This is a genomic window from Chromobacterium sp. S0633 (assembly GCF_024158805.1).
Classification (GTDB): domain Bacteria; phylum Pseudomonadota; class Gammaproteobacteria; order Burkholderiales; family Chromobacteriaceae; genus Chromobacterium.
On sequence record NZ_JAMZGH010000019.1, the window covers coordinates 1 to 89,910 of the forward strand.

Annotated in this window: 94 protein-coding genes, 1 tRNA gene and 1 pseudogene; 51 read left to right on the forward strand and 45 right to left on the reverse strand. The window is 65.6% G+C overall.

The window, feature by feature from the left end; translation table 11 throughout:
- Positions 1–150: 150 nt before the first annotated feature.
- Both NK214_RS12310 and NK214_RS12315 read left to right on the forward strand, forming a co-directional pair.
- Positions 151–1,374 (forward strand): annotated as a pseudogene (locus NK214_RS12310) (PhoH family protein); the annotation flags it as partial.
- Positions 1,374–2,201: an alpha/beta hydrolase gene (locus NK214_RS12315; RefSeq protein WP_233246671.1), complete on the forward strand. Its 828-nt coding sequence runs from the start codon at positions 1,374–1,376 to the stop codon at positions 2,199–2,201. The pseudogene NK214_RS12310 and the gene NK214_RS12315, both read left to right, overlap by 1 nt.
- A gap of 329 nt (positions 2,202–2,530) precedes the next feature.
- Here NK214_RS12315 and NK214_RS12320 read toward each other — a convergent pair whose 3' ends face one another.
- Complete coding sequence (locus NK214_RS12320) at positions 2,531–2,719, reverse strand: putative motility protein (RefSeq protein ID WP_048411033.1); 189 nt, start codon at positions 2,717–2,719, stop codon at positions 2,531–2,533.
- A gap of 169 nt (positions 2,720–2,888) precedes the next feature.
- Here NK214_RS12320 and NK214_RS12325 point away from each other — a divergent pair, with 169 nt between their 5' ends.
- The 6 genes from NK214_RS12325 (at position 2,889) to NK214_RS12350 (ending at position 7,879) form a co-directional block, all read left to right on the forward strand.
- On the forward strand, positions 2,889–3,722 hold the full coding sequence (locus NK214_RS12325) for a GNAT family N-acetyltransferase (RefSeq protein ID WP_253314629.1): 834 nt from the start codon (positions 2,889–2,891) through the stop codon (positions 3,720–3,722).
- A gap of 59 nt (positions 3,723–3,781) precedes the next feature.
- The gene (locus NK214_RS12330) at positions 3,782–4,864 is read left to right on the forward strand and encodes a PfkB family carbohydrate kinase (protein ID WP_227108202.1); all 1,083 of its coding nucleotides are present in this window, start codon (positions 3,782–3,784) and stop codon (positions 4,862–4,864) included.
- Positions 4,865–4,890: 26 nt separating this feature from the next.
- On the forward strand, positions 4,891–5,817 hold the full coding sequence (locus NK214_RS12335) for a pseudouridine-5'-phosphate glycosidase (RefSeq protein ID WP_253314630.1): 927 nt from the start codon (positions 4,891–4,893) through the stop codon (positions 5,815–5,817).
- A 74-nt stretch (positions 5,818–5,891) separates the two neighbouring features.
- Entirely contained in the window at positions 5,892–6,557 is a 666-nt protein-coding gene (locus NK214_RS12340) for an HD domain-containing protein (RefSeq protein WP_253314631.1), read from the forward strand.
- Positions 6,558–6,688: 131 nt separating this feature from the next.
- The gene (locus NK214_RS12345; RefSeq protein ID WP_253314632.1) at positions 6,689–7,414 is read left to right on the forward strand and encodes a metallophosphoesterase; all 726 of its coding nucleotides are present in this window, start codon (positions 6,689–6,691) and stop codon (positions 7,412–7,414) included.
- 69 nt (positions 7,415–7,483) lie between these two features.
- Positions 7,484–7,879, forward strand: coding sequence for a hypothetical protein (locus NK214_RS12350; RefSeq protein WP_253314633.1), 396 nt, complete (start codon positions 7,484–7,486; stop codon positions 7,877–7,879).
- 49 nt (positions 7,880–7,928) lie between these two features.
- Here NK214_RS12350 and NK214_RS12355 read toward each other — a convergent pair whose 3' ends face one another.
- Positions 7,929–9,722: an ABC transporter ATP-binding protein/permease gene (locus NK214_RS12355; protein WP_253314634.1), complete on the reverse strand. Its 1,794-nt coding sequence runs from the start codon at positions 9,720–9,722 to the stop codon at positions 7,929–7,931.
- Between the two features lie 336 nt (positions 9,723–10,058).
- The gene (gene apaG, locus NK214_RS12360; RefSeq protein WP_019101389.1) at positions 10,059–10,439 is read right to left on the reverse strand and encodes a Co2+/Mg2+ efflux protein ApaG; all 381 of its coding nucleotides are present in this window, start codon (positions 10,437–10,439) and stop codon (positions 10,059–10,061) included.
- Between the two features lie 107 nt (positions 10,440–10,546).
- Between apaG and rpe the strand changes: the two genes are divergently transcribed.
- The 5 genes from rpe (at position 10,547) to NK214_RS12385 (ending at position 15,063) form a co-directional block, all read left to right on the forward strand.
- Positions 10,547–11,230, forward strand: a complete 684-nt coding sequence (rpe, locus tag NK214_RS12365) for a ribulose-phosphate 3-epimerase (RefSeq protein WP_235088803.1) — start codon at positions 10,547–10,549, stop codon at positions 11,228–11,230.
- A 29-nt stretch (positions 11,231–11,259) separates the two neighbouring features.
- On the forward strand, positions 11,260–12,015 hold the full coding sequence (locus NK214_RS12370; RefSeq protein ID WP_107799226.1) for an SDR family oxidoreductase: 756 nt from the start codon (positions 11,260–11,262) through the stop codon (positions 12,013–12,015).
- A 257-nt stretch (positions 12,016–12,272) separates the two neighbouring features.
- Positions 12,273–12,941 carry a phosphoglycolate phosphatase gene (locus NK214_RS12375; RefSeq protein ID WP_253314635.1) on the forward strand — a complete coding sequence of 223 codons (669 nt, stop codon included), beginning with the start codon at positions 12,273–12,275 and terminating at the stop codon, positions 12,939–12,941.
- A 138-nt stretch (positions 12,942–13,079) separates the two neighbouring features.
- Positions 13,080–14,543, forward strand: a complete 1,464-nt coding sequence (trpE, locus tag NK214_RS12380) for an anthranilate synthase component I (RefSeq protein WP_227108186.1) — start codon at positions 13,080–13,082, stop codon at positions 14,541–14,543.
- Between the two features lie 100 nt (positions 14,544–14,643).
- Positions 14,644–15,063, forward strand: coding sequence for an N-acetyltransferase (locus NK214_RS12385; RefSeq protein WP_253314636.1), 420 nt, complete (start codon positions 14,644–14,646; stop codon positions 15,061–15,063).
- A gap of 6 nt (positions 15,064–15,069) precedes the next feature.
- Here NK214_RS12385 and NK214_RS12390 read toward each other — a convergent pair whose 3' ends face one another.
- Positions 15,070–15,879, reverse strand: coding sequence for a phytanoyl-CoA dioxygenase family protein (locus NK214_RS12390; RefSeq protein ID WP_253314637.1), 810 nt, complete (start codon positions 15,877–15,879; stop codon positions 15,070–15,072).
- A gap of 119 nt (positions 15,880–15,998) precedes the next feature.
- On the opposite strand from NK214_RS12390, the gene NK214_RS12395 reads away from it, so the two are divergent.
- Positions 15,999–16,931 (forward strand): LysR family transcriptional regulator, encoded by a 933-nt coding sequence (locus tag NK214_RS12395; RefSeq protein WP_253314638.1) that lies wholly within the window; start codon positions 15,999–16,001, stop codon positions 16,929–16,931.
- Between the two features lie 35 nt (positions 16,932–16,966).
- Here NK214_RS12395 and NK214_RS12400 read toward each other — a convergent pair whose 3' ends face one another.
- From NK214_RS12400 to arfB, 4 genes are all read right to left on the reverse strand, one after another.
- Positions 16,967–17,578 carry a PolC-type DNA polymerase III gene (locus NK214_RS12400; protein ID WP_253314639.1) on the reverse strand — a complete coding sequence of 204 codons (612 nt, stop codon included), beginning with the start codon at positions 17,576–17,578 and terminating at the stop codon, positions 16,967–16,969.
- On the reverse strand, positions 17,575–17,781 hold the full coding sequence (locus tag NK214_RS12405) for a hypothetical protein (protein WP_019101381.1): 207 nt from the start codon (positions 17,779–17,781) through the stop codon (positions 17,575–17,577). The genes NK214_RS12400 and NK214_RS12405 overlap by 4 nt, the downstream gene beginning before the upstream one ends.
- A 77-nt stretch (positions 17,782–17,858) precedes the next feature.
- Positions 17,859–19,481, reverse strand: a complete 1,623-nt coding sequence (locus NK214_RS12410; protein WP_107799233.1) for a methyl-accepting chemotaxis protein — start codon at positions 19,479–19,481, stop codon at positions 17,859–17,861.
- An 82-nt stretch (positions 19,482–19,563) separates the two neighbouring features.
- On the reverse strand, positions 19,564–19,971 hold the full coding sequence (gene arfB / locus NK214_RS12415) for an alternative ribosome rescue aminoacyl-tRNA hydrolase ArfB (RefSeq protein ID WP_081544746.1): 408 nt from the start codon (positions 19,969–19,971) through the stop codon (positions 19,564–19,566).
- Positions 19,972–20,138: 167 nt separating this feature from the next.
- Here arfB and NK214_RS12420 point away from each other — a divergent pair, with 167 nt between their 5' ends.
- On the forward strand, positions 20,139–21,320 hold the full coding sequence (locus NK214_RS12420) for a diguanylate cyclase (RefSeq protein ID WP_235088809.1): 1,182 nt from the start codon (positions 20,139–20,141) through the stop codon (positions 21,318–21,320).
- Position 21,321: 1 nt separating this feature from the next.
- Here the strand turns inward: NK214_RS12420 and NK214_RS12425 are convergent, their stop codons facing one another.
- Positions 21,322–22,857: a thioredoxin family protein gene (locus NK214_RS12425; RefSeq protein ID WP_253314640.1), complete on the reverse strand. Its 1,536-nt coding sequence runs from the start codon at positions 22,855–22,857 to the stop codon at positions 21,322–21,324.
- A 152-nt stretch (positions 22,858–23,009) separates the two neighbouring features.
- On the opposite strand from NK214_RS12425, the gene NK214_RS12430 reads away from it, so the two are divergent.
- Entirely contained in the window at positions 23,010–24,239 is a 1,230-nt protein-coding gene (locus NK214_RS12430; RefSeq protein WP_253314641.1) for an amidohydrolase, read from the forward strand.
- A gap of 31 nt (positions 24,240–24,270) precedes the next feature.
- On the opposite strand, the gene NK214_RS12435 is transcribed toward NK214_RS12430, so the two are convergent.
- Positions 24,271–25,455, reverse strand: coding sequence for an acetyl-CoA C-acetyltransferase (locus NK214_RS12435; protein ID WP_253314642.1), 1,185 nt, complete (start codon positions 25,453–25,455; stop codon positions 24,271–24,273).
- A 10-nt stretch (positions 25,456–25,465) separates the two neighbouring features.
- Positions 25,466–25,867: a MerR family DNA-binding transcriptional regulator gene (locus tag NK214_RS12440; RefSeq protein WP_019101375.1), complete on the reverse strand. Its 402-nt coding sequence runs from the start codon at positions 25,865–25,867 to the stop codon at positions 25,466–25,468.
- A 136-nt stretch (positions 25,868–26,003) separates the two neighbouring features.
- Here NK214_RS12440 and NK214_RS12445 point away from each other — a divergent pair, with 136 nt between their 5' ends.
- From NK214_RS12445 to mmsB, 6 genes are all read left to right on the forward strand, one after another.
- Positions 26,004–26,852 (forward strand): 3-hydroxybutyryl-CoA dehydrogenase, encoded by an 849-nt coding sequence (locus NK214_RS12445; protein ID WP_166450735.1) that lies wholly within the window; start codon positions 26,004–26,006, stop codon positions 26,850–26,852.
- Between the two features lie 51 nt (positions 26,853–26,903).
- A complete protein-coding gene (locus tag NK214_RS12450; protein ID WP_227108169.1) occupies positions 26,904–28,406 on the forward strand; it encodes a CoA-acylating methylmalonate-semialdehyde dehydrogenase in 1,503 nt (500 codons plus the stop codon).
- Between the two features lie 13 nt (positions 28,407–28,419).
- Positions 28,420–29,580: an acyl-CoA dehydrogenase family protein gene (locus tag NK214_RS12455; RefSeq protein ID WP_253314643.1), complete on the forward strand. Its 1,161-nt coding sequence runs from the start codon at positions 28,420–28,422 to the stop codon at positions 29,578–29,580.
- 96 nt (positions 29,581–29,676) lie between these two features.
- On the forward strand, positions 29,677–30,459 hold the full coding sequence (locus NK214_RS12460) for an enoyl-CoA hydratase (protein WP_107799241.1): 783 nt from the start codon (positions 29,677–29,679) through the stop codon (positions 30,457–30,459).
- Positions 30,460–30,483: 24 nt separating this feature from the next.
- Positions 30,484–31,602 (forward strand): enoyl-CoA hydratase/isomerase family protein, encoded by a 1,119-nt coding sequence (locus NK214_RS12465; protein WP_107799242.1) that lies wholly within the window; start codon positions 30,484–30,486, stop codon positions 31,600–31,602.
- A gap of 18 nt (positions 31,603–31,620) precedes the next feature.
- Positions 31,621–32,511, forward strand: coding sequence for a 3-hydroxyisobutyrate dehydrogenase (mmsB, locus tag NK214_RS12470; RefSeq protein ID WP_253314644.1), 891 nt, complete (start codon positions 31,621–31,623; stop codon positions 32,509–32,511).
- A gap of 177 nt (positions 32,512–32,688) precedes the next feature.
- On the opposite strand, the gene NK214_RS12475 is transcribed toward mmsB, so the two are convergent.
- Complete coding sequence (locus tag NK214_RS12475; RefSeq protein WP_107799244.1) at positions 32,689–34,224, reverse strand: mechanosensitive ion channel family protein; 1,536 nt, start codon at positions 34,222–34,224, stop codon at positions 32,689–32,691.
- Positions 34,225–34,494: 270 nt separating this feature from the next.
- On the reverse strand, positions 34,495–35,442 hold the full coding sequence (locus NK214_RS12480; protein WP_107799245.1) for a tRNA-dihydrouridine synthase: 948 nt from the start codon (positions 35,440–35,442) through the stop codon (positions 34,495–34,497).
- Positions 35,443–35,500: 58 nt separating this feature from the next.
- Here NK214_RS12480 and NK214_RS12485 point away from each other — a divergent pair, with 58 nt between their 5' ends.
- The 10 genes from NK214_RS12485 to NK214_RS12530 all read left to right on the forward strand — a co-directional run bounded on the left by NK214_RS12485 (position 35,501) and on the right by NK214_RS12530 (position 44,725).
- Positions 35,501–35,947: a GNAT family N-acetyltransferase gene (locus NK214_RS12485; protein ID WP_253314645.1), complete on the forward strand. Its 447-nt coding sequence runs from the start codon at positions 35,501–35,503 to the stop codon at positions 35,945–35,947.
- Between the two features lie 87 nt (positions 35,948–36,034).
- Entirely contained in the window at positions 36,035–36,979 is a 945-nt protein-coding gene (locus NK214_RS12490; RefSeq protein ID WP_107799247.1) for a nucleoside hydrolase, read from the forward strand.
- Between the two features lie 15 nt (positions 36,980–36,994).
- Positions 36,995–37,210, forward strand: a complete 216-nt coding sequence (locus NK214_RS12495) for a DUF1653 domain-containing protein (RefSeq protein ID WP_043593565.1) — start codon at positions 36,995–36,997, stop codon at positions 37,208–37,210.
- Between the two features lie 8 nt (positions 37,211–37,218).
- Positions 37,219–38,172 carry a histone deacetylase gene (locus NK214_RS12500; RefSeq protein WP_253314646.1) on the forward strand — a complete coding sequence of 318 codons (954 nt, stop codon included), beginning with the start codon at positions 37,219–37,221 and terminating at the stop codon, positions 38,170–38,172.
- Positions 38,169–38,693, forward strand: coding sequence for a peptide-methionine (S)-S-oxide reductase MsrA (msrA, locus tag NK214_RS12505; protein ID WP_253314647.1), 525 nt, complete (start codon positions 38,169–38,171; stop codon positions 38,691–38,693). The genes NK214_RS12500 and msrA overlap by 4 nt, the downstream gene beginning before the upstream one ends.
- Before the next feature lie 127 nt (positions 38,694–38,820).
- Positions 38,821–41,097, forward strand: coding sequence for an ATP-binding protein (locus tag NK214_RS12510; protein WP_253314648.1), 2,277 nt, complete (start codon positions 38,821–38,823; stop codon positions 41,095–41,097).
- Between the two features lie 21 nt (positions 41,098–41,118).
- Complete coding sequence (locus tag NK214_RS12515) at positions 41,119–41,787, forward strand: response regulator transcription factor (protein WP_019103053.1); 669 nt, start codon at positions 41,119–41,121, stop codon at positions 41,785–41,787.
- A 9-nt stretch (positions 41,788–41,796) separates the two neighbouring features.
- On the forward strand, positions 41,797–42,672 hold the full coding sequence (locus tag NK214_RS12520; protein WP_107799251.1) for an NAD kinase: 876 nt from the start codon (positions 41,797–41,799) through the stop codon (positions 42,670–42,672).
- Positions 42,673–42,691: 19 nt separating this feature from the next.
- Complete coding sequence (recN, locus tag NK214_RS12525; protein WP_253314649.1) at positions 42,692–44,362, forward strand: DNA repair protein RecN; 1,671 nt, start codon at positions 42,692–42,694, stop codon at positions 44,360–44,362.
- 275 nt (positions 44,363–44,637) lie between these two features.
- Positions 44,638–44,725, forward strand: a tRNA-Ser gene (locus tag NK214_RS12530).
- 269 nt (positions 44,726–44,994) lie between these two features.
- Here NK214_RS12530 and NK214_RS12535 read toward each other — a convergent pair.
- From NK214_RS12535 to NK214_RS12550, 4 genes are all read right to left on the reverse strand, one after another.
- Positions 44,995–45,300 (reverse strand): hypothetical protein, encoded by a 306-nt coding sequence (locus NK214_RS12535; RefSeq protein WP_253314650.1) that lies wholly within the window; start codon positions 45,298–45,300, stop codon positions 44,995–44,997.
- Positions 45,301–45,381: 81 nt separating this feature from the next.
- Positions 45,382–46,011: a porin family protein gene (locus NK214_RS12540; protein WP_253314651.1), complete on the reverse strand. Its 630-nt coding sequence runs from the start codon at positions 46,009–46,011 to the stop codon at positions 45,382–45,384.
- A gap of 251 nt (positions 46,012–46,262) precedes the next feature.
- Positions 46,263–46,574, reverse strand: coding sequence for a hypothetical protein (locus tag NK214_RS12545; RefSeq protein ID WP_227108148.1), 312 nt, complete (start codon positions 46,572–46,574; stop codon positions 46,263–46,265).
- 646 nt (positions 46,575–47,220) lie between these two features.
- Positions 47,221–47,475: a hypothetical protein gene (locus tag NK214_RS12550; RefSeq protein WP_227108147.1), complete on the reverse strand. Its 255-nt coding sequence runs from the start codon at positions 47,473–47,475 to the stop codon at positions 47,221–47,223.
- A 328-nt stretch (positions 47,476–47,803) separates the two neighbouring features.
- Between NK214_RS12550 and NK214_RS12555 the strand changes: the two genes are divergently transcribed.
- A complete protein-coding gene (locus NK214_RS12555) occupies positions 47,804–48,244 on the forward strand; it encodes a hypothetical protein (protein WP_253314652.1) in 441 nt (146 codons plus the stop codon).
- On the opposite strand, the gene NK214_RS12560 is transcribed toward NK214_RS12555, so the two are convergent.
- The 4 genes from NK214_RS12560 to NK214_RS12575 all read right to left on the reverse strand — a co-directional run bounded on the left by NK214_RS12560 (position 48,213) and on the right by NK214_RS12575 (position 53,628).
- On the reverse strand, positions 48,213–49,922 hold the full coding sequence (locus NK214_RS12560; RefSeq protein ID WP_107799275.1) for a cation:proton antiporter: 1,710 nt from the start codon (positions 49,920–49,922) through the stop codon (positions 48,213–48,215). The genes NK214_RS12555 and NK214_RS12560 overlap by 32 nt on opposite strands.
- A gap of 149 nt (positions 49,923–50,071) precedes the next feature.
- Positions 50,072–51,031 (reverse strand): diguanylate cyclase, encoded by a 960-nt coding sequence (locus NK214_RS12565; protein ID WP_107799276.1) that lies wholly within the window; start codon positions 51,029–51,031, stop codon positions 50,072–50,074.
- A gap of 102 nt (positions 51,032–51,133) precedes the next feature.
- Positions 51,134–52,255 carry a P1 family peptidase gene (locus NK214_RS12570; RefSeq protein ID WP_107799277.1) on the reverse strand — a complete coding sequence of 374 codons (1,122 nt, stop codon included), beginning with the start codon at positions 52,253–52,255 and terminating at the stop codon, positions 51,134–51,136.
- Between the two features lie 2 nt (positions 52,256–52,257).
- Positions 52,258–53,628, reverse strand: a complete 1,371-nt coding sequence (locus tag NK214_RS12575) for an APC family permease (RefSeq protein ID WP_107799278.1) — start codon at positions 53,626–53,628, stop codon at positions 52,258–52,260.
- Positions 53,629–53,742: 114 nt separating this feature from the next.
- Between NK214_RS12575 and NK214_RS12580 the strand changes: the two genes are divergently transcribed.
- Positions 53,743–54,534 (forward strand): LuxR C-terminal-related transcriptional regulator, encoded by a 792-nt coding sequence (locus NK214_RS12580; RefSeq protein WP_253314653.1) that lies wholly within the window; start codon positions 53,743–53,745, stop codon positions 54,532–54,534.
- Between the two features lie 7 nt (positions 54,535–54,541).
- On the opposite strand, the gene NK214_RS12585 is transcribed toward NK214_RS12580, so the two are convergent.
- From NK214_RS12585 to NK214_RS12605, 5 genes are all read right to left on the reverse strand, one after another.
- Positions 54,542–55,318: a transporter substrate-binding domain-containing protein gene (locus tag NK214_RS12585; protein ID WP_305883555.1), complete on the reverse strand. Its 777-nt coding sequence runs from the start codon at positions 55,316–55,318 to the stop codon at positions 54,542–54,544.
- 75 nt (positions 55,319–55,393) lie between these two features.
- A complete protein-coding gene (locus tag NK214_RS12590) occupies positions 55,394–56,071 on the reverse strand; it encodes a hypothetical protein (protein WP_107799281.1) in 678 nt (225 codons plus the stop codon).
- 86 nt (positions 56,072–56,157) lie between these two features.
- Positions 56,158–56,961 carry a transporter substrate-binding domain-containing protein gene (locus NK214_RS12595; RefSeq protein ID WP_253314654.1) on the reverse strand — a complete coding sequence of 268 codons (804 nt, stop codon included), beginning with the start codon at positions 56,959–56,961 and terminating at the stop codon, positions 56,158–56,160.
- A 64-nt stretch (positions 56,962–57,025) separates the two neighbouring features.
- Positions 57,026–57,547: a cupin domain-containing protein gene (locus NK214_RS12600; RefSeq protein ID WP_253314655.1), complete on the reverse strand. Its 522-nt coding sequence runs from the start codon at positions 57,545–57,547 to the stop codon at positions 57,026–57,028.
- Positions 57,548–57,723: 176 nt separating this feature from the next.
- On the reverse strand, positions 57,724–58,476 hold the full coding sequence (locus NK214_RS12605) for a copper homeostasis protein CutC (RefSeq protein WP_253314656.1): 753 nt from the start codon (positions 58,474–58,476) through the stop codon (positions 57,724–57,726).
- A 97-nt stretch (positions 58,477–58,573) separates the two neighbouring features.
- On the opposite strand from NK214_RS12605, the gene NK214_RS12610 reads away from it, so the two are divergent.
- Positions 58,574–59,062, forward strand: coding sequence for a MaoC family dehydratase (locus NK214_RS12610; protein ID WP_235088838.1), 489 nt, complete (start codon positions 58,574–58,576; stop codon positions 59,060–59,062).
- Positions 59,063–59,077: 15 nt separating this feature from the next.
- On the opposite strand, the gene NK214_RS12615 is transcribed toward NK214_RS12610, so the two are convergent.
- Positions 59,078–60,028: a GMP reductase gene (locus tag NK214_RS12615; protein WP_253314657.1), complete on the reverse strand. Its 951-nt coding sequence runs from the start codon at positions 60,026–60,028 to the stop codon at positions 59,078–59,080.
- A 187-nt stretch (positions 60,029–60,215) separates the two neighbouring features.
- Positions 60,216–60,863, reverse strand: coding sequence for a ParA family protein (locus NK214_RS12620; protein ID WP_227108134.1), 648 nt, complete (start codon positions 60,861–60,863; stop codon positions 60,216–60,218).
- Between the two features lie 103 nt (positions 60,864–60,966).
- Between NK214_RS12620 and NK214_RS12625 the strand changes: the two genes are divergently transcribed.
- Entirely contained in the window at positions 60,967–61,629 is a 663-nt protein-coding gene (locus tag NK214_RS12625; protein ID WP_107799288.1) for an HAD family phosphatase, read from the forward strand.
- An 85-nt stretch (positions 61,630–61,714) separates the two neighbouring features.
- On the opposite strand, the gene NK214_RS12630 is transcribed toward NK214_RS12625, so the two are convergent.
- Together NK214_RS12630 and NK214_RS12635 are read right to left on the reverse strand one after the other, a co-directional pair.
- On the reverse strand, positions 61,715–62,644 hold the full coding sequence (locus tag NK214_RS12630) for an exopolyphosphatase (protein ID WP_107799289.1): 930 nt from the start codon (positions 62,642–62,644) through the stop codon (positions 61,715–61,717).
- 58 nt (positions 62,645–62,702) lie between these two features.
- Positions 62,703–63,290, reverse strand: a complete 588-nt coding sequence (locus tag NK214_RS12635) for a YigZ family protein (protein WP_227108130.1) — start codon at positions 63,288–63,290, stop codon at positions 62,703–62,705.
- 116 nt (positions 63,291–63,406) lie between these two features.
- Between NK214_RS12635 and NK214_RS25015 the strand changes: the two genes are divergently transcribed.
- The 9 genes from NK214_RS25015 (at position 63,407) to NK214_RS12675 (ending at position 69,801) form a co-directional block, all read left to right on the forward strand.
- Positions 63,407–63,535, forward strand: coding sequence for a hypothetical protein (locus tag NK214_RS25015; RefSeq protein WP_255411645.1), 129 nt, complete (start codon positions 63,407–63,409; stop codon positions 63,533–63,535).
- Between the two features lie 147 nt (positions 63,536–63,682).
- Positions 63,683–64,117 (forward strand): NfeD family protein, encoded by a 435-nt coding sequence (locus tag NK214_RS12640; protein WP_107799291.1) that lies wholly within the window; start codon positions 63,683–63,685, stop codon positions 64,115–64,117.
- A 5-nt stretch (positions 64,118–64,122) separates the two neighbouring features.
- Complete coding sequence (locus tag NK214_RS12645) at positions 64,123–65,073, forward strand: SPFH domain-containing protein (protein WP_107799292.1); 951 nt, start codon at positions 64,123–64,125, stop codon at positions 65,071–65,073.
- Between the two features lie 115 nt (positions 65,074–65,188).
- Positions 65,189–65,722: a septation protein A gene (locus tag NK214_RS12650; protein ID WP_107799293.1), complete on the forward strand. Its 534-nt coding sequence runs from the start codon at positions 65,189–65,191 to the stop codon at positions 65,720–65,722.
- Positions 65,722–66,024 carry a YciI family protein gene (locus tag NK214_RS12655; RefSeq protein ID WP_227108128.1) on the forward strand — a complete coding sequence of 101 codons (303 nt, stop codon included), beginning with the start codon at positions 65,722–65,724 and terminating at the stop codon, positions 66,022–66,024. The genes NK214_RS12650 and NK214_RS12655 overlap by 1 nt, the downstream gene beginning before the upstream one ends.
- Positions 66,021–66,287, forward strand: a complete 267-nt coding sequence (locus NK214_RS12660) for a BolA family transcriptional regulator (protein ID WP_081544784.1) — start codon at positions 66,021–66,023, stop codon at positions 66,285–66,287. Before NK214_RS12655 ends, NK214_RS12660 begins: the two co-directional genes overlap by 4 nt.
- A 29-nt stretch (positions 66,288–66,316) precedes the next feature.
- Positions 66,317–67,105 carry a peptidyl-prolyl cis-trans isomerase gene (locus tag NK214_RS12665; protein ID WP_253314658.1) on the forward strand — a complete coding sequence of 263 codons (789 nt, stop codon included), beginning with the start codon at positions 66,317–66,319 and terminating at the stop codon, positions 67,103–67,105.
- A gap of 26 nt (positions 67,106–67,131) precedes the next feature.
- A complete protein-coding gene (locus NK214_RS12670; protein ID WP_107799296.1) occupies positions 67,132–67,914 on the forward strand; it encodes a peptidylprolyl isomerase in 783 nt (260 codons plus the stop codon).
- 255 nt (positions 67,915–68,169) lie between these two features.
- The gene (locus NK214_RS12675; RefSeq protein ID WP_227108124.1) at positions 68,170–69,801 is read left to right on the forward strand and encodes a methyl-accepting chemotaxis protein; all 1,632 of its coding nucleotides are present in this window, start codon (positions 68,170–68,172) and stop codon (positions 69,799–69,801) included.
- A 114-nt stretch (positions 69,802–69,915) separates the two neighbouring features.
- Here the strand turns inward: NK214_RS12675 and NK214_RS12680 are convergent, their stop codons facing one another.
- The gene (locus NK214_RS12680; protein ID WP_253314659.1) at positions 69,916–71,466 is read right to left on the reverse strand and encodes an APC family permease; all 1,551 of its coding nucleotides are present in this window, start codon (positions 71,464–71,466) and stop codon (positions 69,916–69,918) included.
- Positions 71,467–71,846: 380 nt separating this feature from the next.
- Between NK214_RS12680 and NK214_RS12685 the strand changes: the two genes are divergently transcribed.
- On the forward strand, positions 71,847–72,935 hold the full coding sequence (locus tag NK214_RS12685; RefSeq protein ID WP_253314660.1) for a polyamine ABC transporter substrate-binding protein: 1,089 nt from the start codon (positions 71,847–71,849) through the stop codon (positions 72,933–72,935).
- 77 nt (positions 72,936–73,012) lie between these two features.
- On the opposite strand, the gene acnA is transcribed toward NK214_RS12685, so the two are convergent.
- On the reverse strand, positions 73,013–75,685 hold the full coding sequence (acnA, locus tag NK214_RS12690) for an aconitate hydratase AcnA (RefSeq protein ID WP_253314661.1): 2,673 nt from the start codon (positions 75,683–75,685) through the stop codon (positions 73,013–73,015).
- A 324-nt stretch (positions 75,686–76,009) separates the two neighbouring features.
- Between acnA and fumC the strand changes: the two genes are divergently transcribed.
- On the forward strand, positions 76,010–77,389 hold the full coding sequence (gene fumC / locus NK214_RS12695; protein ID WP_235088845.1) for a class II fumarate hydratase: 1,380 nt from the start codon (positions 76,010–76,012) through the stop codon (positions 77,387–77,389).
- Between the two features lie 195 nt (positions 77,390–77,584).
- Here fumC and NK214_RS12700 read toward each other — a convergent pair whose 3' ends face one another.
- The gene (locus NK214_RS12700; RefSeq protein ID WP_253314662.1) at positions 77,585–78,274 is read right to left on the reverse strand and encodes an SOS response-associated peptidase; all 690 of its coding nucleotides are present in this window, start codon (positions 78,272–78,274) and stop codon (positions 77,585–77,587) included.
- 227 nt (positions 78,275–78,501) lie between these two features.
- Between NK214_RS12700 and NK214_RS12705 the strand changes: the two genes are divergently transcribed.
- From NK214_RS12705 to NK214_RS12720, 4 genes are all read left to right on the forward strand, one after another.
- Positions 78,502–79,026, forward strand: coding sequence for an ATP-binding protein (locus NK214_RS12705; RefSeq protein WP_107799303.1), 525 nt, complete (start codon positions 78,502–78,504; stop codon positions 79,024–79,026).
- A gap of 166 nt (positions 79,027–79,192) precedes the next feature.
- Positions 79,193–79,639, forward strand: a complete 447-nt coding sequence (locus tag NK214_RS12710; RefSeq protein WP_107799304.1) for a hypothetical protein — start codon at positions 79,193–79,195, stop codon at positions 79,637–79,639.
- Positions 79,640–79,759: 120 nt separating this feature from the next.
- Complete coding sequence (locus NK214_RS12715; protein ID WP_107799305.1) at positions 79,760–80,032, forward strand: hypothetical protein; 273 nt, start codon at positions 79,760–79,762, stop codon at positions 80,030–80,032.
- Positions 80,033–80,040: 8 nt separating this feature from the next.
- Positions 80,041–80,283, forward strand: a complete 243-nt coding sequence (locus tag NK214_RS12720; RefSeq protein ID WP_253314663.1) for a hypothetical protein — start codon at positions 80,041–80,043, stop codon at positions 80,281–80,283.
- Positions 80,284–80,427: 144 nt separating this feature from the next.
- Here the strand turns inward: NK214_RS12720 and NK214_RS12725 are convergent, their stop codons facing one another.
- The 12 genes from NK214_RS12725 to urtB all read right to left on the reverse strand — a co-directional run.
- Positions 80,428–81,018 (reverse strand): HupE/UreJ family protein, encoded by a 591-nt coding sequence (locus NK214_RS12725; RefSeq protein WP_253314664.1) that lies wholly within the window; start codon positions 81,016–81,018, stop codon positions 80,428–80,430.
- Entirely contained in the window at positions 81,002–81,667 is a 666-nt protein-coding gene (ureG, locus tag NK214_RS12730) for an urease accessory protein UreG (RefSeq protein ID WP_253314665.1), read from the reverse strand. Before ureG ends, NK214_RS12725 begins: the two co-directional genes overlap by 17 nt.
- A gap of 30 nt (positions 81,668–81,697) precedes the next feature.
- Positions 81,698–82,378 carry an urease accessory protein UreF gene (locus NK214_RS12735; protein WP_253314666.1) on the reverse strand — a complete coding sequence of 227 codons (681 nt, stop codon included), beginning with the start codon at positions 82,376–82,378 and terminating at the stop codon, positions 81,698–81,700.
- Complete coding sequence (gene ureE, locus NK214_RS12740) at positions 82,375–82,869, reverse strand: urease accessory protein UreE (protein ID WP_227108110.1); 495 nt, start codon at positions 82,867–82,869, stop codon at positions 82,375–82,377. Before ureE ends, NK214_RS12735 begins: the two co-directional genes overlap by 4 nt.
- Positions 82,870–82,878: 9 nt before the next feature.
- Entirely contained in the window at positions 82,879–84,579 is a 1,701-nt protein-coding gene (ureC, locus tag NK214_RS12745) for an urease subunit alpha (RefSeq protein ID WP_253314667.1), read from the reverse strand.
- Positions 84,576–84,881 (reverse strand): urease subunit beta, encoded by a 306-nt coding sequence (locus tag NK214_RS12750; RefSeq protein WP_253314668.1) that lies wholly within the window; start codon positions 84,879–84,881, stop codon positions 84,576–84,578. Before NK214_RS12750 ends, ureC begins: the two co-directional genes overlap by 4 nt.
- A gap of 10 nt (positions 84,882–84,891) precedes the next feature.
- Positions 84,892–85,194, reverse strand: coding sequence for an urease subunit gamma (gene ureA, locus NK214_RS12755; RefSeq protein WP_107799313.1), 303 nt, complete (start codon positions 85,192–85,194; stop codon positions 84,892–84,894).
- Between the two features lie 27 nt (positions 85,195–85,221).
- Positions 85,222–86,064 (reverse strand): urease accessory protein UreD, encoded by an 843-nt coding sequence (locus tag NK214_RS12760; RefSeq protein WP_107799314.1) that lies wholly within the window; start codon positions 86,062–86,064, stop codon positions 85,222–85,224.
- Positions 86,065–86,067: 3 nt separating this feature from the next.
- On the reverse strand, positions 86,068–86,766 hold the full coding sequence (urtE, locus tag NK214_RS12765; RefSeq protein WP_253314669.1) for an urea ABC transporter ATP-binding subunit UrtE: 699 nt from the start codon (positions 86,764–86,766) through the stop codon (positions 86,068–86,070).
- Position 86,767: 1 nt separating this feature from the next.
- Positions 86,768–87,601 (reverse strand): urea ABC transporter ATP-binding protein UrtD, encoded by an 834-nt coding sequence (gene urtD / locus NK214_RS12770; protein ID WP_253314670.1) that lies wholly within the window; start codon positions 87,599–87,601, stop codon positions 86,768–86,770.
- Between the two features lie 37 nt (positions 87,602–87,638).
- Positions 87,639–88,739: an urea ABC transporter permease subunit UrtC gene (gene urtC, locus NK214_RS12775; protein WP_253314671.1), complete on the reverse strand. Its 1,101-nt coding sequence runs from the start codon at positions 88,737–88,739 to the stop codon at positions 87,639–87,641.
- 8 nt (positions 88,740–88,747) lie between these two features.
- Positions 88,748–89,910, reverse strand: a 1,163-nt coding sequence (gene urtB, locus NK214_RS12780; protein WP_253314672.1) for an urea ABC transporter permease subunit UrtB, incomplete at its 5' end; no start/stop codon positions are given.

Consider the following 89,910-nt stretch of genomic DNA (forward strand, 5'->3'; position numbering starts at 1 on the left):
GACATTCCCCGGTACACCATCAACCACGCCCGCGAACACCACTAGGAACACGCCCTAAAATCCCTGTAGCCGCGTTGGGGGGGCGGGGGGGGGGGGGGGGGGTGTTTTGGGGGGGGGGGGGGGGGGGCCGGCGCCCCCCCCCCCCCCCCCCAGGCCAGCCGTTTCCTAGATGAGATCGTCAGCGGGGCCGAAGCCAAGATCGAATCCGGCATTCCGCTGAAGAGCGCCAGCCGCGACGCCGCCGCCGGCAAGCTGATCCTGCAGACCCAGGCGATACACAGCGTGCTGCCGCCGTCTCTGCCGGTGGGCAAGGCCGACAACCAGATCCTCGGCATCGTGATGGCCTTGAAGGAGTTGCAGCAAGGCCGCTCGGTGATCCTGGTGTCCAAAGACATCAATATGCGCATCAAGGCCCGCGCGCTGGGCCTGGACGCGGAAGACTATTTCAACGACAAGGTGCTGGAAGACACCGACCTGCTCTACACCGGCACCCGGGAAATCGACGAAAGCTTCTGGGAGCGCAACGGCAAGGACATGAAGTCCTGGCAGGAACAGGGCCGCAGCTACTACCAGGTCAAGGGCCCGGACGGCCAGAACCTCTACGTTAACCAGATGCTGTGGCAGGAAGGCGCCCAGCCGCTGCAGGCGCGCGTGACCCAGGTGGAGGGCAAGACCGCGGTGCTGCAGACGCTGAAGGACTACAGCCACCACAAGAACAATGTCTGGGGCATCACCGCGCGCAACCGCGAGCAGAACTTCGCCCTCAATCTGCTGATGGACCCGGAGGTGGACTTCATCACCCTGCTGGGCCAGGCCGGCACCGGCAAAACCTTGCTGACGCTGGCCGCCGGCCTGGCGATGACGCTGGAACAGAAGCTGTACTCCGAAATCATCATGACCCGGGTCACCGTGCCGGTGGGCGAGGACATCGGCTTCCTGCCCGGCACCGAAGAGGAAAAGATGGCGCCGTGGATGGGCGCGCTGGAGGACAATCTGGACGTGCTCAACAAGAGCGACGACGACGGCGGCGACTGGGGCCGCGCCGCCACCCGCGACCTGATCCGCTCCCGCATCAAGGTCAAATCGCTGAACTTCATGCGCGGCCGCACCTTCCTCAACAAATACCTGATCATCGACGAGGCGCAAAACCTGACGCCCAAGCAGATGAAGACCCTGATCACCCGCGCCGGCCCCGGCACCAAGGTGGTCTGCCTGGGCAATATCTCGCAGATCGACACCCCCTACCTGACCGAGGGCAGTTCCGGCCTGACCTATGTGGTGGACCGCTTCAAGGGCTGGGGCCATTCCGGCCACATCACGCTGCAGCGCGGCGAGCGCTCGCGGCTGGCGGACCACGCCGCCGAAGTGCTGTGATGTCCCCGCGCCTGGAGCTGCTGCATCAAGCCCCGGCGCCAACGGCGGCGCGTCTCGCGCCGCCGTTGTTGTTCGTGCACGGCGCCTTTTGCGGCGCCTGGTGCTGGCGGGAATACTTCATGCCCTGGTTCGCCCGGCAAGGCTACGATTGCTGGGCGCTGAGCCTGGAGGGACACGGCGGCAGCGAGGGCCGGGACTACCTGGCCGCGATCGGCGTCGACGACTATGTGCGCAATCTCGACGCGGCGCTCAAGCAATTGCCGGCCGCGCCGGTGATGGTGGGCCACTCCATGGGCGGCTACGTGGTGCAGCAATACCTGAGCCGCCACAAGCTGCCCGGCGCGGCCTTGCTGGCCTCGGTCCCGCCCGGGGGGCTCGCCTCGTCCAGTCTGCGGCTGCTGACGCAGGCGCCGGCGCTGTTTCTCAAGCTCAATATGTACCAGCACGGCCTGTACGATCCGGAGTTCATCGAACTGAAGGACATGCTGCTGTCGCCGGACGCGCCGGAATCGGCGGTGGAGCTGCTGATCAGCCGTTGCCAGCAGGAAAGCCAGCGAGCGCTGATGGACATGACCCTGGTCAACCCGCTGGCCAACCGGCCGCTGGCGCGGCTGCCGGCGCTGGTGCTGGGCGCGGCCGAAGACCAGCTGGTGGGGCCGGAAGACGTGGTGGCCACCGCGCGGCGTCTGGACGTGGCGGCGGACATCCTGCCCCATCTTGGCCATATGATGATGCTGGACACGCGCTGGGAGAGCGCGGCGGAATGGCTGGCGAACTGGCTGGAACGGCAATTTCCGGAAGACTGGGATCAGGCGCTCAGCGCCTGATAACCTGCTTACGATCTGCTGCGCGTCATGAGACGTGGCGCGGCGAGCACCGCTTCGAAATGCTCATGCGCCACGAGCACACTCCGCTTTCTCAGCCGCAACGCCTTAGAACCTGTTTACGATCTGCTGCGCGTCGGCGATACGGCGTTGAAACCGAGCTCAAAATGCTCCTGTACCACTTGTACATTCCGCTTTTTCTCTCGTTTTCGCCTTGTCTCACCTTAGCTCGCGAGATCGTAAACACGTTCTTACCCGCTAGACCGTGAACAGGTTCTGAACCCGGCAATAAAAAAAGCGGCCTAAGCCGCTTTTCCAGTCACCCCGCCGTCTCAGGCGCGGGTATCGATATTCTGCCCCAGATGGGCCGGATTGCTGGCCTGGGCCTGCGCCATATTGTCGGACGCGCCTTGCACCAAGCTCAAAGCCGACTGCGACTGCGCCGACATGGCTTTTTTCAATGCGTAGATCTGGATGCTGTTGGACACGCCCTGCCCGCTGATCTGACTCAATCCATCCATACTTCGCCTCCCTCTGAAACACGCACAATGCGCATGGCTATAGTCTAGACGCATCGTCGTCGGCTGTCATCGCTGAATTTAGTCTTTTGTATCCAATTCACGACAGCGCCGACCGCGCCGCGCCGTCGCCGCGCATAATCAGCCCATCCCTATTGACCCGAGCCCGTCCATGCGCCTGCACAGCCTGTCCCTGATCGATTTCCCCCTCATCCATCAAGCCTTCAGGCTGGCATTCAGCGACTACCTGCTGCCCATGCAAATGGACGAAGAACAGCTGGCCGCCATGCTGCATCGGCGCGGCTGGCGCCCGGAGTTGAGCATCGGCGCCTGGCGCGACGGCGCACTCGTCGGTCTGTGGCTGGCCGGCGTGCACTGCGACGAGGCCGGCCCGATCGGCTATTGCGTCGCCACCGGCGTCACGCCCGACGCGCGCCGCCAAGGCCTGCTGCAAGCGATGGCCGCCGCGGTCAGCCGGCGGCTGGCCAGCCGGGGCATACAGCGTCAACAACTGGAGGTGATCAGCGACAACGCCGCGGCCATGGCCGCCTATCTGAAGCTGGGCTTCCGCCCTCGCCGCCGGCTGGACTGTTACCGCATTGAACACGCGCTGGCCGTGGACGCCGCGCCCGGCTGGCGCTGCGAAGCCGCTGACCGCTCGCAATGGCCGCGTTGGCCACTGCACAGCGAGCCCGCCGTGCCCAATAGCCGCGACAGCCTGGAGCGCGCGCGGCCGCCGCTGCTCTTGATGACGGCGAAACAGAACGGCGATTTGCTGGGCTACGCGCTTTATTCCGCCGCCGGCGACGTCGCGGAACTGGCGGTTGCGCCGCCGCATCGGCGCCGCGGCGTCGCCCGCTCGCTGTTGGCCGCCGTACAGCGGGACACCGCCGCGCCCGCGCTGGCCATCAGCAATCTAGACGCCGACGACGATGCCGGCGCCGGCCTGCTGCGGTCTTGCGGCGCCCGTCTGTGGCTGTCGCAATGGGAAATGCGCCGCCCTTGACCTCCGGCATGCCAATGCCGTAATATCAAACAAATGTTTGCAAAACGGACAAATGTTTGATGACTGAGCGGGAACAACAAATCCTCTCTCTGCTGCGCCTGGATCCGCTGATCCCGCAGCAGGAGCTGGCGGATCAACTGGGCATCAGCCGCTCGGCGGTGGCCGGGCACATCATGAATCTGGTGCAAAAGGGGCATATCCGCGGCAAAGGCTACATCCTGGCCGAGCAGCGCTATGTCGCCGCCGTCGGCGGCGCCAATATGGACATCGTCGGCAGCGCCGCCGCCGCGCTGCGCCACGGCGACTCCAATCCCGGCCAGGTGCGCTGCTCGCCCGGCGGCGTGGCGCGCAACGTCGCGGAAAACCTGGCGCGGCTCGGCGCCGACTGCCGGCTGGTCTCGGTGGTGGGCGACGACATCCACGGCCGCTCGCTGCTGGAAGCCACCCAGCGCGCCGGCGTCGACGTGCGCGGCTGTCTGACGCTGCCGGACGCCGCCACCTCCACCTATCTGTCCATCCAGCAGGCCGACGGCGACATGGCGCTGGCCATCAACGACATGGACATCCTCAACCGGCTGACGCCTGAACGCCTGCAAGCGCAGAGCGAGCTGGTGCGCCACGCCGGCGCGGTGGTGGCCGACACCAATCTGAGCGCCGACGCGCTGGCCTGGCTGATCGCCGAAAGCGGCGACAAGCCGCTGTTCGTCGATCCGGTATCCGCGTTCAAGGCCGAGCGCGTCCGCCCCTGGCTGTCGCGCATCCACACGCTGAAACCCAACCGCCTGGAAGCCGCCGCCTTGTCCGGCCTGCCGCTGGAACGGGCGGAGCACGCGCCGGAGGCGGCGCGCTGGTTCCATGGCCAGGGCGTGCGCCGCATAGTGCTGAGCATGGCCGGCGCCGGCATCTATTACAGCGGCGAAGCCGGCGACGGCTGGCTGGACGCGCCGGACTGCGCCATCGTCAACACCACCGGCTCCGGCGACGCGCTGATGGCCGGCCTGACCTGGGGTTGGCTCAATGAGCTGTCGCTGGCGGACAGCGTGCGCTTTGCTCGCGGCTGCGCCGCGCTGACGCTGTCCTCCGCCGCCACCAACAACCCTTCACTGTCCCGCGCGGCGGTGGAAGCCTATCTGAACGCCTGACCTCGTCATCAACTAAGGAGCACGCAATGCACAACGCCCATCTCGACATCCATCCCGAAGTCGCCGCCGCCCTGGCCGCCAACCGCCCGGTGGTGGCGTTGGAATCCACCATCATTTCCCACGGCATGCCGTATCCGCAGAACGTGGAAACCGCGCTGCAAGTGGAAGCGGAAATCCGCGCCCACGGCGCGGTGCCGGCCACCATCGCCATCATAGACGGACGTCTGAAGGCCGGTCTGAGCGCGGACGAGATCGAATACCTGGGCAAGGGCGGCCGCGACATCGCCAAGGTCAGCCGCCGCGACCTGCCCTTCATCGTCGCCGGCAGACGCAGCGGCGCCACCACCGTGGCCACCACCATGATCATCGCCGCGATGGCCGGCATCCGCGTGTTCGCCACCGGCGGCATCGGCGGCGTGCACCGCGGCGCCGAGCGCAGCTTCGACGTGTCCGCCGACCTGCAGGAACTGGCGCAAACCCCGGTGGCCGTGGTCTGCGCCGGCGCCAAGTCCATCCTGGACCTGGGCCTGACGCTGGAATACCTGGAAACCCATGGCGTGCCGGTCATCGGCCACCGCTGCGACCACCTGCCGGCCTTCTTCACCCGCGATAGCGCCTTCAAACTGGACCACCGCCTGGACGAGGCCGCCGACATCGCCGCCACGATGCAGGCCAAGTGGAATCTGCAACTGCGCGGCGGCGTGGTGGTGGCCAATCCGATTCCGGAGCAATACGCGATGCCGCGCGACAAGATCGACGCCGCCATCGAGCAGGCGCTGGGCGAGGCCGAAGCGCAAGGCGTGGCCGGCAAGGAGTCCACGCCCTTCCTGCTGGCTCGCGTCTGCGAGCTGACCGGCGGCAACAGCCTGGCCGCCAACATCCAGCTGGTGCTGAACAACGCCCGCCTGGCCTCGGCGATCGCGGCGCGCTACTGCGAACTGAACGCAGGCTGAGAACTGTTAAATCGCCGGCTTGACGGCGACGCGGATTGGGGCTGTAATCCCCTGCCCCAATCCTTGCCGCCGCCATGAACTCCATTCTCTCCGACGCGACGCTAGACGACTGGCGCGTCCGCCTGATCGGCCTGCTGCAACAACAGCCGGGCGACGACGACGGCGCCCACGATCTCAACCATTTCCATCGCGTCTGGGCCTGCGCCCGGCAGTTGCTGGACGCCCATCCCAACGCCGACGCATTGACCGTGCTGGCCGCCTGTTATCTGCACGACCTGGTCAACCTGCCGAAAAACCATCCGGAACGCCATCTGGCCTCGCGCCAGGCCGCAGCCCGCGCCCGCGCGCAGCTGGCCGCCGGCGATTTTCCGGCGGAACGGCTGGACGGCGTGGCCCACGCCATCGAGGCGCACAGTTTCAGCGCGGCCATCCCGCCGCAGAGCCTGGAAGCCCGCATCGTGCAGGACGCCGACCGCATGGACGCGCTGGGCGCCGTCGGCCTGGCGCGGCTGTTCTACACCGCCGGGCGCATGGACTCGGCGCTGGCTCATCCGCAAGATCCGCTGGGCGAGGCCCGCCAGCTGGACGACCGCCGCTGGGCACTGGACCACATCGAGGTCAAGCTCGCCAAATTGCCGGCCATGATGCAAACCGAGGCCGGCCGAAAGATGGCGGAGCAACGACTGCAGTGGCTGCGGGACTTCCGCCGGCAATTCTGCCAGGAATGGCGAACCGCCTAGCCCCGGATGACATCGAACTCGGTAAGCCTTTGATAGTCAAATCAAAACAATTCTAATTGTGAAACTATCAACACAATGACAAAACCATTGGCATGGCGCAAAATAGCCGCACCCCACCCCCGAGTTCGAGCATGATTCTGAAGCTGCAACGCAATACCCAAGGCCGCGATTGGGCGGTCGGCGACATTCACGGCTGCTTCCGCCAATTGTCGCGTTTGCTGAAAATGGCCGCCTTCAATCCCGAGTGCGACCGTCTGTTGTCGGTCGGCGACATGATAGACCGCGGCGCCGACAGCGCGGCGGTACTGGAGTGGCTGGCGCAACCGTGGTTCTACGCGGTGCGCGGCAATCACGAACAATTGGCGATCGATTCGATACTGGGCGACAAGCAAGCCGAAATCCGCCACGTCAACAACGGCGGCTCCTGGTTGCTGACCCTGCCCGCGCCTCAGCGACAAGCCTGCCTGGCCGCTTTTCAGCGCCTGCCCTACGCGATAGAAGTCAGCGACGCGGACGGCGGCAAGATCGGCGTGGTGCACGCGGATTGCCCCGGCAACAACTGGGACGCGCTGGCCGCCGGCCTCGCCAACGGCACGCTGCCGGAAAGCGGCCGCAACGTCGCGCTGTGGTCGCGGGAACGCGCGCGCCACGGCCGCGGCGGCGTTGTGCGCGGCGTGGACCTGCTGCTGGTGGGCCATACCCCGCAAACCAGCGCCACCCGCTTCGACAATGTGTTGAACCTGGACACCGGCGCCGTCTACGGCGGCAAACTGACCCTGTTCTGCCTGAACGACTTCGTCGAACTGTCGCTGCCCAGCGAAGACGACGCCCTGCTCGGTTTCCACCTGCACGATTAGCGCGACGGTGGCGCGCCGCGGCCGGGATGGCTAGAATGCGGCGCTCTGACTTTTTCCCAGGAGCCCAAGATGGCGAGCAAGAAAGCCGCGACCAAGCCCCAGGCGCAGCAACGCCAGCAACAGGACAAGCGCTGGAACGCCGCGGAGCAGGCCTGCCGCGAAATCATGAGCTTGCTGGAGGCTTTGCAGCCCAGCCTGGCCGCTCAGCAAACCTCGGAGCAGTACGCGCAGATGGCGGCCGTGTACTACAAGAAAATCCGCAACGGCCGGGTGCTGTCGCCCGGCGATTTCAATCTGGCCGCCGACGTGGCCGCCAGCGCCCGCCGCGCCTTACAGGCGCTGTCCCCCGCGCTGGACTTCGCCGGCCACCCTCAAAGCGCGGACTGCCAGCGCATGCTGACGCTGGCCGACGCCGTGCTGGCGGCGATGAGCGAACTCAAGGCCGCCGGCCGACGCCAGCCCTGAGCCGGTTCAAGACCGCGGCGCTCCCGCGCGGCAGACTTGGAACAGGTTCTCAGACGTCGTCGGTCGCCGGCTGCTCCGTCTGCTGCAAACGCCACATCTCGGCGTAGCGGCCGCCGCGCTCCAACAGCTCGCGGTGGCTGCCCTGCTCCAGCACGCGCCCGGCCTCCATCACCAGGATCTGGTCGGCGTCGACGATGGTGGACAGCCGGTGGGCGATGATCAGCGTGGTGCGGTTGGCTGAGATCTCCGCCAGTTCGCGCTGGATCGCCTTCTCGGTGCGCGAATCCAGCGCGCTGGTGGCCTCGTCGAAGATCAGAATGGGCGGATTCTTCAGAATGGTGCGCGCAATCGCCACCCGCTGTTTTTCCCCGCCGGACAGCTTGAGGCCGCGCTCTCCCACCATCGTGTCGTAACCGTCCGGCAGACTGCTGACGAAATCGTGGATGTGCGCGGACTTGGCCGCTTCCATCACTTCCTCGCGGCTGGCGCCGGGCCGGCCGTAGGCGATGTTGTAATACACCGTGTCGTTGAACAGCACCGTGTCCTGCGGCACGATGCCGATATGGGCGCGCAGGCTGTCCTGGCTCAGCTCGCGGATATCGCGGCCGTTGACCAGGATGCGGCCCTCGCCGACGTCGTAATAGCGAAACAGCAGCCGCGACAGCGTGGATTTTCCCGCGCCGCTGGCGCCGACCACCGCCAGCGTCTTGCCAGCCGGGATGTCGAAGCTGACCTCGTTCAGAATCCGCCGCTTGCTCTCGTAAGCGAAGCCCACCTGTTCAAAGCGCACCGCGGCCGCCGGCGCGGCCAGCACCGTCGCTCCCGGCGCGTCCGCCACCTCCTCGTTGGCGCCCAATAGCGCGAACATGCGCTCGATGTCGGCCAGCGAATGCTTGATCTCGCGGTAGACGAAGCCGAGGAAGTTCAAGGGCGCGTACAACTGGGTGATGAAAGTAGCCACCAGCACCACGTCGCCCACCGTCATCCGCCCGGCCACCACCTCGCGCGCGGACAAAACCATGATCAGGGTGACGCCGCTGGCGATGATCAGGCCCTGGCCGGCGTTGAGCATGGACAGCGACACCTGGTTCTTGATCGCCGACGCTTCCCAGGCCGCCAGATTCTTGTCGTAGCGCGCCGCCTCGTAGCCTTCGTTGTTGAAATATTTGACCGTCTCGTAATTGAGCAGCGCGTCTATCGCCTTGGCGTTGGCCTTGGAGTCCAGATCGTTCATGCTGCGGCGGTAGACAGTGCGCCACTCGGTCACCACCAGGGTGAAGGCGATGTAGACGGCGATGGTGCCGAAGGTCACCAGCGCGAACGGCCAGGCGTAGCGGTGCAGCAGAATGGCGGTGACCATGCCGATTTCCAGCAAGGTGGGCAGGATGTTGAACACGGTGAAGTTCAGCAAAAAGCCTATGCCCTTGGTGCCGCGCTCGATGTCGCGGCTCATGCCCCCGGTCTGACGCTCCAGGTGAAAGCGCAGCGACAGCCGCAGCAGGTGCTGGAACACGCCGCCGGCCACGCTGCGCACCGCGCCCTGTATCACCCGCGCGAACACCGCGTCGCGCAGCTCGCCCAGCACGCTGGACAGCAGGCGGGCGCAGCCGTAGCCGGCCAGCGCCAGCACCGGCAAGGCCAACAGGGTGGCCGGCACCGAGAGTTGATCGACGATGTCTTTCAGGTACAAGGGCGTGCTGACCGCGGCCACCTTGGCCAAAATCATACAGGACAGCGCCAGCAGCACCCGCCACTTGAACACCCATAAATAGGGCACAAGCGTCTTGAGGGTGGCGATATCGTTGCGGTGGTCCGGAGCCGGGCCGGAATGGGTAAAACGCATATTTGGGATTGCCTGTTGCGTCAAGCTGTTCCAAAGTGAGAGTTGAGTTGTCTTGCGAACATCATCAACGCTCGCCAGGGGGCGCGGACATGTGGATATTATTGCTGGAAGCGGCGATTGCCGGCGGATTGGCCACCTTCATCGTGTGGTGGACCTGGCCCAGGGAAAAATAGCGCCGCCGGCTTTGCGAAGTCTCAGAGCCTGTTCAAAGTCCAGCGAGCGGGGGCGAGACAAGGCGTTGCGGCCGAAAATGCGCAATGGCCAAGCGGCGCATGGGCATTCCTAAGCCGGTTTCAACGCCGTTTCGCCAGAGCTCGGCGGACTTTGAACGGGTTCTCAATGCAGCACGCGCGGCGCCACCAGATTCATCTCGGGGATTTCCGCCTCGAAACGCTTGCCGTCGTCGGCCAGAAACTGATAGCTGCCCTTCATTGAGCCGTAAGGCGTTTTCAGATGGGTGGCGCTGGAATAGTCGAAAGACTGGCCCGGCTCGATGCGCGGCTGCTCGCCCACCACCCCCATGCCGCGCACTTCCTGAACCTGCTCGTTGGCGTCGGCGATGATCCAGTGGCGGCTGACCAGCTGCGCCGGCTCGCTGCCGGTATTGGTGATGCGGATGCGATAGCCGAACACATAAATATCGTTGGCCATATTGGATTGTTCTTCGATGTAATGCGGTTCGGCTTCCACTTCGACACGGTAGGTTTTTTCCGCCATGTTCAGCGCTCCTTTTGTTGTTTGTGCTTCATTTTATCCCGCCGGAACGCTTTTGGCGCGGTAGAATGTGGCCATCCCGTGTTCATCCTTGCCCAAAGCAACGCCCTATGCGCACTTTCCGTATCGCTCCCAGCATTCTTTCCGCCGATTTTTCCTGTCTTGGCCAAGAGGTTCGCGACGTGATCTCCGCCGGCGCCGACATCATCCATTTCGACGTGATGGACAATCACTACGTGCCCAACCTGACCATAGGGCCTATGGTGTGCGAAGCCATCCTCCCGCACTGCGAGGGCACGCCCATCGACGTGCATCTGATGGTGAAACCGGTGGACAGCCTGGCCGCCGCCTTCGCCAAGGCCGGCGCGAACATCATCACCTTCCATCCGGAAGCCTCCGAGCACGTCGACCGCACGCTGGGCCTGATCAAGGACGCCGGCTGCAAGGCCGGCCTGGTGTTCAACCCGGCTACCTCCTTGTCCTATCTGGACCATGTGATGGACAAGATAGACATGGTGCTGATCATGTCGGTGAACCCGGGCTTCGGCGGCCAGAAGTTCATCCCGCACGCGCTGGACAAGGTGCGCGAGGCGCGCCGCCGCATTGATGAATACACCGCCAGGCACGGCGGCGAAATCTGGCTGGAAGTGGACGGCGGCATCAAGACCGACAATATCCGCGCGGTGGCCGAAGCCGGCGCCGACACCTTCGTCGCCGGTTCCGCCATCTACGGCCAGGCCGATTACAAGACCGTGATCGACGAGATGCGCGCCGAGCTGGCCCAACTCCGCTGAAACCGGCCCTCACCCCAGGAGCACAGACTATGCACGCCTTCATCGTGACCGGCGCCTCCCGCGGCCTTGGCCTGGCGCTGACCGAAGCCCTGCTCGCCGACGGCTACCGCGTCGCCGGCCTGGCGCGCGGCGCCGTGGACGCGCTGGCCGCGCTGACGCGCCGTTACCCGGAACGCCTGAGCGCCATAGACGCCGACCTCTCCGACGCCGCCGCGGTGGCGCCGGCCATCGCCGCCGCGCTGGAACAGCTGAAGCCGGCCGACTGCGCCAGCCTCAACCTGATCAACAATGCCGGCGTGGTAACGCCCATCGCCCAGGCCGGCCATTACCCGGCCGAAGACCTGGTCCGCGCGCTGGCGATCAATCTGGCGGCGCCGATGCTGGCCACGGACGCGCTGCTGCGCGCCAGCGCCGGCCTCAAGGCCCGCCGCCGCATCCTGAACATTTCCTCAGGCGCCGCCGCCAAACCCTACCCGGGCTGGAGCGTGTATTGCACCACCAAGGCCGGGCTGGACCACTTCAGCCGCAGCGTGGCCGCGGAACAGGCCGGCCAGGACAACGCCGCGCACATCGTCGCGCTCTACCCCGGCGTGGTGGACACCGACATGCAGGCCAGCATCCGCGGCAGCGACGCCGAGCAGTTCCCGCAGAAAGCCCGTTTCGACGCGCTGAAGGCGGACGGCGAACTGAGCACCCCGGCCGCCGCCGCGCGCCGCATCGTCGACCATCTGCTGTCGCCGGCTTTTGGCCTGCAAACCGTGGTGGACATCCGCAACCTGGGCTGAGAACCTGTTTACGATCTGCTGCGCGTCGGCGGGATGGATAGAAATGGGCGTTGAAACCGAGCTCAAAATGCTCATGTACCACGTGTACATTCCGCTTTTTCGCTCGTTTCCGCCTTGTCTCGCCTTAGCTCGCTAGATCGTAAACACGTTCTGAGAAGCGGTGCAAAACCTGCCGCGCGTAGCGAGGCGCGACACCGCAAGCCCGCCTTAAACTAAACCAAACCGGCGGCGGCCTTGGCCGCCGCGCTGAAACGCTTATGAACCTGAAACACATCAAAGCCGTCGCCTTCGATCTGGACGGCACCCTGGTCGATTCCATCCCGGATCTGGCCGCCGCCGCCAACGCCATGCGCGAACATCTGGACCTGCCGCCGCTGCCGGCGCTGCGCATTCAAGAACACGTCGGCGACGGCATCGCCAGCCTGGTGCACCGCGCGCTGACCAATGAGCGCGACGGCCAGGCCGATCCGGCGCTGTGGGAGCGCGGCTACGTCTTCTTCATCCAGTACTACCGCGAACACCTGAGCGACAACACCACCATCTATCCGGGCGTGACCGACGGCCTGGGCCTGCTACGCGCGCTGCAGCTGCCGCTGGCGGTGATCACCAATAAATCCGAACGGCTGGCGCTGCCGCTGCTGGAACAACTGGGGCTGCGCGATTGCTTCAGCCTGGTCATCGGCGGCGACACCCTGGCGGAAAAGAAACCGTCGGCGCTGCCCTTGCTGCACGTTTGCCAGGTTTTGGGCATACAACCTGAACAGATGGCCATGGTCGGCGACTCCGCCAACGACGTGCAGGCCGCCCGCAATGCCGGCTGCGCCGCCGTGGCCGTCAGCTACGGCTATGCCGACGCCGCCACGCTGGGCGCCGATCTCACGGTGTCCAATATTGCCGAACTATACGATTTGATGAAGAATAGCTGATCAGCTGATAACTTCTTTTACGGATGACGACTTCATGATGAAGCAAGGATACCGGCTTGGATGCCGATGGCGCCGCTCAATGCCTGTTTGACAAGCTGCATTCGACCTCACCACGACCACAAGAGCGCAGGACCCGCCATGACCCATGAAGAATTCAACCGCCTGGCCGCCGCCGGCTACAACCGCATCCCGGTCAGCCTGGAGCTGTTCGCCGATCTCGACACTCCGATGTCGGTCTACCTGAAGCTGGCCAACCAGCCCTATTCCTATCTTTTGGAGTCCGTCGTCGGCGGCGAGCGCTTTGGCCGCTACTCCTTCATCGGCCTGCCGTCCACCACCCGCTTGCGGGTCAACGGCCAGCAGGTGCAGGTGGAATACGGCGACAAGGTGATCGAGCGTCACAGCGGCGATCCGCTGGCCTTCATCGAAGCCTTCCAACAGCGCTTCCGCACCCCGCCGCAACCCGGCCTGCCGCGCTTCGCCGGCGGCCTGGTCGGCTATTTCGGCTACGACACCATACGTCACATCGAAAAGCGACTGTCCGAAACCAGCAAGCCCGACACCATAGGCACGCCGGACATGCTGCTGATGGTGTCCGAGGAATTGGCCGTGGTGGACAATCTGTCCGGCAAGCTTTATCTGATCGTCTACGCCGATCCGGAAGTGCCCAACGCGCTGCTCAAAGCCGAGGCGCGGCTGGCGCAACTGCGCGCCCGCCTGCGCGAGCCGCTGGAAGCGCCCTTGTCCTTGCCGGCCCAAGGCACGCAATCGGCGTCGGAATACGGCGAACAGGCGTTCAAGGACGCGGTGTCCGCCTGCAAGCGCTACATCCACGACGGCGACATCATGCAGGTGGTGCTGTCGCAGCGCATGCAGATGCCGTTCGCGGAGTCCCCGCTCAGCCTCTACCGCGCGCTGCGCAGCCTGAACCCGTCGCCCTATATGTTCCTCTATCACTTCGACGACTTCCACGTGGTGGGCGCCTCGCCGGAAATCCTGGTGCGCCGCGAACAGGACACCGTCACCGTGCGCCCCATCGCCGGCACCCGCCCGCGCGGCCAGACCCGCGAGCAGGACGAGGCGCTGGCGGCCGAATTGCTGGCCGACCCCAAGGAAATCGCCGAACACGTGATGCTGATGGACCTGGGCCGCAACGACGTGGGCCGCGTCGCCGTCACCGGCAGCGTGCGCGTCACCGACAATATGGCGATCGAGCGCTATTCCCATGTGATGCACATCGTGTCCAGCGTGGAAGGCAAGGTCGGCCCCGAGGTGTCGAACATCGACGTGCTCAAGGCCACTTTTCCGGCCGGCACCCTGTCCGGCGCGCCCAAGGTACGGGCGATGGAGATCATCGACCAGTTCGAACCCAGCAAGCGCGGCATCTACGGCGGCGCGGTCGGCTATCTGGGCTTCAACGGCGATATGGACCTGTGCATCGCCATCCGCACCGCGGTGTTGAAGAACCGCATGCTCTATGTGCAGGCCGGCGCCGGCATCGTCGCCGACTCCTCGCCGGACATGGAATGGCAGGAAACCCAGAACAAGGCGCGCGCCGTTCTGCGCGCCGCGGCGCTGGCCCAGCAAGGACTGGACGCCTGATCCGAACAAACGGCCCGCCTAGGCGGGCCGTTCTCTATGGTGCAAAGCACCGCGTCGCCAAGTCGACTTCAGGAGAAAAACGCTGAGCCAACCCATCACCTTGCGCCCGGCCGTCCGCGGCGACCTCGCCTTCCTACTGGCACTGCGCCGCGCCAGCATGGGTCCCCATCTGCAAACGGCGGGCCGCCCCTGGGATGAAGATGCACTCCTGAGCCGAGTCCACGATGGTTTCGAACACGCCTCCATCATCCTCGAAGGCGAACGGGACATCGGTCTGCTCAAAGTCGCGCGCCGGCTCCCCGCTTGGCGGTTGATCCAGTTGCAACTGCTGCCGGACTGCCATGGCCGCGGCCTGGGCGGCAAGCTGATCCGCAGTCTGCAACGCGAGGCCGAACACGCAGGAGCCGCCTTGGAGCTCAGCGTGCTGGAGCGTAATCCGGCGCGACGGCTCTACCTGCGCCTAGGCTTTGTCGATATCCAATACGCCGACGGCGAATTCCTGATGCGCTGGACCGCCTGACAGACCTCAGGCCGCCGGCCACAGCACCGGAAACCAATCCTCGCGCAGGCGCTGGCCCGGCCTCATGCCGTGCTCCGGATACGGCGGCGAGGTGCGTCCCGGACGCTCGGCGTAACGCGCGTCGTCGCCCAGCCAGCGCAAGGACAGCGCCCGCCGCCGTCCGCCGCCGGGATTGCCGCGCGCGCCGTGCACGGTGCGGAAATCGAACAGCACCGCGTCGCCCGGCTCCAAGGCCCACTCCAGCACCCGCATGCCCGGCTCGCTGTCCGGATCCGGCGCGTCGCGGTAGCGGCGCGCATCGCCCTCGTAGAAGCCGGAATCGTCTTTCCAGCGCACCGGCCGCACCCATTCCTCCCAGCGATGCGAACCGGCGACCAGCCGCAAAGTGGCTTCGCGCACCGGGTCCACCGGAATCCAGAAACTGGCGGTCTGTTCGCCGTCGACGAAGTAATACGGGATGTCCTGATGCCAGGGCGTGGGCTTGTGGGTGCCGGGCTCCTTGACCAGCACATGCTCGTGGAAGAATTGCGCGCGGGTCGAGCGCATCAGGGTAGCCGCGGCCGCCGCGGCCGGCGACTCCGTCACCACCGCCTCGAATTCGGGAATACGCCGCCAGTTGCAATAATCCTCGAAGAAGGAGCCCGGCTCGCCGGCGGCGACCACATTGCCGGCGTAGGGGCCGGGCGCATGCAGATTACGCTCGATGCCGGCGGCGATGACATCCACCCAATCGCGGAACAGGCCGCGCAGGCAGACGGCGCCGTCGCGCTGAAAGGCGGCGATGTCGGCAATGGACATTTCGGGACAGGCTGACATGGGCATCTCCTCCTCTTGTATGGATACACGCCGCCACTGCGGGCGACTGCCCTCACTATCAGCGCAAGTCCATGCCAAAATAAAATAATATGTTTTGATCATTCTCCTCGGAAAAAGCGATGAAGCTGACCTTGCGTCAATTGCGCTACGCGCTGGCCGTGGCCCGTCACGGCGGCATCAGCGCCGCGGCCGAACGGCTGAACGTCTCCCAGCCGGCGGTATCCGCCGCCGTCGGAGAGCTGGAAGGCATCCTGGGACAGGCCTTGTTCGTGCGCACCCGCGGCTCCGGCATGGCGACGACGCCGTTTGGCCGGCAAGCGCTGGCGCAGGCGCGGCGGACCGTGGAAGCCGCGATGGCGCTGGAGGGGCTGGCCGACGGCGCGGACGCCTTGGCCGGGGAATTGGCCTTGGGTTGCTTCGAGGATCTGGCGCCCTACTGTCTACCGCCCTTGCTGCGCGCGCTGCGCGAGCGGCATCCATCCTTGCGCGTGGAGCCGCGGGAGTGCGGCTTCGACCTGATCGGCCCGCAATTGCTGCAAGGCGGGCTGGACGTCGCCATCAGCTACGATCTGGCGCTGCCGCCCGCGCTGGCGCTGACCGAACTGCGTACGCTGGCGCCCCACGCGCTGCTGGCGGCCGATCATCCGCTGGCGCGAAACGAACAGGTGGGCTTGAGGGAGTTATGCGAATGGCCGCTCTTGCTGACCGAGCAGGCGCACAGCGGCCCGCATTTTCTGGACTTGCTGCGCATGCACGGCCTGCGGCCGGCCCGGCTGGAATCGGTCCGCAGCCTTGAGCTGCAACGCGGCATGGTGGCTCACGGCCTGGGCGTGGCCATCGCCTACACCCGGCCCCGCGGCGACCACAGCTATGACGGCCGGCCGCTGGCGCTGCGCCCCATCGCCGATCCGCTGCCGGCGCAACGCATCGTGCTGGCCTGCCTGCGGGAGCGCGCGGAGACGCCGGCCGTCGCCGCCTTGCGCGAACGGGCGCTGGCCTGGTTCGCGGCCAGACCGGAGTTTGGCGTCGTCGCGCCAGACGAAGGCGGCTGAGATTTGCGCCGCCTCATCACGACGCGAACCGCGGTTCAGCCGGCCTGGGCTTGCAGATACTGGCCTATCTTGGCCGCGCTGACTTTCTGCATGCCGCACAGCTGGCCGTGCTCACACAGATGCGCGCCATAGCGGCTGCTCAGTTCGCCCTGCAAATGCGATAGCAAATGCGCGGCCATTTCCGCGTCGGCCAGCGCGCGGTGGGCGCGGCCGGTGTCCGGCAGGCTCAGCCAGCGCGCCAAAGTGCCCAGCTTGTGGTCCGGCGCCTGCGGCAGCACCCGGCGCGACAGCAGCAGGGTGCATGCGAAGTCCTGGCTGCGCGACAGGCCCAGCTGGGCCAGCTCGTAATCCCAGAACTTGCGGTCGAAGCTGGCGTTGTGAGCGGCCAGCGGCGTGTCGCCGACGAAGCGCACCGCTTCGGCCATCGCCACCGCCGGCGGCGGCGCGTCGCGCAGCATCGCGTTGCTGATGCCGGTCAGCCGCTCAATCATCGGCGGAATCCACACCCCGGCGTTGATCAGGCTTTGGTAACGGCCGACGATGCGGCCGTCCTCCAGCAGCGCCACGCCGATTTCGGTGGCGCGACAGTCGCGTCCCGGGGACGCGCCGTTGGTTTCGAAATCGATGACGGCGATGCGTCGACTCATTTCAGCGCCGCCCGCGCCGCCTCTTCCGGGCTCAGGCCGTCGTAGTACTGGTCGGTGTACCACTCCGCCTGTTCCTCGATATGCTCCTGCGCCTCCGCCACCGTGGCGCCGGCCGCCACCAGATGGGTTTCCACCTCGGCGCACCATTCCAGCAACGCGCGGGTTTCCTCGTCCAACTCGTCTTGTTTTTGTTTCTTGGCCATGGCCGAATCCTCACATTGCTTTCGCGTGTCGAAAAACCGTGCATTCTACCCGCGCCGGCCGTGACGGCCAAACCGGATCAGACCCGCATATGGCGGATGGACTCGCTCAGTTCGCCAAAATGGCCGCGCAGCTGCAGCAATTCGTCCTGCACCTGCTCCACCGAACGGCTGGTGGTCCCGGCATGCTGGGTCACCGCGTCGACGTTGACCAGGATTTGCGCGCCGGCCTCTTTTTGATTGTCCAGCAGCCGGGAAATGTTGCGGATGCGCTCCTCCGCCACCCCGGCCTGGCGGCCGATCTGGTCCACCATGCCACCCAGCTGCTTCACCAGCTCCACGCCCTGCTCCACCTGGCCTACGCCGTTTTCCATGCCGCTGACCACTTGCTCCGAGGTGGCTTGCAGCTGGGAAATGACGTTGACGATGTCCGCCGTCGCCTGCGAAGTGCGCTCCGCCAGCGCGCGCACCTCGTCGGCCACCACGGCGAAACCGCGGCCGGATTCGCCGGCGCGCGCGGCTTCGATGGCGGCGTTCAAGGCCAGGAGATTGGTTTGCTCGGCAATGCCGCGGATCGAATCCACCATGCCGCCTATCTTGCGGATGTCGCCCTCCAGCAATTGCACGCTGTTGGCGCTGTGATGAATGGTCTGGGCCAGGTTGCCGATATTGCCCACGGTCTGCTGCACCGCCTTGCTGCCCTCGCTCGAGCATTGACCCACTTCGCCGGCGATCCGCAAAGTGCTGTCGGCGTGCTCGGCCACGCTGGCCAGGTGGTCGGCCAATTGCTGGATGGCGCCGGCCATGGACTGCGCCGAATCGGTTTGCAGCCGGCTAGCCTGCTCCACGCTCTGGGTGAGCTGGGAAATCTCGTCGACGGAGTCTCCCAGCGCGCCGGAAGTCTGGCCCACCTTGCCGACAATGCCTTGCAAGGTGTCCATCAAGGTGTTGAATTCGCCGATGGCGGCGCCCAGCTCGTCGCGCCGCCCCGCCTGCGCGCGGATGGACAGATCGCCGCTGCGCTCTATGCGTTGCGCCGCGTCCTTGAAACGCTCGATCGGCGGCAGCACCGAACGCGCCACCCACCAGCACAGCAAGGCCATCAGCAAGGCCGCGGCCAGCGCCGCGACGATGATGAGCACGGCGGCCACGCCCACCTGCGCCACCGTGCTGTCGTTCTGCCGCCGCGAACCGTTGTCGATGGCGTCGGCCAGTTTTTCCATCTTGTCTTCCAGCAGCGCGAAGTCCTGCTGGAAATCCTTCAGCTTGGCCGTCGCCTGTTCCGGCTGGTCGAAGCCGACCGCGACGATGGCGGCGGCGGCCGCGGTGTAGCGCTCCACCACCGGCAGGATCTGCTGCAGCAAGGCGCGGGCGTCGGGATCGTTGATCTTGTCCTGGTTTTCCTTCATCGCGCCGAGAAAACGCTTGCGGTGCTCGTCCACGTCCTTGCGGATTTCCGTCAGCGCGGCGCGATCGCCGTTCTTCTGCGCCAGCATCAGCGCCAGAACGTCGCCGTGCACCGCGTCGTGCATCATGTCGGCGTCCATCTGCCGGCGCACCGCGCCCTGGCTGTCCAACAACTCATTGATGCTGCGCGCCAGATGCGCCGTGCTTTGGTAGCCGACCGCGCCGATCAGCAGGCAGGACACCACTATGCCGAAAGCCAGCAGCTGCAGCTGCGCCCTAATCGTCAAGCCTTTCATCGCGGCCCCTTTGCCTCAATATTAATGCCCACAGCATTAACACTAATACATTCCCGCGATTCCGCCGAAGCAATTGGGCCGGCTATAGATCCACTTTGCCGCGCAGGGACTTGACCTCGCCGCGCCGCGTCTTGCCGGCCAGCCGCCGCTGCTTGGAGCCGTAAGTGGGTTTGGTGGCGCGGCGCGCCTTGGGGATGTGGCTGGCGGCGTCGACCCAGGCCTGCAGGCGCTGCAGCGCGTCGGCGCGGTTCAATTCCTGAGTGCGGTGCTGCTGCGCCTTGATCACCAGCACCCCGTCCTTGTTCAAGCGTTGGTCCGGCTGGGCCAGCAGCCGCTCGCGCAGCCATTCCGGCAAGGAGGAGGCGCGCACGTCGAAGCGCAGGTGCACCGCCGACGACACTTTGTTGACGTTTTGCCCGCCCGCGCCTTGCGCGCGCATCGCGCTGAATTCCACTTCGCGCTCGCTGATCGGATACCGCGGCTTGTCCATGATGCAGACCAACAATCAAAAGAGATAATTGTAGCGCACCCGCCGCATCCCATGGCATGGGGCGGCGTTTTATTTCAGAGTGAAATTGTATGAATATCAATAGACTGCTATTGTCGTGCGCTTGCCTGGCCGATACCCTGCCAGACGCTCCTTGCCCATAGAACACGATGTCATTTTTCCTCGACCCACGGACAACGCTGGCTTGCACCGCCGGCTACAGCCTGGTCATCTCCCTGGTCACCTTCCTGTTCTGGCGACGCAGCCAGCGCCAGCCCGCCGTATTGGCGCTCGCCATCGGCGGCCTGCTGGACGCGGCGGCCGGCCTGCTCTACCTGGCCCCGCTGGATCTGGACCCCGCCTTGATCTCCATCGGCGCCAAGCTGTTGATCCAGCTGGCCGCCTTGCAGGTGCTGATCAGCATCGAGCGTTTTTACAATCATTCCAGCCAATACAGCCTGCCCTTGGGACTGGCCTTGATCTTCATTCCGCTGCTGCTGTTCGCCCACGACGGACTGGCGCATTCGGCGCTGGCCCGCCACGCCATCTTCTCGCTGGGCGGCTGCCTGCTGTGGGGGCTGATTGCCTGGCGGCTGTGGCAGGCGGAACAAGACAGCCCGCGCGCCGGCAAATCCCTGGCCTCGGCGCTGGCGGTGCTGACCCTGCTGCTGGAGCTGACGCAGTTGGCGCTGGCCCTGTCTTCCGGACAGCCGGAAATGGAAGTGGCCAGCCAAAGACAGAATCTCTTGCTGCTGATGACGCAGTGGTCCGGCTACGGCGTGGTGGTGTGCCAGCTCTACCTGGTGTACGAACGGGCGATGGATCAGTTGTTGCAGCAATCGCGCAGCGACAGCCTGACCCGCTTGCTGAACCGGCGCAGCTTCGACGAGGAGGCGGTGACGGCCTTCCGCCTGGCTCAGCGCGAGCGGCGCGCCTTGTCGCTGATCGTGCTGGATCTGGACCATTTCAAAAGCATCAACGACCGCCACGGCCACCTGGCCGGCGACCAGGCGCTGACCGCGCTGGCGGACTGTCTGCGCCGGCAGGCGCGGCAGACCGATCTGATCGGCCGCCACGGCGGCGAGGAGTTTTGCATTCTGCTGCCGGACACCGGCCGCGAACAGGCGGCGCAGGTGGCGGAGCGCTTGCGCGCCGCCATCGCCCGCATCGAACTGCCGCTGCCGGACGCCGGCGCGCGGCTGCGTTTCACCGCCAGCCTGGGCGTGGCCTGTCTGAACAGCAGCCACGCCTCGCTGGAAAGCCTGTTCTGCGAGGCCGACGCCATGCTCTACCAGGCCAAGCATCACGGCCGCGACAAGGTGATGCTGTCGGCGCTGCCCGCCGCCGGTTGACTCAAGAGCGAGCGGACTGCGCCAGGCCCTCGCACACCGGCTTTTGCGGATCGCCGGCCGGCAACTTGGCGCACACCTCCTCCAGCTGCCCGGCCAGCCGCGCCAGCGCCGCCGCCTGCTGTTGCTGCCGGCCCCAGGCTTTAAGCCGGTTCACCGCTTTTTCCAGCGAGCGCCGATTGCGCTCGTAGAAGGCGCTGGGCGTGCCGCCCGCTTCCTTGAAAATGGCGCTGGCGGTGCTCTCTATCCGTTTCTCGTCTCCCGGCGCCAGCTCAATCGCCCCGCTCAGATAGCTGACGCCCCATTGCAGCCGCGTGGCCGGGCCGTTGGCCGCTTCGTAAGCCTGCCGGTACCAGTCCAGCGCCGCGGCCTTGTCGCCGCGCTGCTTGGCGTTGGAGGCCAGGATCAGCATGTGGTAGTACGGCGCGTGGGAGCGGCTCAGTTCCGCCTTCAGCAGCGCGTCGGATTCGTCCAGCCAGCCGGCTTGCGTCAGCAGGTCGGCGCCGGCGGTGATCACCGCCTGGCGTTCATAAGGATTGGCGGTGGCCTTGTCCACGGCCGCCACCCGCTGTTTGACTTCCTCACGCAAGGATCGCGGCAGCTCGCCCTTGGGCTGGTTCAGGCGCGCCAGCGCCAGCCGCGACGACAAGGCGCCCAGGCGGTCCGCGGTGGACAAGCCCGCGTCCGCGGCCAGTTTTTCCAGCGCGACGTTCCACTGCGCCGCCAAGACCTGACGCTCCGCCCCGTCCGCGCTCAGCGCCTTGACGATGTCGGCGGCGCTATTGATCAGGATGTCGGCGTTGGCGCGCGGCTGCGCCAAGGCGGCGCGCGCGACGGCCAGCCCCGCTGCGCGGTCCGGCGCCGGAGCATCCTCGCCGGCAGCCGCGGCCAGCGCTTTCAGCTTCAGCCGCAGCGCGGTGGCCGCCGGCTGCGCCGGCGCCTTGTCCGCCAAACCCGCCAGCGTCGCCGCCACCTGTTTCTCCGGCACGATCTGCGCCTGATCGGTGTCCCAGGAATAATCCGCCAGCAATTGCCAATCGCCGTCCGCCAGCTTGTCGCCGGCCAAGGCCGCCTGCAGCAGCGCTTTCACCGGCCGCGCCGCCGCCAGCCCCAGCTCCAGCGTGCGCAGATAGCGCTCCGGGTCCACCTCGCCCGGCAGGCGGGTGATCTCGGCGCCGTCCGGCTGGAACAGAATCATGGTCGGGTAGCCGCGCACTTTGAATTCGCTGCCCAGTTTTTGCGCGTCCGGGCTGTCCCCGTCCAGGTAGACCGGCACGAACTGACGGGTGCGGGCGATGAAGTCCTGGCGGTTGAAAATGGTGGCCTTGACCTGGTTGCACGGCGGGCACCATACCGCGCCCCAGTACAGGAACAGCGGCTTGTTTTCCGATTTGGCCTTGGCGAAGGCCGCCGGCACATCGCCCTGCAGCCAGGCGATGCCGGGCGGCAAGGCGTGGCCGTCAACCGGCGCGGAGGCCGCCTGCGCCGGCAAGGCCAGGCTGGCGGCGACAAAGGCCAGCGAGATCAAGGTAAGCTTCATCGCAGAATTCTCTTAGAGTTGGTTTGTCGAACCATGCTAACGAAATTATTCGAACATAATAAAGTGCAATCCCTTCTGTGCTTAGCGATAAAAAATCCATTGTCGCGCGCGCGCCGCGCAACACCGCCACTCCCGCCGCAAGGACACCGCGCATGACCGCCCTACCCGCCTACTGGCTTGGCCCCTTATTGCTGGAAGACGGCTTCGAACGCGACGCCGCCGGCCAGATCGTCGCCACCGCCACCCGCTGCGCCCATTTGCTGATCGCCGACGGCCGCATCGCCGAACTGCGCTTCGACGCGGCCCCGGAAGACGGGCGGCCGCGCCGGGACGCGCGCGGCTGGCTGGCGCTGCCGGCCTTCGCCGACATGCACATCCACCTGGACAAAGGCCATTACGGCGGGCCTTGGCGCGCCGCCACGCCCTTCGTCAGCGTGGCGGAGCGCATCCGCGAGGAACAAGGTTTCCTGCTGGATTTCCTGCCGGACACCCGGCGCCGCGCCGAAGCGCTGCTGGACCTGATCGCCGCCGACGGCGTCGCCTTCGCCCGCGTGCATTGCAATGTGGACCCGGTGGCCGGTCTCGCCACCATGGAGCAAGTGCGTCTGGCGCTGGACAGCCGCAAGCATTGGCTGGATTACGAGCTGGTCGCCTTCCCGCAGCACGGCCTGCTGTCCGGCGGCACCCTCAAGCTGATGGACCAGGCGCTGGCCTCCGGTTTCGATGTGGTGGGCGGGCTGGACCCGGCCAGCGTGGACGGCGACATCGAACGCTCGCTCCACGCCACGCTGGAGCTGGCGGTCAAGCACGGCGCGCCGGTGGACCTGCATCTGCACGAGCGCGGCGAGCTGGGCGCCTACACGCTGGAACGGCTGGCGCGGCTGAGCGAATCGGCCGGCCTGGCCGGCCGGGTCAGCGTCAGCCACGCTTACTGTCTGGGGGAACTGGAACCGGCCCGGCTGGACCAGGTGTGCGCGGCGCTGGCCGCCAGCGGCATCGCCATCGTATCGGCGGCGCCCATCGACGTGCCGATGCCGCCGCCGCGCGTCCTGGCCGCGCACGGCATTCCGCTGAGCCTGGGCAACGACAATATCAACGACCACTGGACGCCCTACAACAGCGGCAGCATCGTCGAGCGCGCCAGCCGTCTGGGCGAGCGCCACGGCTGGAACGATGAATACTCGCTGAGCCGCGCCTTGCGCCACATCAGCCGCGGCCTGACGCCGCTGGACGACGCCGGCCGCCGCGTGTGGCCGCAAGTCGGCGACGCCGCCGATCTGACCCTGGTGGACGCCTGTTGCTCCGCCGAGCTGATCGCCCGCCGCAAGCCGGTGCGCGGTGTGCTGCGCGGCGGCCGGCCGGGCTGGTGGGCCGAGGGCTAGGCCCAACCAAGCTTCACCGCCTGAAAAACTCTTACAGCAACTCCAGCGCCATCGCCGTCGCCTCGCCGCCGCCTATGCACAGGCTGGCCACGCCGCGCTTGCCGCCGCGCTGACGCAGCGCCGACAGCAAGGTGATGATGATGCGCGCGCCGGAGGCGCCGATGGGGTGGCCCAGCGCGCAGGCGCCGCCGTGGACGTTGACCTTGTCGTGCGGCAGGCCCAAGTCCTGCATCGCCGCCATGGTCACCACGGCGAAGGCTTCGTTGATCTCGTAGAGATCGACATCGCCGGCACTCCAGCCCGCCCGGGCCAGCAGCTTGCGGATCGCCTCCACCGGCGCAGTGGTGAACCAGCCCGGCTCCTGGGCGTGGGTGGCGTGGCCGACGATGCGGGCCAGCGGGCGCAGGCCGCGGCGCGCCGCCTCCTCCGCCGTCATCAACACCAGCGCGGCGGCGCCGTCGGAAATGGAGCTGGCGTTGGCCGGCGTCACCGTGCCATCCTTCTTGAACGCCGGTTTCAGCGTCGGAATCTTGTCGACATTAGCCTTCAAGGGCTGCTCGTCGGTGTCCACCACCTGCTCGCCGCCGCGGCCGCTGACCGTCACCGGCGCGATCTCATCGCGGAACAGTCCATCGCGGATGGCTGCCTGGGCGCGGTTCAGCGAGGCGATGGCGAAGGCGTCCTGGGCCTCGCGGCTGAAGCCGTACTTCTCCGCGCACCATTCGGCGAACACTCCCATCAGCTTGCCCTTATCGTAAGCGTCCTCCAGGCCGTCCAGGAACATATGGTCCTTGATTTCGCCATGGCCCAGGCGCAGGCCGGCCCGCGCCTTGGTCATCAGATAAGGCGCGTTGCTCATGCTCTCCATACCGCCGGCCACCATCACCCGCGCGCTGCCGGCGCGCAAGAGATCATGGGCCAGCATCGCCGCCTTCATGCCGGAGCCGCACATCTTGTTGACCGTGGTGCAGTTCACCGCCAGCGGCAGGCCCGCGCCCAGCGCCGCCTGACGCGCCGGCGCCTGGCCCTGGCCGGCCGGCAGCACGCAGCCGATGATGGCTTCGTCGATGTCCGCCGCCGGCACGCCGGCGCGCTCCACCGCGGCCTGGATCGCCGCCGCGCCCAGCTCCGCCGCCGTCTTGGCCGCCAAAGCGCCCTGGAAGCCGCCCATGGCGGTGCGCGCCATGCCCACGATCACGATGTCTTGCTGTTGCATTGCTCACTCCTCAAGTCGATTGCCGGGCATCCGCGCCGCGCTTGTCCAGCGTTTTCTCGCACTGATGCCGCAATTGGGAAATTTCGCTCAATACCACCTTGATGTCTTCCATCTGCTCCAGCAGCTGCTGTTCCTTGCGTTGCAGGATGCGGATGAATTCGTGCAGCTGCGGCGCGTCGTCGCTGGCCGCGTCGTAGAGCGCGAACAGCTCGCGGATTTCCTGCAGGGACAGGCCGATGCGCTTGCCGCGCAGAATCAGCATCAGCCGCACCCGGTCGCGCCGGCTGTAGATGCGGCGCTGCCCCGCCCGCAGCGGCTCCAGCAATTGCTGGTCTTCGTAAAAGCGGATGGTGCGCGTGGTCACGTCGAACTCCTGCGCCAATTCGGTAATGCTGTAGGTCTGCTCCGCCATCTTCCTCTCCCGCCTCCCCGGCGCCGCCGGACCATTCGCGCAACATTCGCCGTTGCGCTTGTCATTGTTGATTGACGTTAACGTAAACGTCAAGCTATCTTGAATACAGCATAGAGCAAATAGTCGAGGAAACAACATGCAAGCCAAAATCGCAGTGGTGGGCGCCGGCACCATGGGCAACGGCATCGCCCAGGTCTTCGCCAGCCACGGTTACGAAGTGCGCCTGGCCGACGTCAGCCAGGCCGCGCTGGACAAGGGCCTGGCCGCCGTCGCCTCCAGCCTGGCGCGCCTGGTGAAGAAGGATCAGTTGGCCGAGGCCGACGTCCCCGCCATTCTCGCCCGCATCCAGACCACCACCCGCCTGGCCGATCTGGCCGACCGCGACCTGGTGGTGGAAGCCGCCACCGAGAACGCCGCCGTCAAGGAAAGCATCTTCCGCGAACTGGCCGCCGTGGTGCGCCCGGACGCGGTGCTGGCGTCCAACACCTCGTCGATTTCGCTGACCCGCATCGCCAGCTGGGTCAGCCAGCCGGAGCGCGTGGTGGGCATGCACTTCATGAACCCGGTGCCGGTGATGCAGCTGGTGGAAATCATCCGCGCGCTGCAAACCGGCGACGCCGCCTACCGGCTGGTCTACGAATTGAGCCAGGCGCTGGGCAAGACCCCGGTCACGGTCAAGGACGCCGCCGGCTTCGTTTCCAACCGGGTGCTGATGCCGATGATCAACGAGGCCGCTTTCACGCTGCACGAAAACCTGGCCAGCGCCGAGGACATCGACACCGTGATGAAGCTGGGCATGAACCATCCCATCGGCCCGCTGGCCTTGGCGGACCTGATCGGCCTGGACACCTGCCTGTCCATCATGGACATCCTCTACACCGAATTCCGCGACAGCAAATACCGCGCCTGCCCGCTGCTGGCCCAACTGGTGCAGGCCGGCCACCTGGGCCGCAAGAGCGGCAAGGGCTTTTACAGCTACGCCTGAGCCGGCGCCGCCGGCAACGGGCTTTATTCAAGATCAGACGGAGGCAGCACCATGACCCAGGCAGTCCCCACCATCAAATTGCTGATCGGCGGCGAATTCGTCGAATCCCGCAGCGCCGAATGGCGTGACATCGTCAACCCGGCCACTCAGGAAGTGCTGGCGCGGGTGCCGATGGCCACCCAGGACGAAGTCGACGCCGCCGTCAGCGCCGCCAAGACCGCCTTCGCCGGCTGGAAGAAAACCGCCATCGGCGCGCGCGCGCGCATCTTCCTGAAATACCAGCAGCTGATCCGCGAGCACATGAAGGAACTGGCGGCGCTGCTGACCGCCGAGCAAGGCAAGACCCTGGCCGACGCCGAGGGCGACATCTTCCGCGGTCTGGAAGTGGTGGAGCACGCGTCCGCCATCGGCAATCTGCAATTGGGCGAATACGCGGAGAACGTCGCCGGCGGCGTCGACACCTATACCGTGCTGCAGCCGCTGGGCGTCTGCGCCGGCATCACCCCGTTCAACTTCCCGGCGATGATTCCGCTGTGGATGTTCCCGATGGCCATCGCCACCGGCAACACCTTTGTGCTCAAACCGTCGGAACAAGACCCGATGGTGACCATGCGCCTGGTGGAACTGGCGCTGGAAGCCGGCATCCCGCCCGGCGTGCTCAATGTGGTGCACGGCGGCGAACAGGTGGTCAACGCGCTGTGCGACCACCGCGACATCAAGGCGGTGTCCTTCGTCGGCTCCACCAAGGTGGGCACCCATGTGCACCAGCGCGCCAGCCTCAACGGCAAGCGCACCCAGTGCATGATGGGCGCCAAGAACCACGCCATCGTGCTGCCGGACGCCAATAAGGAACAGGCGCTGAACCAGTTGACCGGAGCCGCTTTCGGCGCCGCCGGCCAGCGCTGCATGGCGCTGTCGGTGGCGGTGCTGGTGGGCGAGGCCCAGCAGTGGATTCCGGAGCTGGTGGCCAAGGCGCGCGGCCTGAGCGTGGGCGCCGGCAAGGACAACCCGGACCTGGGCCCGCTGATCTCCTGCGCCGCCCGTGAACGCGTGGCCGGCCTGATCGGCCGCGGCGTGGAAGAAGGCGCGCGCCTGGAACTGGACGGCCGCGACATCCAGGTGGCCGGCTACGAGCGCGGCAACTTCGTCGGCCCCACCATCTTCTCCGGCGTCAAACCGGAAATGAGCGTCTACCACCAGGAAGTCTTCGGCCCGGTGCTGTGTCTGATGGCGGCGGACTCGCTGGACGACGCCATCGCCATCGTCAACGCCAACCCCAACGGCAACGGCACCGCGGTGTTCACCCAGAGCGGCGCGGCGGCGCGCAAATTCCAGGAAGAAATCGACGTCGGCCAGGTGGGCATCAACGTGCCCATCCCGGTGCCGGTGCCGCTGTTCAGCTTCACCGGCTCGCGCGGCTCCAAGCTGGGCGACCTCGGCCCTTACGGCAAGCAGGTGGTGCTGTTCTACACCCAGACCAAGACCGTCACCAGCCGCTGGTTCGACGACGCCGCCAGCGGCGGCAAGGTCAACACCACCATTTCGCTGCGCTGACCGGGAGCCCGCCATGGATTTCGCACTGACCGAAGAACAAATCGCCTTTCAGGACAGCGCCCGCGACTTCGCCGCCAGCGAGCTCGCGCCGCGCGCCGCTGAATGGGACGAAGAGGAAACCTTCCCGCTGGAGGTGATCCGCCGCAGCGGCGAGATGGGCTTTCTCGGCCTGTACACGCCGGAAGCCTACGGCGGCCTGGGCCTGTCGCGGCAGGACTCCGCCATCGTCTTTGAAGAACTGGCCGCCGGCTGCACCTCCACCGCCGCCTATCTGACCATCCACAATATGGTGGCCTGGATGATAGCCAGCTTCGGCAGCCCGGAACTGGCCGAGCGCTGGGTGCCGCGCATGGTCAGCGGCGAGCTGCTGGGCAGCTACTGCCTGACCGAGCCCGGCGCCGGCTCCGACGCCGCCTCGCTGAAAACCCGCGCCGAGCGCAAGGGCGATAGCTATGTGCTCAACGGCTCCAAGATGTTCATCTCCGGCGCCGGCAGCACCCAGGTGCTGGTGGTGATGGCGCGCACCGGCGGCCCCGGCCCCAAGGGCGTGTCCGCCTTCGTGGTGCCGGCGGACGCGCCCGGCGTGCAATACGGCAAGAAAGAGAAAAAAATGGGCTGGAACAGCCAGCCCACCCGCGCCATCACCTTCGACAATGTGGAAATCCCGGCCACCAACCGGCTGGGCGAGGAAGGCCAGGGCTTCGCCTTCGCGATGAAGGGCCTGGACGGCGGCCGCATCAATATCGCCACCTGCGCGGTGGGCACCGCCCAGGCCGCGCTGGCCGCCGCCCAGCGCTATGTGCAGGAACGCCAGCAATTCGGCCAGCCGCTGGCCGAGCTGCAAAGCGTGCAGTTCCGGCTGGCGGACATGCTGACCGAGCTGGTGGCCGCGCGGCAGATGGTGCGGCTGGCGGCGTGGAAACTGGACCAGGCCAGCCCGGACGCAGGCGCTTATTGCGCCATGGCAAAGCGGCTGGCCACCGATTTGAGTTTCAATGTGGCCAACAACGCGCTGCAACTGTTCGGCGGCTACGGCTATCTGAAGGACTTCCCGCTGGAACGCCATGTGCGCGACCTGCGCGTGCACCAGATTCTGGAAGGCACCAATGAAGTGATGCGGATGATCGTGGCGCGCAAGCTGTTGCAGGACGGCGCGCTGGAAACCCTGCGCTGAGCGAAGCCGGAAACATCCCTGATGCTGCGTTGCGCCGGCTCGCCGCGGGGTTTTCCGGCCTCTCTCATCCACACCGAATCCATAAAGGCATACGCTATGAACCACTACGCCCACCTGAACGTGGAAAAACGCGGCCACACCGCCGTGATCACCATAGACAATCCGCCCGCCAACACCTGGAACCGCGACAGCCTGAGCGCGCTGAAGCGGCTGGTGGCGGACCTGAACGCCGACCGCGACATCTACGCGCTGGTGATCACCGGCCAGGGAGAAAAGTTCTTCTCCGCCGGCGCCGACCTCAAGCTGTTCGCCGACGGCGACAAAAAGGTGGCCACCGAGATGACCATGCTGTTCGGCGAGGCCTTCGAGGCGCTGTCCGCCTTCCGCGGCGTCAGCATCGCCGCCGTCAACGGCTATGCGATGGGCGGCGGCCTGGAGTGCGCGCTGGCCTGCGACATCCGCATCGCCGAAGAACAGGCGCAAATGGCGCTGCCGGAAGCCGGCGTCGGCCTGCTGCCCTGCGCCGGCGGCACCCAGAACCTGCCCTGGCTGGTGGGCGAAGGCTGGGCCAAACGCATGATTCTGTGCGGCGAGCGCATCGACGCGCGCACCGCCGAGCGCATCGGCCTGGTGGAAGAAGTGGTGGCCAAGGGCCAGGCGCTGGACGCCGCGCTCAAGCTGGCGGAACAAGCCGCGCGCCAGTCGCCGTCCTCGGTGGCGGTGTGCAAGCAACTGGTGCAGCGCGCGCGGCTGCAGCCGCCGGCTCACAATCTGATCCACGAGCGCGAAGGCTTCATCAAGCTGTTCGACACCCAGGACCAGGGCGAAGGCACTCGCGCCTTCCTGGAAAAACGCGCGCCGCAATGGAAGAACGCCTGACCCTCACCCAAGGACGAATCCGCCATGTCCAACCTGGTACTGTTTGAAGAACTGCCGGTCCGCGGCGGCCAGCGCATCGCCATCGCCACGCTGAACGCGGAAAAATCGCTGAACGCGCTGACGCTGGACATGATACGGCTGCTGGACGCGCGCTTGAGCGCCTGGGAGAACGACGACGCCGTGGTGGCCGTGCTGCTGCGCGGCGCCGGCGACAAGGCCTTCTGCGCCGGCGGCGACGTGCGCTCGCTGCGCGCCGCGCTGCTGGAAGACGGCGAGGTCTATCCCAACCCGCACGCCGTCGCCTTCTTCAGCGAGGAATACCGGCTCGACTACCGCATCCACCGCTACCGCAAGCCGCTGATCGTATGGGGCGGCGGCATCGTCATGGGCGGCGGCCTGGGCCTGATGGCCGGCGCCAGCCACCGCGTGGCCACCCCGGCCACCCGCATCGCGATGCCGGAAATCACCATAGGCCTGTACCCGGACGTGGCCGGCAGCTGGTTCCTGCAGCGGATGCCGGCCAAGCTCGGCCTGTTCCTGGGCCTGACCGGCGCGCCGCTGAACGCCGGCGACGCCTTGCTGTGCAATCTGGCCGACCATGTGCTGCCGGCCGACGGCCAGACCCCGCTGCTGACCGCGCTGCGCGATCTGGCCTGGGAGCAGCCGGCGGAACGCCACCACGGCCTGGTCAGCGCCCTGCTCAACGAGATGGAGCGCGACGTGGCGCTGCCGGAGGCCAACGCCGGCCGCAATCTGCTGGCGGTGCATCAGCTGATGAACCGCGGCAGCCTGGAAGCGGTGGCCGCCGCGCTGCGCGACACCGCCTTTGAAGACCCGTGGCTGGCCGCCGCCGCCAAGAGCTTCGCTCACGGCTGCCCGACGTCCGCCGCCGTCTGCTGGGAAATCTTCCAGCGCGCCAAACACCTGTCCCTGGCCGAGGTCCTGCGCATGGAGCTGGCGCTGTCGGTCAACTTCTGCGCCAAGCCGGACTTCCGCGAAGGCGTGCGCGCGCTGCTGGTGGACAAGGACCGCGCGCCGCAATGGCATTGCCGCGAGCTGGGCGACATTCCGCCGGGCTGGGTGGACAGCCATTTCGATTCGCCGTGGACGGAGGCCGACCACCCGCTGGCCGCGCTCCAATAACAATCGAGGAGAGAGAAGATGCAAACCATCGCCTTCATCGGCCTGGGCAATATGGGCGGCCCCATGGCCGCCAACCTGCTGAAGCAGGGTTATAAGTTGAACGTGTTCGACCTGTCCGCCGACGCGCTGGCCAAGCTGGTCGCCGCCGGCGCGCGCGCGGCCGCCAGCGCCGCCGACGCCGTCCGCGGCGCCGACGCGGTGATTTCCATGCTGCCGGCCGGCCGCCACGTGGAAGGCTTGTACCTGGGCGAGTCCGGCCTGTTCGCGCAACTGCCGGCCGGCGCCCTGGTCATCGATTGCAGCACCATAGACGCCGCCACCGCGGGCAAGGTGGCCGCCGCGGCCGACGCCGCCGGCCTCAAGATGCTGGACGCGCCGGTGTCCGGCGGCACCGCCGGCGCCGCCGCCGGCACCTTGACCTTCATCGTCGGCGGCGCCGCCGCCGAGCTGGAACGGGCGCGGCCTCTGCTGCAAGCCATGGGCAAGAACATTTTCCACGCCGGCGCCGCCGGCGCCGGCCAGACCGCCAAGATCTGCAACAATATGCTGCTGGGCATCCTGATGGCCGGCACCGCGGAGGCGCTGGCGCTGGGCGTGAAGAACGGGCTGGACCCCAAGGTGCTGTCCGACATCATCAGCCAGAGCTCCGGCCGCAACTGGGCCACCGAGCTGTACAACCCCTGGCCCGGCGTGATGGAGAACGCGCCGGCCAGCCGCGGCTACAGCGGCGGCTTCATGACCGAACTGATGCTGAAAGACCTGGGCCTGGCCGAGGAAACCGCGCTGCACAGCCACGCGGCCAATCCGCTGGGATCGCTGGCCCGCAATCTGTACGAGGAACACGCGCAGGCCGGCTTCGGCAAACTGGACTTCTCCAGCATCCTCAAGCACTTCCACCCGCTGGATTGAGTCAGAACGTGTTTACGATCTCGCGAGCTAAGGCGAGACAAGGCGTTGCGGCTGAGAAAGCGGAGTGTACAAGCGCTACATGAGCATTTCGAAGCCGTACTCACCGTGCGACGTCCCACGACACGCAGCAGATCGTAAACAGGTTTTGAGGAAAACCTGGCCCAAGGCCGTAATGGATCAGTGCTTGGCCAGGCCGAAGAAACGCCGGATCTTGTCCACCAGCTCCGCCCGCTGCGGCGAGCCGTGGCCCTCCTGCCAATCCTGCGGCAGCTTGCGGGTGCGCTCGGCCAGGCGTTCCGCCAGAATCGACGAGATCGCCTCGGCCAACTCCTTGCGCGAACTCAGAATGGACTGGAAGGACTCCTTGTCCAGCCGCAAGCACTCCACATTGGAACGCGCGATCACGGTGCCGCTGCGCGCCTCGCCGGTCATCAAGCCCATTTCGCCGAAGAAGTTGCCGCCCTCCAGCACGTCCACCAGTTTGCGGCTGCCGTCCGGCAGGTTCACCCACACCTCCACCTCGCCGCTGAGCATGATGTAGAGCCAATGCGCGACCGCGCCCTGATGCATGATGATGTCGCCGGTGACGAAGGGCGTGAACTTGAGCTGATCGGCCAACACCACCATCTCCTCGTCGTTGAGGCTGGTCAGCAGCTCCACCTTGCGCAGCGCCTGCACCCTCTCCTCCAGGTGCTTTTTCATCCGCGCTTCCATATACTTTTCATTGTCCTTGATGGTCAGCACATTGTAGTGCGGCGAGGACATTTTCAGATTATGGCGGCGCAAGGCGGCGTCGATATGGGTGCGCACCACGGAATCGGTCAGATCGTCGGCGGCGAGATCCGTCAGCCAGTAACGCACCGCGTACTTGCTGTAGCCGTTCTCGAAACCCATCAAAATACAGTTGGGCTCCGGCGACAAGGCCACGCCGGGCAGTTGCGCCTCGCGCAAGGAGCGCTCCACCACGGTGATGATCTGATTGGGCAGCGTGTCCCAATTGATGTTGAACCACACCCAGCGCCGCCATTGCAGCGGGCCGCCCTGGTGCTTGCCCAGGATGGCGAACTGACCCTTCATCAGCTGGCTGTTGGGAATCACCACGGTTTCCCAGTTGCGGGTTTCCACCAGGGTGGCGCGCCAATTGATTTCCACCACCCGGCCGGACAGCTCGCCGGACTTGATCCAGTCCCCCACCTCCACCGAATTGTCCAGTTGCAGCGACAGACCGGCCAGGATATTGCCCAGCGTGTCCTGCATGGAAAACGCCAGCACGCCGGTGATCACCGCCGAGGTAGTGACGATGTGGCTCAGGTCCAGGCCGGCCAGGCGCAAGAGCACCAGGCCCCAGCCCACGCAGCCCAGCACCAGCAGGATGTCTTCCAGAATGCGCGGCGGATGCAGGCGCAGCAAGGGCAGGAACAAGCGCATCAACATCATCGCCCACAGCCGGATCAGCGCCAGGCCCAGCACGATGATGGCCACCTGCTTGATCCACTCCGCCACCGCCTGATCGCCCTGCGGGCCCAGATTGATCACCACCAGCGCAACGGCGGCGGCCAGCAGCGAACGCAGCGTCGACTTGCGGGCTTCCGGCCGCAGCAGATAGAGCAAGGCGGCGCAGGCGGCCGTCAGCGCCACGAACAGCGTCAGACTGTCGTGCCACGCCTGAGGGATCAGCTTTTCCAGCCAGCTAACCGTCGGGGCCGTATCCATGCCGCCTCCGCGATGAAATCTTTGATGGGAAACCGCCGATGGCGGCGCCGCTGCGGCAGGGAAGAGGGGGAAACAACAGGCCGGCCGCTTTTCATTGATAGTCCATCGCGGCGGATAAAAAAAATCCCTCCCGTGTAGGGAGGGCTGCAAGGTATCGGGGAAGTGTAATCGCCGGAGCTGGGGAGCCGCCGGAATCACAGCGCCCTGCTATACCAGTGCAGCGCGCAATTGAATGCTACACATTCCCATAGCATTTAGATATGAGTACATTTACTTAGCAAGCATGTCTCGCAGTACAGGTTCCACATCGTCCGGCGTGGTCAGCCTGCGGATGCGCTCGAACAAGGCGCCGGCCTCGGGCCAGGTGCGCTTGAGCTGCCCCAGCCATTGCTTGGTGCGCGCCACCGGGTAGCGTCCGTCCTCGGACTGGACGCGGCACTGCAGAAACAGGTCCAGCACCCAGGGCTGCATCTCGCTCCAGGGCATGGCTTCGGCGCCGTCCCCGCGCTTGATGCGCAGCGCCAGGTCCGGGCAGGCCACCAGGCCGCGGCCTATCATCACCGTGTCGCAGCCGCTTTGCTCGCGGATGGCGCGGTAATCGTCCAGCGTCCACACCTCGCCGTTGGCCACCACCGGCACCGCCACGCTCTCGCGGATGCGGGCGATCCAGTCCCAATGCGCTGGCGGCCGGTAGCCCTCCACCTTGGTGCGGCCGTGCACCGCCAGTTCCTGCGCGCCGCCGGCTTCCAGCGCCCGCGCGCATTCCAAGGCCCGGCTTTTGTCTTCATAGCCCAGCCGCATTTTGGCGGTGACCGGTATTTCGGCCGGCACCGCCGCGCGCACCGCCTGGACGATCTGGAACAACAGCTCGGGATCGTTGAGCAGGACGGCGCCGCCGCGATGGCGGTTGACAGTGGGCGCCGGACAGCCGAAATTCAGGTCTATGCCCGGCGCGCCCAGGCTGGCGGCCTTGGCGGCGTTCTCGGCCAGACAGGCCGGGTCCGAACCCAGCAACTGCACCCGCACCGTGACGCCGGCGCGGGTCTTGCCGCCGCGCGCCAGCTCCGGGGCCAGCCGCATGAAAGTGCGGGTGGGCAGGAGCGCCGAGGTGACGCGGACGAACTCGGTCACGCACAGATCAATGCCGCCCACCCGGGTCAGCACATCGCGCATCGCCTCGTCCACCAGGCCCTCCATCGGGGCAAGAACCAATTTCATTGCAAACATCGCCGGAAAAAAGGCGAATATTGTACCGCAAAGCGGGGAAAGGCATTCAATGCAAATCGCCATCCGCCAGGCCGGCGCGGAATCCGTCCGCTCCTGGCTGCCCTTGTTTCTGGCTTATCTCGATTTTTATCGTACGGCGCAGCCGGCGGAAGCCTGCGCCGCCTTCCTGGAACAGCGGCTGAGCACGGGCGAAGCGGTGGTCTTCCTGGCGGAAGACGCCGCCGGCGTCCAAGGCTTCGCCCTGCTCTATCCCGGCTTCTCCTCGCTCGCCCTGCGCCCGCACTGGCTGCTGCACGACTTGTTCGTATCGCCGGCCTGCCGCGGCGGCGGCGTCGGCCGCGTATTGCTGGAACGTTGTCAGGCCCATGTCGCCGCGCTGGGCGGCGGCCTCACGCTGCAAACCGCGCACGGCAATCTGAACGCGCAGCGGCTGTACGAACAATCCGGATTTAAACTGGATAGCGAATTCCGGGTCTATGAATGGAGCCCCGGATAAGCCGGGCGCGCCGGAGCTCGCCTTGACGCGCCGCCAAGCGCTGCGGCATCCTTCGCCCCCTTGATGACATTGCCCAATGGAGCCGACATGAAACAGCATCGCGTCATCTTCGACACGGACCCCGGCCTCGACGACGCGGTCGCCATCCTGTTCCTGCTGGGCGCGAGCGCCGACATCGAGCTGCTCGGCCTGACCACGGTGGCCGGCAACGTGGGCGTGGAACTGACCACCCGCAACGCCCGCATCGTCTGCGAATGGGCCGGCCGCGGCGACGTGCCGGTCTACGCCGGCGCCGACCGGCCGCTGGTCCAGCCCTATCAGGGCGCCGAACACGTTCACGGCGCCAGCGGCCTGGACGGCGCGCCGCTGCACGAGCCCGCCATGCCGGTGCGCGCCGAACACGCGGTGGACTTCATCGTGGACACGCTGCGCCGCGAACCGGCCGGCAGCGTCACCCTGTGCCCGGTGGGCCCGCTGAGCAATATCGCGCTGGCCTTGCGCCGCGCGCCGGACATCGCCGCGCGCATCGGCCGCATCGTGCTGATGGGCGGCGGCTATTTCGCCGGCGGCAATATGACTCCGGCGGCGGAGTTCAACATCCACACCGACCCGCACGCGGCCGACATCGTGCTGCGCTGCGGCGCGCCCATCGTGATCTTGCCGCTGGACGTCACCCACCAGGCCACGACCACGCCGGCGCGCGTGGAATGGCTGCGCGGCCTGCCCAATCGCTGCGGCCCGCTGGCGGCCGCGCTGCTGACTTCGCTGGAGCGCTACGATGTGCAAAAGCTGGGCCAGGACGGCGCGCCGGTGCACGACCCCTGCGTGATCGCCTATCTGCTGCGCCCCGAGCTGTTCCGCGGCCGCGAAGTCAACGTGGTGGTGGAACTGGCCGGCCACTACACCACCGGCGCCACCGTGGTGGACTGGCACGGCGAATCCGGCCGCGCGCCCAACGCGCTCTACCTGACCGAGGTGGACGCCGACGGCCTGTTCCAGCTGATGGCCGACGCCCTCTCCCATCTGCCGTAAACCCAAGGAGGCCCCATGAAAATCGCTCCCGGCATTTATCGCCATTACAAAGGCCCGCTCTATGAAGTGCTGGGCACCGCCACCCACTCCGAAACCGGCGAACTGCTGGTGATGTACCGCGCGCTCTACGGCGAGTTCGGCCTGTGGGCGCGCCCGGCCGGCATGTTCGAGGAAAGCGTCGCGCACGAGGGCCAGACCCTGCCGCGCTTCGCCCTGGTCAAGGCCTTCTGAGCGCCGCAATGCGCATTTTCCGCACCGATCAGTTCGCGCTGCCGCTGCCGCCCGGACACCGTTTCCCGGCGCAGAAATACGCCTTGCTGGCGCAGGCGGTGGCCGGCTTCGCCGCCGAGGCGATGGACGCCGCGCCGGCGGCCAGCCGCTACGAGCTGGCGCTGGCCCACGACGACGCCTACCTGGACAAAGTGTTCAACGGCGCGCTCAGCGCCGCCGAGCAGCGCGAGATCGGCCTGCCCTGGAGCCCGCAGCTGCTGGAACGCAGCCGCCGCTCGGTGGGCGCCACCATCGCAGCCGCCCGCTGGGCGCTGACGCGTGGCTGCGGCGTCAACCTGGCCGGCGGCACCCACCACGCCGGCCGCGCGATGGGCAGCGGTTTTTGCGTGTTCAACGATATCGCCGTGGCCGCGCGACTGATGCTGGACGAAGGCCTGGCCCGCCGCGCGCTGGTGCTGGACCTGGACGTGCATCAGGGCGACGGCACCGCCGCCATCACCCGCGGCGACGCGCGCATCTTCACCTTCTCCATGCACGGCGCCGGCAATTTCCCCTTCCGCCGCGAAGCCGGCGATCTGGACATCGAACTGCCGGACGGAACCGGCGACCAGACCTATCTCGCCGCCCTGGCCGAACACCTGCCGCGCCTGTTCGCCGCCGATCCGGACCTGGTCTTCTACCTGGCCGGCGCCGATCCCTACGCCGGCGACCGCCTGGGCAAGCTGGCGCTGAGCCGGAACGGCCTGGCCGCGCGCGACCGCATGGTGCTGGAAGCCTGTCGCCAGTCCAAGGCCGCCGTCGCCGTGGTCATGGGCGGCGGCTACGCGGTGCCCATAGAAGACACCGTGGCGATCCAGACCGAAACCGTGCGCCTGGCCTGGCAAATCTTCGGCGCCGAGGGACAGATCGCCCGCCCCGGCGCGACTCATACACACCCACCCCGTCAATGGAGTCCGACATGAAAACCGCAACCTTCGCCGGCGGCTGCTTCTGGTGCATAGAAAGCGCCTACAATCGCCTGGCCGGCGTCCACAGCGCCGTATCCGGCTATACCGGCGGCCCCGGCGCCCACCCCAGTTACAAGGAAGTCTGCGCCGGCCGCAGCGGCCACGTGGAAGCCGTGCAAATCCGCTACGATCCCGCCCAGATAGACTACGACACCCTGCTGCGCGCCTTCTTCGCCCTGCACGACCCCACCACCCTCAACCGCCAGGGCAACGACGTCGGCCCGCAATACGCGTCGGTGCTGTTCTATCACGACGAGGAACAACGCCAGGCGGCGGAGCGCATGATAGCGGAGCGGGCCGGCGATTACCCGGCCCCCATCGTCACCCGGCTGGAGGCCGCCGCGCCCTTTTATCCGGCTGAAGACTATCACCAGCAATACTTTGATCAACATGGCCACGAACCCTATTGTCAAATGGTGGTTGCGCCAAAATTGGCCAAGTTTCAGCAATATTTTTCTGTTTATTTGAAGAAATAAGCCACACCCTGCCAGGGGCGAGCCCAGCTCCCGGCTTGGTTCGCGCGCCCCGGGCATCGCCGCTATAATCCGGCTCAGTAGCGGCGATGCCCAGATTGGCTGCGCGCCGGACGAACCCAATCTCCCCATGGCAGACAAGCACAGCATCATCACTGCATTCCGCACCGCCCTCACCCGTCACCTGGACCTGTTGCGCACCGCCTCCCCGCGCGGACGCCTGGCCTGCGCCGTGTTGTGGCTGCTCACCTTCGCCCTCTTGCTGGGCCAATCGGTGGCGCTGGACCTCAACCAGCAGCATCAGGAGCACCAGCAGGTGCACGGCCTGATTCTCTCCAGCCTGCAAACCCGGCTGCAGGAAAGCGAGATGCTGCAACAAAGCGTGGTCGACATCGTCGATCAGGAAAACAGCCTGCGCGAACAACGCATCCGCCTCTTGGTGGAATCGCTGGCACGCGAACAGCCGCAGCTCTACTTCATCGGCTACCAGCCGCTGGTCAGCCACGCCTACCGCCGCGAATTCGAGCGCATGCGCAGCCAGCTGCAAGGCCAGCCCTACCGCATCCGCGACTACCAGCACCAGCAGGACAACGCCTGGGACCAGCAGCAAGCCTGGCGGTTGGCGGCCAAACGGCCGCGCTACCTGCCGCTGAGCATGGCCGAACCCGGCCTCGCCTCGGACGACTGGCGCGAAATGGGCCTGGACCTGCTGGCCGACAGCGTGCTGGCGCCCACCGTCCACCGCGCGATGGGCCAGGGCGAGGCGGTGTCCCCGGTGCTGCGCCTCAACAACGGCAAACAGGGCCTGGCCTTCTTCTCCGCCGTCTACAACACCGAAGCGCCGTCCCCGGTGCCGCTGGTGCGCAGCGAACAGACCGCCGGCATGGTGGTGCAAGTGCTGTCCCTGGACAGACTGGTCAGCCTGACCCCCAATATGGCGACGCGCTACAGCGTGGCGCTGCAACGCAAAGACAGCGCGCCCAGCGGCTACGACCCGCTGATCTACCGCCACCAACAGCAGGACCGGCCCGGCTGGCTGGCACAATGGCTGCTGCCGGCGCTGGAAATCCGCAAAAGCCTGGACACCCCCTATCTGCCTTACGAACTGACGGTGCGCCGCCAGCTCAGCTTCGACCGCACCGCGCCGCTGGAGCTCTTGCTCAGCGCCCTCTTCTCCATGGTGCCGGCCTACCTGCTGCTGATCATCCTGGCGTTGCTGGCGCAAAACCGCCAGGCGCAGGAACAGGCGCAAGACCGGCTGCACCGCGAACGCGAATACGCGATGGTGGCGCTTAGCGGCATCAGCGACGCGGTGATCAGCATCGACATCGACCTGAGCATCCGCTACCTCAACCCGGCGGCGGAAACCCTGCTCGGCCTGAAGGCGCTCGACGCCGCGCAACGCAAGCTGCACCAAGTGGTGAGGCTCAACTACGAATTTGCGCGCCAGGTGGAAGAAGACCCGGTGCACAAGGCCATCCAGCGCCGCGAAACCGTGCTGCTGGGGCAAAACTGCTACCTGATACGCAGCGACGGCGAAAAACTGCTGATCGAAGGCTCGGTGTCCCCACTGCCCGGCCGCGACGGCCGGCTGATGGGCGCGGTGCTGACCTTCCGCGACACCGCCCCCATCCGCCGCCGCATGCTGGCGGCGCTGGAAGCCAGCGAAACCCGGCTGCGCCAGCACGAAATGGAGCTGGCCCGCGTCGCCCGCATCAACACCATGGGCGAAATGGCCTCCGGCATCGCCCACGAGATCAACCAGCCGTTGTCCGCCATCATGAGTTACTGCCAGGCCGGGCTCAGCCTGCTGGAAGACGAAGAACCGGACATGGCCATGCTGCGCCGCGCGCTGGACTCCTCCGTCACCCAGGCCAGCCGCGCCGGCCAGATCATCCAGCGCCTGCGCGAGTTCGTGATCAAGAAAACCCAGCAATTCAACCCCATAGACCTGAACCAGGTGGTGGGCAATGCGCTCAACCTGCTGGAATACGAACTGAAAACCCACGATATTCATATTGAGCAGAATATTTGCCACGACCTGCCATTGGTCTACGCTGACAACATACAACTGGAACAAGTGGTGCTGAACCTGATGCGCAACGCGCTGGACGCCATGGAAACCGTCGCCCCCTGGGGGCGGCTCAGCATCGCCACCAGCCTGAACGGCCGCTGGATCCGGCTGAGCATAGGCGACAACGGCGCCGGCATCGCGCCGGAATTGCTGGACCGCATCTTCGCGCCCTTCTTCAGCACCAAGGCCAGCGGCATGGGATTGGGCCTGGCCATCTGCCAGACCGCCATAGAAGCGTTCGGCGGCAAGCTGAGCGCGCGCAATAAATCAACCGGCGGCGCGGAATTCATCATTGAACTGCCGCAACGGGACGCGCCGCCGTCAACGGGGTAACCGGCAGGAGTCAAAAACACAATGCAAAACACCACGCCAACCGTCTACATCGTCGACGACGACCCAGCCGTGCTGGACTCGCTGGCCATGCTGATCGCCGCGCAAGGCATGCGCACCGTCACCTTTCCCAACGCGATGGAGTTTCTCGCCCACTACGGCGGCAACGACATCGCCTGCCTGGTGCTGGACATCCGCATGCCGCAAATCACCGGCCTGGCGCTGCAAGAACAGCTGATCGACAAAAACGTGACCCTGCCCATCGTCTTCATCACCGGCCACGGCGACATCGAACAATGCCGCCGCGCCTTCCAGACCGGCGCCATCGACTTTCTGACCAAGCCCATAGACCAGGCGCGGCTGATAGAAAGCCTGCGCAAAGGCATACGGCTGAGCATTCTGCAACACCGCAAGGAAGAGGAAACCCAGGAAGTGATGGGCCTGCTCGCCCGCATCAGCGGCCGCGAGCGCGAAGTGCTGGAACTGGTGGCGGACGGCATGTCCAGCAAGGAAATCGCCCGGGTGCTGGACCTGTCCCCGCGCACCATAGAAGTACATAGGGCCAACCTGTTCAACAAACTCGGTGTAGACTCTCTGGCGGACCTGGTGCGCTTCTACCTGAAAGCGCTGGAAGCCACCGGCAAGAAACCCAACGACGACAGTTTTTTGAACGATACGCCCACCCCTTACTGAAACAACGCCATGGAACGACTGTTCAAACACGTCTGCCTGGTGGCGCGGCACAGCAAGCCCGCCATCGTTGAATCCCTGCGCCAGCTGGCCGACCACCTGTCCGCCTCCGGCGCCACCGTGCTGATCGACAAGGACAGCGCCACCCAGCAGGAAGCCGGCCCGCACGCGCTGATAGACCGCAACGACATGGGCAAGCTGGCCGACATCGTCATCGTGCTGGGCGGCGACGGCACCATGCTGTCCATCGCCCGGCTGCTGGCCCCCTACCGCGTGCCGCTGATCGGCATCAACCAGGGCCGGCTGGGCTTCATGACCGACATCCCGCTGCACGAGATGCTGGACTCCGTGGACGCCATCCTGCGCGGCGACTTCGTGCCGGAAGACCGCATCCTGCTGCAGGCCGCGGTGATACGCGAAGACGCCGAAGTGGCCAACGCACTGGCCTTCAACGACGTGGTGTTCAGCCGCGGCGCGATGGGCTCGATGATAGAGTTCGAAGTCTTCATCGATAACCAGTTCGTCTACAGCCAGCGTTCGGACGGCCTGATCGTCTCCACCCCCACCGGCTCCACCGCCTACTCGCTGGCCTCCGGCGGCCCCATCCTGCACCCCACGCTGCAGGCCATCGCCCTGGTGCCCATCTGCCCGCAATCGCTGAGCAACCGCCCGATCGCGGTCAACGACTCCTGCGAAGTGGAATTCATGCTCACCCGCGGCCTGGACGCACGCGTGCACTTCGACGGCCAATCCCATTGCGACCTGATGGAAATGGACCGCGTGCTGATCCGCCGCTACCGCAACCCGCTGCGCATCCTGCACCCGGTGGGTTACAACTACTACGACATGCTGCGCCACAAGCTCCACTGGGGCGAGCGCCTGCTCTGACACCTGACGCGAACACCTCATGCTCCTATCGCTGACCGTTAAAGACTTCGTCATCGTCGACAGCATCTCGCTGGACTTCCAAGCCGGCTTCACCGTGCTCACCGGCGAAACCGGCGCCGGCAAATCCATTCTGCTGGACGCCCTGAGCCTGCTGCTGGGCGACCGCGCCGAAGGCGCGCAAGTGCGCGAAGGCGCGGAGCGCGCCGAGATCACCGCCGAATTCGACACCCGCGGCCGCCCTGAAATCGACGCCTGGCTGGACGAAAACGGCCTCAACGGCGACGACGACGTGCTCCTGCTGCGCCGGCTGCTGGACAAATCCGGCCGCTCGCGCAGCTTCGTCAACGGCCAGGCCGCCACCCTCAGCCAGCTCAAGCAGCTGGGCGAATTCCTGGTCGACATCCACGGCCAGCACGCCCACCAATCGCTGATGAAGGCGGACGCCCAGCGCCAGCTGCTGGACGCCTACGCCGGCTCCGTCGCGCTGGCCCGCGACGTGAACAAGGCCTGGCAAGACTGGCAGACCGCCCGCCGCGCCCGCGCCGACGCCGAACGGCTGTCGCGCGAATCCGAAGTCGAGCGCGAACGGCTGAATTGGCAGATCAACGAACTGAGCGAGCTCAAGCTGCAGCCGGACGAATGGAGCGCGCTGAACCAGAGCCACTCCCGGCTGGCCAACGCCGCCGAACTGGCGCAAAGCGCCCAGCTGGCGGTGGACACCCTGTCCGAGATGGACAATAGCTGCCTGACCATGCTGTCCCAGGTGCAAACCCGGCTCAGCAAGCTGGCCAATCTGGACCCGCGGCTGGCGGACACCCTGTCGCTGCTCGACTCCGTGGACGCTGAGTTGCGCGAAGTGGTCTACAGCCTGCGCGACTACGCCAGCGACATCGACGAAAATCCCGGCCAGCTGGCCGAAGTGGAAGGCCGGCTGGAAGCGCTGATGAGCACCGCGCGCAAATACCGGGTGCAACCGCAAGACCTGCAGGAAAAACTGGACGACTGGCAGCAACAGCTGCAAGCGCTGGAAGCCTCCGCCGACATCGAAGCGCTGGCGCTGGCCGAAGCCTCCGCGCTGGCGCGCTACCGCGCGCAGGCCGAGGCCCTGTCCGGCAAGCGCCGCCAGGCCGCCAGCGAGCTGTCCGCCCGCATCGGCGCGGAAATGCAGCACTTGGCGATGAGCGGCGCGCGCTTCGCCATCGAACTGGCCGCCCTGTCCGAACCCGGCGCCCACGGCCTGGAGTCCATCGAATACCTGGTGGCCGCCAACGCCGGCACCAGCCTGCGCCCGCTGGCCAAAGTGGCCTCCGGCGGCGAACTGTCCCGCATCAGCCTGGCCATGCAAGTGGTGATCAGCCAGGTGGCCAGCGTGCCCACGCTGATCTTCGACGAAGTGGACGTCGGCATCGGCGGCCGCGTCGCCGAAGTCATCGGCCACATGCTGCGCCAGCTGGGCCAGCGCTACCAAGTGCTGTGCATCACCCACCTGCCCCAAGTGGCCTCCTGCGGCAGCCATCACTGGCAAGTCAGCAAGAGCGAGCACAAGGGCCGGGTCAAGAGCCGCATCGAGCCGCTGAACAGCGAGCAGCGGGTACTGGAAATCGCCCGCATGCTGGGCGGCGTGGAGCTGACCCAGACCACGCGCGAGCACGCGGCGGAAATGCTGGCGTCAAATGCGCCGGCCCTATAGGGTCTGTTAACGCTTGTTTTGCAGCTGCGCTGGCCGAGAAAAGCCCACACTGCCCTCCTGGCAGCGCAGCAAAGGGCTTTCCCCGGTCAACCCTCCGGGCTCGCCCTCAGCCGACGCTTCGCTTTGTCGGCCGCCTCTGGCAGTGAAGGCACTGCGGCGAGGCGACCTTCGCGCCTGGCATTCGGCTGAGAACGAACGCGGCCGCAAAATAAGCGTCATCAGACCCTAGGCAAAGCCGGCAAGACCCGCTAGAATTGCGCCCTCTTACCGAATTGGGAAGCGTGGCCGAGTGGTTTAAGGCACTGGTCTTGAAAACCAGCGATGGGAAACCATCCGTGGGTTCGAATCCCACCGCTTCCGCCAAAATAAATAGCCCAAGCCTATGCTTGGGCTATTGCCGTTTCGGGACCTCTACCGCGTGGACTTTAACTTTCCAGCCCACTCCCAGCGGGCAAAATCTTGCCCTCTTCCACAATGCCCTCCTTGCTGCTGAACACCAAAGCACCCTGTCACGGCTCTTTGATGATGGCCCTGTTTCAAAGGCTCCACTTCTTCAGCTGTCCAAAATAAATAAAGCCCAGTTATAACCGGGCTCTATGCGGCGAGGGACCAAATACATTCTTGACAGAAGGCTAATTTTCCAGCTCCATGGAATAGTCACTATTTCTTACTTTTGCCTTGTTATTATTTTCTATTTTTTTATTCGCAAAACTCCACATTTCTTTTAGGCTTTCCTTAAAGAAATAACCATCCTCCTTAGAATCGTATTTACAATTTCTAATTTTACTGTTTCGCCACAACCAGATTTCACTACTGCCCATATCAGAAAAAGCAGTCAATGTCTGAGCCACCGAGTTGGCAACCCCAACACATACCCCATATCTTTTGGACGTGGCCGCATCCATTTCCTTCGCACCAGCCACTATCGAAAATAACATCAGAGCACTTCCTAAAAGCAAAAACCGCATATCCATCCTTATACAGCATCAAGAAGCCCCCCAAATGGAGGGCCAACCAAATTAGAACTGGTAGCTTACACCAAGCTTGAATAGATTGGTGCCCGATGTCACATCCTTACTATCCTCACTCATGGAGTTCACCGCACTCTTGATATACTCGTACTCACCACGCAGGGCAAAGTTTTTTGTGATCGCATAGCTAGCACCAATGCCAATACCAGGCATTACTTTGCGCTTACTTATGCTTGCACTTACTCCGCCGGCTTCTCCTTTGATTGAGGCGTGCACGTTGTTGAGGCTGACTTTGCCAAAAAGTTCAACATCTTCTGACACTGGCAGAATCCCGACCAGAGCCAGCCTCTCAGCATGCATCGGTACCGAGACGTTTGTTTTCCTGTCTTCGCCGACAGCAGAGTATTGCATCTTGCCGAAGTCGAGATATGACACTTCCGTCGCAAAGTAGGAGCCGAAGCGGTAGCCGGCTCCGACCTCCCAGATACCTCCTGCGCTTTTATTGTCAGTGATTCCTTCTTGGCTCTTTACCTTCTCCGTGTTGTAGCCCAAATTACCAAAAACATACGCGCCACTCTCAGCCGCATGAGCGGTAACTGCGGACAGTCCCAGAATGGAAGCAATGATAAGTTTTTTCATTTTCAATCTATTGGTTGGTGGTTGGGCATTTATTTTCATCAAATTATTTCAAACGTTTGTATTACTTCTGTCAACTGACTAGCCAAGTTCCGTAACAGGGTGTAAATATTAGTTTACAAAATCCATTCAACATAATTTAATCGCATAAAATCACAATGGAAACACCCAATAAACCCATGAAAAATAGAGCAATTAATCAACAATCCTCTAAGCGCAGAGCCTGTTAACGAAAAACAGCTCCACGAGCCAAAGCTCGCGAAGCTGTTGTTTAAGATTAAGAACTGAAAAGATTACAAATTACTGCATTGTCCTGTCACGCCGCTGCGCCAAGATTTGCCACCTGCATTTTTGCAGTTATGCGCATGTTGGTGGTTGCCAATGACTTTCCCCGTGCAGTTCTTTGCAGAGAAGCACTGCCCCGGCTTTCTTGGCTGGATTTGATCGACTAGAGCATTTAATGTTGCAGGCGGTTTGCCGGCTTGTTGCATGGCGGATGCGGCCTCCTTGGCGTTCGCCGATTCAGCGGGTGATGCGCTAACGAAGGAAGACGCCAGCATAAGAACGGCGGCAAAAGGAATAGTCAGAATATTTACAGTCTTCATAATCAAACTCCTTTAAATGTGCTAGAAAGATGCAGAAAATTCACAAATCCCTATATTGACAATAAAATTAAGGCAATAGAAATACCTTAAGGCGCTTGCCTCGATACTCACACAAGCCTTGATTAAGGCAGTCAAAACACAACTAGTATTAACAATCAAGCCAATACCAATGCGGCCACACACTTTAGGGACTGACTGGCATGTCTTCCGTTCTCAATTTTTGTTAGTTATTATTCACATTCTTTCCGAATGGTTTGTGCTTGCCGATCTTACTAATTAGAAAAATACAGAAAATAATATTCAGTCCATTTAGAGCCGCTCACTACACCTCGCAGAGAACCTGAGCCAAGGCGCGCCAACGCAGGCAGTACCAGTCAGGAGGTGAAACGCAGGATCAGGGGTTTTGTTAGCGGGCCTTCGCTGCCTGCCTGAATTAATTAGCCCACATTCAAACCACATAAGCTACAGCGGATAGTGAAAATTGGCGGATCATGCCGGCCAATGAAATTACACAAAAACAATCTGATTTGAAACTGTCTTGAGTGCGACTCCACCGTCAGTCCAAGTCTCAGCGCTTTCGCCAATATCAAAAGCCCGGACGCATCGTCCGGGCTTTTCTCATTCCCGCCCTCTCACCGGCGGCAATCTATTTGACGGTTTCTGTCTGCGCCGCCGCCAGCAGCAGCCGCAGCCGCTCATACGCGCATTCCACGCCATACCTCGCCTCCAGCAGGCTCCACAAAACCTCCGGGGACAGTTCTACGATGAACGGCGTTTGACGCGGCGGTTGACGGGACATCTCCCGGCGCAGCGCCTCGGGCAATTGTTTGAAATGGGATTGGGCGGCACGAATATGCCTGAGGGCGCGACGCGCCTCGCGGAGGGTGTCGATCTTGGCCATGGCGGCCTCCTGTTTGGACCTTTTGAGGGTTTCGCCCCTTTTGAGAGGGCGGCCGGGTGCTCAAAACCGCAAACAGACGGCGGGCGTATTCCCCTTGCGGGTATTGTATTAGCCGCACACCCGGCCATGGACGCGCATTGTCCCACAAGTGGGAGTTTGCCAAAACCATGGACGCAAAAAATCCGCGAATCTTACGGGTGCGGTAGCCGCTGTTTGTATGGTGTTTTGAGCACCGGGAATGACCATAGCCCGTTGGCGCGAAGCATGTCAACGGCACATGGTCCGCCGTCGTCTACACTCAAGTAGCATCGCCGTATTGGAGAATCCCATGTCCACGCCGCCGCGCCATCTCAGCGTCAGTATTGCCTGCCCTTTCGCCCGCGCCTACGCCTTGCTGGCGCCGCCGGAAAACTTTCCGCGCTGGGCGTCCGGCCTGGCCGGGGCCTTGCGCCGCGACGGCGACGGCTGGCTGGCGGACACGCCGCAGGGCGTGATGCCCTTGCGCTTTTCGCCGGCCAACGACTACGGCGTGCTGGATCACTGGGTGTCGCCGCCCGGTCAGGTGGAGGTCTACGTCCCCTTGCGCCTGCTGGCGCGCGACGAGGGTTGCGAGCTGCTGTTGACCCTGTTTCGCCAAGCAGGCGTTGACGACGCGCAATTCGAGGCCGACGCCGACTGGGTGGCGCGCGACCTGGCCGCGGCCAAAGCCTGGCTGGAGCGGGATGAATCCGCGGGGCTCAGTGCGCCGCCCGCGGCGACTCCGCGGTGAAGCAGTGCAGCACATGGCGGCCGATGCTGCCGGCCAGCTCCTCGTCGGCCAGGAACACCGCGCCCAGCCCTTCTCCGCGCAATAGTTCGGCTTCCTCCCCGTTGCGCGCGCGCAGCGCGATGCGCAGCTCCGGGTTCAAGGTGCGCGCCACCTCCACCATCTGTCGCAGATTGAGCGCGTCCGCCGTGGTCACCGCCAACACCGAGGCGTTGACGATATGGGCCTGGATCAACACGGCCGCCTCGGCGGCGTCGCCGGTCACCGCCGCCCGGCCCTGATTGCGCAGCGTTTCCACCAGCTCGCGATTATGGTCCACCACCACAAAGGGCACCCGATTGCGCTCCAGCTCCGCCGCCACGCCGCGGCCGATGCGGCCGTAGCCCACCAGCACCACCTGGCCTTCCAGATATTTGCGTTCGGTGCTCATCGGCAGCTCGGCGTAGGGGTCCGCCCTACGCTCCAGGCTGCGCGCCCATTCCGAGCGCGCCAGCAACCAGCCGCGCAAGGGCTCCAGCAAGGCGAACAACAGCGGATTGAGGCCAATGGAGATCAAGGCGCTGGCCAGCACCAGGCTCATGCCCTGCGCCGACAGCAGGCCCAAGGACACGCCCAGCCCGGCCAGGATGAAGGAGAATTCCCCGATCTGCGCCAGGCTGGCGGCAATGGTCAGCGCGGTGCTCAAGGGATAGCGGTACAGAATGACCAGGGCCAGCGCCGCCAGGGTTTTGCCCAGCATGATGACGGCCACCGCGCTCAGCACCATCAGCGGCTGTTCCAGCAGAATCGCCGGATCGAACAGCATGCCCACGGACACGAAGAACAATACGGAGAAGGCGTCGCGCAGCGGCAGCGATTCGCGGGCGGCGCGGTGGCTGAATTCGGACTCCCGCATCATCATGCCGGCGAAGAAAGCGCCCAGCGCGAAGGAGACGTTGAACAGATGGGCGGCGCCGAAGGCGATGCCGATGGCCGCCGCCGTCACGGCCAGCGTGAACAGCTCGCGCGATCCGGTCTTGGCCACCCGCCACAGCAGCCACGGCAAGGCGCGCCGGCCGGCGATCAGCATCAGGGCGATGAAGGCGGCCACTTGCAGCAAGGTCAGCATGATGGTCTGCCACAGCGGCGCGGCGTTGGCGGCGGCGGGCGCGCCGCTCAACAACGCCGCCATCGGCGGCATCAGCACCAGCACCAGCACGCAGGCCAGGTCCTCCACCACCAGCCAGCCCACGGCGATGCGGCCGTTGATGGTGTCCAGGATGCCGCGCACTTCCAGCGCCTTGAGCAGCACCACAGTGCTGGCGCAGGACAGCGACAGGCCGAAGATCAGGCCGCTGGACCAGCTCCAGCCCCAGCACCAGGCGATGAACAGCGCCAGCCCGGTGGCGGCGCTCATTTGCACGATGGCGCCCGGCACGGCGATGCGCCGGACCGACAGCAGGTCCTTCATCGAAAAGTGCAAGCCGACGCCGAACATCAGCAGCATCACGCCGATTTCGGACAGCTGCGCGGCGATCTTCATATCGGCGACGAAGCCCGGCGTGGCCGGGCCGATGACGATGCCGGCCAGCAGATAGCCGACCAGGGCCGGGATGCGCATCCGCTCGCAGAGCAGGCCCAGAATCAGAGACAGGCCGAGGCCCGCCGCAATGGTGGAAATCAAGGACACATCATGGACCATGGCGGCCGCCTCCCTAGTGTGGATTTTTTATTTAGGCGCACAGGATGCTGCGCAGTTTGTTTTCAGACTAGAGGGGCATGAAAAGTGAAAGTTCCGCTGTAAAAATCACGTGGACAAGCGGGCGCGCCGCTCCGGGAAGCCGCCCGCGGCTAGCGTTTGGCGGCCTTGATCGAATACATCAGCTCGTCGCCCTCCGCCAGCAGCGCCTCGATGGAGAAGTGGCGCTCCGCGTCCAGCTCCACGATGCCGTCGGAAAACGCCAGCCGATAAGGCTGGCCGGCGCCGGCGTTGTAAGCCTCCAGGTGACGCGCGAATTTGGCCATCGCCGCCTGCGCCCGCTCATGCTCGACATCGGACAGCAAGACCACGAACTCGTCCCCGCCCAGCCGCGCCAGCAGGTCCGCGGAGCGGAAGGAGGCGCGCATCTGTTCGGCGAAAGCCGCCAGCGCATGGTCCCCGGCGGCGTGGCCGAAGCTGTCGTTGATCGCCTTGAACTTGTCCAGGTCCATGAAGGCCAGGCTAACCGGCAGGTTTTGCCGCGCGCAGAAATTGAGGCTGTACTGCGCCAGCAGCCGGAAGCCGCGCCGGTTGGAGAGGCCGGTCAGCTCATCGGTGGTGGCGGCCTGGAAGGCGATCAGCTCCGCCTCCACCATGCGCGCCAGATCGTGCAGCGCCTGCGCGTCGTCGTGATCGAACTCGCGCGGCTGGACATCGATCACGCACAGGGTGCCCACCTTGGCGCCGTTGGCCGCGTGCAGCGGGCAGCCGGCGTAAAAGCGAATATACGGCGCGTCCGTCACCAGCGGGTTGTCGGCGAAGCGCTCGTCCGCCAGCGCGTCCGGGATGTAGAAGATGTCGTCGCCCAGTATGGCGTGGCCGCAAAAGGAAATATCGCGTCCGGTTTCCGCCGCCGACAGGCCGACGCAGGATTTGAACCACTGACGGTTCTCGTCCACCAGGCTGACCAGGGCGATGGGCACCCGAAACAAACGCTTGGCCATGCGGGTCAGGCGGTCGAAACGTTCCTCCGCCGCCGTGTCCAGCACGCCCAGCGCGCGCAGGGTCGCCAAGCGCTGCGGTTCGTCGGCCGGGCTGTCCGGTGTTTTCATCTCCGCCTCCTGCTGTGTGTCCGCCGCCGATGCGGCCCCATGCCATGATAATAGCATTTCATGACGCAAACAAAACACCGGGGCCGCGCGCCGACGCGCCGGTCAGCGCGGACGCCAGCCGCTTTCCCGCAAAGCGGCCAGCAAGCGCTCGGCCTTGAGGCCATGCGCCGCGTGGCCGTGGTGGCCGCTCAGATCGCCCGCCGCCAGCAAGGCGTTGACGATGGCCTCTTCCACCGCTTCCGCCGCCGCCTCGAACAAGGGCGAGAGATGGTCCGCGTTCACCATTTCCACCGCGCAGGTCAAAGCGCCCTTGCCGGCGTAATCGGTCATCGGCAGGCCTTGATTGCCGGTGGCGAAGGCCACGAAGATGTCGCCGCTGGAATCCTCGGTGCCGCCGCCGGTGCGGGCGATGCCGATGCCGGCGCGCTGCGCCAGCCGCCGGCATTGATCCGGCAGCAAGGGCGCGTCGGTGGCCAGCACCGCCACGATGGAGCCCATGCCCGGCTGCGGCAGCCGTCCGGCGTCAAACGGCGAGGGAATCTCCGCGCAGCTCAGATGGCGGCCCACCGGGTAGCCCTCCACCAGCAAGGAGCCGCGCTTGCCGTGATTGGCCTGCACCAGCGCCCCCACCGTCCAGCCGCCCGCCTCCGCCGGCAGCCGTCGCGAAGCGGTGCCGATGCCGCCCTTGAACTCATGGCAGATCATGCCGCTGCCGCCGCCCACGCTGCCCTCGGCCGGCAGGCCGCCGCTGGCCGCCGCTTGCGCGGCGCGCGCGTGTTCCGCCTTCACGTGAAAGCCGTTGATGTCGTTGAGCAGGCCGTCGAAGGTTTCCAGCACCACCGGCATGGTCCAATACAGCTGCGGCTCGCCGGCCACCGCCTCGCGCTCGCCGGCGATCAAGGCGTCCCGCACCACGCCCACGCTATGGGTATTGGTCAGCGCGATCGGCGTGCTCAGCACGCCGGCCTCGCGCAGCCACTCCAGGCCGCTGGCGTCGCCGTTGCCGTTCAACACATGCACGCCGGCAAAGCACGGCATGCGCCGCGCCAGACCCGGCCGCGGTTCGATCACCGTGACCCCGGTGCGCGCGCGGCGGCCGTCGTCGAAATCCGCCCAGGCGGCGGCGTGCCCCACCCTCACGCCGGGCACGTCCGTAATCGCATTCAGAGGGCCGGGTTCGCCCTGGCCGATGCGAATGCCCAATGCTCTGGCTCGTTTCAACATACTCACCTCTCTTTCTGTTCTTCAACGATCAATACGGCGGCGGGCTGCTTACGGCCCGCCAGCAAAAGCCCGGTCAGCGCGATGCCGCCGATAATCCACCAGTCCCGCGCGGGCGCGTCTCGCAGCACCGCCCATAATAGGGAGAGGCTGCCCGCCGCCGCCAACAAGGGCGGCCACGGCCAGCCGGGCATGCGGTAAGGATGCGGATGCCGGCCCAGGCGGCTGCGCAGGGCCGCCAGCGCCAGCAATAGATAGTTCAGCATCAGGATGATCACGGTGAAGGACGCCAGATCGCCCAGGCTGGAATGAAAGGTCAGCAAGGCGGACGGGACGGCCAGCGCCAGCGTGGCCACCCAGGGCGTGCCGAAGCGCGGATGAATGCGTTGCAGCGCCCGGCTCGCCGGCGCCGGCCACAAGCCGTCCCGGCCGCTGGAGTACAAGAAGCGGCCGCTTTGCACCACGATGGCGATGATGGCGTTGAACACCGATAGAAAGATGCCGCCGCTGATCACCCGCGCCAGCCCCGGGCTGCTCAAATGACTGAGCACGTAGTTGATCGGATCGGCCTGCCGGCTCATTTCCGCCAGCGAGGGCGCGCCCAGGATCAGGGCGGTCACCGGTATCAGTTCCACCAGCACCACGATGGACAGCGCCGCCAGCACCGCCTTCGCCACCGGCCGGCCGCTTTCGCGCATGTCCTCGGCAAAGTACACCGCCCCGCCGAAGCCGTTGTAGGCGAACACCGCCGTCCCCACCATGGCGATGATCGCCGCGGCGGGCACCGCGGCGAGGCCGCCGTCCGCCGCCGCCTTCACCGGCTGCCACAGCACCGTCGCCGGCTGCTGCGCTTCGCTGAAGCCCAGCCAGGCGATCAAGGCCAGCGCGGCCAGCTCCAGCAGCAGGAAGGAGCCGGTCAGCCAGGCGTTCAGCTTGATGTCCAGCACCGCGATGCCGAAACACAGCACGATCATGGTCAGCGCCACTTCGGCGCCGTCCAGCCGGGTGCCCAGCGCGGAGTTCAGATAGGGCGCGGCCCCGGTGGCCAGCACCGCCGGGATGAACAGCAGCAGGCATAGAATCAGCAGATACATTTGCAGGCTGAGCGCGCGGCCGAACACCCGCTCGATGATCACGTACTCGCCGCCGGCGTTGGGGTGGGCCGCGCCCAGCTCGGCGTAGCACAGCGCGAACGCGACGGCCAGCGCCGCCGCCAGCGCGAAGGCCAGAAAAGCCCCGCTGCCGGCGCCTTGCAGCGCAAACGGCGCGATCACGAAAATGGAACTGGCCGGCGTCACGCCGGACACGGTTATCAACACGACGTCCGTCACGCTCAATGAACGGCGCAATCCGGGGCGGCTTGCGGCTTGGCTCATAGTGTTCTCCTCTTGTCGCTATGGTCTTGTAGTCAGACTTGCGGGAGACAGTGTATTTTGACGCGGGAGGGCGCCCAATCACCGTGATGGGTTACCCCGAGCGGGGATTGCCGGATGGAAGCTTTGTTGAAGGAACTGCCGCTGCACCATCATCTGGCGCAGCTGATGGCGCACATCGGTCTGCCCGGATTTTGGCGTCAGCTGGTCTTGCTGTTGCGCGGCAGCGTGCCGCTGGACAATGCGCTGGCCGCCTGTTTCCACGCGAACGCGCCGCCGCAGATTCTGGAGGAATGCGATTTTCAGCACTTGGCCGCGCCGTCGCCGATGGCGCTTTACTGCCAGGGCCTGTATCTGCTGGACCCCTTCTATCAATACGCGCAGCGGCCTTTTCCCGACGGCCTCCACCACTTGCCCGACATCGCGCCGGACCACTTCCGCCAAAGCGAGTATTTTCAGCGTTATATGAGCGGCGAGGTGGGCGTGGACGAGGTCCAGCTGCTGCTGCGCCTGGCTCCGGACCAGGTGTTGACCTTGTCGCTGGGCAAGGCCAGCGCGTTCGAGCTGGCCGACATCGGCAAGCTGCGCGTGATGCAGCCCTGGCTGCTGTCCGCGATGCGGCGTCACTGGCAGCTGAGCTCCGCGCCCACGCCGCCATCGCAGCGCCTGGCCGATCAACTGACGCAGACGCTGAGTCATTTTGGCCACGGCAGGCTGTCCGAGCGCGAGGCGGAGGTGGCGCGGCTGACGCTGTGCGGCCTGTCCAGCAAGGCCATCGCCCAACAGCTGGCCATTTCGCCGGAAACGGTCAAAGTTCACCGCCGCAATCTGTATCTGAAGCTCGGCGTGGCCAGCCACGCCGAGCTGTTCAATTGCTATATCGAGCAACTGCGAGGCAGCGAAGCTTAGGTCAGACTCACTTCCCCAGCCACTTGGCCGACAGGCCGGCGAATTCGCCGTTTTGCAGGCTCTGGCTCAGCCATTGATCCACCCAGGCTTTCCAGCGCCAGTCGTTGGGCAGCAGATAGGCTTTTTGCGAAAAGTCGAACGGCTTCTCCGGGTGCACCGCGCACAGCTCCGGATGCAGCTTCTGCTGATAACGGGTTTCCACCGCGTCCGTCACCATCAGATCGGCCTTGCCGTCTATGATCTGCCGGAAAATGGTGACGTTGTCCGGATGCACGGTCAGCGCGGCCGCCGGCAAGCGGGCACGCGCGAACTTTTCATTGGTGCCGCCCGGATTGACGATCAGCTTGACCCGGGGCTGGTTGATCTGGGCGATGGTTTGAAAACGCTGGACGTTTTCGCAGCGGGTGATCGGCGTCTTGCCGTCGTTCAGATAGGGCTGCGAATACAGCGCCCGCTTCTGCCGCTCCAGATTGATCGACACCCCGCTCATCGCAATGTCGAACTTGCCGGCCTCGTGGTCGCGCATCAGCGTCGGCCAGCTGGTGGCCACCAGCTCCAGCTTGACGCCCAGCGCCCGCGCCAGGCTCTCGGCCATCTCGATGTCCAGGCCGCGATAGGCGCCGCTGGCCGCGTCCCGCTCGCTGAACGGACGGTAATCGCCGGTGGTGCCCACCCGCACGCTGCCGCGTTGCAGGATATCGTCCAGGCGGTCCGCCAGCGCCGGCTGGCCGGCGATCAGGCCGGCCAAGAGCAGGCCGCCCAGTTTCTGTGATTTCTTCATCATGCTTGCTTTCTTCTTCTGTTGTTTGCGCAGCGGACGCTGCCAGCGCCCTGCTCGCAAGACTCGTTCGACGCGGCCTCAATAGGCCAGCGGGAAGGCGAAGACGTCTCGCTGATACGTCTCCACCACCACGCTGAACGGCGCGTTGTCGCTGCCGCGGTAGAGCACGGCGCGGTGTTGCAACACTTCCGGCGCGATATCCAGGCCGCCGGCGGCGACGCCCTGGGCCGCGGGCTTCATTTCCCAGCCCGCCGGCAACGGCGACCACAGCAATTTGACTTCCTCGGTTTGCCGGCGGAAGTTCAGCGCCGCCACCGCGCGGCCAAACGGCACGTCGCTGCCGTCCAGTTGGCGGTTCATCTCCGCACTCAGCTTGGACGGCAAATACCAGTTGTCGGCCTCGGACAACACATGCTCGCCGCAAGCCAGCCGCACCCGGCGGTAGGCGATGCGCTCGTCCGGCCGCGCCTGCAACTGGGCGCGCACTTCCGGGCTGGCTTCCTTGTGGTCCGCCGGGTTGCGCAAGGCGCGAATCTGCGCCGGCGACGCCATCCGGTGATCCGCGCACCATTGCTGCAAAGTGCGGGTGGCGCTGCTATTGCTCAGCAAGGTGGCGTTCAAGGTCTGCAGCAGGGCCAGCGCCTTGACGCGGGTGTCTCGGCCGTCCTGCCAACCGGGATAGGACCAGGCCTCCGCCAAGGCCGGACCGGCGGCCAGCCATAGACAGCCGGCGGCCAAAAGCGTTTTCTTATGCATGGGGATTCCTAAGGAAATCAAGGAGCGGAAAATAATAAAGCAAAAGCTTTAACTTTGATAGCAAGCAGTCGCTTAACAATCCATCATCATTTGTGCGCCGCGCCGCCGGCGTCGCGGTGCGCGCCCAGCGCCCGCAGCTGGGCGAGAAAGGCCGGCGACTCGCGTTGCCGCTCCAGCTCCGCCCAGATCCTGCCCGGCAGGCTGGGTTCGCGGTGCGCCAATTGGCGCGACAACATCAGGAAATAGGGCTTTTCTTCCAAGGGCAGCCGGCAGCGCTCTATCGTCTCCGTCAGTTCGGGATGCTCGCGCAGGATCTGCTCCGCGCGCGGCGTCTGCAAGGCCGCTCCGCTCAAGCGCCTCAGGCGCAGCTTTTGCAGAATGGCCAGCGGATCGCGGTTGCTGTCGTCTATCTCCACCTGCTGCTTGCGCAAAAAGAGGCCGATGGAGAAATCGGTCTGCATGCCTATCGGCGCCATGCCGCTGGACAGGCGCGCGCCGTCCCAATCCACCGTGGTGTCCTTGAGCCGATACAAGGAATAACTGGCGCTGTGCAGCCGTTGGCCGGCGTCCGGTCCGCCGTCCGGCAGCATGGGGTACAGCCCCCATTGCGAACGCTCCGGCACGAAGCTGGCGGCGAAAGCGCCGTCCATCTTGCCTTGGCGCAGCATATTGATGCAGCGCCGCCACGGCATCGGATGCAAATACAGCTCCAGCTTCAAGGCGCTCTGCACATGCTTGATCAGCTGAATGTCCAGCCCGCCGCCGCGGCCGTCCAGCCAGGGATAGGAAGCCTGATCCTCATAGCAGAACGACAAGGGCTCCGCCGCCGCGCCCAGCGGCCACGCCAGCGCCAATACCGCCGCCGCGCGGCTCAATGCCCGCCTCTTCATTGCCTTATCCATGGAGGAACGATGGTTCCGTTATCGCTCATGCCGCGGCCGCATGCCAAGCCGGCTATTTCCGGACCAGCGCCTGTTCTCGCTCCAGCATGTCGAAGATGCCGGGGCGCGCCGGCTCGCCGTCGTAGTACGGCGCGCTTTCCAGCCGCCCCACCTGCTTCAGATGGCGGACCAGCACCTTGCCGCTGTCCGGATAGACGCAGACCTCGTGCGGGTCGTTGACGCCGATGCCGAGGTAGACCAGGTCCTGATCGAAGGGGTTGGCGATTTGATGCGCGACGCCGGTGCCGGCCGGACAGGAAATGCAGTCGCCGGGCCCGATTTCCTGCAGGCTGTCGCCCAGACGCAGCACGCCGCGCCCGGACAGCACATAGAAAATCTCGTCCTCGCGGGCGTGGGAATGAAAGGGGCAGCCCGCATGCCCCGGCGGCAGACGGGTCAGATTGGCGCCCAGCCGGCCGGGCAAGGCGTCCAGCGCCGGCGTCAGCGGATGATAGCTGCCGCCCCACCCTTCGCCCTCCCGGTAGTCCACGGCTTCCACTTGGTCGATATTGACCACATGCGACGGCTTGCTCATCTTGCGCTCCTTAAAACCGCTGACAAAACCCCTGATCCTGCATTGCGCTTCCTGATCGTACGGCTTGCACTGCCTGCGTCGGCGCGCCTTGGTTCAGGTTTTGGTTCGCGGCTCTTGAATGGTCCGCGGCCGGAAATGTCAGCATCATCCTGCAAATGCGTGCCGTCCGACAAGCGTCAATCCAGCCCGCGCAGCAAATCCGTCATGGTCCGTATGGTTTCGGCGCAGCTTTCCCGTCTGTCGTACTCGTCCTGGCCCGCCGCGCCCATGCTGATCCCGGTCTGGCGGTAGCGCATCGCGCTGGCCACCTTGACCCGGGCCGAGGCGTGGAATTCTCGGCAGCCGGTGGCGCGCGCGAGTTCGGCCAGATTGTCCGGCCGCACGCCGCCGCCCGGCATCAGGATCAGCCGCTCGCCCGCCTGGCGGCTCAGCCGGCGGATCAGGGCCGCGCCCGCCAGCGCGTCCGGCGCCTGGCCGGAGCTCAGCAAGCGCCGGCAGCCGCTGGCGATGATCTGTTCCAGCGCCCGCTCGGGATCCCGCGCCATGTCGAAGGCGCGATGGAAGGTGGTCGTCATCGGCCCGGCCAGCTGGACCAGTTCTCGGCTGCGCTCCACGTCCACCTCGCCGTCCGCGGTCAGCAGGCCCAGCACCACGCCGTCCGCCCCCAGTTCGCGGCAGGCCAGCACGTCGCGGCGCATCACGTCGAACTCCTCGTCCGAATACAGAAAATCGCCGCCGCGCGGACGCACGATCACATGCAGGCCAATGTCCAGCCTCTGCCTCGCCAGCGCAATCATGCCAGGCGACGGCGTGAGCCCGCCGGTTTCCAGGCTGGCGCACAATTCCACCCGGGCCGCGCCGCCCTGCGCGGCGGCCAGGCAAGACGCCAGCGAGCCGGCGCACACTTCCAACTGTCTATCTTGCGACAAAATATCCCCCTTGCTGGGCTGAACGCACCAGGGATTTTGACCCGTTTCGCCGGCCGCGTTAAGCTGCGCGCTCGAGATGACGCAAACGTAAGTCGATATGCTCTATTTTGAAGATTTGAAAGCCGGACAGCTGTTTCACAGTCCCACCCATGTATTGAGCGAGGACGAGCTGATCGGCTTCGCCCGGCAGTATGATCCGCAATACTTCCACACTGATCCGCAGCGCGCGGCGGACAGCCTGTTCGGCGGCCTGGCCGCCAGCGGCTGGCAGACCAGCAGCCTGAGCATGCGGCTGGTGACCCAGACCGAGCTGGGCAAGATGGCCAACGGCTTGATCGGCATGCAGATCGACAAGATGCGTTGGCCCCAGCCCACCCGCGCCGGCGACGCCTTGCGCGTCACCGTGGAGGTGCTGGACAAGCGCCGTTCCAACAGCCAGCCCGGCTTCGGCGTGGTGAAGGTGCGCTGGACCACCGTCAATCAGCGCGACGAGGTGGCAATGCAGCTGGAGTGCTCGATCTGGGCGCAATGCCGCACCCAGCCGCAAGCAGAAGAAGCGCCGCACCCGGCGGCACAGCACGCCTGAGCCGCGCCGCCCGGATCAGCGGCGAACCTGGATCAGTTCCGCCCCGCGCAAGGCCTGCAGGGTGTTGCCGCCGGCGTAGCTGATCGAAGACTGCAGGTCTTCCTGCAGTTCGCGCAGCAGCTTGCCGATGCTGCCCTTGTACTCAACAAGAATCTTCTTGCCTTCCACGTTGACGTAGGCGCCCTTGTTGAACTGAGAGGCGCTGCCGAAGTATTCCTTGTAGTGCTTGCCGTTGATCTCGACGATCTCGCCGGCGGATTCGTCGTAGCCGGCGAACAGCGAGCCCGCCATGACCATGCTGGCGCCGCAGGCCAGCGCCTTGGCGATATCGCCGTGCTCGACGATGCCGCCGTCGGCGATCACCGGCACGGACACCGCGGCCACGCAGTCCTGCACCGTGGAAATCATCGGGCGGTGGAAACCGGTCTTGTTCTTGGTGATGCAGACGCGGCCGCCGGCGATGCCGGCCTTGATCGCGTCGCAGCCCCAGCTTTCCAGATCGCGCGCGGCTTCGCCGGTGGCGATGTTGCCGCCGATCAGAAAGGTCTCGGGGAAGGTCTGCTTGATGTGCTGGATCATGCGCTCCGCCTTCACGCACCAGGCGTTGGCGATGTCCAGCGTCATGTATTCAGGAATGAGGCCGGCCTGCTTGAGCGCGGCCAGCTGTTCCAGCGTGTCGTCGTTGACGCCGACGCTGATGGAGGCGAACAGGCCCTTGTCCTGCATGGCGCGGGTAAAGGCCACCGCGTCCACATTGAAGCGGTGCATGGTGTAGAACCAGTTCCGAGCGGCGAAGAGCTCGCTGGTTTCGGCGCAGACCACCGACTTCATGTTCGACGCGTAAACCGGCATGTCGAAACGGCGCGGGCCGAATTGCACCGAGGTGTCGCACTCCTTGCGGCTGTCCACCACGGTTTTTTTCGGCACTAGGTAAACGTCGCCGTAATTGAGTTCTGTCTTGATCATGCGTGTGCTCCCAAAGCGGAAAAGAGTCAAAAAACAAGGGGCCCCAAACATAAACGGGAGCCCGACGGCTCCCGTTTACAGTGTCCCCTGCGACGCTCTCGTTTGGCTCGCACGCACTTACCGGCACACCTTACGCCGCAGGTTTCTTCACGTCAAGCAATTTTATTTCAGATCAAGACAAAACATTTCATTTGTCGCACCAGCTGCCGTCCTCCTCGCCCAGCCAGTTGAGCAGAGGCTGCCAGGCCTCGCGGTCGCGCTGCGCGCGCGACGGCGGCAGGTCGAACAGGGACAAGCCGCTGGACGCCGCCTGCACGTAAAGCTGAGTGTCGCGCAGCCAGGTCAGCACCGGCACCTGATGCTCCGCCAGGAATTTCTCCAGTTCGCGCGCGGAGCGGGTGCGCGGGTCCACCCGCATGCCCACCACCGCCATGAAAGCCTTGTTCTTGCGGATGGCCTTCTCTTCCAGCAGCTGTTCGAAAAAAGCCTCGCTCGCCCACATGTCGAACGGCGACGGCTGGATGGGCACCAGGATGCGCTCCACCCGGGACACCAGGGCCGCCAGCTTTTTGCCGTGCAGGCCCGCGGCGCTGTCCAGCACCACCACCTCCGTGCCCTTGGGCGGCCGCGCCGCTTCTCCGGCCTTGACCTCCCAGCCGGCGATGGAAGGCAACGCCGCGTCGCGTTGCGCCAGCCAGCCCAGCGAGGATTGCTGCCGGTCCACATCGCCCAGCATCACGCGCTTGCCGCGCGCGGCGTAATAGCCGGCCAGATTGGTCGCCAAGGTCGATTTGCCGCTGCCGCCCTTGGGGTTGGCCACCAATACCGATTGCACATCCGCCTCCTCTGCCGTTTGCGATGGCCCACTATACCAGAGGGGAAGCGCTTGCCGCAGCCGGGCGATCGGGTTAAGGTCGAAGCCCGGAAAAGGAGTCCGCATGCCGCAAAACTATGACGCCATCCTGTTCGACATGGATGGTTTGATGATAGACACCGAAAGAATTTCCATGGAGTCCTGGCGCCGCGCCGCCGACGAACTGGACATGACGCTCAGCGATCAGCTGCTGCTGGACATGGTGGGCCTGTCCATGCGCCGCTGCACCGAATTCCTCAGTGAAAGGCTGGGCAGCCAGGACGACGCCGTCGCGCTGCAGAATGTGGGCCGCCGGCATTACTGGCAGATGCTGGAACATGAGGAGATTCCGCTGAAGCGCGGCATCGAGGCGCTGCTGGACTGGGCGCGCGGACAAAACCTGCCGCGCGCGGTGGCCACGTCCACCCAGCGTCAGCTGGCGGACATCAAGCTGGGCCGCACCGGGCTATCGCGTTATTTCGACACCGTGGTGGCCGGCGACGAAGTCGCCCACACCAAGCCGGCGCCGGACGTCTACCTGGCCGCCGCGCGCAAGCTGGGCGTCGATCCGCTGCGCTGCGTGGTGCTGGAAGACTCGATCTACGGCCTGCACGCCGGCGTCGCCGCCGGCATGCGGGTGATTCTGGTGCCGGACCTGGTCACGCCGCCGGCGGACCAGACCCATCACGCGCTGGCGGTATGCCAGGATCTGCACCAGGCGCTGGAAGTGCTGCAACAGCTAGCCTGATATGAGCTGCGGCGCGTGATGAAGCGCGGCACGGCGAGTTCAGCCGCCTCGCCACGCCTTAACGCGCACCATCGTCAACGGGCTTTCAGCCGTGGCCGCGGATGCGCGCGACCAGCTCGTCGCGCACATCTTCGGCCTGGTCGTTGCCCACCTGGCAGGTGCCGGCCGCCTCATGGCCGCCGCCGCCGTACTGCAGCATCAGCGCGCCCACATTGGTGCGCGAGCTGCGGTTGATGATGGACTTGCCCACCGCGAACACCGTGTTCTGCCGATTGACGCCCCATAGCTGGTGGATGGAGATATTGCAGTCCGGGAACAGCGCGTAAATCATGAAGCGGTTGGTGGGATGGATCACGTCCTCATGCAGCAGATTCAGCACCACCAGATTGCCGTAGACGCGGGAACAGCGCCGGATCTGCTCCTTGGCCAGCGCCTCGTGCTTGGCGTACAGCTCCACCCGCTCCTGCACGTCCGGCAAGGCCAGGATTTGATCGATGCTGTGGTCGCGGCAATAACGGATCAAGTCCAGCATCAGCTGGTAATTGCTGATGCGGAACTCCTTGAAGCGCCCCAGGCCGGTGCGCGCGTCCATCAGATAGTTGAGCAACACCCAGCCGGACGGATGCAGCACTTCTTGCAAGGTGTACTGCGCGGAATCCGCCTTGTCCACCGCCTCCATCATCTCGTCGCTGATATTGGGAAACACCTGCTTGCCGCCAAAGTGCTTGTACACCACCCGCGCCGCCGACGGCGCCTTGGGGTCGATCACGTAATTGTCCGCGCTGGAATTGCGCAGGGTTTCGGAAAGATGGTGGTCGATGACCAGGTGCGCCGCCGCCACGTAAGGCAGGTTGGTGGTGATGTCGTTCTCGGTGATCTCCACCTTGCCGTCCTGCATGTCCTTGGGGTGGGCGAACTTGATCTCGTTGATCATATTCAGTTCGTTGAGCAGCACCGCGCACACCAGTCCGTCGAAATCGCTGCGCGTCACCAGGCGATATTGCTGTTGCGACATGAGTTCCCTCTCTCCCTCTTGAAGGGCCGGCGCGGCCCCGCCCGCGCCGTACGGCGCCTCAGTCGGCCGGCGACACCTCCAGCGCGCCGGCCATCCCGTCCGTCAACGCCGCCAGCAAGGCCTCCGCCTCCGCAAGCGGCAGGCTCAGCGTCAAGCTCACCCGCTCGCCGTAAACGGGCGCCGATACCGGCACGCCCAGTTCTTGGCACAAATGGCGCAGCCGCGCCTCGCCGGCGAAATCCACCGTCGCCGCGTAATCGCCGCGCGGCACCACCGCCGTCAGGCTGGCCGCGTCCATCGCGGCGTTGACAGCTTGAGTGTAGGCTCTGACCAAGCCGCCCGCACCCAATTTAATTCCGCCGAAATAACGGACCACCACCGCCAGCACATCGCAAACGTCCTTATGCCGCAACACGTTGTACATCGGCCGCGCCGCGGTGCCGGAAGGCTCGCCGTCGTCGTCCAGCATGGAATCCGCCCCGCACAGCAGCACCGCGCAATAATGGCGCGCGTCCGGCCATTGCGCGCGGATCTCCGCCAGCCGCGCCAACGCCTCTTCCCGGCTGCTCACCGGCTGCACGATGCCGATGAAGCGGCTCTTCTTGATTTCGATCTCGGCCTGGGCCGACGCTTGCAAATGGAACATTCCGTCCCTCTGACTGTCCGAAGGAGTGGATTGTACCCCAGCGCCGGCAAAGCGCCCGGGCAAGCACTACAATGAAAACGGGAATGCGCCTTGTTCACCTTAGAGGAGCCAAAGCCATGATCATCCTGCTTGTCGTGCTCGCTTCGCTGCTTGCCGTGGTCTGGTTCATGCTGGACAAATTCTGGCTGGATGAGGAGGAAGAGGCTCGCCTGTCTCATTATCTGCCGGACAAGGATCATGTCTGAGAACCGGTTCAGGGTCTCGCGAGCAAGAGCGAGACCGTAAACCGGTTCTAGGCGTCCGCCTGTTTTTTTCACGGTCGACGCCCGCTCGCTTGTCATTCCGCGGCGATGGCATGAAAATGAGCGCTTCAATTTGACAAGGGCATTGTTTTGCCGCTAACCGCCATCTGGATTGCCAGCGCGCTGATCGCGCTGATCGCCGAGTTCTTCTCCGGCACCTTTTACCTGCTGGTCGTCGCCGTCGCCATGCTGTGCGGCGGCGCTGCCGCTTGGCTGGGCGCGGCCGAGGCCAGCCAATACGTGATCGCCAGCCTTGCCGGCGTGATCGGCGTGGCGCTGGTTTACGCTTACAAGCGCCGTCATCCGTCCGCCGCCGCCCAGCCGCGCGCGGACGATCCCGATCTGGGCCAGCCGGTGCAAATCCTCCACGCCTCCCCCGCCGGCCACGTCCGCGTGCAATACCGCGGCGCGGCCTGGGACGCGTCCCCCGTCGACGGCGCCGCGCTGGAAGCCGGCGCCACCGCCTACATCGTCGGCCGCGACGGCAATCTGCTCAAAATCAGTTCAACCCAACCGGAACAATAAGACCCATGGAACTCCTGCCCCTGATCCTGCTCGCCGCCGTCATCGTTTTCGTGTTCAAATCGCTGGCCGTGGTGCCGCAGCAGAACGCTTACATCGTCGAACGCCTCGGCCGCTATCACGGCACCCTGGCGCCCGGCCTCAACATCATCATTCCCTTCATCGACCGCATCGCCTACAAGCACAGCTTGAAGGAAGTGCCGCTGGACGTGCCCAGCCAGGTCTGCATCACCCGCGACAACACCCAGCTGAAAGTGGACGGCATCCTCTACTTCCAGGTGACCGACGCCCAGCGCGCCTCCTACGGCACCAGCAACTTCATCATCGCCATCACCCAGCTGTCGCAAACCACGCTGCGCTCGGTGATCGGCAAGATGGAGCTGGACAAGACCTTTGAGGAACGCGACGAGATCAACCAGACCGTGGTGGCGGCGCTGGACGAGGCCGCGGTCAACTGGGGCGTGAAAGTGCTGCGCTACGAGATCAAGGACCTGGTGCCGCCGCAGGACATCCTGCACGCGATGCAGGCGCAGATCACCGCGGAACGGGAGAAGCGCGCGCGCATCGCCCAGTCCGAAGGCTTGAAGATGGAGCAGATCAACCTGGCCAACGGCTCGCGCGAAGCGGCGATCCAAAAGTCCCAGGGCGAGATGCAGGCCACCATCAACAACTCCGAGGGCGACAAGCAAGCCGCCATCAACAAGGCGCTGGGCGAGGCCGAAGCGCTGCGTCTGGTGGCGGACGCCACCGCCGACGCGATCAAGCGCGTGGCCAGCTCCATCCACACCGAGGGCGGCCTGGAAGCGGTCAACCTGAAAGTGGCCGAACAATACGTGGCCGCCTTCGGCAAACTGGCCAAGGAAAACAACACCATCATCCTGCCGGCCAACGTCGCCGACGTCGGTTCGCTGGTGGCCAGCGCGATGAGCGTGGTCAAGCAGACCCAGGCCCCGCGTTAAAGGCCGCTCCGGCGGCGCCCCGTTCGCGGGCGCCGGCCGGATCAAGAACCCGCACCTCACTCTTCAACCCTTGCCCGGCTTGAATATCCGCCGGGCCGCCCCCATAATCGTGCGCATGAAATTCTTCACCGACCTGTTTCCCGTCGTCCTGTTCTTCGCCACTTACTGGCTGAGCCGCGACATGTTCATCGCCACCGGCGTCGCCATCGCCGCCACCACCTTGCTGGTGGGCTGGACCTGGCTGCGCCACCGCAAGGTGGACACCATGCAGTGGGTCAGCCTGGGCCTGATCGTGGTGCTGGGCGGCGCCACCCTGCTGCTGCACGACAAGCACTTCATCATGTGGAAGCCCACCGTGCTGTACTGGGTGATGGGCGCCGGCCTGCTGATCAGCGACTTCCTGGGCAAGAACGGCCTGAAGCTGATGATGGGCCAGCAGCTGCAATTGCCGGCCCCGGTCTGGCGCAAGCTGACCTGGGCCTGGGTGGGCTTCTTCGCCTTCATGGGCGCGCTCAACCTCTTTGTCGCCTATCGCTTCAGCGAAGACGTCTGGGTCAATTTCAAACTGTTTGGCGGCCTGGGCCTGATGCTGGCCTTCGTCATCGCCCAAAGCCTGTTCCTCGCCAAATACATTGAGGAAAAGAAATAATGCTTTACGCCATCATCGGCCAAGATCATGAAGATTCGCTGCCGCGCCGGCTGGAGGCCCGCCCGGCCCACCTGGCGCGCTTGCAGGCGCTGCAGGACGCCGGCCGCCTTGTGCTGGCCGGCCCCTGTCCCGCCATCGACAGCGCCAGCCCCGGCCCGGCCGGTTTCAGCGGCAGCCTGATCGTCGCGGAATTCGAATCGCTGGACGCCGCCCAGGCCTGGGCCGACGCCGACCCCTACGTGGCGGCCGGCGTCTACGCCGACGTCAGCGTCAAACCCTTCCTCAAGGTGTTTCCCCAATGAGCGCCACGGTTGAACTGCTCAGCGCCGCCTTGCAGGCCTTGACGCCGGAACACCTGGACATCCAGGACGACAGCGCCTTGCACGCCGGACACGCCGGCGCGCGCGACGGCGGCGGACATTACACGCTAACCATCGTCAGCGCCCGCTTTCAGGGATTGAGCCGCGTGCATCGCCACCGGCTGATCTACGAAACGCTGGGCGACTTGATGCAAACCAAGGTGCACGCTCTGGCCATCAGAGCGTTCACGCCAGAAGAAATCTGACTTGATTCCATAAGAAGGATAGATACCCCATGAAGCTTTCCCGCATCGCCGCCCTCGCGCTGGCCGCCTCCGTCGCCCTGCCCGCCGCCGCGGAATCCATCGCCGTGGTCAACGGCACCGCCATCGACAAGAAGGAACTGGACGCGGCCGTCGCCAACATCGTGCAAAGCAGCGGCGGCAAGGCCCAGGACAACCCTGAGCTGCGCGAGCAATTGAAAACCTCGCTGATCACCCGCGAAGTGATTCTGCAGGAAGCGCGCAAGCGCCAGCTGGACAAGCAGCCGCTGTTCACCCAGCGCCTGGACGACATCCGCAATGAAATGCTGCGCGAAGCGCTGTTCGCCGACATCGCCAAACAAGCGCCGGTGACCGACGCTCAGATCAAGGGCGTCTACGACAAGCTCGCCGCCCAGCAGACCGGCAGCAAGGAAGTCCACGCGCGCCAGATCACGCTGAAGAGCGAGGCCGACGCGCAGAAGGCGATCGCCGATCTGAAAAAAGGTGCCAAGTTCGACGAACTGGTGAAGACCCGCTCCATCGACCCCAACGCCAAGCAAAGCAACGGCGAAATGGGCTGGGGCAACCTCAACCGCATGGACCCGCCGCTGGCCGCCGCGCTGAAAGACATCCGCAAAGGCCAGACCAGCGGCAAGCCCTACCAGTCCCCGCTGGGCTGGCATGTGTTCAAGGTGGAAGACATTCGTGACGCCAAGCTTCCGTCGCTGGATGAGGCCAAGCCGCAAATCGGCCGCCAACTGCAAGAAGAAGCCATCGCCAAGGCAGTGGAAGACCTGCGCGCCAAGGCCAAGATCCAATAAACCAACCCATCAGGACATCTAAGAATATGCGTAAAATCTTGCTGACCAGCGCCCTCGTCGCCGCCTTCGCCGGCAGCGCCATCGTGGTTGCCGGCCCGGTCGTCAACGGCCAGGCCATCACCGACGCCCGCATCGACGCCGTGGTCAAGATGATGGAAGCCCAGGGCCAGCCGGCCAACCCGCAAGCGCGCGACATGGTCAAGGATCAACTGGTCACCGCCGAAGTGCTGCGCCAGGAAGCCGTGAAGAAGGGTCTGGACAAGTCGCCGGAATTCGCCGCCGAACTGGCCAATATGCAAGCGATGGCGCTGGCCAACCGCCTGATCAAGGATTATGAAAAGTCCAATCCGGTCAGCGACGCCGATCTGAAAGCCGAATACGACAAGCTGGTGGCCAGCGTGCCGGAAACCAAGCAATACCACGCTCGCCACATCCTGGTGAAGACCGAGGCCGAAGCCAAGGCGGTGATCGACGCGCTGAAGAAAGGCAAGTCTTTCGACAAGCTGGCCAAGGAGAAGTCCCAGGATCCGGGCAGCAAGGACAAGGGCGGCGATCTGGACTGGCAGGAAGCCGGCACCTTCGTGGCGCCGTTCTCCGAAGCCATGACCAAGCTGTCCAAGGGCGAAGTGACCGCCAAGCCGGTGAAGACCGAGTTCGGCTGGCACGTGATCAAGCTGGACGACGCCCGCGTGCAACGCAATGTGCCGGCGCTGGACGACATCCGCCCGCAGCTGACCCAGCGCATCATGGGCGGCCGCGTGGAAAAGCTGATCGCCGAGCTGAAAGCCAAGGCGCAAATCCAGAAGTAAGCCGCAAAACGCGGCAAGCCCGAGCAAGCGGACCCCGGTCCGCTTTTTTCATACCCGTCGCATAAGCGCCGCCGCCGTGCCGCGCCCCGGCCCGCCTCGCCGGCGCGCCGCCTCATGCCCATGGTTTTTGCGCGAAGACGCAAAAACGTCTCCAAAAATTTATCCGCTGTCCTATAAGTAATTATTCACTTTTTGATCACTTCATAAATATATTAAATTGGAAGCACCACAATAAAGTCACCACGGGACAAACTGATGAAAAACCTGCGCATTGGACAAAGACTCGCCCTCGCCTTCGGCGCGCTGATCGCCCTGGTGCTGATCATGAGTGTGGTCATGCTCAACGGGCTCTCCTCCATCAGCGACAGCATGGAGGACATCACCGACAACCGGCTGGAATCCTTGCTGATAGTCGCTCAGCTGGATCACCACCTGCAGCAGCAGCGCATCGGCGCGCGCGATCTGATCATTGAAACCGATCCGGCCAAGATGGCCGAGATCAAGGCGCAGACCGACCAGACCATCAAGGCCTTCAACAACGCCGAAAAGGCGCTGGAAGACCACTTCACCAAGTTCCCGCCGATACCGGCCACCGCCGCCCTGCTCAAAGACGTGGGCCAGGCCCAGGAGGCGCTGGACGCCCCCACTAAAAAGCTGATGGCGCTGGCGATGGCCAACCAGAACAAGGAGGCGGAAGCCTTCATGGTCGGGGAGCACCGCCCGCTGATCCACCAGCTGGAACAAAAGGTGGAAGCCCTCAGCAAGGCGCTGGCCGACCGCGCCCAGGACAGCCGCAAGGACGCGGAAACCAGCGCCACCGCCGTGCGCGCCACCTCGCTGACCATCACCGCCATCTGCCTGGGCGCAGCCGTGCTGATAGGCTGGCTGCTGACCCGTTCCATCACCCGCCCGCTGAACAGCGCGGTGGAAGCCGCGCGCGAAGTGGCCGCCGGCAATCTGCGCATCGAGCTGCAGCCGGACGGCAAGGACGAGCCGGCCCAGGTTATCGCCGCGCTGGCCGATATGCGCGAACAACTGGTGAAAGCCATCGGCAACGTCCAGCAAGGCGCGGAAGAAGCCAATAGCGTGGCCGGCCAGCTGTCCGAATCCGCCGACCAGGTGCTGACCGCCTCCCATCAGCAAAGCCAGGCCGCCGCCAGTTCCGCCGCCGCGGTGGAAGAGCTCACCGTCAGCATCAGCCACGTGGCCGAAGCCGCCCAGGAAGTGCGCGAACACGCGCAGACCAGCCTGGTCACCGCCAAGAACGGCACCGCCCAGCTCAGCCTGCTGATCAAGGAAGTCGACAATGTCGAGAAAGCGGTCAACGGCATCGCCGAAGCGGTGAAGAACTTCGTCGCCAACACCCGCAAGATCACCAGCATGACCAGCCAGGTGCGCGACATCGCCGATCAGACCAATCTGCTGGCGCTGAACGCCGCCATCGAAGCCGCGCGCGCCGGCGAACTGGGCCGCGGCTTCGCCGTGGTGGCCGACGAAGTGCGCGTGCTGGCGGAACGCTCGGCGGAATCCGCCAAGGAAATCGATCAGGTCACCCATGTGTTGGGCACCCAGTCGGTGGAACTGGAAGACGCCATCACCAGCAGCCTCGCCTCCCTGAGCAGCAGCCAATCCTTTGTCTCCACCGTTGAAGCCGCCTTGCAAGAGGGCGAACAGGCGGTGGCCAAATCCACCGACAGCACCGGCACCATCGTCAGCGCGGTGCAGGAGCAAAAGCTGGCCAGCACCGAGATTGCCCAGAACATGGAGAAAGTGGCGCAGATGGCCGAGGAAAACACCGCCATCGTCAGCAATGTGGCGGACAGCTCGCGCTCGATGTCCGACATCGCCCAGAATCTGCATCAGGCGGTGCGTTTCTTCCGCATCTGAGCCGCCGGCGCGAGTCAAACATCAAAGCCGCCCTCCCGGGCGGCTTTTCATTTGCGCGCGCTCAGCGGGTTTCAACGCCACCCCGCCGACGCGCAGCAGATCGCAAACAGATGCTCAGATTTTTTCGTCGAAGCTGAACACAGGCGTGCCCTTCTTCAGCACCTCGCCGCGGAAGAAGGCCGGATGCTTGCGGTACATGTACAGCATGAGCAGCAGGCCGACCAAGGCCACCGTCACGCCCAGGATGAACACCAGACCCAGGCCGCCGATATGCGAGCCGCTGCCGAAAGCCGGATCCATGCTGTCCAGCGTGGTGCGGATCAGGGCGACGAACAGCAGGACGCCGCCCAGCCCCGGGCACAGGCCGCGCAACAGGAAATGGCGCGCCGAAGTCAGCGCCTGCTTGCGGAAATACCAGACGCAGGCAAAGGCCGTCAGGCCGTAATAGAAACACACCATCATGCCCAGCGCGGTAATGGTGTCGGACAGCACGTTTTCGCTCAAGACCCGCATCACCGCGTAAAACGCCGAAGCCACCAGCGCGGACACCACGGTGGCGTAAGCCGGCGCCTTGAAGCGAGACTCCACCACCGCGTATCTGGCCGGCAAGGCCTGGTAATGGCCCATCGCCAACATGGTGCGCGCCGGCGACATAAAGGTGGACTGCAGGGAGGCCGCGGAACTGGACATCACCGCCAGCGACAGCAGAATGGCCGCCGGCCCCATCACCGGCCCGGCCAGCGCGGTGAACACATTGGCGGCGATGGCCGGGTTGGCGAGGCCGGTGGCGTCCGTGCCCACGCCGGCGAAGGACACCACCGCCGCGCTGATCAACACATAAGAGCCCACCAGCAGCACCATCACCAGCGTGGCGGCCTTGCCGGACAGATTGGCGCGCTTGTCGCCGGTGGTCTCCTCGCTGATGGTCACCACCGTGTCCCAGCCCCAATAGGCGAAGATGGACACCGCCACCCCGGCGGCGAATTGGGAAAAGCTTTCCACGGCGAAGGGATTGAACCAGCTCCACTCCACCGGAATGGAATACGGATGGCCGCCGTCGGCGGCGGCGCTGAACGCCGCCCATGCGAACCAGGCCAGCACCAGCACCTGGAACGACACCAACACATACTGCACCCGTTTGGTGGATTGCAGGCCGCGACAGGAAATCCAGGTGGCCACCGCCATGAAACCAAGGCAGGAGACGATGTTCACCACCGTGTTGTCAGGCAGGGCCGCGATGTCCGGCCGCCCCAGCGCCTGGCCCAAGGCCAGATACATGAAATCCATCGCCACCGCGGCGGTGTTGGACAGCACCAGCACCGTGGACACCACCAGCCCCCAGCCGGCGATCCAGCCTATCCACGGCCCGAAGGCGCGCGTGGCCCAGGTGAAGGACGTCCCGGCGTCCGGCATCTCGCGGTTCAGCTCGCGGTAGCCTATCGCCACCAACAACATGGGAATGAAGCTGACGAAAAACACCGCCGGCATCTGCTTGCCCACCTGGGAGGCCGCCGGCCCCAGCGAGGCGGTCAGCGTGTACGCCGGCGCGCATACGGAAATGCCGATCACCACCAGCCCGAGAATGCCGATGGAGCCGGCGGGCAAACCCTTGGCGCTCAAGCCTCCCCCGTCCGGGGCCGGCAGCGCGTTGTCAACATTACGCATGGTGCATCTCCTTTGTCCGGGGCCGCGTCGCAACGTCGGCCCTCGCCTTGTTATGTGCCCGCGTCGGCGCTCAAGCGCCGTCGCGAATGCGCGCGTCCCGCCGTGTCCGCCGGCCGGTCCCGCTTATGGCAGGACCGCGCGCGTCAGGCGTGGTTGCATGGAGTATGCAGATAATTAACACAAAAACATCAAATGGCAAAAATAATAGACGCCACCAGCGTGGGACGATATGCTGGCTCGGCAAGATCCGGCCCCGCGCCGGCGCCTTGCGCCAGAGCCGGGCCTACCGGCCGCCGCATAAGAACCTGCTTACGATCTGCCGCGCGTTGGCGATACGGCGCAGGAAATAACCATGCAAAGAGAGAGAGAAGGAAGAGAACATGAATACCTGGAAGCACTGTCTGCTCGCGTTCGGCCTCGCCGGCGCCGCCCACGCCCAAGCCAATACCGTCAACGTCTACAACTGGTCCGACTACATCGCTCCCACCACCGTGCCGGCCTTCAGCAAGCAAACCGGCGTCAAGGTCAATTACAGCGTCTACGACAGCATGGAAACCCTGAACGCCAAGCTGATGACCGGCCGCTCCGGCTTCGATCTGGTGGTGCCGTCCAATAATGTGCTGGGCCTGGGCATCAAGGCCGGGCTGTTTCAGCCGCTGGACAAGAGCAAGATTCCCAACTACAAGAACATAGACCCGGCGCTGCTGAAAATGATGGAAGTGTCCGATCCGGGCAATAAATACGCGGTGCCGTATTTCTGGGGCGTGATCACCCTGGGCATCAATGAGGAAAAGGTCAAAAAAGCGCTGGGCGGCAAGCTGCCGGCCAATGAATGGGATCTGCTGTTCAAGCCTGAGTACGTGTCCAAGCTCAAATCCTGCGGCGTCAGCATTCTGGACTCCCCGTCCGAATTCTTCCCGATGGCGCTGCACTACTTCGGCAAGGACCCGGGCAGCACCAAGGAAGCCGACTACCGCGCCATCATGCCGCAGCTCAACGCCATGCGCGCCAGCGTCACCCGCATCTCCTCCTCCGGCTACATCAACGACATGGCCAGCGGCGAAGTCTGCCTGGCCATGGGCTACGGCGGCGACCTCAACATCGCCAAACGCCGCGCTGCGGACGCCAAGAACGGCGTCAAGGTGGTTCCGCTGATGCCCAAACAGGGCGTGGCCATCTGGGTGGACAGCATGGCCATCCCCAAGGACGCCAAGAACGTGGCCAACGCGCTGTCCTTCATCAACTACAGCCTGGAACCCAAGATCGCCGCGGACAACGCCAATACCGTGACCTTCGCCCCGGGCAGCCTGCCGGCGCGGCAGTTCGTCAACAAACAGTACCTGAACGACCGCTCCATCTTCCCCAATTCCGAAGACCTGAAAAACAGCTTCATTCAAAAGAGCGTGGGTCAGGAAACCCTGCGCATCTACGGCCGTTTCTGGCAAAACTTCAAGCTGGGCCGCAGCTGAAGCCGCGCAGCTCCACCAAAGCACAACAGCCGCTCAAAGCGGCTGTTGTGCTTTAAAACGCGGTCAGATGTCGGCGCTCAAGCCAGCAACTGGCGCAACACATAGGGCAGGATGCCGCCGTGCCGGTAGTAATCCACCTCCACCGGCGTGTCGATGCGCAGCAGCAAGGGCAGTTCGCGTTCGCCGCCGGCGGCGTCGCGGATCAGCAAATGCACCCGCTGCTGCGGCGCGATGCCGTCCTCCAGCCCGCGCAGCTCGAAGGTTTCGTCGCCCTTGAGGCCGGCGGCGCTGTCCCCGTCCAGGAACTGCAGCGGCAACACCCCCATGCCCACCAGATTGGAACGGTGAATGCGTTCGAAGCTCTTGGCCACCACCGCGCGCACGCCCAGCAGGCGCGTGCCCTTGGCCGCCCAGTCCCGGCTGGAGCCGGTGCCGTACTCCTCGCCGGCGAAGATCAGCGTGGGCGTGCCGGCGCGCACATAACTCATCGCCGCGTCGTAGATGGCCATTTGCTCGCCGTCCGGCTGCAGCAGGGTCAGGCCGCCCTCCACCGGCTTGCCGTCGGCGTCCGGCGCCAGCATCAGGTTGCGGATGCGCACATTGGCGAAAGTGCCGCGCATCATCACCTCGTGATGGCCGCGCCGCGAGCCGTAGCTGTTGAAATCGCCGGGCGAGATGCCCTGCCCCTGCAGATACAGGCCGGCCGGCGAGCTCGGCTTGATCGAACCGGCCGGGCTGATGTGGTCGGTGGTCACCGAATCCCCGAAGATCGCCAAGGCGCGCGCGCCGCGGATCGGCGGCTGCGGCGCGGGCTGCATCGCGAAATCCTGGAAGAACGGCGGTTCGGCGATATAGCTGGACGCCTCCCAGCCATAGACCTCGCCCGCGCTGGCGGCGATATCGTTCCACAGCGGGTTGCCGCTGGCGAAATCCTGGTACAAGCGGCGATACGTGGTCGCGTCCGTCGCTTGCAGCAAGGCGGCGCCCACCTCCTGCTGGCTGGGCCAGACATCGCGCAGATACACCGGCTTGCCGTCCACGCCGACGCCCAAGGGCTCATGCTCCAGATCGATGTCCACCCGGCCGGCGATGGCGAAGGCCACCACCAGCGGCGGACTCATCAGGAAGTTGGCCTTGATCGCCGGATGAATGCGCGCCTCGAAGTTGCGGTTGCCGGACAGCACCGACGCGCAGATCAGATCCTGCCCGCTGACCTCGCTCTCCAGCTGCGGCTCCAGCGGGCCGGCGTTGCCGATGCAGGTGGTGCAGCCGTAGGCGGCTACGCGGAAACCCAGCTGCTCCAGCGGCGCCAGCAAATGCGCCTTGCCCAGGTAGTCGGTCACCACCCGCGAGCCGGGGGCCAGCGAGGTCTTGATGTGACCGGCCACGCTCAGGCCGCTGGCCACCGCCTTCTGCGCCAGCAGGCCGGCGGCCAGCATCACCCCGGGGTTGGAGGTGTTGGTGCAAGAGGTGATCGCCGCGATCAGCACCGAACCGTGACGCAGCTTGCCGCTGAAGCCGCCGGCGCCCGCCTTGCCGTAACCGCCGGTTTTGGCCGGCTGGTGCAAGAGCTCGTTGAAACGCGTCTTCAAGTCCGGCAGGGCGATGCGGTCCTGCGGCCGGCGCGGGCCGGCCACGCTGGGCGCGACCGTGGCCAGATCCAGCTCCAGCACGCTGCTGTAATCGATTTCGCCCTCCTGCGGCATGCCGAACATTTGCTGCGCCTGGAAATAGCGGCGGAACGCGTCCACTTCCGCCTCGCTGCGGCCGGTGGCGGTCAGATAGGCGGCGGTCTGCTCGTCCGGCGGGAAGAAGCCCATGGTGGCGCCGTACTCCGGCGCCATGTTCGCCAGCGTGGCGCGGTCCTGCAGAGTCAGCGAGGCCGCGCCGGCGCCGTAGAACTCCACGAACTTGCCCACCACCTGCGCCTTGCGCAGCATTTCGGTCACGGTCAGCACCAGATCGGTGGCGGTCACGCCCTCGCGCAGCCGGCCCTTCAAATGCACGCCCACCACGTCCGGCGTCAGGAAATACACCGGCTGGCCCAACATGCCGGCCTCCGCCTCGATGCCGCCCACGCCCCAGCCCACCACGCCCAGGCCGTTGATCATGGTGGTGTGCGAGTCCGTGCCCACCAGGCTGTCCGGGTAATAGACCCCGCCCTTGCTCAACACTCCGCGCGCCAGATACTCCAGGTTCACCTGGTGGACAATGCCGATGCCCGGCGGCACCACCTTGAAGGTGTCGAAGGCCTGCATCCCCCATTTGATGAAACGGTAGCGTTCCGCGTTGCGGCGGAATTCCAGTTTCATGTTAAGGTCCAAGGCGTTGTTCTCGCGGAAGTGGTCGATCTGCACCGAGTGGTCCACCACCAGGTCCACCGGCACCAGCGGTTCGATGCGCTTGGGCGGCTTGCCGAAGCGCTCGGCCACCGAACGCATCGCCGCCAGATCGCACAGCAGCGGCACGCCGGTGAAATCCTGCAGCACGATGCGCGCCACCACAAAGGGGATCTCCTCGCTGCGCGGCGCCTGCGGCCGCCAGCCGGCCAACTGCCGCACATGCTCCTCGGCTACTCGCTGGCCGTCCAGATGGCGCAGCAAAGACTCCAGCACGATGCGCAGCGACACCGGCAGCCGGCCGACATCGCCGACGCCCAGCTCCGCCAGCGCCGGCAGCGAATGGAATTGACAGGACTGGCCCGAGGCCAGGGTAAAGGAACGCAAAGTGGATTCGGAACGAAGCGACATGAAGGACTCCTGTTGAAAGCCAAGATGCAAGCTAAGAACCTGTTTACGACCCGCCGCGCCGCGGCGGGATGTTAGACAAAGGCCTTGAAACCCGCTTCGAAACGCTCATGCGCCACCTGCGCATTTTGCTTTCTTAGCGGTTTTCGCCTGGTCTCGCGGGATCGTAAACACGCACTCAAGGGCGAAAACCATGGGAGCGCCTCGACAAGCGGTCTGTCCGAGGCGCTCCGCCTCATGTTCAGACCGGGAAAAGGGTCAATGGTTCAGCCCTTAACTTGCATTTAGCATACAATCGAAACCTCATTCCCGTGCGAAAGGCATGCCATGACACACAGAATAGAACACGATTCCTTCGGCGACATCGAAGTCCCCGCCAACGCGCTGTGGGGCGCGCAGACCCAGCGCTCGCTCGGCCACTTCGCCATCTCCAGCGAAACCATGCCGCCGGAACTGATCCTGGCGCTGGCCCAGGTCAAACGCGCCGCCGCGCTGGCCAACCGCGAACTGGGCAAACTGCCGGCGGACAAGGCCGACGCCGTCGCCGCCGCCGCCGACGAAGTCCTGGCCGGCAAACATCCGGACGCCTTCCCGCTGTCGGTATGGCAAACCGGCTCCGGCACTCAGAGCAATATGAATATGAACGAGGTGCTGGCCAACCGCGCATCCGAACTGCTGGGCGGCGAGCGCGGCCCGGGCCGGCTCGTCCACCCCAACGACGACGTCAACCGCGGCCAGTCCTCCAACGACATCTACCCCACCGCCATGCACGTGGCCGCCGCGCGCGCGGTGCACGACAGGCTGCTGCCGGCGCTGGGCCGGCTGCGCGCCGCGCTGACGGACAAGGCGGCCGCCTTCGCCGACATCGTCAAGATAGGCCGCACCCATTTGCAGGACGCCACTCCGCTGACCCTGGGCCAGGAGCTGTCCGGCTGGGTGGACCAGCTGGAGCAAGCCGAACACGCCGTCCGCGCCGCGCTGCCCGGCCTCTACCAGTTGGCCGTGGGCGGCACCGCCGTCGGCACCGGCCTCAACACCCATCCGGAGTTCGGCCCGCGCGTGGCCGCGGAGCTCAATCGCGCCTGCGGCCTGCCCTTCGCCAGCGCCGGCAACAAGTTCGCCGCGCTGGCCGGCCACGACGCGCTGGTGCACTCCCACGGCGCGCTCAAGCAACTGGCCACGGCGCTGATCAAGATCGCCAACGACATCCGCTGGCTGGCCTCCGGCCCGCGCAGCGGCCTGGGCGAATTGCTGATCCCGGAAAACGAGCCGGGCAGCTCCATCATGCCGGGCAAGGTCAACCCCACTCAGTGCGAGGCGATGACCATGTTGTGCTGCCAGGTGCTGGGCAACGACGTGGCGCTGTCCATCGGCGCCGCCTCCGGCAATTTCGAATTGAACGTGTTCAAGCCGCTGATCGTCCACAATTTCCTGCAAAGCGCGCGCCTGCTGTCAGACGGCATGGACAGCCTCAACCATCATTGCGTGCGCGGCATGCAGGCCAACCGCCCGCGCATCGAGCAATTGCTGGAGCAATCGCTGATGCTGGTCACCGCGCTCAACCCGCACATCGGCTACGACAAGGCCGCCGCCATCGCCAAGCTGGCCCACGCCAACGGCGGCACCCTCAAGCAGGCGGCGCTGGAGCTGGGTTATGTGACGGCGGAGCAGTTTGATCAGTGGGTGGATCCGAAGGCGATGATCTAAGCTCTTTTTCAGTGCGCTGAACCTGGCTTGGCGCACAGAAAACCGCGCATCCTGGCTGCCCCAGGCTTCTGCGACAGTCCTCCGCGCGGATATCGCTACGCTCCACCCACCCTACCCATGGCAAACCACCGCGCGTAGGGAGGGAGGAGCCATAAGCGATACCCGCCAGCATTCGCGGCTTTGCTCATACGGCGTTCAGTCGAACAAACCCAAGGTTCGCGGCAGCGGCTGAGGCGCCGGCTTGGGCGCGCCCTGGCGCGGCGCCAGCGGCGCGTCCTCGGCGCGCATCTCCTCCGCCGGATACAGCCGCAGCAAGCGCTGCGCGTCCTCCGGCCTCCGCGCCGTCAGCCAGGCCTGGTAATCCTCCGGCCGCACAATCACCAGCGAACGCTTCTCGTCCTCCGGCTTGTGGGTGCGGCGCATCAGCGCGTGCGCCTCGGCGTTGACCGTCAATTGGGTGAAGGCGTGGCTGATCGAACCGTCCGGCTCCGACCAGGCCCGCCACAGCCCGGCCACCGCGAACGGCGCGTCGTCGACCAGGCCGATGCGCCAACGCACCGCGCGGCCGCTTTCATACGATGGTTCGAAAAAGGCCCGCATCGGCACCAGGCAACGCTGACCGGCCCGCCACGGGTAGCGGAAGTTTTTCAGTTCGGCCACGGTTTCCGAACGCGCGTTGGTGGTGGACAGCCGCATGCCGTCCGGCTGATGACGCTTGGGCACCAGGCCGTAATTGCCCAGCCGCGGCTCCAGGCCCCGGCGGCCGGCCACGATGAAGGGCGCGGCGTAATCCTGCCAGGCCTCTTCTTGCCAAAGCAGCTCGCCGGCCTCCACGCCGAACAACGGCAGTTGATCCGGATGGGGACATAGATAATTGACGCACATCGGTCCAGTCTACCGGATATCGCGCCGGCCGGCCCGCCTCAGCGGTTTGACAAGGCCGGCCCAAGCGGCCACCATAAGGCCACTATGCGCCGTTTCGCCCCCTTCTCCAGCCAAGATTGGATTGACGCCTTTTTTTGAGGCGGGTTGGCGCGCGGCCAGACGAAGCCCGGCAACCCGCCCCAACCGGCGGGTTTTTTCATATATGCCCCTCTCCCAAGGAGACTGTCATGCCAAGCAATGAACAATTCAAAGATACGGCCACTGAGGCGACACTGCACTTGGTTTGCGGCAAAATCGCGGCGGGCAAGTCCACGCTGACCCGCCGCCTGTCCGATCAGCCCCGCACCGTGCTGATCAGCGAAGACGACTGGCTGGCCAAGCTCTATCCCGGCGAGATCCGCACGCTGACCGACTATGTGCGCCGCTCGCAGTCGCTGAAAGACGCGCTGGCGCCCCATGTCTCCGCTCTGCTGCGGCAGGGCCTGTCCGTGGTGCTGGACATGCCAGCCAACACCCTGGACAGCCGTCGCTGGATGCGCGAGCTGATCGAGTCCAGCGGCGCCGCCCACCAGCTGCACCATCTGGACGTCAGCGACGAGGCCTGCAAGGCGCGCTTGCGCCAGCGCAACGCCAAGGGCTCCCACCCGTTCAGCGTCAGCGAAGCGGAGTTCGACCACATCACCCGCTACTTCGTGCCGCCCAGCCCGCAGGAAGGCTTCAACGTCGTGGCCCATCTCAGCGCCGAGGCTTGAAACGCGCCTGCCGTCCCTGCGAAAAACGCCGGCTTGCCGGCGTTTTTTCATGGCCGCGCAAGCGGCGGCGATCGCTCCTCCGCCCCAGGCATGGCCTGTCGGATATATAAATCAATAACCATATGACAGCTTACCAGCCGGATATATTTAGGCTTGAATAGCAAACATGAACACCACCGAAATCCGCCGCCACAAGCTGGGCCTGTTGATCGAACGCGATTTTGACGGAACCGTTTCCCGACTCGCGGAGCTGATCGATCGCCGCCCTCCGCAAATCTACCGCCTGTTCTCGGACGCTCCCAGCGGCCGCGGCATGGGAGAACACCTGGCCCGCCACATCGAAAACCGGCTGAACCTGCCCCGCTACTGGCTGGATCAGGAAGGCGACATCGACGCCCTGCCGCCGCTGCACGCGCGGGTGGCGGAGTTCGAGGCCGCGCTGTCGGAACGCGCCTTGCTGCAGTTGTTGATCGACGATCTGCATCGCGGCGTGCGCGGGCAGACTCTCAGCCGCAAAGCGCTGATCAGCCTGCGCGGCATGGTGGAAGCGCTGACTCAGGAGCCCCCTCAGCCGCAGCCGGCGGACGCTTGGGCGGGCGGCGCGGCGGAATGAGCCGGCGCGCGGCCATGGGCCGATACGCAACACTCCGCCGTAGATAACCTAGTGGTTATTGTTGCTTAATATCTTTATTGATAGGCTATGCCGATCGCCTTGTGAGGAATGGAGATTGGCATGACCTTCCCGCCGCTTCGCCCCCGGCTTACCGACTACGGCAGCTGCATCGCCGTGGAGAGCCTGCGCCTGCTCAAACCCCTGCCCGTGGTCAAGGCCGCGCTGCACACCCCCAAGGGCGTGCTGCCGCGCCGGGTCTGCGCGGTCAGCATCCAGCGCCGGAGATTGTGGGCGGACCGCCACACCGGCGCGCTTTACTGCGCGGAAACCGGCTACAGCCTGCGCCACACCAATCTGCGCCTCCAGGTGTGCCCGCAAGCGCTCAGCGTTTGAACGCCGCCATGCCCTTATCCACTCAAGCGGAACGCGCCGTCGCCGCCAGCGCCATGGACACGCTGCAATCGCTGGCCTCGCTGATGCGCGCGATCGAACGCCTGAACGAAACGGCTGACTCTCAAACGCGCGAGCACATCGCCCAACTCTGCCGGCTGGCGGCGGAGATGGCGCAGGACGCCCACAATGAGCTGGATCTGATCCTGGAGCGGGCGGCCCAGGCCGGCCGCGACGCCGCGACGCGCGCTTAGAACCTGTTTACGATCTGCTGCGCTTCGTGAAACCGGGCGCGGCGAGTAGCACTTCGAAATACTCATTTCTCAGCGGTTTTCGCCTTGTCTCGCTCTTGCTCGCGAGATCGTAAACACGTTCTTAGAAGCGGCTTACGAAGCCGCTTAAACCCAGCCGCCCAGCATCAACACTCCGCACGCGGCGATGCCGCCGCCGGCGACGCGCCCCAGCCGCTCGCCCAAGGCAAGGCGCGTTTCCGTCCGTCCCAGCAGCAAGCCGGCCGCGTGCAGCAGGCCGGAGGCCAGCACGAAACCGGCGGCGTAAGCCAGGCCGGAGGCGTCGTGCGGCATTTCCTGGCCGTGGGCGACGCCGTGCAGCAAGGCGAAGCCGGTGATCGCCGCCAAGGCCAGGCCGCGCCGCGGCTGCAAGGCGAAGGTCAGCAGCAGGCCCAGCGCGATCACGCTGGCGGCGATGCCGCTTTCCAGCGCCGCCACGCTCACGCCCAGCCAGCCCAACGCGCCGCCCGCGGCCAACATGGCCATGAAGGTCAAGGGCCCTTGCCAGCGAGCCGCGCCGCCCAGCCGCCACGACCACAAACCCACCGCCAGCATGGCCAGCAAATGGTCCAACCCGCCAAACGGGTGCGCGAGGCCGCTGGAAAAGCCGGCGGCGGCGTGGCCGGGGTGAGCCTGGGCCAGTCCGCTGGCCAGCAATAGCGCCAGCGCGGCCGGCGTGAATTTACGCAGAAAGGTCATTTTCAGCTCCCGAGAGGTCAAGTTGCAGCATGCCCTGGGTTTCGATGAAGGCGATGATGTCGTTCAGCCCCTGGCCAAGCTTGAGATTGGAGAACACGAAGGGCCGTTCGCCGCGCATGCGGCCGGCGTCGCGCGCCATCACCTCCAGCGAGGCCCCCACCAGCGGCGCCAGATCGATCTTGTTGATCACCAGCAGGTCCGACTTGCAGATGCCCGGCCCGCCCTTGCGCGGAATCTTGTCGCCGGCGGACACGTCGATCACGTACAGCGTCAGATCGGACAGCTCCGGGCTGAAGGTGGCGGCCAGATTGTCGCCGCCGCTTTCAATGAAGATCAGGTCTAGGCCGGGATGGCGCGCGTTCAGCCGCGCCACCGCCTCCAGATTGATGGACGCGTCTTCGCGGATGGCGGTGTGCGGGCAGCCGCCGGTCTCGACGCCGATGATGCGATCCGCCGCCAGCGCCTGGTGCTGGACCAGGAATTGGGCGTCTTCCTGGGTGTAGATGTCGTTGGTGACGGCGGCGACATTGTATTTGTCGCGCAGCGCCGCGCACAGCGCCCAGGTCAGATGGGTCTTGCCCGAGCCCACCGGCCCGCCTATGCCCACCCGCAACGGCCCGCGGCCCTGGGCGAGTCCTGTCGTGTTCATTGCTTTCTCCTTGAGATAGCGGCCTCCGGCTCAAGACCGGAACAGCCTGCTGTACTGGGTTTCATGCTTCATCGCCGCCCAGGCGAGGCCGGGGGCGAAATTGCTCAGTTGGTCCGCCGGCAGCCGCCGCGCCTCGGCGCCGGCGGCGGCCGCCGCCGGCAACAAGGCCGACAATAATTGCTGGCCGGCCGTCTGCCCCATCGGCATCGCCTTGAGCAGAACCGTGACCTGGTTCTCCAGCCAGCCCCATAGATACGCGTCCACCGCGCCGGCCTCGTCCACGCCCAAGGCGCGCGCCGCCTGCGCCCAAACCGCCGGCAGCGCCAGCTCCGCTTGTTCCAGGCCGGCCGGCCACGGCAAACCGGCGCATTCCGGCAACGCTTGCAGCAGGCGGCGCAGCGAATACCCCATCTGCACGGTCTCCTGCCTCAGTTCGCGGCTGTCGCGGCTGGCCAGCAATTGCTGGTTGATCCGCGTCAGCGCCGGCTGCTCGTCGGCGGCCAGCGCGCGCCAGGCCTGGGCCAGCAGCGCGGCTTCGAAACGGGACAGCGGTCCTTGCAGCGCATCGCCCAGCCAGGCGGCGGCGCTGGCGGCGTCATGCACCAGGCCCAGCTCCAGCGCGCTCTCCAGCCCTTGCGAATAGCTATAAGCGCCGATAGGCAGGCCGGGGCTGGCCAGCCGCATCAGTTGCAGCCGCGCCAGCGCGCTCATGCCGCGCCGTACTGATGCAGCCGCGGCGGATACTGGAAGGCCGCCTCCTTGCCGTGGGAGTGATGGTGGCCGCCGCCGTAAGCGCCGGACTCCGGCTGGAACGGCGCGTCGATTTTCCGCACTTGCGCGCCCATCTGCTCCAGCATCCGCGCCAGCACCTCGTCGTCCAACAGCCGCAGCCAGCCCTCGCCCACTTGCAGATGCACATGGCGGTTGCCCAGGTGGTAGGCGGCGCGGGTCAGCGCGACGGCGTCGGCGCAACAGACATGCAGCAAGGACTCCGTCGCGGCCGCCACCCTCACCCGGCGGCCATCCTCGGCCTGCAACACCTCGCCGTCGGCCAGCGGCGGCCCCGGTTCCAGAAACAGGCCGCAGTCTTCGCCGGCGGCGCTGCGGGTGCGCAGCCGGCGCTTGCCGCGCAGTTCGTAACTCATCAGCAACTCATCGTCCCAGGCGCTCGCATCGTCGGCGCGGCGTGTCAGCAACAACATGGCATCCTCTCAAAACAAGAAATAACGCTGCGCCAGCGGCAGGCGCTCGGCCGGTTCGCACCACAGCAATTCGCCGTCGGCGCGCACCTGGTAGTTTTGCGGGTCCACCTCGATATGCGGCAGGTAATTGTTGTGGATCAGATCGGCCTTGCTCAGCTGACGGCAGCCCCGCACCGCCACCAGCCGCTTGCGCAGGCCCAGTTCCGCGCCGACGCCGGCCTGCAGCGCCGCCTGCGACACGAAGGTGACGCTGCCGCGCGCCACCGCCGCGCCGCAGCTGCCGAACATCGGCCGGTAGTGCACCGGCTGCGGCGTCGGGATGCTGGCGTTGGGATCGCCCATCGCGGCGGCGGCGATGACGCCGCCCTTGAGGATCAGGCTGGGCTTGACCGCGAAGAAGGCCGGCCGCCACAGCACCAGATCGGCCAGCTTGCCGGCTTCGACGCTGCCCACCTCGTGGGCGATGCCGTGGGTCAGGGCCGGATTGATGGTGTACTTGGCCAGGTAGCGCTTGACCCGGAAATTGCTGTGGCCGGGGCCGTCGCCCGGCAAGGGGCCGCGCTGGCGCCGCATCTTGTCCGCCGTCTGCCAGCAGCGCAGTATGGTTTCCCCCACCCGCCCCATCGCCTGGCTGTCCGAGGACATCATCGCGAAGGCGCCCAGATCGTGCAGGATGTCCTCGGCGGCGATGGTTTCGCGCCGGATGCGGCTTTCGGCGAAGGCCACGTCCTCGGCGATGCCCGGGTCCAGGTGATGGCAGACCATCAACATGTCCAGGTGCTCGTCTATGGTGTTGACCGTGAACGGCCGGGTGGGATTGGTGGAGCTGGGCAGCACATTGGCGTGGCCGCAAGCCTTGATGATGTCCGGCGCGTGGCCGCCGCCGGCGCCCTCGGTGTGATAGGTGTGGATGGCGCGGCCCTTGAACGCGGCCAGCGTGGCCTCGACGAAGCCGGATTCGTTCAGGGTGTCGGTGTGGATGGCCACTTGCACGTCCATCTCGTCCGCCACCGTCAGGCAGTTGTCTATCGCCGCCGGGGTGCTGCCCCAGTCTTCGTGCAGCTTGAGGCCGATGGCGCCGGCGCGCACTTGCTCGCGCAGCGGCTCCGGCAGGCTGGCGTTGCCCTTGCCGGTGAAGCCCAGATTCATCGGAAAGGCTTCCGCCGCTTCCAGCATCCGCCCCAGATGCCACGGCCCCGGCGTGCAGGTGGTGGCCTTGCTGCCGGTGGCCGGCCCGGTGCCGCCGCCTATCATGGTGGTGACGCCGGACATCAGGGCGTCTTCGATCTGCTGCGGGCAGATGAAGTGGATGTGGCTGTCGATGCCGCCGGCGGTGACGATCATGCCTTCGGCGGCGATGATTTCGGTGGCGGCGCCGATGGCGATGTCGACGCCGGGCTGGATGTCCGGATTGCCCGCCTTGCCGATGGCGGCGATGCGGCCGTCCTTGAGGCCGATGTCGGCCTTGACGATGCCCCAGTGGTCCAGGATCAGCGCATTGGTCAACACCGTGTCGGCCACTTCCGCCGCCAGGCCCTGGCCCTGGCCCATGCCGTCGCGTATCACCTTGCCGCCGCCGAACTTCACCTCCTCGCCGTACACGGTGTAATCGCGCTCCACTTCCACCCACAATTCGGTGTCGGCCAAGCGCACCCGGTCGCCGACGGTGGGGCCGAACATCTCGGCGTACGCCTGTCTGCTGATTTTCATAAGGCCCCCATCACCTTGCCCTGAAAGCCGTACACCCGGCGCCGGCCGGCCAGCTCCACCAGCTCCACGCTGCGGACCTGCCCGGGCTCGAAGCGCACCGCGGTGCCCGCGGCGATGTTCAGCCGGCAGCCGCGGGCGGCCTCGCGGTCAAACTGCAAGGCGTCGTTGGTTTCAGCGAAGTGATAATGCGAGCCCACCTGGATCGGCCTGTCGCCGGTATTGGCCACCGTCAGCGTCAGGGTGTGGCGGCCGGCGTTGAGCTCGATCTCGCCCTCGGCGGCCTGGATCTGTCCGGGAATCATCGCGGCCTCCTCATACAATGGGCTGGTGGACAGTGACCAGCTTGGTGCCGTCCGGAAAAGTGGCTTCCACCTGGATGTCGGCGATCATCTCGGCCACGCCGTCCATCACGTCCTCGCGGCCCAGCAAGGTGGCGCCGTAATGCATCAGCTCCGCCACGCTGCGCCCGTCGCGCGCGCCCTCCATGACGGCGGCGCTGATATAGGCCACCGCCTCCGGATAATTCAGCTTCAGGCCGCGCGCGCGGCGGCGCTCCGCCAGCAGGCCGGCGGTGAAGATCAAGAGCTTGTCTTTTTCTCTGGGCGTCAATTCCATCGTGAAGTCCCATTTCTCATTGAAGGGTCAAGTCGCCCAGATGCGCGGCTCCTGCGCCGCGCGGCCGTGGGTGAACGGGTAAAGCAAGCGCCGCGCCCGCCGCAGCCAATGATGGGCGGCTTCGGCGCTGTCGCCGATGAAGCGCGCCAGCCAGACGTCCGGCAGTTGGCTGGCGGCGGCGCGGCCCGCCAGCGGCAGCGCCAATACCGCCTGATGCAAGGCCTCCGGCAGCGCCGGCCCGGCCCACAACAGCAGGCCGACCGCGGTCTGGCCGCCCATTCCGACCGCCGCGTCCAGCATGCGGTCGCCGCCGGCCAAGGCGGCGCGCTCGCACCAGATCAAGCGGCCGTCGCGTTCTATGTCCAGGCTTTGACGCCAGAGACCGCGGTCGAAGCGCTCGCCGCAGGCCGGCCGCCCCAGACAGAGCACGTCGCCATACAGCAGCGCGGCGTCGCCCTGCAGCTGGACACGGCCTTGCAAGCTCACCTCGGCGCCGGCGAACAGAATGGTTTCCAGCGGCAGCCATTCCAACCGCGCGCCGGCGGCCAAAGACAGCTCCAGCCGCTGGCTGGCCGGGCGGCCGAAGCCGTCGTACCACTTGGCGGCGCCGGGGCTGGTCAGCAGCGCGTCCGCGCCCTCTTCCAAAGTCACCGTCAGGCTCAGGCTGTCGCCGCCGGCCATGCCCCCCGGCGGATGCACGATGATGTGCTGGCACTGGCCGGCGTCGTCGGTGAAGTGGCGCTGCACCCGCAAGGGGCCGCAATGCCGCCGCCGCACCGGAATGGTGCGTCCGTCGCGGCGCCGGTAGCTCAGCTCCAGTTCGGCGGCCCAGGGCGGCGGCAGGCCGACTGCGGCGGCATCGCGTCGCATCGCTCAGATCGCCAGCAGCCCGCGCACGCCGTCCGCCCGCATGGCCTCGCCCAGGCCGCTTTGCACCACTGCGCCGCGCGCCATCACCAGGTAGCGGTCCGCCAGCGCCTCGGCGAAGTCGTAATACTGTTCCACCAGCAGGATGGCCATCTCGCCCCCGGCCGCCAATTGGCGGATCGCCGCGCCGATCTGCTTGATGACGGAGGGCTGAATGCCCTCGGTCGGCTCGTCCAGCATCAGCAGCGACGGCCGCCCGGCCAAGGCGCGGCCAATCGCCAATTGCTGCTGCTGGCCGCCGGACAGGTCGCCGCCGCGGCGGCCGCGCATCTCGTACAGCACCGGAAACATCTCGAACACGCTGTCCGGCAAGCGGCGGCCGGCCGCGCCGGAGAAACGCGCCAGACCCAGGCGCAGGTTTTCCTCCACCGTCAGCCGCGGAAAGATTTCGCGCCCCTGCGGCACATAGGCGATGCCGCGTGCCGCGCGCTGATGCGGCGCCAGCGCGGCGATGTCCTCGCCGCGCCAGCGCATGCGCCCGCCGCGTATCGGCAATTGCCCGCTCAGGCATTTGAGCAGCGTGCTCTTGCCCGCGCCGTTGCGCCCCAGCAGGCAGGTGATCCGCCCCGTCTCGGCGCGCAGGCTGATCCCGCGCAGGATGCGGCTGCCGCCGTAATACTGTTCCAGTCCGTCGATTTCCAGCATGTCAGCGCCCCAGATACACTTCGATCACCCGCTCGTCCGCCTGCACCTGCCGCAGCGTCCCCTCCGCCAGCACCGCGCCTTCGGCCAGCACCGTCACCCGGCCGCCCAGGCTGGCGACGAAATCCATATCGTGTTCCACCACCATCAGGGAGTGCTCGCCCTTCAGGCTCAGCAGCAGCTCCGCGGTCTGTTCGGTTTCGGCGTCGCTCATGCCGGCCACCGGCTCGTCCAGCAAGAGCAGCTTGGGTTGCTGAGCAAGCAGCATGCCAATCTCCAGCCATTGCTTTTGGCCGTGCGACAGCAGGCCGGCCAGCCTGCCGCGCTGCTCCTGCAGCCGCACCCGTTCCAGCAGCTCGTCGACGCGGCGGCGCTGAGCCGCGCCCAGCCGCGCGCGCAGGCTGGCGCGCACCGAGCGGTCTCCGGCCAGCGCCAGCTCCAGGTTGTCCGCCACCGTCATCGCCTCGAACACCGTGGGCTTCTGGAATTTGCGCCCTATGCCCAGTTGGGCGATCTCGGCCTCGTCGTATCTGCGCAGGTCCAGGGTCTGGCCGAAGAACACGCTGCCGGCGTCCGGCCGGGTCTTGCCGGTGATCACATCCATCATCGTGGTCTTGCCGGCGCCGTTGGGGCCGATCACCACGCGCAATTCGCCGACGGCGATCGACAGCGTCAAACGGTTCAGCGCGCGGTAACCGTCGAAATCAACTATGACATCGTCAAGATATAATATCTGTCCGTGCCGAATGTCCAGCCCCGGCGTCAATGGTCGGGACAAGCCCACCGCCTCGCCCTCCCACTGTCCGCGCGGAACGGTATTTTCGCTTGTTGTATTCATGTAGCATATCCGGGAAATCAATAAACGCGCGGCCGCCTCAAGCGCCGCGGCCTCGCGCCAGCCAGCCCATCAAGCCGCGCGGCAGCAACAGGGTGCCGGCGATGAACAGCCCGCCCAGGAAGAACAGCCAGTACTCCGGAAAGGCCACGGTGAACCAGCTCTTGGCGGCGTTGACCAAGACGGCGCCCAGCACCGGTCCGATCAAGGTGCCGCGGCCGCCCACCGCCACCCAGACGGCGGCCTCGATCGAATTGCCCGGCGACATCTCGCCCGGATTGATGATGCCGGCCTGCGGCACGTACAAGGCCCCGGCCAGGCCGCAGAGCATGGCGGACAACACCCATACCGCCAGCTTGTAGTCTTGCGGCCGGTAGCCGCAGAACATCAGCCGCGACTCGGCGTCGCGCACCGCGGTGAGCACACGGCCGAACTTGCCGCGCGTCAGCCGGAACGCCCCCAGCAAAGCCAGCGACAGCAAGAGCGCGCTGAGGACGAACAGCCAGGCGCGGGTGGCCGGCTCGGCGATGCCGAAGCCCAGGATGCGCTTGAAGCCGGTAAAGCCGTTATTGCCGCCAAAACCGGTTTCGTTGCGGAAGAACAGCAGCATCGCCGCATAGGTCAGCGCCTGGGTGATGATGGAAAAATACACGCCGCGGATGCGGGAACGGAAAGCCAGCCAGCCAAAGCCCAGCGCCAACAATCCAGGCGCGCCCACCGCCAGGCACAGGGCCCAGGCCAGGTGTTCGCTGCCCTGCCAGAACCACGGCAGCGTCCGCCAGTCCAGCGACACCATGAAATCCGGCAGCGCGCTCTGGTAGACGCCGTCGCCGCCGATCTGACGCATCAGATACATGCCCATGCCGTAGCCGCCCAGCGCGAAGAACAGGCCGTGGCCCAGGCTGAGCAAGCCGGCATAGCCCCAGACCAGGTCCAAGGCCAAGGCCAGCGCCGCGTAGCACAGAATCTTGCCCGCCAGGGTCAGAACATAGGCCGACACCCGCCAGCCGCTGTCCGCCGGCGCGAACACATGCAGCAAGGGCAAGGCCAGCAGACCGAGCCAGACCAGCACCAGCGCCGCCGCGCCCCAGCGCCGTCGGCCCAGGCCGGACAAGAGCCGTAAAGAGTAAGGAAGATGCATGGCGGCTCCTAATCCACGGCCCGGCCCTTGAGGGCGAACAGGCCTTGCGGACGTTTTTGGATGAACAGAATGATGCCGGCCAGGATCAGAATCTTGCCCAGCACCGCGCCCAGCGCCGGCTCCAACAGCTTGTTGGCCACGCCCAGGCCCAGCGCGCCCCATGCCGCGCCGGCCAGCTGGCCCACGCCGCCCAGCACCACCACCATGAAGCTGTCGACGATATAGCCCTGACCCAGGTCCGGGCCGACATTGCCGATCTGGCTCAGCGCCACCCCGCCCAGGCCGGCGATGCCGCTGCCCAGGCCGAAGGCCAACATGTCCACCCGCCCGGTGGCCACGCCCAGGCTGTCCGCCATGCGCCGGTTCTGAGTCACCGCGCGCACGAACAGGCCCAGCCGGCTGCGGTTCAGCGCCAGCCAGACCAGGCCCAGCGTCAGCGCGGAGAACAGAATGACGGCGATGCGGTTGTAGGGCAGCGTCAGCGCCGGGCTCAAGGCCCAGCCGCCGTTCAGCCAGCCGGGGTTGGCCACCGCCACGTTCTGCGCTCCAAACAAGGTCCGCACCAGCTGCATCAACACCAGGCTGATGCCCCAGGTGGCCAGCAGCGTTTCCAGCGGGCGGCCGTAGAGGTGGCGGATCACCAGCCTCTCCAGCGCCATGCCCACGGCGGCGGTCAGCAGGAAGGCCGCCGGCAGGGCCAGCGCCAGATAGGCGTCGGCGGCGGCCGGCCAGCGGCTGTGGAACAGGCTTTGCGCCGCGTAGGCGACATAGGCCCCCAGCATCAGCATCTCGCCATGCGCCATATTGATCACGCCCAGCAGGCCGTAAGTGACGGCCAGGCCCAAGGCCGCCAGCAGCAGCACCGAACCCAAGCTGAGGCCGGCGAAGGCCGCGCCCAGCAGATTGTCTATCCGCACGCTGGCGCGGATGGCCGCTTGCGCCCGCGTTGCGGCGGCCCGCACTTCGGCATCGTTTTCCGCGGCGGCGTCGGTCAAGGGCGCCAGCAAGGCCAAGGCCGCCGGATCGCCGCTGTCCGCCAGCGCCATGGCGGCGGCACGCCGCTGCGCCGGGTCCGGACTGCTCAGCGACAGGCGGGCGCCGGCCTGATCAACGAGCTGTACAAGGTGGGGTTTTCCATTTCCGAATCCCATCCGGACTACGTGGTGGTGGC

Bases quoted from the DNA above. Each gene is read 5' to 3' on its own strand.
- NK214_RS12315 (WP_233246671.1), top strand. From the start codon at position 1,374: ATGTCCCCGCGCCTGGAGCTGCTGCATCAAGCCCCGGCGCCAACGGCG.
- NK214_RS12320 (WP_048411033.1), bottom strand. From the start codon at position 2,719: ATGGATGGATTGAGTCAGATCAGCGGGCAGGGCGTGTCCAACAGCATC.
- NK214_RS12325 (WP_253314629.1), top strand. From the start codon at position 2,889: ATGCGCCTGCACAGCCTGTCCCTGATCGATTTCCCCCTCATCCATCAA.
- NK214_RS12330 (WP_227108202.1), top strand. From the start codon at position 3,782: ATGACTGAGCGGGAACAACAAATCCTCTCTCTGCTGCGCCTGGATCCG.
- NK214_RS12335 (WP_253314630.1), top strand. From the start codon at position 4,891: ATGCACAACGCCCATCTCGACATCCATCCCGAAGTCGCCGCCGCCCTG.
- NK214_RS12340 (WP_253314631.1), top strand. From the start codon at position 5,892: ATGAACTCCATTCTCTCCGACGCGACGCTAGACGACTGGCGCGTCCGC.
- NK214_RS12345 (WP_253314632.1), top strand. From the start codon at position 6,689: ATGATTCTGAAGCTGCAACGCAATACCCAAGGCCGCGATTGGGCGGTC.
- NK214_RS12350 (WP_253314633.1), top strand. From the start codon at position 7,484: ATGGCGAGCAAGAAAGCCGCGACCAAGCCCCAGGCGCAGCAACGCCAG.
- NK214_RS12355 (WP_253314634.1), bottom strand. From the start codon at position 9,722: ATGCGTTTTACCCATTCCGGCCCGGCTCCGGACCACCGCAACGATATC.
- apaG (WP_019101389.1), bottom strand. From the start codon at position 10,439: ATGGCGGAAAAAACCTACCGTGTCGAAGTGGAAGCCGAACCGCATTAC.
- rpe (WP_235088803.1), top strand. From the start codon at position 10,547: ATGCGCACTTTCCGTATCGCTCCCAGCATTCTTTCCGCCGATTTTTCC.
- NK214_RS12370 (WP_107799226.1), top strand. From the start codon at position 11,260: ATGCACGCCTTCATCGTGACCGGCGCCTCCCGCGGCCTTGGCCTGGCG.
- NK214_RS12375 (WP_253314635.1), top strand. From the start codon at position 12,273: ATGAACCTGAAACACATCAAAGCCGTCGCCTTCGATCTGGACGGCACC.
- trpE (WP_227108186.1), top strand. From the start codon at position 13,080: ATGACCCATGAAGAATTCAACCGCCTGGCCGCCGCCGGCTACAACCGC.
- NK214_RS12390 (WP_253314637.1), bottom strand. From the start codon at position 15,879: ATGTCAGCCTGTCCCGAAATGTCCATTGCCGACATCGCCGCCTTTCAG.
- NK214_RS12395 (WP_253314638.1), top strand. From the start codon at position 15,999: ATGAAGCTGACCTTGCGTCAATTGCGCTACGCGCTGGCCGTGGCCCGT.
- NK214_RS12400 (WP_253314639.1), bottom strand. From the start codon at position 17,578: ATGAGTCGACGCATCGCCGTCATCGATTTCGAAACCAACGGCGCGTCC.
- NK214_RS12405 (WP_019101381.1), bottom strand. From the start codon at position 17,781: ATGGCCAAGAAACAAAAACAAGACGAGTTGGACGAGGAAACCCGCGCG.
- NK214_RS12410 (WP_107799233.1), bottom strand. From the start codon at position 19,481: ATGAAAGGCTTGACGATTAGGGCGCAGCTGCAGCTGCTGGCTTTCGGC.
- arfB (WP_081544746.1), bottom strand. From the start codon at position 19,971: ATGGACAAGCCGCGGTATCCGATCAGCGAGCGCGAAGTGGAATTCAGC.
- NK214_RS12420 (WP_235088809.1), top strand. From the start codon at position 20,139: ATGTCATTTTTCCTCGACCCACGGACAACGCTGGCTTGCACCGCCGGC.
- NK214_RS12425 (WP_253314640.1), bottom strand. From the start codon at position 22,857: ATGAAGCTTACCTTGATCTCGCTGGCCTTTGTCGCCGCCAGCCTGGCC.
- NK214_RS12430 (WP_253314641.1), top strand. From the start codon at position 23,010: ATGACCGCCCTACCCGCCTACTGGCTTGGCCCCTTATTGCTGGAAGAC.
- NK214_RS12435 (WP_253314642.1), bottom strand. From the start codon at position 25,455: ATGCAACAGCAAGACATCGTGATCGTGGGCATGGCGCGCACCGCCATG.
- NK214_RS12440 (WP_019101375.1), bottom strand. From the start codon at position 25,867: ATGGCGGAGCAGACCTACAGCATTACCGAATTGGCGCAGGAGTTCGAC.
- NK214_RS12445 (WP_166450735.1), top strand. From the start codon at position 26,004: ATGCAAGCCAAAATCGCAGTGGTGGGCGCCGGCACCATGGGCAACGGC.
- NK214_RS12450 (WP_227108169.1), top strand. From the start codon at position 26,904: ATGACCCAGGCAGTCCCCACCATCAAATTGCTGATCGGCGGCGAATTC.
- NK214_RS12455 (WP_253314643.1), top strand. From the start codon at position 28,420: ATGGATTTCGCACTGACCGAAGAACAAATCGCCTTTCAGGACAGCGCC.
- NK214_RS12460 (WP_107799241.1), top strand. From the start codon at position 29,677: ATGAACCACTACGCCCACCTGAACGTGGAAAAACGCGGCCACACCGCC.
- NK214_RS12465 (WP_107799242.1), top strand. From the start codon at position 30,484: ATGTCCAACCTGGTACTGTTTGAAGAACTGCCGGTCCGCGGCGGCCAG.
- mmsB (WP_253314644.1), top strand. From the start codon at position 31,621: ATGCAAACCATCGCCTTCATCGGCCTGGGCAATATGGGCGGCCCCATG.
- NK214_RS12475 (WP_107799244.1), bottom strand. From the start codon at position 34,224: ATGGATACGGCCCCGACGGTTAGCTGGCTGGAAAAGCTGATCCCTCAG.
- NK214_RS12480 (WP_107799245.1), bottom strand. From the start codon at position 35,442: ATGAAATTGGTTCTTGCCCCGATGGAGGGCCTGGTGGACGAGGCGATG.
- NK214_RS12485 (WP_253314645.1), top strand. From the start codon at position 35,501: ATGCAAATCGCCATCCGCCAGGCCGGCGCGGAATCCGTCCGCTCCTGG.
- NK214_RS12490 (WP_107799247.1), top strand. From the start codon at position 36,035: ATGAAACAGCATCGCGTCATCTTCGACACGGACCCCGGCCTCGACGAC.
- NK214_RS12495 (WP_043593565.1), top strand. From the start codon at position 36,995: ATGAAAATCGCTCCCGGCATTTATCGCCATTACAAAGGCCCGCTCTAT.
- NK214_RS12500 (WP_253314646.1), top strand. From the start codon at position 37,219: ATGCGCATTTTCCGCACCGATCAGTTCGCGCTGCCGCTGCCGCCCGGA.
- msrA (WP_253314647.1), top strand. From the start codon at position 38,169: ATGAAAACCGCAACCTTCGCCGGCGGCTGCTTCTGGTGCATAGAAAGC.
- NK214_RS12510 (WP_253314648.1), top strand. From the start codon at position 38,821: ATGGCAGACAAGCACAGCATCATCACTGCATTCCGCACCGCCCTCACC.
- NK214_RS12515 (WP_019103053.1), top strand. From the start codon at position 41,119: ATGCAAAACACCACGCCAACCGTCTACATCGTCGACGACGACCCAGCC.
- NK214_RS12520 (WP_107799251.1), top strand. From the start codon at position 41,797: ATGGAACGACTGTTCAAACACGTCTGCCTGGTGGCGCGGCACAGCAAG.
- recN (WP_253314649.1), top strand. From the start codon at position 42,692: ATGCTCCTATCGCTGACCGTTAAAGACTTCGTCATCGTCGACAGCATC.
- NK214_RS12535 (WP_253314650.1), bottom strand. From the start codon at position 45,300: ATGTTATTTTCGATAGTGGCTGGTGCGAAGGAAATGGATGCGGCCACG.
- NK214_RS12540 (WP_253314651.1), bottom strand. From the start codon at position 46,011: ATGAAAATAAATGCCCAACCACCAACCAATAGATTGAAAATGAAAAAA.
- NK214_RS12545 (WP_227108148.1), bottom strand. From the start codon at position 46,574: ATGAAGACTGTAAATATTCTGACTATTCCTTTTGCCGCCGTTCTTATG.
- NK214_RS12550 (WP_227108147.1), bottom strand. From the start codon at position 47,475: ATGGCCAAGATCGACACCCTCCGCGAGGCGCGTCGCGCCCTCAGGCAT.
- NK214_RS12555 (WP_253314652.1), top strand. From the start codon at position 47,804: ATGTCCACGCCGCCGCGCCATCTCAGCGTCAGTATTGCCTGCCCTTTC.
- NK214_RS12560 (WP_107799275.1), bottom strand. From the start codon at position 49,922: ATGGTCCATGATGTGTCCTTGATTTCCACCATTGCGGCGGGCCTCGGC.
- NK214_RS12565 (WP_107799276.1), bottom strand. From the start codon at position 51,031: ATGAAAACACCGGACAGCCCGGCCGACGAACCGCAGCGCTTGGCGACC.
- NK214_RS12570 (WP_107799277.1), bottom strand. From the start codon at position 52,255: ATGTTGAAACGAGCCAGAGCATTGGGCATTCGCATCGGCCAGGGCGAA.
- NK214_RS12575 (WP_107799278.1), bottom strand. From the start codon at position 53,628: ATGAGCCAAGCCGCAAGCCGCCCCGGATTGCGCCGTTCATTGAGCGTG.
- NK214_RS12580 (WP_253314653.1), top strand. From the start codon at position 53,743: ATGGAAGCTTTGTTGAAGGAACTGCCGCTGCACCATCATCTGGCGCAG.
- NK214_RS12585 (WP_305883555.1), bottom strand. From the start codon at position 55,318: ATGATGAAGAAATCACAGAAACTGGGCGGCCTGCTCTTGGCCGGCCTG.
- NK214_RS12590 (WP_107799281.1), bottom strand. From the start codon at position 56,071: ATGCATAAGAAAACGCTTTTGGCCGCCGGCTGTCTATGGCTGGCCGCC.
- NK214_RS12595 (WP_253314654.1), bottom strand. From the start codon at position 56,961: ATGAAGAGGCGGGCATTGAGCCGCGCGGCGGCGGTATTGGCGCTGGCG.
- NK214_RS12600 (WP_253314655.1), bottom strand. From the start codon at position 57,547: ATGAGCAAGCCGTCGCATGTGGTCAATATCGACCAAGTGGAAGCCGTG.
- NK214_RS12610 (WP_235088838.1), top strand. From the start codon at position 58,574: ATGCTCTATTTTGAAGATTTGAAAGCCGGACAGCTGTTTCACAGTCCC.
- NK214_RS12615 (WP_253314657.1), bottom strand. From the start codon at position 60,028: ATGATCAAGACAGAACTCAATTACGGCGACGTTTACCTAGTGCCGAAA.
- NK214_RS12625 (WP_107799288.1), top strand. From the start codon at position 60,967: ATGCCGCAAAACTATGACGCCATCCTGTTCGACATGGATGGTTTGATG.
- NK214_RS12630 (WP_107799289.1), bottom strand. From the start codon at position 62,644: ATGTCGCAACAGCAATATCGCCTGGTGACGCGCAGCGATTTCGACGGA.
- NK214_RS12635 (WP_227108130.1), bottom strand. From the start codon at position 63,290: ATGTTCCATTTGCAAGCGTCGGCCCAGGCCGAGATCGAAATCAAGAAG.
- NK214_RS25015 (WP_255411645.1), top strand. From the start codon at position 63,407: ATGATCATCCTGCTTGTCGTGCTCGCTTCGCTGCTTGCCGTGGTCTGG.
- NK214_RS12645 (WP_107799292.1), top strand. From the start codon at position 64,123: ATGGAACTCCTGCCCCTGATCCTGCTCGCCGCCGTCATCGTTTTCGTG.
- NK214_RS12650 (WP_107799293.1), top strand. From the start codon at position 65,189: ATGAAATTCTTCACCGACCTGTTTCCCGTCGTCCTGTTCTTCGCCACT.
- NK214_RS12655 (WP_227108128.1), top strand. From the start codon at position 65,722: ATGCTTTACGCCATCATCGGCCAAGATCATGAAGATTCGCTGCCGCGC.
- NK214_RS12660 (WP_081544784.1), top strand. From the start codon at position 66,021: ATGAGCGCCACGGTTGAACTGCTCAGCGCCGCCTTGCAGGCCTTGACG.
- NK214_RS12665 (WP_253314658.1), top strand. From the start codon at position 66,317: ATGAAGCTTTCCCGCATCGCCGCCCTCGCGCTGGCCGCCTCCGTCGCC.
- NK214_RS12670 (WP_107799296.1), top strand. From the start codon at position 67,132: ATGCGTAAAATCTTGCTGACCAGCGCCCTCGTCGCCGCCTTCGCCGGC.
- NK214_RS12675 (WP_227108124.1), top strand. From the start codon at position 68,170: ATGAAAAACCTGCGCATTGGACAAAGACTCGCCCTCGCCTTCGGCGCG.
- NK214_RS12680 (WP_253314659.1), bottom strand. From the start codon at position 71,466: ATGCGTAATGTTGACAACGCGCTGCCGGCCCCGGACGGGGGAGGCTTG.
- NK214_RS12685 (WP_253314660.1), top strand. From the start codon at position 71,847: ATGAATACCTGGAAGCACTGTCTGCTCGCGTTCGGCCTCGCCGGCGCC.
- acnA (WP_253314661.1), bottom strand. From the start codon at position 75,685: ATGTCGCTTCGTTCCGAATCCACTTTGCGTTCCTTTACCCTGGCCTCG.
- fumC (WP_235088845.1), top strand. From the start codon at position 76,010: ATGACACACAGAATAGAACACGATTCCTTCGGCGACATCGAAGTCCCC.
- NK214_RS12700 (WP_253314662.1), bottom strand. From the start codon at position 78,274: ATGTGCGTCAATTATCTATGTCCCCATCCGGATCAACTGCCGTTGTTC.
- NK214_RS12705 (WP_107799303.1), top strand. From the start codon at position 78,502: ATGCCAAGCAATGAACAATTCAAAGATACGGCCACTGAGGCGACACTG.
- NK214_RS12710 (WP_107799304.1), top strand. From the start codon at position 79,193: ATGAACACCACCGAAATCCGCCGCCACAAGCTGGGCCTGTTGATCGAA.
- NK214_RS12715 (WP_107799305.1), top strand. From the start codon at position 79,760: ATGACCTTCCCGCCGCTTCGCCCCCGGCTTACCGACTACGGCAGCTGC.
- NK214_RS12720 (WP_253314663.1), top strand. From the start codon at position 80,041: ATGCCCTTATCCACTCAAGCGGAACGCGCCGTCGCCGCCAGCGCCATG.
- NK214_RS12725 (WP_253314664.1), bottom strand. From the start codon at position 81,018: ATGACCTTTCTGCGTAAATTCACGCCGGCCGCGCTGGCGCTATTGCTG.
- ureG (WP_253314665.1), bottom strand. From the start codon at position 81,667: ATGAACACGACAGGACTCGCCCAGGGCCGCGGGCCGTTGCGGGTGGGC.
- NK214_RS12735 (WP_253314666.1), bottom strand. From the start codon at position 82,378: ATGAGCGCGCTGGCGCGGCTGCAACTGATGCGGCTGGCCAGCCCCGGC.
- ureE (WP_227108110.1), bottom strand. From the start codon at position 82,869: ATGTTGTTGCTGACACGCCGCGCCGACGATGCGAGCGCCTGGGACGAT.
- ureC (WP_253314667.1), bottom strand. From the start codon at position 84,579: ATGAAAATCAGCAGACAGGCGTACGCCGAGATGTTCGGCCCCACCGTC.
- NK214_RS12750 (WP_253314668.1), bottom strand. From the start codon at position 84,881: ATGATTCCCGGACAGATCCAGGCCGCCGAGGGCGAGATCGAGCTCAAC.
- ureA (WP_107799313.1), bottom strand. From the start codon at position 85,194: ATGGAATTGACGCCCAGAGAAAAAGACAAGCTCTTGATCTTCACCGCC.
- NK214_RS12760 (WP_107799314.1), bottom strand. From the start codon at position 86,064: ATGCGACGCGATGCCGCCGCAGTCGGCCTGCCGCCGCCCTGGGCCGCC.
- urtE (WP_253314669.1), bottom strand. From the start codon at position 86,766: ATGCTGGAAATCGACGGACTGGAACAGTATTACGGCGGCAGCCGCATC.
- urtD (WP_253314670.1), bottom strand. From the start codon at position 87,601: ATGAATACAACAAGCGAAAATACCGTTCCGCGCGGACAGTGGGAGGGC.
- urtC (WP_253314671.1), bottom strand. From the start codon at position 88,739: ATGCATCTTCCTTACTCTTTACGGCTCTTGTCCGGCCTGGGCCGACGG.